At 74.1% G+C, this 107,749-nt stretch carries 86 protein-coding genes, 1 tRNA gene and 1 pseudogene; 63 read left to right on the top strand and 25 right to left on the bottom strand.

The genetic code is table 11. The annotated features are described in order from the left end of the window. The 14 genes from ACYVO2_RS22710 to ACYVO2_RS22775 all read left to right on the top strand — a co-directional run. A partial coding sequence (locus ACYVO2_RS22710; protein WP_461009780.1) for a peptidoglycan D,D-transpeptidase FtsI family protein occupies window positions 1-1,874 on the top strand: 1,874 nt, incomplete at its 5' end. A gap of 179 nt (window positions 1,875-2,053) precedes the next feature. Next, window positions 2,054-3,751: a UDP-N-acetylmuramoyl-L-alanyl-D-glutamate--2,6-diaminopimelate ligase gene (locus tag ACYVO2_RS22715; protein WP_461009781.1), complete on the top strand. Its 1,698-nt coding sequence runs from the start codon at window positions 2,054-2,056 to the stop codon at window positions 3,749-3,751. After that, entirely contained in the window at window positions 3,748-5,175 is a 1,428-nt protein-coding gene (locus tag ACYVO2_RS22720) for a UDP-N-acetylmuramoyl-tripeptide--D-alanyl-D-alanine ligase (protein ID WP_461009782.1), read from the top strand. Before ACYVO2_RS22715 ends, ACYVO2_RS22720 begins: the two co-directional genes overlap by 4 nt. Continuing rightward, window positions 5,172-6,233, top strand: a complete 1,062-nt coding sequence (gene mraY / locus ACYVO2_RS22725; RefSeq protein ID WP_461009783.1) for a phospho-N-acetylmuramoyl-pentapeptide-transferase — start codon at window positions 5,172-5,174, stop codon at window positions 6,231-6,233. Before ACYVO2_RS22720 ends, mraY begins: the two co-directional genes overlap by 4 nt. Further along, window positions 6,218-7,645, top strand: a complete 1,428-nt coding sequence (gene murD, locus ACYVO2_RS22730) for a UDP-N-acetylmuramoyl-L-alanine--D-glutamate ligase (RefSeq protein WP_461009784.1) — start codon at window positions 6,218-6,220, stop codon at window positions 7,643-7,645. The genes mraY and murD overlap by 16 nt, the downstream gene beginning before the upstream one ends. A gap of 212 nt (window positions 7,646-7,857) precedes the next feature. Further along, on the top strand, window positions 7,858-9,210 hold the full coding sequence (gene ftsW / locus ACYVO2_RS22735; protein WP_461009785.1) for a putative lipid II flippase FtsW: 1,353 nt from the start codon (window positions 7,858-7,860) through the stop codon (window positions 9,208-9,210). A 6-nt stretch (window positions 9,211-9,216) separates the two neighbouring features. Continuing rightward, on the top strand, window positions 9,217-10,311 hold the full coding sequence (murG, locus tag ACYVO2_RS22740; protein WP_461009786.1) for an undecaprenyldiphospho-muramoylpentapeptide beta-N-acetylglucosaminyltransferase: 1,095 nt from the start codon (window positions 9,217-9,219) through the stop codon (window positions 10,309-10,311). Window positions 10,312-10,537: 226 nt separating this feature from the next. Beyond that, window positions 10,538-11,248, top strand: a complete 711-nt coding sequence (locus ACYVO2_RS22745; RefSeq protein WP_461009787.1) for a cell division protein FtsQ/DivIB — start codon at window positions 10,538-10,540, stop codon at window positions 11,246-11,248. 345 nt (window positions 11,249-11,593) lie between these two features. Next, window positions 11,594-12,817, top strand: coding sequence for a cell division protein FtsZ (ftsZ, locus tag ACYVO2_RS22750; protein WP_461009788.1), 1,224 nt, complete (start codon window positions 11,594-11,596; stop codon window positions 12,815-12,817). A 10-nt stretch (window positions 12,818-12,827) separates the two neighbouring features. Beyond that, complete coding sequence (gene pgeF, locus ACYVO2_RS22755) at window positions 12,828-13,598, top strand: peptidoglycan editing factor PgeF (RefSeq protein WP_461009789.1); 771 nt, start codon at window positions 12,828-12,830, stop codon at window positions 13,596-13,598. After that, entirely contained in the window at window positions 13,595-14,323 is a 729-nt protein-coding gene (locus ACYVO2_RS22760; protein ID WP_461009790.1) for a YggS family pyridoxal phosphate-dependent enzyme, read from the top strand. The genes pgeF and ACYVO2_RS22760 overlap by 4 nt, the downstream gene beginning before the upstream one ends. A 121-nt stretch (window positions 14,324-14,444) precedes the next feature. Continuing rightward, window positions 14,445-14,999: a cell division protein SepF gene (locus tag ACYVO2_RS22765; RefSeq protein ID WP_461009791.1), complete on the top strand. Its 555-nt coding sequence runs from the start codon at window positions 14,445-14,447 to the stop codon at window positions 14,997-14,999. Window positions 15,000-15,051: 52 nt separating this feature from the next. Then, window positions 15,052-15,339 carry a YggT family protein gene (locus ACYVO2_RS22770; RefSeq protein WP_461009792.1) on the top strand — a complete coding sequence of 96 codons (288 nt, stop codon included), beginning with the start codon at window positions 15,052-15,054 and terminating at the stop codon, window positions 15,337-15,339. Between the two features lie 46 nt (window positions 15,340-15,385). After that, entirely contained in the window at window positions 15,386-16,447 is a 1,062-nt protein-coding gene (locus ACYVO2_RS22775; protein WP_461009793.1) for a DivIVA domain-containing protein, read from the top strand. 151 nt (window positions 16,448-16,598) lie between these two features. Here ACYVO2_RS22775 and ileS read toward each other — a convergent pair whose 3' ends face one another. Next, window positions 16,599-19,736 carry an isoleucine--tRNA ligase gene (gene ileS / locus ACYVO2_RS22780; protein ID WP_461009794.1) on the bottom strand — a complete coding sequence of 1,046 codons (3,138 nt, stop codon included), beginning with the start codon at window positions 19,734-19,736 and terminating at the stop codon, window positions 16,599-16,601. A 599-nt stretch (window positions 19,737-20,335) separates the two neighbouring features. On the opposite strand from ileS, the gene ACYVO2_RS22785 reads away from it, so the two are divergent. The 6 genes from ACYVO2_RS22785 (at window position 20,336) to ACYVO2_RS22810 (ending at window position 25,738) form a co-directional block, all read left to right on the top strand. Then, on the top strand, window positions 20,336-21,106 hold the full coding sequence (locus tag ACYVO2_RS22785) for a TraR/DksA family transcriptional regulator (protein WP_461009795.1): 771 nt from the start codon (window positions 20,336-20,338) through the stop codon (window positions 21,104-21,106). Between the two features lie 104 nt (window positions 21,107-21,210). Next, complete coding sequence (gene lspA, locus ACYVO2_RS22790) at window positions 21,211-21,792, top strand: signal peptidase II (protein WP_461009796.1); 582 nt, start codon at window positions 21,211-21,213, stop codon at window positions 21,790-21,792. Window positions 21,793-21,904: 112 nt separating this feature from the next. Further along, complete coding sequence (locus ACYVO2_RS22795; protein ID WP_461009797.1) at window positions 21,905-22,846, top strand: RluA family pseudouridine synthase; 942 nt, start codon at window positions 21,905-21,907, stop codon at window positions 22,844-22,846. Then, window positions 22,839-23,333, top strand: coding sequence for a GNAT family N-acetyltransferase (locus ACYVO2_RS22800; RefSeq protein WP_461009798.1), 495 nt, complete (start codon window positions 22,839-22,841; stop codon window positions 23,331-23,333). The genes ACYVO2_RS22795 and ACYVO2_RS22800 overlap by 8 nt, the downstream gene beginning before the upstream one ends. Before the next feature lie 88 nt (window positions 23,334-23,421). Next, window positions 23,422-25,020 (top strand): Na+/H+ antiporter, encoded by a 1,599-nt coding sequence (locus ACYVO2_RS22805; protein ID WP_461009799.1) that lies wholly within the window; start codon window positions 23,422-23,424, stop codon window positions 25,018-25,020. A gap of 148 nt (window positions 25,021-25,168) precedes the next feature. Then, window positions 25,169-25,738: a dienelactone hydrolase family protein gene (locus tag ACYVO2_RS22810; protein WP_461009800.1), complete on the top strand. Its 570-nt coding sequence runs from the start codon at window positions 25,169-25,171 to the stop codon at window positions 25,736-25,738. Here the strand turns inward: ACYVO2_RS22810 and ACYVO2_RS22815 are convergent. The 6 genes from ACYVO2_RS22815 to ACYVO2_RS22840 all read right to left on the bottom strand — a co-directional run bounded on the left by ACYVO2_RS22815 (window position 25,653) and on the right by ACYVO2_RS22840 (window position 32,632). Beyond that, window positions 25,653-26,873 (bottom strand): mechanosensitive ion channel family protein, encoded by a 1,221-nt coding sequence (locus ACYVO2_RS22815; RefSeq protein ID WP_461009801.1) that lies wholly within the window; start codon window positions 26,871-26,873, stop codon window positions 25,653-25,655. The two genes, ACYVO2_RS22810 and ACYVO2_RS22815, sit on opposite strands and share 86 nt — an antisense overlap. 100 nt (window positions 26,874-26,973) lie before the next feature. Further along, window positions 26,974-27,507, bottom strand: a complete 534-nt coding sequence (locus ACYVO2_RS22820) for a hypothetical protein (RefSeq protein ID WP_461009802.1) — start codon at window positions 27,505-27,507, stop codon at window positions 26,974-26,976. A 54-nt stretch (window positions 27,508-27,561) separates the two neighbouring features. Then, window positions 27,562-29,241, bottom strand: a complete 1,680-nt coding sequence (locus ACYVO2_RS22825) for an alkaline phosphatase D family protein (protein ID WP_461009803.1) — start codon at window positions 29,239-29,241, stop codon at window positions 27,562-27,564. A 166-nt stretch (window positions 29,242-29,407) separates the two neighbouring features. Beyond that, window positions 29,408-30,310 carry a thioredoxin domain-containing protein gene (locus ACYVO2_RS22830; RefSeq protein ID WP_461009804.1) on the bottom strand — a complete coding sequence of 301 codons (903 nt, stop codon included), beginning with the start codon at window positions 30,308-30,310 and terminating at the stop codon, window positions 29,408-29,410. 197 nt (window positions 30,311-30,507) lie between these two features. Next, window positions 30,508-31,143: a hypothetical protein gene (locus ACYVO2_RS22835; protein WP_461009805.1), complete on the bottom strand. Its 636-nt coding sequence runs from the start codon at window positions 31,141-31,143 to the stop codon at window positions 30,508-30,510. 124 nt (window positions 31,144-31,267) lie between these two features. After that, window positions 31,268-32,632 carry a DUF2252 domain-containing protein gene (locus tag ACYVO2_RS22840; protein WP_461009806.1) on the bottom strand — a complete coding sequence of 455 codons (1,365 nt, stop codon included), beginning with the start codon at window positions 32,630-32,632 and terminating at the stop codon, window positions 31,268-31,270. A 210-nt stretch (window positions 32,633-32,842) separates the two neighbouring features. On the opposite strand from ACYVO2_RS22840, the gene dnaE reads away from it, so the two are divergent. The 5 genes from dnaE to ACYVO2_RS22865 all read left to right on the top strand — a co-directional run bounded on the left by dnaE (window position 32,843) and on the right by ACYVO2_RS22865 (window position 40,789). Continuing rightward, window positions 32,843-36,400: a DNA polymerase III subunit alpha gene (gene dnaE, locus ACYVO2_RS22845; RefSeq protein WP_461009807.1), complete on the top strand. Its 3,558-nt coding sequence runs from the start codon at window positions 32,843-32,845 to the stop codon at window positions 36,398-36,400. Window positions 36,401-36,678: 278 nt separating this feature from the next. Beyond that, window positions 36,679-37,884, top strand: a complete 1,206-nt coding sequence (locus ACYVO2_RS22850; RefSeq protein WP_461009808.1) for an NYN domain-containing protein — start codon at window positions 36,679-36,681, stop codon at window positions 37,882-37,884. Between the two features lie 234 nt (window positions 37,885-38,118). Further along, window positions 38,119-39,084 (top strand): ABC transporter ATP-binding protein, encoded by a 966-nt coding sequence (locus tag ACYVO2_RS22855; RefSeq protein WP_461009860.1) that lies wholly within the window; start codon window positions 38,119-38,121, stop codon window positions 39,082-39,084. Window positions 39,085-39,286: 202 nt separating this feature from the next. Next, window positions 39,287-40,009, top strand: coding sequence for an ABC transporter permease (locus tag ACYVO2_RS22860; protein WP_461009861.1), 723 nt, complete (start codon window positions 39,287-39,289; stop codon window positions 40,007-40,009). Window positions 40,010-40,042: 33 nt separating this feature from the next. Next, window positions 40,043-40,789: an ABC transporter permease gene (locus ACYVO2_RS22865; RefSeq protein WP_461009809.1), complete on the top strand. Its 747-nt coding sequence runs from the start codon at window positions 40,043-40,045 to the stop codon at window positions 40,787-40,789. A 31-nt stretch (window positions 40,790-40,820) separates the two neighbouring features. Here the strand turns inward: ACYVO2_RS22865 and ACYVO2_RS22870 are convergent, their stop codons facing one another. From ACYVO2_RS22870 to pdxR, 9 genes are all read right to left on the bottom strand, one after another. Next, window positions 40,821-42,056, bottom strand: a complete 1,236-nt coding sequence (locus ACYVO2_RS22870; protein ID WP_461009810.1) for a styrene monooxygenase/indole monooxygenase family protein — start codon at window positions 42,054-42,056, stop codon at window positions 40,821-40,823. Between the two features lie 35 nt (window positions 42,057-42,091). Continuing rightward, complete coding sequence (locus tag ACYVO2_RS22875; protein WP_461009862.1) at window positions 42,092-42,166, bottom strand: 50S ribosomal protein bL37; 75 nt, start codon at window positions 42,164-42,166, stop codon at window positions 42,092-42,094. A gap of 137 nt (window positions 42,167-42,303) precedes the next feature. Continuing rightward, window positions 42,304-42,798 carry a Cys-tRNA(Pro) deacylase gene (ybaK, locus tag ACYVO2_RS22880; protein WP_461009811.1) on the bottom strand — a complete coding sequence of 165 codons (495 nt, stop codon included), beginning with the start codon at window positions 42,796-42,798 and terminating at the stop codon, window positions 42,304-42,306. A gap of 120 nt (window positions 42,799-42,918) precedes the next feature. Further along, window positions 42,919-43,641 carry an LON peptidase substrate-binding domain-containing protein gene (locus ACYVO2_RS22885; RefSeq protein ID WP_461009812.1) on the bottom strand — a complete coding sequence of 241 codons (723 nt, stop codon included), beginning with the start codon at window positions 43,639-43,641 and terminating at the stop codon, window positions 42,919-42,921. A 6-nt stretch (window positions 43,642-43,647) separates the two neighbouring features. Continuing rightward, window positions 43,648-46,695 carry an alpha-mannosidase gene (locus ACYVO2_RS22890; protein WP_461009813.1) on the bottom strand — a complete coding sequence of 1,016 codons (3,048 nt, stop codon included), beginning with the start codon at window positions 46,693-46,695 and terminating at the stop codon, window positions 43,648-43,650. Between the two features lie 92 nt (window positions 46,696-46,787). Further along, window positions 46,788-47,630: a carbohydrate ABC transporter permease gene (locus tag ACYVO2_RS22895; protein ID WP_461009814.1), complete on the bottom strand. Its 843-nt coding sequence runs from the start codon at window positions 47,628-47,630 to the stop codon at window positions 46,788-46,790. Then, window positions 47,627-48,511, bottom strand: coding sequence for a carbohydrate ABC transporter permease (locus ACYVO2_RS22900; protein ID WP_461009863.1), 885 nt, complete (start codon window positions 48,509-48,511; stop codon window positions 47,627-47,629). Before ACYVO2_RS22900 ends, ACYVO2_RS22895 begins: the two co-directional genes overlap by 4 nt. A gap of 37 nt (window positions 48,512-48,548) precedes the next feature. Further along, entirely contained in the window at window positions 48,549-49,916 is a 1,368-nt protein-coding gene (locus tag ACYVO2_RS22905; protein ID WP_461009815.1) for an ABC transporter substrate-binding protein, read from the bottom strand. Window positions 49,917-50,076: 160 nt separating this feature from the next. Continuing rightward, complete coding sequence (pdxR, locus tag ACYVO2_RS22910; protein ID WP_461009816.1) at window positions 50,077-51,528, bottom strand: MocR-like pyridoxine biosynthesis transcription factor PdxR; 1,452 nt, start codon at window positions 51,526-51,528, stop codon at window positions 50,077-50,079. Window positions 51,529-51,592: 64 nt separating this feature from the next. On the opposite strand from pdxR, the gene ACYVO2_RS22915 reads away from it, so the two are divergent. Beyond that, complete coding sequence (locus ACYVO2_RS22915) at window positions 51,593-52,522, top strand: class I SAM-dependent methyltransferase (protein ID WP_461009817.1); 930 nt, start codon at window positions 51,593-51,595, stop codon at window positions 52,520-52,522. 108 nt (window positions 52,523-52,630) lie between these two features. On the opposite strand, the gene ACYVO2_RS22920 is transcribed toward ACYVO2_RS22915, so the two are convergent. Further along, window positions 52,631-54,142 carry an oxidoreductase gene (locus ACYVO2_RS22920; RefSeq protein ID WP_461009864.1) on the bottom strand — a complete coding sequence of 504 codons (1,512 nt, stop codon included), beginning with the start codon at window positions 54,140-54,142 and terminating at the stop codon, window positions 52,631-52,633. Between the two features lie 273 nt (window positions 54,143-54,415). Between ACYVO2_RS22920 and hisD the strand changes: the two genes are divergently transcribed. From hisD to ACYVO2_RS22965, 9 genes are all read left to right on the top strand, one after another. Next, a complete protein-coding gene (gene hisD, locus ACYVO2_RS22925; RefSeq protein WP_461009818.1) occupies window positions 54,416-55,723 on the top strand; it encodes a histidinol dehydrogenase in 1,308 nt (435 codons plus the stop codon). Next, window positions 55,720-56,871, top strand: coding sequence for a histidinol-phosphate transaminase (locus ACYVO2_RS22930; protein WP_461009819.1), 1,152 nt, complete (start codon window positions 55,720-55,722; stop codon window positions 56,869-56,871). Before hisD ends, ACYVO2_RS22930 begins: the two co-directional genes overlap by 4 nt. Then, window positions 56,868-57,458 (top strand): imidazoleglycerol-phosphate dehydratase HisB, encoded by a 591-nt coding sequence (gene hisB, locus ACYVO2_RS22935; RefSeq protein WP_461009820.1) that lies wholly within the window; start codon window positions 56,868-56,870, stop codon window positions 57,456-57,458. Before ACYVO2_RS22930 ends, hisB begins: the two co-directional genes overlap by 4 nt. After that, window positions 57,458-57,610, top strand: a complete 153-nt coding sequence (locus ACYVO2_RS22940) for a hypothetical protein (RefSeq protein WP_461009821.1) — start codon at window positions 57,458-57,460, stop codon at window positions 57,608-57,610. The genes hisB and ACYVO2_RS22940 overlap by 1 nt, the downstream gene beginning before the upstream one ends. Before the next feature lie 168 nt (window positions 57,611-57,778). Beyond that, on the top strand, window positions 57,779-58,411 hold the full coding sequence (gene hisH / locus ACYVO2_RS22945; RefSeq protein WP_461009822.1) for an imidazole glycerol phosphate synthase subunit HisH: 633 nt from the start codon (window positions 57,779-57,781) through the stop codon (window positions 58,409-58,411). A gap of 263 nt (window positions 58,412-58,674) precedes the next feature. Next, window positions 58,675-59,406 (top strand): bifunctional 1-(5-phosphoribosyl)-5-((5-phosphoribosylamino)methylideneamino)imidazole-4-carboxamide isomerase/phosphoribosylanthranilate isomerase PriA, encoded by a 732-nt coding sequence (priA, locus tag ACYVO2_RS22950; RefSeq protein ID WP_461009823.1) that lies wholly within the window; start codon window positions 58,675-58,677, stop codon window positions 59,404-59,406. Then, on the top strand, window positions 59,403-59,894 hold the full coding sequence (locus ACYVO2_RS22955; protein WP_461009824.1) for a Rid family hydrolase: 492 nt from the start codon (window positions 59,403-59,405) through the stop codon (window positions 59,892-59,894). The genes priA and ACYVO2_RS22955 overlap by 4 nt, the downstream gene beginning before the upstream one ends. Further along, the gene (hisF, locus tag ACYVO2_RS22960) at window positions 59,891-60,661 is read left to right on the top strand and encodes an imidazole glycerol phosphate synthase subunit HisF (RefSeq protein ID WP_461009825.1); all 771 of its coding nucleotides are present in this window, start codon (window positions 59,891-59,893) and stop codon (window positions 60,659-60,661) included. The genes ACYVO2_RS22955 and hisF overlap by 4 nt, the downstream gene beginning before the upstream one ends. A 344-nt stretch (window positions 60,662-61,005) precedes the next feature. Continuing rightward, window positions 61,006-61,536 (top strand): TetR/AcrR family transcriptional regulator, encoded by a 531-nt coding sequence (locus ACYVO2_RS22965; protein WP_461009826.1) that lies wholly within the window; start codon window positions 61,006-61,008, stop codon window positions 61,534-61,536. 87 nt (window positions 61,537-61,623) lie between these two features. On the opposite strand, the gene ACYVO2_RS22970 is transcribed toward ACYVO2_RS22965, so the two are convergent. From ACYVO2_RS22970 to ACYVO2_RS22980, 3 genes are all read right to left on the bottom strand, one after another. Then, window positions 61,624-63,564 (bottom strand): ABC transporter ATP-binding protein, encoded by a 1,941-nt coding sequence (locus ACYVO2_RS22970; protein ID WP_461009827.1) that lies wholly within the window; start codon window positions 63,562-63,564, stop codon window positions 61,624-61,626. 127 nt (window positions 63,565-63,691) lie between these two features. Further along, window positions 63,692-64,327: a TIGR03085 family metal-binding protein gene (locus ACYVO2_RS22975; RefSeq protein WP_461009828.1), complete on the bottom strand. Its 636-nt coding sequence runs from the start codon at window positions 64,325-64,327 to the stop codon at window positions 63,692-63,694. Window positions 64,328-64,439: 112 nt separating this feature from the next. After that, on the bottom strand, window positions 64,440-65,090 hold the full coding sequence (locus ACYVO2_RS22980) for a septum formation family protein (protein ID WP_461009829.1): 651 nt from the start codon (window positions 65,088-65,090) through the stop codon (window positions 64,440-64,442). A gap of 482 nt (window positions 65,091-65,572) precedes the next feature. On the opposite strand from ACYVO2_RS22980, the gene hisI reads away from it, so the two are divergent. The 13 genes and pseudogenes from hisI to ACYVO2_RS23045 all read left to right on the top strand — a co-directional run bounded on the left by hisI (window position 65,573) and on the right by ACYVO2_RS23045 (window position 81,527). Continuing rightward, window positions 65,573-65,980 carry a phosphoribosyl-AMP cyclohydrolase gene (hisI, locus tag ACYVO2_RS22985; RefSeq protein ID WP_461009830.1) on the top strand — a complete coding sequence of 136 codons (408 nt, stop codon included), beginning with the start codon at window positions 65,573-65,575 and terminating at the stop codon, window positions 65,978-65,980. A 6-nt stretch (window positions 65,981-65,986) separates the two neighbouring features. Beyond that, a complete protein-coding gene (locus ACYVO2_RS22990) occupies window positions 65,987-67,621 on the top strand; it encodes an anthranilate synthase component I (RefSeq protein WP_461009831.1) in 1,635 nt (544 codons plus the stop codon). Next, window positions 67,618-68,262 (top strand): TIGR02234 family membrane protein, encoded by a 645-nt coding sequence (locus ACYVO2_RS22995; protein WP_461009832.1) that lies wholly within the window; start codon window positions 67,618-67,620, stop codon window positions 68,260-68,262. The genes ACYVO2_RS22990 and ACYVO2_RS22995 overlap by 4 nt, the downstream gene beginning before the upstream one ends. Window positions 68,263-68,367: 105 nt before the next feature. Continuing rightward, window positions 68,368-68,598: pseudogene (locus ACYVO2_RS23000) on the top strand (HGxxPAAW family protein); the annotation flags it as partial. 416 nt (window positions 68,599-69,014) lie between these two features. Beyond that, window positions 69,015-69,455: a DUF2752 domain-containing protein gene (locus ACYVO2_RS23005; RefSeq protein ID WP_461009833.1), complete on the top strand. Its 441-nt coding sequence runs from the start codon at window positions 69,015-69,017 to the stop codon at window positions 69,453-69,455. Window positions 69,456-69,646: 191 nt separating this feature from the next. Then, a complete protein-coding gene (trpC, locus tag ACYVO2_RS23010) occupies window positions 69,647-70,456 on the top strand; it encodes an indole-3-glycerol phosphate synthase TrpC (protein ID WP_461009834.1) in 810 nt (269 codons plus the stop codon). 55 nt (window positions 70,457-70,511) lie between these two features. Further along, window positions 70,512-70,655, top strand: coding sequence for a tryptophan biosynthesis modulator TrpM (gene trpM, locus ACYVO2_RS23015; RefSeq protein WP_461009835.1), 144 nt, complete (start codon window positions 70,512-70,514; stop codon window positions 70,653-70,655). 146 nt (window positions 70,656-70,801) lie between these two features. Beyond that, entirely contained in the window at window positions 70,802-72,058 is a 1,257-nt protein-coding gene (gene trpB / locus ACYVO2_RS23020; RefSeq protein WP_461009836.1) for a tryptophan synthase subunit beta, read from the top strand. Beyond that, the gene (gene trpA, locus ACYVO2_RS23025) at window positions 72,055-72,861 is read left to right on the top strand and encodes a tryptophan synthase subunit alpha (protein WP_461009837.1); all 807 of its coding nucleotides are present in this window, start codon (window positions 72,055-72,057) and stop codon (window positions 72,859-72,861) included. The genes trpB and trpA overlap by 4 nt, the downstream gene beginning before the upstream one ends. Before the next feature lie 149 nt (window positions 72,862-73,010). After that, on the top strand, window positions 73,011-73,802 hold the full coding sequence (locus ACYVO2_RS23030) for a DsbA family protein (protein ID WP_461009838.1): 792 nt from the start codon (window positions 73,011-73,013) through the stop codon (window positions 73,800-73,802). Between the two features lie 156 nt (window positions 73,803-73,958). Next, window positions 73,959-75,020 (top strand): prolipoprotein diacylglyceryl transferase, encoded by a 1,062-nt coding sequence (gene lgt, locus ACYVO2_RS23035; RefSeq protein ID WP_461009839.1) that lies wholly within the window; start codon window positions 73,959-73,961, stop codon window positions 75,018-75,020. Window positions 75,021-75,478: 458 nt separating this feature from the next. Further along, on the top strand, window positions 75,479-80,074 hold the full coding sequence (gene gltB, locus ACYVO2_RS23040; RefSeq protein WP_461009865.1) for a glutamate synthase large subunit: 4,596 nt from the start codon (window positions 75,479-75,481) through the stop codon (window positions 80,072-80,074). Beyond that, window positions 80,067-81,527, top strand: coding sequence for a glutamate synthase subunit beta (locus ACYVO2_RS23045; protein ID WP_461009840.1), 1,461 nt, complete (start codon window positions 80,067-80,069; stop codon window positions 81,525-81,527). The genes gltB and ACYVO2_RS23045 overlap by 8 nt, the downstream gene beginning before the upstream one ends. 82 nt (window positions 81,528-81,609) lie before the next feature. On the opposite strand, the gene ACYVO2_RS23050 is transcribed toward ACYVO2_RS23045, so the two are convergent. Further along, the gene (locus ACYVO2_RS23050; protein ID WP_461009841.1) at window positions 81,610-82,803 is read right to left on the bottom strand and encodes a serpin family protein; all 1,194 of its coding nucleotides are present in this window, start codon (window positions 82,801-82,803) and stop codon (window positions 81,610-81,612) included. Between the two features lie 128 nt (window positions 82,804-82,931). Between ACYVO2_RS23050 and pepN the strand changes: the two genes are divergently transcribed. From pepN to ACYVO2_RS23090, 8 genes are all read left to right on the top strand, one after another. Further along, window positions 82,932-85,406 (top strand): aminopeptidase N, encoded by a 2,475-nt coding sequence (gene pepN, locus ACYVO2_RS23055; protein ID WP_461009842.1) that lies wholly within the window; start codon window positions 82,932-82,934, stop codon window positions 85,404-85,406. 198 nt (window positions 85,407-85,604) lie between these two features. Next, the gene (locus ACYVO2_RS23060) at window positions 85,605-86,987 is read left to right on the top strand and encodes a diaminobutyrate--2-oxoglutarate transaminase family protein (RefSeq protein WP_461009843.1); all 1,383 of its coding nucleotides are present in this window, start codon (window positions 85,605-85,607) and stop codon (window positions 86,985-86,987) included. After that, window positions 86,984-88,459 carry a pyridoxal phosphate-dependent decarboxylase family protein gene (locus ACYVO2_RS23065; RefSeq protein WP_461009844.1) on the top strand — a complete coding sequence of 492 codons (1,476 nt, stop codon included), beginning with the start codon at window positions 86,984-86,986 and terminating at the stop codon, window positions 88,457-88,459. Before ACYVO2_RS23060 ends, ACYVO2_RS23065 begins: the two co-directional genes overlap by 4 nt. Next, a complete protein-coding gene (locus tag ACYVO2_RS23070) occupies window positions 88,459-89,880 on the top strand; it encodes a lysine N(6)-hydroxylase/L-ornithine N(5)-oxygenase family protein (RefSeq protein WP_461009845.1) in 1,422 nt (473 codons plus the stop codon). Before ACYVO2_RS23065 ends, ACYVO2_RS23070 begins: the two co-directional genes overlap by 1 nt. Window positions 89,881-90,027: 147 nt before the next feature. Continuing rightward, complete coding sequence (locus ACYVO2_RS23075) at window positions 90,028-90,813, top strand: putative protein N(5)-glutamine methyltransferase (RefSeq protein WP_461009846.1); 786 nt, start codon at window positions 90,028-90,030, stop codon at window positions 90,811-90,813. A gap of 238 nt (window positions 90,814-91,051) precedes the next feature. After that, the gene (locus ACYVO2_RS23080) at window positions 91,052-91,843 is read left to right on the top strand and encodes an SIMPL domain-containing protein (protein ID WP_461009847.1); all 792 of its coding nucleotides are present in this window, start codon (window positions 91,052-91,054) and stop codon (window positions 91,841-91,843) included. A gap of 108 nt (window positions 91,844-91,951) precedes the next feature. Further along, the gene (pyk, locus tag ACYVO2_RS23085) at window positions 91,952-93,376 is read left to right on the top strand and encodes a pyruvate kinase (protein ID WP_461009848.1); all 1,425 of its coding nucleotides are present in this window, start codon (window positions 91,952-91,954) and stop codon (window positions 93,374-93,376) included. A gap of 85 nt (window positions 93,377-93,461) precedes the next feature. Continuing rightward, window positions 93,462-94,271 carry a 1-aminocyclopropane-1-carboxylate deaminase/D-cysteine desulfhydrase gene (locus ACYVO2_RS23090; RefSeq protein WP_461009849.1) on the top strand — a complete coding sequence of 270 codons (810 nt, stop codon included), beginning with the start codon at window positions 93,462-93,464 and terminating at the stop codon, window positions 94,269-94,271. A 3-nt stretch (window positions 94,272-94,274) separates the two neighbouring features. Here the strand turns inward: ACYVO2_RS23090 and ACYVO2_RS23095 are convergent, their stop codons facing one another. Beyond that, on the bottom strand, window positions 94,275-94,844 hold the full coding sequence (locus ACYVO2_RS23095) for a hypothetical protein (RefSeq protein ID WP_461009850.1): 570 nt from the start codon (window positions 94,842-94,844) through the stop codon (window positions 94,275-94,277). A gap of 295 nt (window positions 94,845-95,139) precedes the next feature. Continuing rightward, window positions 95,140-95,212: transfer RNA gene (locus tag ACYVO2_RS23100), tRNA-Leu, on the bottom strand. A 136-nt stretch (window positions 95,213-95,348) separates the two neighbouring features. Here ACYVO2_RS23100 and ACYVO2_RS23105 point away from each other — a divergent pair. The 6 genes from ACYVO2_RS23105 to ACYVO2_RS23130 all read left to right on the top strand — a co-directional run bounded on the left by ACYVO2_RS23105 (window position 95,349) and on the right by ACYVO2_RS23130 (window position 101,797). Further along, window positions 95,349-95,993 carry an ANTAR domain-containing response regulator gene (locus ACYVO2_RS23105; RefSeq protein ID WP_461009851.1) on the top strand — a complete coding sequence of 215 codons (645 nt, stop codon included), beginning with the start codon at window positions 95,349-95,351 and terminating at the stop codon, window positions 95,991-95,993. A gap of 392 nt (window positions 95,994-96,385) precedes the next feature. Beyond that, the gene (locus ACYVO2_RS23110) at window positions 96,386-97,543 is read left to right on the top strand and encodes a branched-chain amino acid ABC transporter substrate-binding protein (RefSeq protein WP_461009852.1); all 1,158 of its coding nucleotides are present in this window, start codon (window positions 96,386-96,388) and stop codon (window positions 97,541-97,543) included. 201 nt (window positions 97,544-97,744) lie between these two features. Then, entirely contained in the window at window positions 97,745-98,665 is a 921-nt protein-coding gene (locus tag ACYVO2_RS23115; RefSeq protein ID WP_461009853.1) for a branched-chain amino acid ABC transporter permease, read from the top strand. Then, entirely contained in the window at window positions 98,662-100,032 is a 1,371-nt protein-coding gene (locus ACYVO2_RS23120; RefSeq protein WP_461009854.1) for a branched-chain amino acid ABC transporter permease, read from the top strand. The genes ACYVO2_RS23115 and ACYVO2_RS23120 overlap by 4 nt, the downstream gene beginning before the upstream one ends. Beyond that, window positions 100,032-101,033 carry an ABC transporter ATP-binding protein gene (locus ACYVO2_RS23125; RefSeq protein ID WP_461009855.1) on the top strand — a complete coding sequence of 334 codons (1,002 nt, stop codon included), beginning with the start codon at window positions 100,032-100,034 and terminating at the stop codon, window positions 101,031-101,033. The genes ACYVO2_RS23120 and ACYVO2_RS23125 overlap by 1 nt, the downstream gene beginning before the upstream one ends. Beyond that, window positions 101,030-101,797, top strand: coding sequence for an ABC transporter ATP-binding protein (locus tag ACYVO2_RS23130; protein WP_461009856.1), 768 nt, complete (start codon window positions 101,030-101,032; stop codon window positions 101,795-101,797). Before ACYVO2_RS23125 ends, ACYVO2_RS23130 begins: the two co-directional genes overlap by 4 nt. Window positions 101,798-101,899: 102 nt before the next feature. On the opposite strand, the gene ACYVO2_RS23135 is transcribed toward ACYVO2_RS23130, so the two are convergent. Together ACYVO2_RS23135 and ACYVO2_RS23140 are read right to left on the bottom strand one after the other, a co-directional pair. Next, window positions 101,900-102,412 carry a PaaI family thioesterase gene (locus tag ACYVO2_RS23135; RefSeq protein ID WP_461009857.1) on the bottom strand — a complete coding sequence of 171 codons (513 nt, stop codon included), beginning with the start codon at window positions 102,410-102,412 and terminating at the stop codon, window positions 101,900-101,902. A gap of 108 nt (window positions 102,413-102,520) precedes the next feature. Next, window positions 102,521-104,800, bottom strand: coding sequence for an FdhF/YdeP family oxidoreductase (locus ACYVO2_RS23140; RefSeq protein WP_461009858.1), 2,280 nt, complete (start codon window positions 104,798-104,800; stop codon window positions 102,521-102,523). Between the two features lie 131 nt (window positions 104,801-104,931). On the opposite strand from ACYVO2_RS23140, the gene polA reads away from it, so the two are divergent. Beyond that, complete coding sequence (gene polA / locus ACYVO2_RS23145; RefSeq protein WP_461009859.1) at window positions 104,932-107,658, top strand: DNA polymerase I; 2,727 nt, start codon at window positions 104,932-104,934, stop codon at window positions 107,656-107,658. Window positions 107,659-107,749: the final 91 nt, after the last annotated feature.

Consider the following 107,749-nt stretch of genomic DNA (forward strand, 5'->3'; position numbering starts at 1 on the left):
GCGCCCCGCCGCCCCGGCGCCCGTCCGGCGGCGACCGCGCCTCGCTGGCCGCCCGGCCGCTGCGCCTGGGCCGCCCCGGGCCGCGCCTGCGCCTGGTCTCGCTGGGCCTGGCGTTCCTGCTGGTCGTCTTCGTGGTCCGGCTGCTCCAGCTCCAGGTGGTGGACGCCTCCGCGTACGCCGCCAAGGCCGCGGTCAACCGGTACGTGCAGGTGCCGCTGCCCGCCGACCGCGGCGCGATCACCGACCGCGACGGGGTGCGCCTGGCCACCACCGTGGACGGCTACGACATCACCGCCGACCCGTACCTGTTCACCCCCGAGCAGACCGACCTGCCGGACGCGCCCGCCCGCGCCGCCGAGATGCTGGCGCCGATCATCGGGGTGGACCGCGCGGACCTGGAGAAGAAGCTGTCCTCGCCCGGCTCCCGGTACGAGCTGCTGGCCCGTCAGCAGACCCCGCAGGCGTGGACGCAGATCAAGAACCTCAAGGCCAAGCTCTCCGAGAGCCCCGGCGCCAACGTGCTGGCCGGGGTCTTCGCCCAGGAGCACAGCAAGCGCGTCTACCCCGCCGGGGACCTGGCTGCGGGCGTGCTCGGCTTCGTCAACTCCTCCGGGAAGGGCGGCGCCGGCCTGGAGCAGGTGCTGGACGCCGAGCTGTCCGGCAAGGACGGCAAGCGCACCTACGCCCAGTCCGGCGGCCGCCAGGTGCCCACCGCGGGCGTGCAGGAGCAGCCCGCGGTGCCCGGCCGCAACGTCCGCCTCACCCTGGACCGGGACATCCAGTGGGCCGCCCAGGACGCCATCACCCGCCAGGTGGAGGAGTCGGCGGCCGACCGCGGCTACGTCATCGTCCAGGACACCCGCACCGGCGAGGTGCTGGCCATGGCCTCGTCGCCCGGCTTCGACCCCAACGACTACGGCCGGGCCGACCCGACCGTGCTCGGCAACCCCGCCGTGCAGGACGTGTACGAGCCCGGCAGCGTCAGCAAACTGATCACCATGGCCGCCGTCCTCGAGGAGGGCGTGGCCGCCTGGGACACCCGCATCACCGTCCCCAACACCCTGCGCCGCGCCGACCGGGTCTTCCACGACGACGTGGACCACCCGACCTGGTTCCTCACCCTCAACGGCGTGCTGGCCAAGTCCAGCAACCTCGGCACGATCAGCGTCGCCGAGAAGCTCGGCCGCGACCAGCGCGCCTCCAACCGGGTCCTGCACTCCTACCTGGAGAAGTTCGGAATAGGGCGCAAGACCGGCATCGGCCTGCCCGGCGAGACCGCCGGCATCCTGGCGGCCCCGGACGACTGGAGCGCCTCCCAGCAGTACACCATCCCCTTCGGGCAGGGCCTGTCCGTCAACGCCCTCCAGGCCACCTCCGTGTTCTCCACCGTCGCCAACGACGGGGTCCGCGTCACCCCCACCCTGATCAAGGGCAGCACCCGGCCCGACGGCCGCTACGTGCCCGCGCCCGAGCCCGCGCGCAGCCGCGTGATCAGCGAGGACAACGCGCGGACCCTGTCGCGGATGCTGGAGTCCGTCGTCGGCGACGAGCAGGGCACCGGCGTGAAGGCGCAGATCCCCGGCTACCGGGTGGCGGGCAAGACCGGCACCGCCAACCGGGTGGATCCGCGGACGGGGCGGTACTCCGGTTACACGGCCTCCTTCATGGGCTTCGCCCCCGCCGACAACCCCCGGGTGACCGTCTCCTGCGTCATCCAGAACCCCACCCGGGGCAGCTACTTCGGCGGGCAGATCTGCGGCCCGGTGTTCAAGGAGGTCATGGAGTTCTCGCTGAAGACCCTGCGGGTGCCGCCCACCGGAGCCAAGCCCCCGAAGCTGCCCGTCGAGTTCAAGCCGGGACGACCCGGCCGATGACCTCGACCCAGGGAAACGGCGCGGCCGGGCCGGGACTCGGCTCGGACCGGACTCCGCCGTCGACACCGGCCCCGGGGCCGGGCACGGCGGTGTCGGCACCGAGCCGTACCTCACCCCCGCCGCGCGGCCCGGCCCCCTCGCTTCGCGGCCCCGCCCACGGGACCGGTACTCTCACCGCCGTGCCGAACCCTGATCAGCAGCAGTCCGGAGCGGCCGCCGGCGCCGGGCGCCACGGCGCCCCCCGCCCCGCCCGGATCCCCCCCACGCCCCTGAAGGCACTGGCCGAGCAGCTCGGCCGCGTCACCGTCCGCGCGGCGGCCGGCGGCAGAGCCGGCGGCGGGGAGGACACCCCCGTCACCGGCATCACCCACGACTCGCGCGCCGTCAGCCCCGGCGACCTGTACGCCGCGCTGCCCGGCGCCCGCTTCCACGGCGCCGACTTCGCCGCCCAGGCGGTGGAGCGCGGCGCGGCGGCGGTGCTCACCGACCCGGCGGGCGCCGAGCGCGTCACCGCGGGGGTGCCGCTGCTGGTGGTGGACGACCCGCGCGCGGTGATGGGCGAGCTGGCCGCCACCGTCTACGGCAACCCGGGGCGGGACCTGCTGCGGATCGGGGTCACCGGCACCTCCGGCAAGACCACCACCGCCTACCTGCTCGAAGGCGGCCTGCGGGCCTCCGGCGAGCCGACCGGCCTGGTCGGCACCGTCGAGACCCGCATCGGCGACGAGCGGATCAAGAGCGAGCGCACCACCCCGGAGGCCACCGACCTCCAGGCGCTGTTCGCGGTGATGCGCGAGCGCGGGGTGCGCGCGGTGGCCATGGAGGTCTCCAGCCACGCCCTGGTGCTGGGGCGGGTGGACGGCGTCGTCTTCGACGTCGCGGTGTTCACCAACCTCAGCCCGGAGCACATGGAGTTCCACTCCGACATGGAGGACTACTACCGGGCCAAGGCGGACCTGTTCACACCCCGCCGCAGCAGGCTCGGCGTGGTCAACGTCGACGACGCGTACGGGCGGCGGCTGGCCGGCGAGGCCGGCGTGCCCGTGGTCACCTTCTCCGCCGAGGGCGCGCCGGACGCCGACTGGCGGGCCGAGGACGTGGTGCTCGGCCCGCTGGGCAGCACCTTCCGCGTCACCGGGCCCGGCGGGCAGCGCGCGGACGCGTCCGTGCCGCTGCCCGGCGCCTTCAACGTCGCCAACGCGCTGGCCGCGATCGCCGCGCTGGTCGCCGCGGGCGAGCCGCTGGAGCACGCCGTCGCCGGGGTGGCCGCGGTGCCGGGCGTGCCCGGCCGCCTGGAGCGCGTCGACGCGGGGCAGCCGTTCCTCGCCGTCGTCGACTACGCGCACAAGACGGACGCGGTGGAGTCCGTGCTGCGCACCCTGCGCGCCGTCACCCCCGGCGCGCTGCACATCGTGGTGGGCTGCGGCGGCGACCGCGACCCGCACAAGCGCGCCCCCATGGGCGCCGCGGCCGCCCGCCTCGCGGACACGGCCGTGCTGACCAGCGACAACCCCAGGTCCGAGGACCCGCTGGCGATCCTGGCGACGATGCTGGCCGGAGCGGTGTCCGTGCCCGCGCACGAACGCGGCGCCGTGCTGGTGGACGCCGACCGCGCCGCCGCCATCGCCACCGCCGTGGCCAGGGCCCGTCCGGGCGACACCGTCCTGGTCGCGGGCAAGGGCCACGAGCAGGGCCAGGAGACGGCCGGAGTGGTCCGGCCCTTCGACGACCGGCAGGTGCTGCGGGAGGCCATCGAGGCCGGGCCTGCCGGGTGGCGCACAGCGGCGCCGGCGGCCGGGGCACCGGCGCCGGACGCGGCCGCGCGGCCCGGCGGCGAGCCGCGCAGCGGACGCAAGGAAGACACGGAGAACCAGTGATCCCACTCACCCTCGCCGAGGTCGCGGAAGCGGTCGGCGGGAGCATGCACGACATACCGGATCCCCAGGGCCGGGTCACGGGGACGGTGGTACTCGACTCGAGGAAGGTGGAGCCAGGAAGCCTCTTCGTCGCCTTCGCCGGGCAGAAGGTCGACGGGCACGACTTCGCCCGGCAGGCGGTGGCGGCCGGGGCCGTGGCGGTCCTCGCCTCCCGGCCCGTCGGCGTGCCCGCGATCGTGGTGCCCGACGTCACCTCCGCGCTCGGCGCGCTGGCCCGCCTGGTCGTCGGGCGGCTCGGCACCACCGTCGTGGCGCTCACCGGGTCCGCGGGCAAGACCAGCACCAAGGACCTCATGGCCCAACTGCTCACCAGGCTGGGGCCCACCGTGTACCCGCCGGGCTCGCTCAACAACGAGATCGGGCTGCCGCTGACCGCGCTCAGCGCCGGGGAGTCCACCCGGCACCTGGTGCTGGAGATGGGCGCGCGTGGCATCGGCCACATCCGCTACCTCGCCGAGCTGACCCCGCCCCGGGTCGGCGTGGTGCTGAACGTGGGCACCGCGCACCTCGGCGAGTTCGGCGGCCGGGAGGCCATCGCGCAGGCCAAGGGCGAGCTCGTGGAGGCCCTGCCGCCCGCCGCGGACGGCGGGATCGCCGTGCTCAACGCCGACGACCCGTACGTGTCCGCGATGCGGGAGCGCACCCGCGCCCGCGTGGTGTTCTTCGGCGAGTCCGAGGACGCCGACGTGCGTGCCGAGAATGTCCGGCTCGACGCCACGGGTCGCCCCTGCTTCACCCTGCGCACCCCCCAGGGTTCGGCCGAGGTGACCATGCGCCTGTACGGTGAGCACCACGTGTCGAACGCGCTCGCCGCGGCCGCCGTGTCCCGTGAACTCGGCATGCCCGTCGAGGAGATCGCGACCGCCCTGTCAGAGGCGGGCGCACTGTCCCGCTGGCGCATGGAAGTCGTCGAGCGCGCGGACGGCGTCACGATCGTCAACGATGCCTACAACGCGAACCCGGACTCCGTGCGGGCCGCGCTGCGCGCGTTGGCCGCGATGGGAGCGGGCCGCCGCACCTGGGCCGTGCTCGGGGAGATGGCGGAGCTCGGGGACGCCTCGTTCACCGAGCACGACGCGATCGGGCGGCTCGCCGTCCGGCTCAACGTCACCAGGCTGGTGGCGGTGGGCGGCCGGGCGGCCGCCTGGCTCGACATGGGTGCCAAGAACGAGGGTTCGTGGGGTGAGGAGTCGGTGCTGGTGTCCGACGCGGATGCGGCGATCGACCTGTTGCGCGCACAGGTGCGCCCGGGGGACGTCGTGCTGGTGAAGGCGTCGAGGGCCATGGGCCTCGAGCGGGTCGCGGCGGCGCTCGCCGCGGACGTGCCCGCCGCCGGGCGCGCCGAGGGCGAGGGCGCCCGATGAGGCAGATCCTTTTCGCGGGCGTCATCGGGATGTTCCTGTCCCTGATCGGCACGCCGCTGGCGATCCGGCTGCTGGTGCGGCGCGGCTACGGGCAGATGATCCGCGACGACGGCCCGCAGGGCCACCACAGCAAGCGGGGCACGCCCACCATGGGCGGCGCGGTGTTCATCCTCGCCACCCTGATCGCCTACGCCGCCACCAAGGCGATCACGCTGGAGCGGCCGCAGGCGTCCGGTGTGCTGGTGCTGTTCCTGATGGCGGGCCTGGGCCTGGTCGGCTTCCTCGACGACTACATCAAGGTCGCCAAGCAGCGCAGCCTGGGTCTGCGGGCCAAGGCCAAGATGGCGGGGCAGCTCACCGTCGGCGTCGTCTTCGCGGTGCTGGCGCTGCGGTTCGAGGACGCGCGGGGCCTGACCCCCGCGTCGGACAAGCTGTCCTTCACGCAGGACTTCGGCTGGTCCCTCGGCCCGGTGATCTTCGCCGTGTGGGCGCTGTTCATGATCCTGGCGATGTCCAACGGCGTGAACCTCACCGACGGCCTCGACGGCCTGGCCACCGGCGCCTCGGTGATGGTCTTCGGCGCCTACGTGTTCATCGGCGTGTGGGAGTACGGCCAGTCCTGCGCCAACATCGCCACCGCGGGCGCCGCCTGCTACGAGGTGCGGGACCCGCTGGACCTGGCGATCGTCGCCTCGGCGCTGATGGGGGCCTGCTTCGGCTTCCTGTGGTGGAACACCTCCCCGGCCAAGATCTTCATGGGCGACACCGGCTCCCTGGCCCTCGGCGGGGCCCTGGCCGGCCTGGCCATCTGCTCGCGCACCGAGCTGCTGCTCGCCCTGCTCGGCGGCCTGTTCGTGCTGATCACCCTGTCGGTGATCATCCAGGTCGGGTCGTTCCGGATGACCGGCAAGCGGGTGTTCCGGATGGCGCCGCTCCAGCACCACTTCGAGCTCAAGGGGTGGAGCGAGGTCCTCATCGTGGTCCGGTTCTGGATCATCCAGGGCGTGTGCGTCGCGGTGGGCATCGGCATCTTCTACGCGGGATGGGTGACCAAGTGATCAGGACCGGGCAGCACGTGTGCGTCGCGGGGCTCGGCGTCTCCGGGGTCAGCGCCGCACGGGCGCTGCTCGGTCTCGGCGCCCGGGTCACCGCCGTGGACGGCGGCACGGGCGAGGCCCTGGCGGCGCGCGCCGCCGACCTGGAGAAGGAGGGCGCCGCGGTCCGCCTCGGCGACGCGGCGACCCTGCCGGACGGCGCCACCCTGGTGGTCACCTCGCCCGGCTGGCGCCCGGACAGCCCGCTGTTCGCGGCCGCCGCGGCGGCGGGCGTGCCGGTGTGGGGCGACGTGGAGCTCGCCTGGCGGCTGCGCGACACCCTCGCGCCGGGCGGCGCCGCGCCCGACTGGCTGGCCGTCACCGGCACCAACGGCAAGACCACCACCGTGCGCATGCTGGCGTCCATCCTCCGGGCCGCGGGCCTGCGCACGGCCGCCGTCGGCAACGTCGGCACCCCCGTGCTGGACGTGGTGCTCTCCGGCGAGCCGTACGACGTGCTCGCCGTGGAGCTGTCCAGCTACCAGTTGCACTGGGCGCCGTCGCTGCGGCCGCACTCCGCCGCCGTCCTCAACATCGCCCCCGACCACCTGGACTGGCACGGCTCCCTGGAGGCGTACGCCGCCGACAAGGGCCGGATCTACCACGGCAACCGGGTGGCCTGCGTCTACAACGCCGCCGACCCCGCCACCGAGCACCTGGTGCGCGAGGCGGACGTGGAGGAGGGCTGCCGGGCCGTCGGCTTCACCCTGGGCACCCCGGCCGTCTCCCAGCTCGGCGTGGTCGAGGACATCCTGGTGGACCGGGCGTTCATCACCGACCGCCACCGCAACGCCCAGGAGCTGGCCCAGGTCGGCGACATCACGCCCGCCGCGCCGCACAACGTCGCCAACGCCCTGGCCGCCGCCGCCCTGGCCCGCGCCCGCGGCGTGCCGCCGGGCGCGGTCCGCGACGGGCTGCGCGCCTTCCGGCCCGACGCCCACCGCATCGCCACCGTGGCCACCGTGGACCAGGTGACCTACGTGGACGACTCCAAGGCGACCAACCCGCACGCCGCTGCGGCCTCCCTGGCCGCGTACGACCACGTGGTGTGGATCGCGGGCGGCCTGGCCAAGGGCGCCGCGTTCGACGACCTGGTCGCGGGCGCCGCGGGCCGGCTGCGCGCCGTGGTGCTGCTGGGCGCCGAGCGGGCCCTGATCGGGGACGCCCTGGCCCGCCACGCGCCGCACGTGCCGGTGGTGGACCTGGACCGCACCGACCCGGGCACCATGGAGGCGGCCGTCCGCGAGGCCGCCCGCCTGGCCCGCCCCGGGGACACCGTCCTGCTGGCCCCGGCGTGCGCGTCCATGGACATGTTCCGCAACTACAACGAGCGCGGCGACGTCTTCGCGGCGGCGGTGCGCGGGCTCGGCGGCTGACGCCGGGGCCGGGCCCGGCGCGCCCCCTCCCACCGGTGCCCGGGGGCCCGCGCGGCGGTACCGTCGTCACGCCGGGCCGCCCCGAGTGAACCGTCGCCGGAGTGTCCGACCCCCCAACGGACCGCCGACACGACACCCTGGTCACCGGGTGGCGGGAGCGCAGGCGCGGCCACCCGGGAAGGCGACCCGCCCACAACACCAGAGGGGACACCATGCCGGACCAGCGAACGGGAGGCCCCCGGGCCCGCGTCCCCGCGGCGCGTCCCCCCGCCCGCCGGCCCCCGAGGCCGCGGCCCAGGCCCAGGCCCGTGGCGGCGGGCGGGGGCCCGTTCGGCGGCCTGCGCCGCACCACGACCCAGCTCCGCCGCTCCCTGGACCGCCCGCTCACCGCCTACTACCTGATCCTCGGCGGCAGCCTGCTGATCACCGTCCTCGGCCTGGTCATGGTCTTCTCCGCCTCCCAGATCAAGGCCCTCCAGGCGGGGCTGCCGTCCACCTACTTCTTCGTCAAGCAGCTCTTCGCCGCCTCCCTGGGCTGCGTGCTGCTGCTGATCGCATCCCGCATGCCGGTGCGGCTGCACCGCGCCCTGGCCTACCCGCTGCTGATCTGCTCGGTGTTCCTGATGCTGCTGGTGCAGTTGCCGGGGATAGGGCACGCGGTCAACGGCAACCAGAACTGGATCTACCTCGGCGGCCCGTTCCAGCTCCAGCCCAGCGAGTTCGGCAAGCTCGCCCTGGTGCTGTGGGGCGCCGACCTCATCGCCCGCAAGCAGCGGATGCGCCTGCTCACCCAGTGGAAGCACCTGCTGGTGCCGCTGGTGCCCGGCGCGATGCTGCTGCTCGGCCTGATCATGCTCGGCGGCGACATGGGCACCGGGGTCATCCTCGGCGCGATCCTGTTCGGCCTGCTGTGGCTGGCCGGGGCGCCGGGCCGCCTGTTCGGCGGCACCCTGGCCATCGGCGCCCTGCTGGCGTTCGTGCTGATCAGGACGAGCGCCAACCGGATGGGCCGGCTCGCCTGCCTCGGCGCCACCGAGCCGGGGCCGAACGACCAGTGCTGGCAGGCCGTGCACGGCATGTACGCGCTGGCCTCCGGCGGCTGGTTCGGCAGCGGCCTGGGGGCGAGTGTGGAGAAATGGGGGCAACTGCCCGAGCCGCACACCGACTTCATCTTCGCCGTGACCGGGGAGGAACTGGGGCTCGCGGGGACGCTGTCGGTACTCGCCCTCTTCGCGGCTCTAGGCTATGCGGGTATCCGCGTGGCCGGACGCACGGAGGATCCCTTCGTCAGGTTCGCCGCGGGAGGCGTGACCACCTGGATCATGGCCCAGGCCGTGATCAACATCGGTGCGGTGCTCGGTCTGCTGCCGATCGCCGGTGTCCCCCTCCCGCTGTTCTCCTACGGGGGTTCGGCGCTGCTGCCGACCATGTTCGCCATCGGGATGCTGCTCTCGTTCGTCAGGAGCGAACCCGCTGCGCGAGCAGCGCTGGCCGTGCGGGGACCAGGGGTGCTAACTCGAACCAGGGGGCGGCTGATCAAGAGACGGCCGCCCGGAGAGCGGTGAATTTCGGTGCATGTCGTGCTCGCCGGCGGGGGGACCGCCGGTCACATCGAGCCCGCGCTCGCCCTCGCGGACGCCCTGCGCAGGCAGGACCCGACCGTGGGGATCACAGCGCTCGGCACGGAGCGGGGTCTGGAGACCAGGCTCGTGCCCGAGCGCGGCTACGAACTCGCGCTGATCCCGGCGGTGCCGCTGCCGCGCAAGCCCACCCCGGAACTGATCACGGTTCCCGGCCGGCTGCGCGGCACCATCAAGGCCGCCCAGGACATCCTGGAGCGCACCAAGGCCGACTGCGTCGTGGGCTTCGGCGGCTATGTCGCCCTGCCCGGGTACCTGGCGGCCAAGCGCCGGGGCGTGCCGATCGTGGTGCACGAGGCCAACGCGCGCCCCGGGCTCGCCAACAAGATCGGCTCCCGCTACACCGACCACGTCGCCGTCAGCACCCCCGACAGCAAGCTGCGCAACGCCCGCTACGTCGGCATCCCGCTGCGCCGCGCCATCGCCACCCTGGACCGCGCCGCGATGCGTCCCGAGGCCAGGCACGCCTTCGGCCTGGACCCGAACCTGCCGACGCTGCTGGTCTCCGGCGGCTCCCAGGGCGCGCGGCGGCTGAACGAGATCATCCAGTCCGTCGCCCCGCGCCTCCAGCAGTCCGGCATCCAGATCCTGCACGCCGTCGGCCCGAAGAACGAGCTGCCGGTGGTGGACCACATGCCGGGGATGCCGCCGTACATCCCGGTGCCCTACATCGACCGGATGGACCTGGCGTACGCCGCCGCCGACATGATGCTGTGCCGCGCCGGCGCGATGACCGTGGCGGAACTGTCCGCCGTCGGCCTGCCCGCCGCGTACGTGCCGCTGCCCATCGGCAACGGCGAGCAGCGGCTGAACGCCCAGCCGGTGGTGAAGGCCGGCGGCGGCCTGCTGGTGGACGACGCCGACCTGTCCGTGGACTGGGTGCTGGGCCATGTCCTGCCCGTGCTCACCAACCCGCACCGGCTGTACGACATGAGCCGCGCCGCCGCCGAGTTCGGCCGTCGGGACGCAGATGACCTGCTGGTCGGCATGGTGTACGAGGCCGTGGCCGCGGGCCGGGCAGGATAGGTCCTTGGGTCCAGGCCGTGCTCCGCCCCGCCGGCGGTCACGGCCCACACATGGAGAGCGGGGACGGGCGAGCGTGGCGGGACCGACGACGAGCGAGCGCGCCGAGCGAGGAGCGCGGCCGGAGCGCGCGGCGGATTCCGCGACTCCCCGGCGCCGCCCGCGCCTGCGCGCGCGCCCGGAGCCCGGGGCGTCCGCCCGGCGCCCGGTCCGCGCCAGGCGGCTGCTGGTGACCGTCGCGCTGGCCGCGCTCGCGGCCGGGGGCGGCGCCTGGCTGCTGTACGGGAGCTCGCTGCTGGAGGTCCGCCAGGTGCGGGTCACCGGCAACGAGATCCTCACCGCGGGGCGGATCCGCGAGGCGGCGGGCGTCTCCCCGGGCGGGGCGCTGGTGGAGGTGGACACCGCCGCGGTGGAGCGCCGCCTGCTGAAGGAGCTGCCCCGCCTGGAGCGGGTGGAGGTGGCCCGCTCCTGGCCCGACACGCTCCACGTGGAGGTCACCGAGCGGGAGCCGGCGGCCGTGCTGCGCAAGGGCGCCGGCTACACCGAGGTGGACCGCACCGGCGTGGCCTACGCCGACGTGACCACCGCCCCGCAGGGCGTCCCCCTGGTGCGGCTGCAACTGCCCCGGGACCCGCAGGGCTCGGCCACCCTGCGCGAGTTCGGCCGCAGGGCGCTGCTGCGCTCGGCCGTGGAGGTGGCGCGGTCACTGCCGCCGCAGGTCCGCTCGGCCACCGGCTCGATCGACGTGCGCAGCTACGACGACATCCAGTTGCTGCTCTCCGGGGGGCGCACGGTGGCGTGGGGGAGCGCGGAGCGCGGGGAGGAGAAGCGCGAGGCGCTGGCGGCGCTGCTGAAGGCCGCGCCGAAGGCGAAGCGCTACGACGTCACCTCCCCGTCGTCCCCGGCCGTGCAGCTCCCGCCCGCCCCGCCGGGCCGTTGACCCCCTGCGGACCCCTTCAACGTCCCTTCCGCGGACCGCCGGTTGACCGGTTCTCACCCTTTCCGGGACCCCGGTTCGCGTGGCAAGGGCTTGATCACATAGGGTCAAAAGAAAAACGGGAGGTTCGGCGTGTTCATTGAACCCACCCCGGCCCGCGACTTAGTGTCCTGTCTCAACGCAGCATGAGAGACAGGCATACTGATAACCCTAAACCTCAAGGTTAGGGTTCGGGTCGGCGTTCGGTACCCCCTGGCATGTGGATCGAACACGCGGATCCAACGGCATCAGTCGGCAGGGCGCCAAGGCGCCGTGACGGCACGTAACTCGAGGCGAGAGGCCTTCGACGTGGCAGCACCGCAGAACTACCTCGCAGTCATCAAGGTCGTCGGCATCGGCGGCGGGGGCGTCAACGCCATCAACCGGATGATCGAGGTCGGTCTCAAGGGCGTCGAGTTCATCGCGATCAACACCGACGCGCAGGCCCTGCTGATGAGCGACGCCGACGTCAAGCTCGACGTCGGCCGCGAGCTCACCCGCGGGCTCGGCGCCGGAGCCAACCCGGACGTCGGCCGCAAGGCCGCCGAGGACCACCGCGAGGAGATCGAGGAGGTCCTCAAGGGCGCCGACATGGTCTTCGTGACGGCGGGCGAGGGCGGCGGCACGGGCACCGGCGGCGCCCCCGTCGTCGCCAACATCGCGCGCTCCCTCGGCGCCCTCACCATCGGCGTGGTGACCCGCCCGTTCACCTTCGAGGGCCGCCGCCGGGCCAACCAGGCGGAGGACGGCATCGCGGCCCTCCGCGACGAGGTGGACACCCTGATCGTCATCCCCAACGACCGGCTGCTGTCCATCTCGGACCGCCAGGTCAGCGTGCTCGACGCGTTCAAGTCGGCCGACCAGGTCCTGCTCTCCGGTGTGCAGGGCATCACCGACCTGATCACCACCCCCGGCCTGATCAACCTCGACTTCGCGGACGTGAAGTCCGTGATGTCCGAGGCGGGGTCGGCCCTGATGGGCATCGGCTCCGCCCGCGGCGACGACCGCGCCGTCGCCGCCGCCGAGATGGCCATCTCCAGCCCGCTGCTGGAGGCGTCCATCGACGGCGCCCGCGGCGTGCTGCTGTCCATCTCCGGCGGCTCCGACCTCGGCCTGTTCGAGATCAACGAGGCGGCCCAGTTGGTCAGCGAGGCCGCCCACCCCGAGGCCAACATCATCTTCGGCGCGGTCATCGACGACGCGCTCGGCGACGAGGTGCGGGTCACCGTCATCGCCGCGGGCTTCGACGGCGGCCAGCCGCCGCCCAAGGGCGGCCGCGACAAGGTGCTGGGCTACACCGGCCGCTCCGAGGAGCCCCTGACGCCCTCCACGCCCCCGCCGCCGCGCCTGGGCGAGCCCAGGACCTCGCCGTTCGGCGGGCTGGGCAGTGTCACCCCGCGTCAGGAGGAGCCGGAGACCGACCCGGTCGCCGACCTGCCCACGCCCCCTCCCGCGCCGCCCCAGGTCCCGGCCTCCCGGCCCTACCAGGACACCCCCGCGGAGGAACTGGACGTTCCCGACTTCCTCAAGTGATGATCGGGAAGTGATAACGCAGCACTTCGACAGCGGCGGCGCGCACTTCGCCTTCACCGACCGGTGGGGCGGGGTGAGCGCCGCTCCGTACGACGAGCTCAACCTCGGCGGCGCGGTCGGCGACGATCCGGGGGCGGTGCGCGCCAACCGGGAGCTGGCCGCGAAGTCCCTCGGCCTCGACCCCGCCGCCGTCGTGTGGATGAACCAGGTGCACGGCCGGGACGTCGCGGTCGTGGACGCCCCGTTCGACGGCCCGCAGGACGCCCCCGGCGCCGCGGGCCGGGTGGACGCCGTCGTCACCACCCGCCCGGGCCTGGCGCTGGCCGTCCTGGTCGCCGACTGCGTGCCCGTCCTCCTCGCCGACCCGGTCGCCGGTGTCGCCGCGGCGGCGCACGCCGGGCGCCCCGGACTGCTCGCCGGCGTCGTCCCCGCCGTGGTGGGGGCGATGCGGGCGCGGGGCGCCGAACCGGCCCGCATCACGGCCGCCACCGGGCCCTCGGTGTGCGGGGGCTGCTACGAGGTGCCCGAGGAGATGCGCGCGGAGGTCGCGCGCGCCGTTCCCGAGGCGCACGCGACCACCCGCTGGGGCACCCCCTCCGTCGACGTCGCCGCCGGGGTGCACGCCCAACTCGCCCGACTGGGCGTGCCGGTCGGTGAAAAATCCCACATCTGCACGCGGGAGTCGGCCGACCACTACTCGTACCGGCGCGAGGGCACGACGGGCCGTCAGGCCGGGTACGTGTGGCTGGACGCCGCCGCCGCGGGGAAGGCCGCCCGGTGAGCGGCGGCACGGACCGCGCCGCCGAGCTCGCGGCGAACCTCGCCCGGGTCGAGCGCCGCATCGCCGACGCCTGCGCCGCCGCGGGCCGGGCCCGCGACGAGGTCACCCTGATCGTCGTCACCAAGACCTACCCGGCCGACGATGTGCGGTTGTTGTGTGAACTCGGTGTGCAGAACGTGGGTGAGAACCGCGACCAGGAGGCCGCGGACAAGGCCGCCGCGTGCGCGGACCTGCCCTTGACATGGCACTTCATCGGCCAGTTGCAGACCAACAAGGCCCGTTCTGTGGCGCGTTATGCCCATTTCGTGCACTCTGTGGACCGGCTGCGGCTGGTGGACGCCCTGTCGGCCGCGGCCGTCCGCGAGGGCCGCGAGCTGTCCTGCCTCCTCCAGGTCGCCCTCGACACCGAGGCGGGTCCGGAGCGGGGCCGCGGCGGCGCCGCCCCCGAGGAGGTCCCCGCGCTCGCCGACGCGGTGGCCGGGGCCGAAGGGCTGCGCCTGGCCGGGGTGATGGCCGTCGCGCCGCTGGCCGGGCCGCACGCGGGCCGGCCGCGCTCCGCGTTCGACGCCCTGTCGGAAATCGCGTCCCGGCTGCGTGCCGACCATCCTGCTGGGAACATGGTCTCCGCGGGGATGAGCGGGGATCTGGAGGAGGCGGTGGCCGCCGGGGCGACACATGTACGCGTCGGTACAGCGGTACTCGGCCTACGGTCCCGGCTCGGGTAACGTCACGCAAAGTCGGACCACAGCAAAAAATCATGGTCGGCCCCGGGGGAACCGGGGCAGACCTGTGGATCGTGGTACCAGGGTGGCGGGCCGATCCACCACAGACCGGAGGATTCAGAGTATGGCCGGCGCGATGCGCAAGATGGCGGTCTACCTCGGCCTCGTGGAGGACGATGGTTACGACGGCCGGGGGTTCGACCCCGACGACGACTTCGAGCCCGAGCTCGAGCCCGAGCGCGAACGGGTGCCACGGCAGCAGGAGGAGCCGGCCAGGGTGACGCACGCCCCCGTCCGGCCGGAGCCACGAGTGGCGCAAGTGGCATCCATCACACCCGAGCGCCACAGTCTGGAGAAGAACTCACCGGTGATCATGCCCAAGGTCGTGTCCGAGCGAGAGCCCTACCGGATCACCACTCTGCACCCCCGGACCTACAACGAAGCCCGTACCATCGGGGAGCACTTCCGCGAGGGAACCCCGGTGATCATGAACCTCACGGAGATGGACGACACGGACGCCAAGCGCCTGGTCGACTTCGCCGCGGGACTGGTCTTCGGACTGCATGGCAGTATCGAGAGAGTGACGCAGAAGGTGTTCCTCCTGTCGCCTGCTAACGTCGATGTCACGGCGGAGGACAAGGCCCGGATCGCCGAGGGCGGGTTCTTCAACCAGAGCTGAGCCCGACCGGACGGTTACGGGCCAACGAACGAGTGGGGAGAGGCAAGGCACGATGGACGTCGCACTCGGGGTGATCTACATCGTGCTGATGTGCTTCCTGGTCGTCCTGATCTTCCGATTGGTGATGGATTACGTCTTCATGTTTGCCCGGTCGTGGCAACCAGGGAAGCCGATGGTGGTCGTCCTGGAGGCCACCTACACTGTCACCGATCCGCCGCTCAAGCTTCTGCGGCGGTTCATACCGCCGCTACGTCTCGGGGGCGTGGCACTCGACCTGTCCTTCTTCGTACTGATGATCATCGTCTACATCCTGATCTCCGTCGTGGGGAGCCTGATGTGAACGATGCAGGCTGCCGATATGTCGACGATCACGTTGAGGTGAAGAGATGCCGTTGACCCCCGAGGACGTCCGGAACAAGCAGTTCACGACAGTCCGGCTCCGCGAAGGCTACGACGAGGACGAGGTCGACGCCTTCCTCGACGAGGTCGAGGGGGAACTGACCCGGCTGCTCCGTGAGAACGAGGACCTGAGGGCCAAACTGGCCGCGGCGACCCGGGCCGCCGCGCAGAGCCAGCAGCAGATGCGCAAGCCGCCGGAGCCCCAGGACCGGCCAGGTGCCCCGGTGCCCGCCGCCATATCCGGACCACAGCCGGTCCCGCCGCAGCACATGGGCGCCCCTCAACTGCCCGGTGCTCCCCAGCTTCCGGCGGGGCCGGGTGGCCACGGCCCGCAGGGCCACCCCCAGGGTCACCCGCAGGGACTCGGTCCCGGCCCTGGCATGGGTCCCGGTCCGCACATGCCGCAGCAGGGCCCCGGGGGCGACAGCGCCGCCCGTGTTCTGTCGCTGGCCCAGCAGACCGCGGACCAGGCGATCGCGGAGGCCCGTCAGGAGGCCAACAAGATCGTCGGTGAGGCGCGCAGCCGCGCCGAGGGCCTGGAGCGCGACGCCCGCGCCAAGGCCGACGCCCTGGAGCGCGACGCCCAGGAGAAGCACCGCGTGGCCATGGGCTCGCTGGAGAGCGCGCGCGCCACGCTGGAGCGCAAGGTCGAGGACCTGCGCGGCTTCGAGCGGGAGTACCGCACCCGGCTGAAGTCGTACCTGGAGAGCCAGCTCCGCCAGTTGGAGAACCAGGCCGACGACTCGCTCGCCCCGCCGCGCACCCCCGCCACGGCGTCCCTCCCGGCCCCCTCGGGCATGGGCGGCGGCACCATGGGCGGCGGCCACCAGATGGCCCCCGCGGGCGCGGGAGCCATGGGCCACACCATGGGCGGCGGCCACACGATGGGCGGCGGCCAGCAGATGGGCGGTCACACCGGCGGTCACGGCCAGCAGATGGCCCCGTCGATGACGCAGCCGATGGCCCCGGTGCGCCCGCAGGCGCCTCAGCCGCTCCAGCAGGCACCGACGCCGATGCGTGGCTTCCTCATCGACGAGGACGACAACTGACGCATCCCCGACCGCGCCCCAGCGGTCCATAGGGCCCGGCCCCAGGAGGTTTGCCTCCTCGGGGCCGGGCCCTTTTGCGGGGCCGGTTTGCGGGGGCGGGGCCGGGCGCCGCGGGGGCGCGGGCTCTCGCCCCGCGCCCCCGCGCGACCCGCTACGCCTTGCGCAGCCGGAACCGCAGCCCCAGGCCCTCGTCCGTGAACGCCTCCCCGAAGCCGTCCTCGCCCTCGCCGCGGGCGAAGTCCACCGCGAGGACCTCCTCCGCGACCAGGCCCGCGTGCTCGGTCAGCGCCTCGGCGGTCTCCTCCGCCCCGGCCTGCCAGCGCAGCGCGATCCGGTCCGCCACGTCGAGCCCGCTGGTCTTGCGGGCCTCCTGGATCAGCCGCACCGCGTCCCGGGCCAGGCCGGCCCGCCGCAGCTCGGGCGTGATGTGCAGGTCCAGCGCGACGGTGGCCCCGGACTCGTTGGCCACCGCCCACCCCTCGCGCGGGGTCTCGGTGACGACGACCTCCTCCGGGGAGAGCGTGACGGCCTCCCCGTCCACCTCGACCACCGCGGCGCCCGACGCCCGCAGCGATGCCGACAGCGCCACCGCGTCCGCCGCGGCGATGGCCTTGGCGACCGGCTGCGTGCCCTTCCCGAACCGCTTGCCCAGCGCCCGGAAGTTCGCCTTGGCGGAGGTGTCCACCAGCGACCCGCCGACCTCGGACAGCGAGGCCAGCTCGGCCACGTTCAGCTCGTCGGCGATCTGCGCCCGCAGCTCGGGGCCCAGGCCCTCGAACCCGGACGCGGCGATCAGCGCCCGGCTCAGCGGCTGGCGGGTCTTGACCCCGGAGTCGGCGCGGGTGGCCCGGCCGAGCTCCACCAGGCGCCGCACCAGCGCCATGTCCCGGGACAGCTCCGGGGAGATCAGCGACCGGTCGGCCTCGGGCCACGTGGCCAGGTGCACCGAGTCGGGCGCGTCCGGGGTGACCGGGCGCACCAGGTCCTGCCAGACCCGCTCGGTGATGAACGGCGTCAGCGGGGCCATCAGCCGGGTGACGGTCTCCAGCACCTCGTGCAGCGTGGCCAGGGCCGCGGGCTCGCCCTGCCAGAAGCGGCGGCGGGAGCGGCGCACGTACCAGTTGGACAGGTCGTCGACGAACGCGGACAGCAGCTTGCCCGCCCGCTGGGTGTCGAACGCCTCCAGCGCGGCGGTCACCTCGGCGACCGCGGTGTTCAGCTCCGACAGCAGCCAGCGGTCCAGCACCGGCCGGTCCGCGGGCGCCGGGTCGGCCGCGGACGGCGCCCAGCCGGAGGTGCGCGCGTACAGGGCCTGGAAGGCGACGGTGTTCCAGTAGGTCAGCAGGACCTTGCGGACGACCTCCTGGATGGTGGTGTGGCCGACCCGGCGGGCCGCCCACGGCGAGCCGCCCGCGGCCATGAACCACCGCACCGCGTCGGCGCCGTGGCGGTCCATCAGCGGGATGGGCTCCAGGATGTTCCCCAGGTGCTTGGACATCTTGCGGCCGTCCTCGGCGAGGATGTGGCCGAGGCACACCACGTTCTCGTAGGAGGACCGGTCGAACACCAGGGTGCCGATGGCCATGAGCGTGTAGAACCAGCCGCGGGTCTGGTCGATGGCCTCCGAGATGAACTGCGCCGGGTAGGACCGCTCGAAGACGTCCTTGTTGCGGTACGGGTAGCCCCACTGGGCGAACGGCATGGCGCCGGAGTCGTACCAGGCGTCGATGACCTCGGGCACCCGGGTCGCGGTCAGCGCGCAGCCGTCCGCGGGGCAGGGGAGGGTCACCTCGTCGATGTGGGGCCGGTGCGGGTCGATGCCGGACACGTCGCGCCCGGCCAGTCGTGACAGCTCGGCGCGGGAGCCGACGCAGGTCAGGTGGCCCTCCTCGCACCGCCACAGCGGCAGCGGGGTGCCCCAGTAGCGGTTGCGGGACAGCGCCCAGTCGATGTTGTTGTTCAGCCAGTCGCCGTAGCGGCCGTGCTTGACGGTCTCCGGGAACCAGTTGGTGCGCTCGTTCTCCCGCAGCAGCGCGTCCTTCACCGCGGTGGTGCGGATGTACCAGGACGGCTGCGCGTAGTACAGCAGCGCGGTGTGGCAGCGCCAGCAGTGCGGGTAGCTGTGCTCGTACGGCACATGCCGGAACAGCAGTCCGCGGGCGTCGAGGTCGGCCACGAGGTGCTCGTCGGCCTTCTTGAAGAACTGCCCGCCGACCAGGCCGAGGCCCTCCTCGAAGGTGCCGTCGGCGCGGACCGGGTTGACCACCGGCAGGCCGTACGCCCGGCAGGTGCGCAGGTCGTCCTCGCCGAACGCGGGGGCCTGGTGCACCAGGCCGGTGCCGTCCTCGGTGGTGACGTAGGCGGCGTTCACCACGAAGTGTGCCCCGTCCAGCGGGACCAGGTCGAACGGGCGGCGGTAGTTCCAGCGCTCCATCTCGGCGCCGGTGAAGGACTCGCCGGTGGCGGTCCAGCCCTCGCCGAGGGCCTTGTCCAGCAGCGGCTCGGCGACGACGAGGCGCTCGGCGCCGTCGGTGGCGACGACGTAGGTGACCTCCGGGTGGGCGGCGACGGCCGTGTTGGACACCAGCGTCCACGGGGTCGTCGTCCACACCAGCAGCGACGCCCGCCCGGCGAGCGGGCCCGAGGTGAGCGGGAAGCGGACGAACACCGACGGGTCCACCACGGTCTCGTAGCCCTGCGCGAGCTCGTGGTCGGACAGGCCGGTGCCGCAGCGGGGGCACCAGGGGGCGACGCGGTGGTCCTGGACCAGCAGGCCCTTGCCGAAGATCTCCTTCAGCGACCACCACACGGAGTCGACGTACTCCGGGTCCATGGTCCGGTACGCCTGGTCCATGTCCACCCAGTAGCCCATGCGGCGGGTGAGCTCGGCGAAGGCGCCCACGTGGCGCAGCACGGACTCGCGGCACCTGGCGTTGAACTCGGCGATGCCGTACCGCTCGATGTCCTGCTTGCCGGAGAAGCCGAGCTCCTTCTCCACGGCCAGCTCCACCGGCAGGCCGTGGCAGTCCCAGCCCGCCTTGCGGGCGACGTGGCGGCCGCGCATCGTCTGGAAGCGGGGGAAGACGTCCTTGAAGACCCGGGCCTCGATGTGGTGGGCGCCCGGCATGCCGTTGGCGGTGGGCGGGCCCTCGTAGAACACCCACTCGGGGCGGCCCTCGCTGAGCTCTACGGAGCGGGCGAAGACCTTGTTCTCCTGCCAGAACGCGAGCACCTCGTGCTCCAGCGCGGGCAGGTCCACCTGGGCGGGGACCTGGCGGTACTGCGTCATCGTCGGCGACCTCCGGCGGACAGTTCACGTGTGTCGTTCTCTTCGTCCGTCGGAGGGACGATCCCGCCGCGCCCCCGCGGAGCCGTCCGCCGGGCGCGGGCGGTCCCGCGGTACCACCCTCCTTGGCCACGGGCCGCTGATCCGCCCCTGACCCCCTCATTCGCTGCGCGAAGCCGGTTCTACTCGCCCGTGCGGGGGATGCCCGCGGGGTTTTCCTCCGGCGGCTCCGGGGTGATCTTCACACCGCGCACGCCCCCGGGCTTCCACCGTCCCCGGGTCGCTCATGGCTGCGTGCGGCGCTACTCCTCCCCATCCACGCCTTTCGCGGTCCCCAGTGTACGGGGCGGCGGGGACGCCGCGCTCCGGGTATTCGCCGGTCGCGGGGTTGCGCGGACGGCGCGGAGCGGGACCTCCGCCCGCCCGGGGCCGGGATTACCCGGACGACGGATGGGCACAAACCAGGCAGGCCGTCCGCCCCGCGTGCCGTAGGGCTGGGCGGGTGGCGCGGGCGGCGCGCCCCGTTGCCGCGGGAGTGGGGTCGATTTATCGTTCCGGCACGATTCACGAGCAAGATCACAATATGTGAAAGGACCGCGGCGATGGACACCAACCCGGCGGACGGCGGGGCGGCGGGCGCCGCCGTGGGCACGGCAGGCGAGGACGCGGCGGGCGGGAGCACGGCTGACGGGGGAGCCGGGGACGCGCCCCAGGAGGCGAAGGCGGCGGGGAACGGCGGCCGGGCGCGCCCCGCCGACGCGCATGAACGGACCGCGGCGGGGAAGGAACGGCCCGCCCCCGGCGAGGACGCGCCCCCGGGGGGCGAGGGTCCCGGGCGGTCCCGGGACGCGGGCATCGAGACGACTGCGACGACGGGAGCCAGGCCGGTGGCGGCGAAGAAGAAGGCGACGGCGGTTGAGACTGCGGCTCCCACGGCCGGCGGGGTGCCCAAGGCCAGGGGCGCGGGGCCGATCGAGCCCGGCGACCTGCCGGTGCGCGGCGGCGAGGACGAGTGGACCGAGGCGGAGGTGGACGAGCTGCGCTCCGGGCTGCTGGAGGACACCGCGCGGCTGAAGCAGGAGATCGTCCTCGCCGAGCGGTCCATCTCCGGCCTGATGCGGGACTCGGCGGGCGGCGCGGGCGAGGACGACGCCGACACCGGCACCAAGAACATCTCCCGCGAGCACGAGATGGCGCTGGCCAACAACGCCCGCGAGATGCTCGCCCAGTCCGAGCACGCCCTGGACCGGCTGGACACCGGCCGCTACGGCTACTGCGAGTCCTGCGGCAACCCGATCGGCAAGGCCAGGCTCCAGGCGTTCCCCCGGGCGACGCTGTGCGTGGAGTGCAAGCAGCGGCAGGAGCGCCGCTGACCTCGTTCGGACGTGTGTGCCGTACTCTCGTGCTCGTCGGGTGCGACCCGGGACGGGCGGGGATCGCCGGCCGGATCGCGGGGCAGCGGGCTTCAAGGACTCACGTGGCGAAGGACGCACAGGACGTGCAGGACGCGGCGCAGGGCGAGCGGGACGAGCACGGCGACGACGGCGAACGCGCCGGGGACGCGGCCGCGCGCGGGCCCAGGCGCGTCGCGGTGCTGCTCGGCGTGGCGGCGCTGGCCTACGCGCTGGACCTGGTGACCAAGCTGGTCGTGGTGGCGGAGCTGGAGCACGAGCCGGCCATCGAGATCGTCGGCGACTGGCTGAAGTTCGAGGTGGTGCGCAACGCGGGCGCCGCCTTCGGCATCGGCGAGGCGCTCACGATCGTCCTCACCCTCATCGCCACCATCGTGATCGGGGTGATCGCCCGGATCGCCCGCAAGCTGCACAGCCTGCCGTGGGCGGTCGCGCTCGGGCTGCTGCTCGGCGGGGCGTTGGGCAACCTGACGGACCGCGTCTTCCGCTCGCCCGGGATCTTCCGCGGCGAGGTGGTGGACTTCATCGCCCCGGCCCACTTCGCGGTCTTCAACCTGGCCGACTCGGCGATCGTGTGCGGCGGCGTGCTGATCGTGGTGCTGTCCTTCCGCGGCCTGTCCCCGGACGGAACCGTCCACAAGGACTGAGGCGCCGGGCCCGCGGGGCGCGGCCCCGCTCCGGGCGCTGTGCGGGGGTGCGGGGCGCGGCCCCGTGCCCGCGCGGCGCGAGCCGCCTCCGGGACTTGGCATACTCGACGGGGTGAGCACGCTTCCGCAGACCCGCACCCTGCCCGTACCCGACGGCCTCGAGGGCGAGCGCATCGACGCCGCGCTCGCACGCATGTTCGGCTTCTCTCGGACCAAGGCGGCCGAGCTGGCCGCCTCGGGCAAGGTGCTCCTCGACGGCGCCGCGGCGGCCAAGTCCGACCGGGTGCACGCCGGGGCCTGGCTGGAGGTCGAGCTGCCGCCGCCGCCCGCGCCCGTGCAGGTCGTCGCGGAGCCCGTGCCCGGCCTGCGGATCGTGCACGACGACGACCACGTGGTGGTCGTGGACAAGCCGGTCGGCGTCGCCGCCCACCCCAGCCCCGGCTGGCACGGGCCCACCGTGATCGGCGGGCTCGCCGCCGCGGGCTTCCGCGTCTCCACCTCCGGCGCCGCCGAGCGCCAGGGCATCGTGCACCGCCTGGACGTCGGCACCTCCGGGCTGATGGTCGTCGCCAAGTCGGAGACCGCCTACTCGGAGCTGAAGCAGCAGTTCCGCGAGCGCACCGTGGACAAGCGCTACCACGCCCTGGTGCAGGGCCACCCCGACCCGATGCGCGGCACCGTGGACGCGCCCATCGACCGCCACCCCACCCACGACTACAAGTGGGCGGTCGTGGCCGACGGCCGCCCCAGCGTCACCCACTACGACGCCATCGAGGCGTTCCGGGCCGCCAGCCTGCTCGACATCAAGCTGGAGACCGGCCGCACCCACCAGATCCGGGTGCACATGTCCGCGCTGCGCCACCCCTGCGTCGGCGACCTGACCTACGGCGCCGACCCCACCCTCGCCAAGCGGCTCGGGGTCTCCCGGCAGTGGCTGCACGCGGTGCGGCTCGGCTTCACGCACCCGGGCGACGGCCGCTGGGCGGAGTTCACCAGCGACTACCCGGACGACCTGGCGGGCGCGCTGGAGAAGGTGCGGGCGGACAGTGCCTGAGCCGGCGGGGAGCGCGCCGCGGTGGAAGGTCCGCGTCGCGGACGCCGCCGACTTGGCGGCGGTGCACGAGGTGCGCGAGCGGGTCTTCGTCCGGGAGCAGGGCATCGCGGCCGAGCTGGAGTGGGACGCGTACGACGGGCCCGAGTGCGGCACCGTCCACCTGCTGGCCGAGGGCCCGGACGGGCCCGTCGGCACGGTGCGGATGCTGACCGGTGACGTGGCCGCCACCAAGAACGGCGGGCGGCGGGACGAGGCGGTGCTCGGCCGCCTGGCCGTGCTGGCGCGCGAACGCGGCACCGGGCTCGGCGCCGCGCTGGTGCGGGCGCTGGAGGAACAGGCCCGGCGGCGCGGCCTCACCGGGGTGTACCTGGAGGCGCAGGCGCAGGTGGTGCCGTTCTACGAGCGGCTCGGCTACACCGCGTCCGGGCCGCTGTTCGACGACGGCACGGGCATCCGGCACCGGGTGATGCGGCGGGCCCTGAGCTGAGCCCGCGGGGGCGGCCCGGGATCGCGCCGACCGCGCCGGGTCAAGTATTCCGATCATAGGATGGTCGGTTTCCGGGCAGCCGCCCTGCGTGGAACAGCTCTCCCTCCTGCTCATCGTCCTGCTGGCCGCCATCGTCGTGGTGCCGCTGGCGGAGCGGTTCGGGCTGCCGTCGCCGGTGCTGATGACCCTGTTCGGCTCGGTGCTCGCCCTGCTGCCGTTCGTCCCGAACACCGAGATCCCGCCCGACCTGATCCTGCCCCTGGTGCTGCCGCCGCTGCTGTACGCGGCGGTGCGCCGCACCACATGGCGGCAGTTCATGGCCAATGTGCGGCCGATCCTGCTGCTCGCGGTGGCCCTGGTCGGCGTGACCACCGCCGCGGTGGCGGCCGTGGTGTCCGCCGTGGTGCCGGGGCTGCCGCTGGCCGCGGCCGTGGTGCTGGGCGCGCTGGTGGCCCCGCCCGACCCGGTGGCGGCCACGGCGGTCGCGGGCCGGCTGCGGCTGCCGCGCCGCCTGGTGTCCATCCTGGAGGGGGAGGGCCTGTTCAACGACGTCACGGCGATCGTGCTGTACAACGTCGCGGTCACCGCCGCCGTCGCCGGGACCTTCTCGCTGCCCGCCGCCCTCGGGGAGCTGCTGCTGTCCGCGGTGGTCGCCGCGGCGGTGGGCCTGGTGACGGGCTGGGTGGCGCACCGGCTGATGGGGCTGCTCGGCGACGCCGCGCTCCAGATCGCGCTGACCCTGCTGGTGCCGTTCGTCTCCTACGCCGTCGCCGAGGAGCTGCACGGCTCAGGGGTGCTGGCGGTGCTCACCACCGGGCTGTTCCTGTCCGAGTACGCGATGGGCGCCGACGACGTCACCCGGCGGCTGGCCGGGCACACCTTCTGGGAGATCGTGGACCTGCTGGTCACCGGGGTGGCGTTCGCGCTGATCGGCCTGGAGTTGCACCATGTGCTGGACCGCGCCGAGGGCCGGTGGGGCGAGCTCGCCGCGGACGCCGCGATCGTGCTGGCCGTCGTGGTCGGCGTGCGGCTGCTGTGGCTGCTGCCCGCCGTGTGGGTGACCAACCGGCTGCACCGGCGCGAGGACGTGGACGAGGAGACCCCGGGCGGCTGGCGGGAGACCGTGCTGATGTGGTGGGCCGGGCTGCGCGGCGTGGTGTCCGTGGCGCTGGTGCTGGCCCTGCCCCAGCACACCGACGACGGCGGGCCCTTCCCCGGCCGGGACACGCTGGTGTTCATCGCGTTCGCCGTCGTCCTGGCCACCCTGGTCGTGCAGGGGCTGACCCTGCCCTGGCTGTCCCGGCGGCTGCGCCTGGACGCGGGCGAGGAGCGGGAGGCCAGGACCGAGCACGACCTGGCGGTGCGGGCCACCAAGGCGGCGCTGCGGCGGCTGCGGGAGATCGAGGAGGCCGAGGACCTGCCCGAGGAGCTCTCCGAGCGGCTGCGGGCGCGGAACTTCGACCTGCTGGGCAGGCTCAGCCCGGACGCGTGGGAGGAGGAGCAGCGCGAGGCCGTCAGCAGGCGCGCCGAGCGGATGCGGCGGATGAAGGAGGTGGAGGCGCGGATGCTGTCCGCGGCCAGGGCCGAGCTGCTGGCGGCCCGCACCGAGTCGGGCGGCGACCCCCAGTTGGCCGACCGGGTGCTGCACCGCCTGGACGTGCGCAGCATGCGGGCCGGGGGAGGGTGAGGCGGGCCCGGCCCGCTGGAAGGATGGGGCGGCCCCCTCCGCCGGGGCCGGGAGCGGAACGGCGGCCCGCGCGCGCCTCCCGGCCGGGGCGGGGCGCGGGCCGAAGGCGAACCACAGGCAGGACTTCCTACTTCAGGCTGGAGCAGACGTGGCACGGTTGGTGCTTTTCCACTCGGCGTACGGGCAGCGGCCCGCGGTGCGGGCGGCGGCGGAGATGCTGCGGGAGGCGGGGCACGAGGTGCACGCCCCCGACCTGTACGACGGGCAGGTCGTGGACACCGTCGAGGAGGGCATGCGGATCAGCGAGGAGATCGGCCGTGACGAGCTGCTGCGGCGCGCGGTCGCCGCGGCGGCGCCGCACTCGGCGGGCGGGCTGGTCTACGCGGGCTTCTCCCTGGGCGGCGCGATCGCGCAGAACCTGGCCCTGGCCGACACCGAGGCCGGAGGGCTGCTGCTGTTCCACGGCACCTCGGACCTGCCGGAGGACGCCGCCACCGGGCTGCCCGTGCAACTGCACGTGGCCGAGCCCGACCCGTTCGAGTCGGAGGACTGGCTGAACGCCTGGTACCTGCGGATGCGGCGGGCCGGGGCCGACGTGGAGGTGCACCGCTACCGCGGGGCCGGCCACCTGTTCACCGATCCGGATCTTCCCGACTGGGACGAGCACGCCGCTGGCCGGGCATGGGCTGCCGCCCTGTCTTTCCTCGGGGGTCTGTGAGCCTGCGCAGCCCGGGGGAGCCGTCCCCCGGGCCCTGCGCGGCCCCGTCCCCGGCGGCCCGCAGGGCGGCGGCCGGATCCGCGGCGGGGTCGGCGGCCCCCGGGGCGGCGGCCGGGCCGGTGGTGATCCTCGGCAGCGCGTACGGGTGGTGCTCGGCGATGTGGGCGATCAGCTTCTCGCGGACCTCGCAGCGCAGCTCCCACAGCGCCTCGGCGTCCTTCGCCGTCATCAGCGCCCGCAGCAGGATCGTGGACGGGGTGCTGTCGGTGACCTGGAGCGCCTGGGCGCGGCCGTCCCAGAACGCCGACGCCTCCACGATCCGGCGCAGCTCCGCCCGCAGCTCGTCGACGGGTGCGCGGTGGTCCAGGTGCAGGAAGACCGTGCCGGTCATCCGCGGGTCGCGGCGGGACCAGTTCTCGAACGACTCCCCGGCGAACTTCGACACCGGCATCACGATGCGGCGCTCGTCCCAGGTGAGCAGCACCACGTAGGTGAGGGTGATCTCCTCGATGGTCCCCCACTCGCCGTTGTAGACGACCACGTCGCCGATGCGCACCGAGTCGTCGAGCGCGATCTGCATCCCGGCGAAGACGTTGCCCAGCGTGGACTGGGCGCCGATGCCGATGACGATGCCGAGCACGCCCGCCGACGCGAGCATGCTGGTCCCCGCGGTGCGGGCCTGCGGGAACGTCATCAGCATGATCGCCAGCGCCAGCACGGTGACGCTGGCGTTGAGCACGCGCCGGATCAGCGTGGCCTGGGTGCGCACCCGGCGCACCCGCGCGTAGTCACGGCTGACCGCCGCGTAGCGGGTGATGGTCGGCTCCACCACCGCGGTGAGCACCCGCGAGATCAGCCAGGCCGTGGACCCTATGGTGACCAGCAGCAGGGCGTGCTGCACCACGCTCTGGTGGTTCGGCGTGAGGTCGGCGGTCGGCTGGGACGCGGTCAGCGTGCCGGTGACCACGGTGAGCTGCAAGGGCAGGCGGCAGCGGCGCAGGAGCGGCCACAGCGGGGTGCGCGGGTGTCTCGCCGCAACCCGCCGCAGTGAGCGGTCGGCCACCCAGCCCACGACCAGGGTGAGCACGAGTGCGATGCCCGCGGCTATCGCGGGGCGCAGCAGGCTGTCCGTCATTCGGGTAAGGCTTGCCGCTGCGGGCGCCGTCATGCGTCCTTTCGCGTGAGACGGAGCCCACAGCGGGTTCCCCCGAGCGTCCGTGCGGCGTGCGCGCGGCTCAGTAGACCGATATGTGGACGTGGTCGTAGTGGTTCTGCGTCACCGAGCCCCGGTCCTCCATCAGCCGGTTGCCGCGCTGCGGGAACCGGCTGGACCATATGCGCTGCTCGTATATGACGTACCACACGCCGTACTCGTCGGCGTGCTCCCGCACCCACGACGCGATCCGTTGGCCGAGCCGGTGGCCCTCGCCCGTGGCGCGCCGCCCCGCCGGCGCCACCATGTAGTCGCAGGCCCGGCCCAGCGGGTGCTCGCCGCCGCCCGCTATCCCGCCGTCCTCCCGGTGGCACCCCCACCCGCCGGTGAGGCCGAACTCCGCGGTGACCGCGTCCCGCACCGCCCGCATCCGCGGGGTGATCCGCTCCGGCCCGGCGGGCCGCTCCGGCTCCCACGACCGCGCCCGCACCTGCGCCCGCAGGCCCTCCCACCAGCTGGCCAGCACACCCACCCCGGCGAGCAGGGCCAGTGCCAGCACGACGGCGGCGGACCGCGTCCCGGCCCGCCGCCACCGCACCGACTTCCCCTCGTCCATCACCCCGGCAACGCGCGGCGCCGCGCCGGAGTGCCCGCGGGTGGGGCGTGCGCGTCAGGCGACCGGCGCGTCCGCCCGCTCCACCCGCTGACTGCCCGTCACCGTGCGGTACGAGCGCAGCCAGCGGCTGGTGGCGTCGCGGTCGGCCCGGTCGGAGATGGCGTAGTAGTCCATCTGCGCCCGCTGCGGCGTCACGTCCAGCACCCCGTAGCCGTGGGAGTCCAGATCGACCCACTTCACATGGCGGTTGGCGGCCCGCAGCGCGGCCGCCGCCACCGGGGAGACGGTGTGCGGCTCCACGCCGAGGATGTCGTCGATGTTGTCGGACGTCACCGAGGGCACCACGAACTCGGTGGCCACCGAGCCGGACAGCGGGTAGGTGGCGGCCTCCCGCGGCACGTCGTTGGCCCAGGCGGTGTGGATGTCGCCGGTGAGGAAGACGGTGTTGCGCACGCCGCTGCCGCGCAGGTGGTCGAGCAGCTCGCGGCGGTCCGCGGTGTAGCCGTCCCACTGGTCGGTGTTGACCGCCAGGCCCTCCCGCGGCAGCCCCAGCAGCTCCGCGAGCGGCCGCAGCAGGTAGGCGGGCAGGGAGAGGAACGCCACCGGGGAGATCATCACCGAGTTCCCGACCAGCCGCCACGTGGTGTCCGACTCCGCCAGCCGCTTCTTCAGCCACGCCATCTGCGCGTCGCCGGTGATGGTGCGCGCGGGGTCGTCCGGTCCTCCGCCTCCGGCGGCACCCCCGCCGCCGAACCCGCCTTGCCCCGACCGGAACGAGCGCAGGTCGAGCAGCGAGATGTCGGCGAGCCGGCCGTACCGCAGCCCGCGGTAGGTGGTGCCCGCGACGGACGGGCGCACCGGCATCCACTCGAAGTACGCCTGCTTGGCCGCCGCCACCCGGGCCGCCCAGTCGCCCTCCGCCTCGGGCTGGTGGTTGCCCGCGTCCTGCGACGTGGCGTTGTCGGCGAACTCGTGGTCGTCCCAGATCGCTATCGCCGGCACGGCGGCGTGCAGCGCCTGGAGCTCGGGGTCGGTCTTGTACGTGCCGTGCCGCAGCCGGTAGTCGGCGAGCGTGACGATCTCGTGCTCGGGCCGGTGCGGCCGCACCACCGTGCCGCGGTCGGCGTACTCGCCCGTTCTGTACTCGTATATGTAGTCGCCGAGGAACAGCACCGCGTCCAGGTCGCCGCGCGCGGTCAGGTGCCGGTACGCGGAGAAGTGGCCGGCCTCCCAGTTGGCGCACGACACCGTGCCCAGGCGCAGCCGCTGCACCGCGGCGTCCCGCGCGGGCGCGGTGCGGGTGCGGCCGGTGGGGGAGTGCGTCCCGGCGGCCGTGAAGCGGTACCAGTAGTCCGTGGCGGGCGCCAGGCCCCGCACGTCCACCTTGACGGTGTGGTCGGACTCCGGGCCCGTCGCGACCGTGCCGCGAGCCACCACGTGGGCGAACCCGGCGTCCGACGCCACGGCCCACTCGACCTCGGCGCGCGGCCCGCGGCCCGAGCCGGGGGCGGCGTCGGGCGTGGGCGTGACGCGGGTCCACAGCACCACGCCGTCGGGCAGCGGGTCGCCCGAGGCGACGCCGTGCGCGAACGCGGGCGCCTCCGCGGCGGACGCCCGCGCGGCGGTGGCCAGCGGCAGCGCGGCGGCGCCCGCGGCGGCGGCCTTGACGACCGTGCGGCGGCCGGGCGCGGCGGGGATCGGGGCGGTTGAGGGTCTGTCAGTCGTGTCCGTCACGGCCACTCAGGCTAGGCGAGACCCCGCGCCGTGCGGAGGGCCCCGGCCAAGATTTCCACCGCCCGTGGACGGGCGCTCGCCCGCTGTTCGCCGGGGCACGCCTGCGGTGCGCGCGCCCCGGCGGGCCGGGCGGCCCCGGCCGGGACCGCCCGGCGGCCTCACCGCCTCACTTCGCCCCGAGCTGCTTGTCCACCATCGCCGTGAACTGCGCCGGGGTCACCGACCGCCCGCCGGAGAGCACCTCCAGCTTCTTGCCGTTGAGCAGGACGGTCGGGGTGCCGGAGACCCCGCTCTCGTCGAAGGCGTCCGAGACCTTCTTCACCCAGGGCATGTACGTGAGGTTCCGCACGGCCGCGTCGAACTCCGGGGTGCGCAGCCCCGGCACCTTCCCGGCCAGGTCGAGCAGGTGGCCGGTGTCCGCGTAGGCGTCGTCGCGCTCGTCGGGGTGGTTGGCGTACAGGACCTTGTGGAACGCCGCGAACTTCGCCGGGCCCTCCTGCGCCGCCGCGCCCAGGGCGTTCAGGGCGCGCTTGGAGCCGCTGCCGCCCAGGTTGTCGTCGAGGAACGTGGCCAGGTGGTACTCGACCTTGAACCTGCCCTCGTCGGCGAGCCTGGTGATGGTGTCCGCGTTGGCCTGCTCGAACATCGCGCAGTACGGGCAGCGCGGGTCCTCGTAGACGGCCAGGGTGTCCTTGGCGGCCGGGTCCCCGTAGGTGATCACCGTGCCGCCGGGGCCCGACGTCCCGGAGGGGATCCTCAGCGGCTGCCCGGTGGCGGCCTCGGCGACCCGGCCGTCCCGGCCGCCGCCGCCCTTGGCTCCGGACAGCGCGGCGCCGACGCCCGCGGCCAGCGCCAGGACCAGCACGGCCGAGCCGGTGACCGCCAGCCGGCGGCGCAGCTTGCGGTGGCGCTCCTCGCGGGCCTGCTCGGCCTGGAGCCGCTCGCGGGCGGAGCGGGGAGCCTCGTTCCTCCCGGCGGTGGTCCTGCCGGACGGGCTCCTTCCGGCGGTGTTCTTCCCGGCGGTGTTCCGGCCGGCGGTGTTCTTCCCAGGGGTGTTCTTCGTGCCCATGGCGGATCGATCCCTTGTGTGGCGCGTGACGCGTGACCCGTGTCGTGCCGCGTGACGCGTGTCGGATGCGGAGTGGGACGCGTTCCGGCCGGGTGGAGAGCGGGGGGCGCGCGAGGGCGCGCGGCTGGGCGCCGGGGCTCAGCGGGTGCGCGCGGGCGCGGGCCGCCGGGGCGCGGGAGTGCGCGGGGCGGGTGCTCTCACCAGGCCGGCGCCGGGCACGGCGGACCCCGCCGCGCCACGTACCGCCGCACCGCGGCCTCGGTGGGCGACGGGCGCTCGTCCCGCCTGCGCCGCGCGGGGAAGGGGACGGGCGCGGTGACGGGCACCGACAGGACCAGGCGCAGCGGGGCCACGGCCACCGCGGCCAGGGCCCGCAGCAGCCGGAACGCCGCCGCCTCGCCCTGGCGCAGCCACCACGCCGCGATCAGGCCGACCGCGACGTGCGCGAGGAGCAGCAGCCACGCCGGGACCATGCCGCCGGGCAACTCGATGACGGTGCCCACGGAGGAGCCGTCGCCGCACAGGGCGCCCACCGAGCGCAGCGAACCGGGCACCGGGCCGCCGGAGGTTCCGTAGCAGGTGTCCTGGCTGCGGGTGAAGACCCAGTCCACGGCCAGCTCCAGCGGCACCAGCAGCGCCGCGATGTGGGCCAGCCGCCGCTCCCGCCCGGCCAGGGCGAAGGCGGCGCCGAAGACCCCGGCCGCCACCACGGCGAGCGTGGCGAGGGGCAGCGGGGAGCGGGAGAGCAGGACGTGCGCGGACGCGGCGAGTGTCACGCACAGCGCGGTGAACAGCGCCGCGCGGAGGGTCCGCAGCCACGTCGTCGTCTCCATAGCGTTCGCCAGTGTGGCACGGCGAACGTAAGAGCGGGATATGGACGCCGGGGGTCGGGGGACGGGCATCGGCCCCCTCCGGGGACCAGGGTGCTCCGCCCGCCCGGCCCCCGGGCGCCCGCCCCTACAGCCCCGGGATCCGGCCGTTGCGGAACAGGTCCACGAAGAGCTGGTGGTCGGCCCTGGCGCGGGCACCGTAGGAGTGGGCGAAGTCCACCAGCATCCCGGCGAAGTCCTCGTCCCGGTCGCCGATCACCGCGTCGATGGCGGCCTCGGTGGAGAACGGCACCAGGGAGTGCTCGCTCTCGTCGTCCGCGGCGCCGTGCATGGTGGCGGTGGCCCGGCCGAGGTCGGCGACCACCGCGCGGATCTCGGCCGGCTCGTTGATGTCCGACCAGTCCAGGTCCACCGCGTACGGGGACACCTCGGCGACGAGCTGCCCCACCCCGTCCAGCTCCGTCCAGCCCACCCACGGGTCGGCGTGCGCCTGGAGCGCGCGCTGGCTGATCGCGGTGCGGTGGCCCTCGTGCCGGAAGTAGCCGCGCACCCGCGGGTCGGTGACGTGGCGGCTCACGGCCGGGGTCTGCCCCTGCTTCATGTAGATCACCACATCGTTCTCCAGGGCGTCCGTGCGGCCCTCGAGCAGCAGGTTGTAGCTGGGCAGGCCCGCGCTGCCGATGCCGATCCCGCGGCGGCCCACCACGTCCTTGACCCGGAAGTCCCGGCCCGCGCCGCGCACCGGTCCGGACGGCTCGGGCAGGGTCTCCACGTACCTCTCGAACGCCTCGAGCACCTTCGCCCGCGTCGCCGGGTCCAGCTCGATCGCGCCGCCGCCGGAGGTGAAGCGCCGCTCGTAGTCGCGGATCTCCGTCATCTCCCCGAGCAACCCGGCCCTGGTCCTGGTGCGGGCGTGCCGCAGCGCGTCCAGCAGCGGGCCCTGCGCCGTCTCCAGGGTCAGCGGCCGCGGCTCGCCCTGCCCGCCGTCCGCGTTCACCAGCACCCGGATCCGCTCCCGGTAGGCGGCGGCGTACACCCGCACCAGGTCCGAGATCGTCTCGTCGGCGAGCGCCTTGGCGTACCCGATCAGGGCCACCGAGGCGGCGAAGCGCTGCACGTCCCACAGGTAGGGGCCGACGTACGCCTCGTCGAAGTCGTTGACGTTGAAGATCAGGCGGCCGGAGGAGTCCATGTAGGTGCCGAAGTTCTCCGCGTGCAGGTCGCCGTGGATCCACACCCGGCGGGTGCGCTCGTCGAGGAACTCCGCCCCGTGCTCCGACTCCCGCGCGTCCGCGTAGAACAGGGCGGCCGTGCCCCGGTAGAAGGCGAACGCCGACGCCGCCATCTTGCGGAACTTCACCCGGAACGCCGCCGGGTCCCGGGCCAGCAGCTCCCCGAAGGCGGCGTCGAAGACGTCGAGGACGGTCTTCGCGCGCGGCCCCTCCAGGGCACCGTGCCCCGGGGCGCTCCCGGCTCCGGAGGTGATCGACATGGGGGTGTCCTCCTCGTTCCGCTCGTCCGTGTGCCCGTACCCGTGCGCCCGGCCCGACCGCCGCCGGGCCGGCGCCGCACCGGGTCCGACCGCAGGATGTCAGACCGGTGTGGAAGGCTTGTCGCCGATACGGTGGATCCCGGCCGGGGAGGCTCCCTCCCGCCGGACCCCGGTCAGGACCGTCCGCACGTCCCCAGGGAAGGCCGCCAGGTGACCAAGCCGTTCGCCCACTTGCATGTCCACACCGAATACTCCCTGCTCGACGGGGCGGCGCGGCTGAAGGACATGTTCAAGGAAGCCACCCGGCTGGGGATGACGCACGTCGCCATCACCGACCACGGCAACATGCACGGCGCCCACGACTTCTACTCCCAGGCCACGGCAGCCGGCATCGTCCCGGTGATCGGCATCGAGGCGTACATCGCCCCAGAGTCCCGGGCCAACAAGAAGCGGGTCACCTGGGGCACGCCGGCCCAGAAGCGCGACGACGTCTCGGCCTCCGGCGCCTACCTGCACAAGACGATCTGGGCGCGGAACAAGACCGGCCTGCACAACCTGTTCAAGCTCACCTCGCGCTCCTACGCCGAGGGCTGGCTGGTGAAGTGGCCCCGGATGGACAAGGAGATCATCGCCGAGCACGCCGAGGGCCTGATGGCCTCCACCGGCTGCCCGTCCGGCGAGGTGCAGACCAGGCTGCGGCTCGGCCAGGAGGAGGAGGCGCTGCGGGCGGCCGCCTTCTACCAGGACATCTTCGGCAAGGAGAACTACTTCCTGGAGCTGATGGACCACGGCATCGAGATCGAGAAGCGGGTCCGCGACGGCCTGCTGGAGATCGGCCGGAAGCTCGGCATCCCCCCGGTGGTCACCAACGACAGCCACTACACCTACGCCGAGGAGGCCACCTCCCACGACGCGCTGCTGTGCGTCCAGACCGGCAAGACCCTCACCGACCCGGACCGGTTCCGCTTCGACGGCAGCGGCTACTACCTGAAGTCGCCGGACGAGATGTACGCCGTCGACTCCTCGGAGGCGTGGCAGGAGGGCTGCCGCAACAGCCAGCTCCTGATCGCCCAGCGCGTCGAGACCGACGGCATGTTCGAGTTCAAGAACCTCATGCCGCGCTTCCCGGTCCCGGAGGGCTACGCCTCGGAGGACGAGTACTTCCGCGCCGAGGTGTGGAAGGGCATGGACGAGCGGTGGCCGAACGGCTACGACGAGGAGCACCGCCGCCAGGTCGAGTACGAGATGAACACCATCTGCCAGATGGGCTTCCCGGCGTACTTCCTCGTCGTCGCGGACTTCATCAAGTGGGCCAAGGACAACGGCGTGGCCGTGGGCCCGGGCCGCGGCTCCGCGGCGGGCTCCCTGGTCGCCTACGCGCTGCGGATCACCGACCTCGACCCGCTCGAGCACGGCCTGATCTTCGAGCGGTTCCTCAACCCCGAGCGCGTGTCGATGCCCGACATCGACGTCGACTTCGACGAGCGTGGGCGCGCCGACGTCATCCGCTACGTCACGGAGAAGTGGGGCTCCGACAAGGTCGCCATGATCGCCACCTACGGCCGGATCAAGGCCAAGAACGCGATCAAGGACGCCACCCGGGTGCTCGGCTACCCGTACGCCATGGGCGACCGCATCACCAAGGCGATGCCGCCGGACGTGCTCGGCAAGGGCATCCCGCTGTCCGGCATCACCGACCCGGGCCACCCCCGCTACGGCGAGGCCGGCGAGATCCGCTCGATGTACGAGAACGAGCCGGACGTGAAGAAGGTCATCGACACCGCCCGGGGCCTGGAGAACCTGGTCCGGCAGATCGGTGTCCACGCGGCCGGCGTGATCATGTCCGCGGAGCCGCTGACCGACCACATCCCCACCTGGACCAGGCACACCGACGGCGTCACCATCACCCAGTGGGACTACCCGACCTGTGAGTCGCTCGGCCTGCTGAAGATGGACTTCCTGGGCCTGCGCAACCTCACGATCATGGACGACGCCGTCAAGCTGATCAAGAAGAACAAGGGGATCGACCTCAAGCTCCTCGAGCTGCCGCTGGACGACGAGAAGACCTACGAGCTGTTCTCCCGCGGCGACACCCTCGGCGTCTTCCAGTTCGACGGCGGCCCCATGCGCTCCCTGCTGCGCATGATGAAGCCCGACAACTTCGAGGACATCTCCGCGGTCTCGGCCCTGTACCGGCCGGGCCCGATGGGCATGAACTCCCACATCAACTACGCGCTGCGCAAGAACGGGCAGCAGGAGATCACGCCCATCCACCCCGAGCTCGAGGAGCCCCTGAGGGAGATCCTCGACGTCACCTACGGCCTGATCGTCTACCAGGAGCAGGTGCAGAAGGCCGCGCAGGTGCTCGCCGGCTACTCGCTCGGCCAGGCCGACCTGCTGCGCCGCGCCATGGGCAAGAAGAAGCCCGAGGTGCTGGAGAAGGAGTTCGTCAACTTCCAGAAGGGCGCCCGCGACAAGGGCTTCTCCGACGAGGCGATCCAGGCCGTGTGGGACGTGCTGGTCCCCTTCGCCGGCTACGCGTTCAACAAGGCCCACTCCTCCGCGTACGGCCTGGTCTCCTACTGGACCGCCTACCTGAAGGCGAACTACCCCGCCGAGTACATGTCCGCGCTGCTCACCTCGGTGCGCGACGACAAGGACAAGTCCGCGGTGTACCTGAACGAGTGCCGCAGGATGGGCATCAAGGTGCTGCCGCCGGACGTCAACGAGTCCGACGCCGACTTCACCCCGAAGGGAGACGACCAGGTCCGCTTCGGTCTCGCCGCCGTGCGGAACGTGGGCTCGAACGTGGTGGAGTCCGTCGTGCGCACCCGCAGGTCCAAGGGCCGCTACAGCTCCTTCCCCGACTTCCTCGACAAGGTGGAGTCGGTGGTGTGCAACAAGCGCACCGTCGAGTCGCTGATCAAGGCCGGCGCCTTCGACGACCTCGGGCACACCCGCAAGGGCCTGGTCGAGAAGTACGAACCCATGATCGACAACGTGGTCGGGGTGAAGCGCAAGGAGGCCGAGGGCCAGTTCGACCTGTTCGGCGGGCTCGGCGAGGACACCGCGGACGACACCCCCGGCTTCGGCCTGGACGTGGAGTTCTCCACCGACGAGTGGGAGAAGAGCTACCTGCTGGCCAACGAGCGCGAGATGCTCGGCCTGTACGTCTCCGACCACCCGCTGTTCGGCATCGAGCACCTGCTGAACGAGAAGTCGGACTGCGCGATCGCCGCGCTCACCGGCGACGAGCGGCCGGACGGCGCGATCGTCACCATCGGCGGCATCATCTCCGGCCTCCAGCGCAAGATGACCAAGCAGGGCAACGCCTGGGCCATCGCCACCGTGGAGGACCTGGCGGGCTCCATCGACTGCATGTTCTTCCCCGCCACCTACCAGCTCGTGTCCACCCAGCTCGTGGAGGACGCGGTGGTGTTCGTCAAGGGCCGCCTGGACAAGCGGGAGGACGTGCCGCGCCTGGTCGCCATGGAGCTGTCCGTCCCCGACCTGTCCGAGGCGTCGGCCAACGCCCCGGTGGTCATCTCCATCCCGACGGTGCGGGTCACCCCGCCGCTGGTGGCCCGGCTCGGCGAGGTCCTCACCCACCACCGGGGCGGCACCGAGGTGCGGGTCCGGCTCGAGGGCGCCCGCAGGACCACCGTCCTGCGGCTCGACCGCCACCGGGTCAACCCCGACCCGGCGCTCTTCGGCGACCTCAAGGAGCTGCTCGGCCCGGCCTGCCTGGCCGGCTCGAACCGCGGATGACCGCCCGCCGCGCGGCGGGGGGCGGGTGCCCTCCGCCGCGCGGCGCGCGCGTCGGGGCCGCGCCCGCCCGCGCGCTCCGGGCCCGTGATCGCCTCCCGTCCCGGAACTGGACGGTCCGCCTCGCACGGAGTTTCATGAGTTGCGACAACCCGCATTCCGGGCGCATCACCGGCCTGGCCAATTCGCCACGCCGATGATCGAGTTCGGTCCTATAACCCGGGCACAGTGGGGCAGACTCAAGAAAACCCAAGCCGGGGGCCGACCGGAAGAGGTGGAACGTGGACCGCTGCGTCGTCCTGGTGGACGCCGGATACCTGTTGGGCGCCGCCGCGAGCCTCCTGGCCGGCGAGCCCGCGCGATCCCGCATCACCGTCGATCACACCGCCCTGGTCCAGGGCCTGCGCGAGCGGGCCGAGGCCGAGACGGGACAGCCCCTGCTGCGCATCTACTGGTTCGACGGCGCGCCCGACCGGGTCCCCCAGCCGGAGCACCGGCGGCTGCGGGTGATGCCCCGCGTCACCGTCCGCCTCGGCGCGCTGACCAAGGCGGACGGGCGGTGGGCGCAGAAGGGCGTGGACGCGGCCATGCACGCCGAGCTGTCCGAGCTGGCCCGCAACCGGGCCTGCGCCGACGTGGTCCTGGTGACCGGCGACGGGGACCTGCTGCCGGGGATGATGGCCGCCAAGGAGCACGGCGTCGCCGTCCACCTGTGGGCGGTGCAGGCCGCCGACGGCGACTACAACCAGTCCGAGGACCTGGTCGCCGAGGCGGACGAGCGGCGGGTGCTGGACCGGGAGTGGATCACCCGCGCGGTCAAGGCCCGCGAGACCACGGTGACGTGCGCGCCCACCGCCCCCCGCCCCGAGATCGCCGCCATCCTCTCCGCGCCGCTGCCCGAGTCGGTGCCCGCCAAGGCCGAGCCGGAGCGGCCCCCGGCGGTGGCCAAGAACGGCAGGAGCGCCGCCGAGGCGGTCGGCCCCGCCCCGGCCAAGGGCGTGCCCACCCCCAAGGACCTCGCCGGGCTCGGCCGCCCCGCGCTGTCGGGCCCGGCCGCCCCGCACCCCCAGCCGCACACCGCGGTGCTGCGCTGGTCGTCCGACAAGGGCTGGGTGGAGCGCCCCACCGGCGGGCCGGAGGGCGCCGACCTGCCCACCCTGGCCCAGCTCACCACCGCGGAGCAGCGCTGGGCCGACCGCGAGGAGGACATCACCACGGTCGGCGGCGACCCGTTCGAGGTGGGCCAGGTCTTCGCCCGCCGCTGGATCTCCCGCCTCCCCGACCCCGGGCACCTGGAGGCCCTCTCCCGCGAGTACCCGCGCATCCCGCACCGGGTGGACGGCGAGCTGCTGCGCTACGCGGCCAGGTTCGGCCTGCTGGCGCACAAGGACGACCAGATCGACGAGCACGACCGCTACGCGATCCGGGCCGGCTTCTGGCGCGAGGTGGACACCAGGACGGGCGAACGCGCCCCCGCGGAATCCTGACCCCGGCCCCCGCCCCGGCCTCAGGCGACGGGCACCCGGCCCCGTCGCGACCGCCCGCCGGCCCCGGGAAACCACCCCCGGAACCGGCGCCGCCCCCTCCCGGCGCCCCGGCCCCGTACCGGGGCAACCCACCCCAGTGGCACGGGCGCCCCACCGCGCGGCGTAGTCTCGTTGCCCGTGAGGACGCGTACAGGGCCGACGCCGGACACCGCCGCCCAGCGGCGAGGCACCGCCGTGTGCACCGTACGCGACCTGGTCAAGACCTATCCGGGCGGCCGTGGCCGCGGCACCCCCGCCGAGCCGGTCCGCGCCAACGACGGCATCAGCCTCAGCGTCCGCGGCGGCGAGGTGTTCGGCATCCTCGGCCCCAACGGCGCGGGCAAGTCCACCCTGGTCCGCCAGCTCACCGGGCTGCTGCGCCCGGACTCCGGCAGCGTGGACGTGCTCGGCCACAACCTGGTGCGCCACCCCGAGCGGGCCTCCCGGCTGATCGGCTACCTCGGCCAGGAGTCCAGCGCGCTCGACGACATGACGGTGGCGCTGGCCGCCGAGACCACGGGCCGCCTGCGGGGCATGACCGCCCGCGCCGCCCGCCGCGAGCGCGACCTGGTCCTGGCCGAGCTGGGCCTCGAGCCGCTGGCGTCCCGCCCCGTCCGCAAGCTCTCCGGCGGCCAGCGCAGGCTCGCCTGCCTGGCCGCGGTGCTGGTCGGCGAGCGCCCCGTGCTGGTGCTGGACGAGCCGACGACCGGCATGGACCCGGTCGCCCGGCGCGCGGTGTGGGCGGCGGTGGACCGGCGCAGGGCCGAGCGGGGGGCCACGGTGCTGCTGGTCACCCACAACGTCATCGAGGCGGAGACGGTGCTGGACCGGGTCGCGGTGATCGACCACGGCCGGGTGATCGCCTGCGACTCGCCCGCGGGGCTGAAGGCGCTGGTGGCCGGCGAGGTGCGGCTGGACCTGGTGTGGCGGGACAGCCCGCCCCGGCACGTGCCCGAGGTGGCCGCGCTGGAGGGCAGGGCGGTGGCCGCGGGGCGCCGGTGGACGCTGCGGCTGACACCGGAGGAGGCGCGCGGGGTGGTGGCGACGGTGACCGGCGGCCCCGCGTTCGCGGCGCTGGACGACTTCACCCTGGCCACGCCCAGTCTGGAGGACGTCTATCTGCGGCTGGGCGGCAGGGGAGAGGGGCTGGTGAAGCAGTGAGGCGGGCAGCCGTCGGCAAGGGCGGGCCGGGCGCGGACGAGGACGAGGGGGGCGGCCGGTGAGCGTCTCCTCCGCGGTGCCCCGCTTCGGCGGGAACACCCTGCCGGACGGCGCTCCCGCGGGAAGCGGGTGCGCGCAGGACGAAGAGGACGGCGTCGTCGGGGCGGCGCCGCTGGCGCCCCGGGCACGGCTGCTGCCGTCGATGGCCGCCGTGTACCGGGCGCAACTGTCGCGGGCGCGGGTGGCGCGGATGCCGCTGCTGTTCGTGGCCACCTTCCAGTCCGTCGGGATCATGGTCATGATGCGCGGCGTCGTCGACGCCGGGGACGGCGAGGCGGCGCGGGCCGTGGTGGCGGGCTCCAGCGTGCTGGTGGTCGCGTTCGTCGCGCTCAACCTGCTGGCCCAGTACTTCGGCGCGCTGCGGGCCTCGGGCGGCCTGGACCACTACGCGACGCTGCCGGTGCCCCCGGCGGCGGTGGTGCTGGGCGCGGCGGGGGCGTACGCCTCGTTCACCGTGCCGGGCACCGTGGTCACCGCGGTGGTGGGCTCGCTGCTGTTCGAGCTGCCCCTGGCCCATCTGTGGGTGCTCGTGGCGGTGATCCCGCTGGCCGGGGCGGCGCTGGCCGGGCTCGGGGCGGCGCTGGGGCTGCTGGCGCCGCGGCAGGAGCTGGCCACGCTCGCGGGCCAGCTCGGCATGTCGGCGGCGCTGCTGCTCGGGGTGCTGCCCGCGTCGGGGCTGCCCGGCCCCGTGCGGTGGCTGCGGGACCTGCTGCCGTCCACCTACGGCGTGGAGGCGCTCGCCCACTCGTTCGACCACAGCCCCGACTGGGCGAGGGTGGGCGCGGACCTGTCCGTGTGCGCGGCCGTCGGAGTGGCCTCCCTGGCCGTCGCCACCTGGGCGTACCGCCGGGCCGCGAGCCGGTAGCGGTCGTGGGACGATGAGGGGGTGAGCGCACCCATGCCCCCACCCGGACCCCACCCGTACCCCGGCGACGCCACCGAGGGCTCCGCGCCCCTGCCCGGGCCCGCCGGCGCGGAGCCCGGTGCGGCTCGGCAGGACGTGGCCGCGGAGATCCGCACGGGCACGGCCGTCGCGCTCGCGGTCGGCGTGTCCGGGGTGCTGCTGGGGCTGCTGTGGCTCTGGTTCGCGCCGCGCCTGCCGCTCGTCTCGGACGGCCGGGCGATCTACCCCGCCGACGGCGAGGGCGAGCAGGCCATCGGGATGGACGGCTGGTTCACGCTGCTGGCCGCCGGGTTCGGCGTGGTCAGCGCGGCCGTGGTGTTCGGGCTGCGCCGCCGCGGCGGGGTGGCCGTGGTGGTCGGCCTGGCCGCGGGCAGCCTGCTCGCCGCGCTCGTCGCCTGGCGGCTGGGCGTGCTGCTCGGCCCCGGCCAGGACATCCGCGCCCGCGCCCGCGAGGTCGGCGCGGGAAAGGTCTTCGACCACCCCCTGGAGCTGCGCGCGAAGGCCGCCCTCCTGGTCTGGCCGATCCTGGCGATGGCCACGCACCTGCTGCTGACCGCCGCCTTCGGTCCCCGCGACCCCCAGCCCCGGCCGCCCGCCCCCTGGCCCCCGCCGCATCCCCAGCCCCCGGCGGACCAGCCCTCCGCGGACCAGCCCCCGCCGCCTCCGGCCGGAACTCCGCCGGCCGGGCCCCTTCCCGGCCCGCCCCCGAAGGACGCGCCGCGGGGCCCCACCGGGCACTGACGCCCCGCCGCGGGGGCCGCCCCCGCGGCTCCTACTCCCCGGCCGCCGCCGCCAGGTACGCGTACGCCGCCCGGGGGTCGAGGAGGAGCTCCGTCAGCTCCTCCACCCGGTCGTTGCCGCGGGCTATCAGGTCGGCCAGCCGCGGGTCGCCGCCGGCCGCCCGCAGCAGGGCGAGCACATGCTCCGGCGGCGGGGCGAGCAGCAGTGTGTCGGTCAACCGGACGCTGTCGCGGAGCCGGGTGCGCCACGCGTCCTCGAACGTGGCCCGCATCCACGCCGCGTCGAACGGCCGGTCCCCGTGCCCGGTGATCCGCCGCAGACAGCGGGCCGCGGCGTGGCAGGCGTTGTTGGCGCCCTGCCCGGCGACCGGGTCGACCAGCGCCACCGCGTCCCCCAGCCCGAGCACCAGGCGTCCGGAGGGCAGCGCCGCGACGGGGTGCCGGACGACGGGCGTGAACGCGCCGCACAGCGCCGCCCGCCCGTCGGTGGGCTCCGCGGCGCGCACCCGCGCGTACTCCCACGGCGTGTGCGCCCGTATCAGGTCCCGCGTCAGCGCCCACACCCCGCCGGGGTCCCGCAGGGTGCCGAAGACGTCGAGCGGACCGCCCGGCACGGCCTCCACCAGCGCGATCTCGCACGGCCCCGACAGGGTGAGCGCGGGCATGAAGACGATCTCGCCGGCGCCCGGCACGGTGTCGATGCGCAGTGTCGGCCCGTCGTCCGAGGGGCCCGGGGCGGTGCCGTGCAGATACACCGCGGCCAGGTGCCGAGGCGGCCGGTGGTGCGCGGAGCGGGCCCGGTCGCGCGGGAACAGCCGGACCGGCTCCCCCCGGCCCGCGGCCACCACCACCAGGTCGTGCCCGCCCGCCAGCGCGTCCAGCCCGGCGGCGTCCACCGCGCGGATCAGCACCCGCCCGCCGCGCCGCGCGAACAGCTCCAGCCAGGTGGACATCTTCAGCCGCTGGTCGACGGAGCTCGCGCCGCCGCAGTCCCCGGCCCAGTCCACGGCGGGCCGGCCGCCGGGGCCGGACACGGTGAACCGCGTGTTCCGCATCAGCGGCGCCCGCTCCCGCCACAGGTCGAGCCCCAGCCCGCGCTCCACGGCCAGGGCCCGGGCGAAGAGCACCTGGGTGGAGGTGACCGGGCCGGCCCTGATCCGCTCCGGGTCCCGGTCGGTCACCACCGTCACGGCGTACCCCCGGTCCAGCAGCCCCAGGGCCAGCAGCAGCCCGGCCTGCCCGGCTCCCACCACGAGGACGCTGCGCACGGCACCCTCCCTCGGCCCGGTCGGCCCGCCGCCGCTCAGGCGGGCAGCTTCCCGTGGTTGGCCCTGCGCTTGCGGCGTGCCCTGCGCTTGCGGCTCCGCTTGGACGGCATGCGCACCTCCCCGGACGCGGCCTGGCGTTCCCGGGATCGTCACTCCGCTCTCCCGCGTGCGCAACCCCCCGTGCGCAACCGATCACGGACCGCCGCACACTTCCGGCCGCGGCCCGCGCCGCGCCGCGGCGGGCGGCTCAGCCCCGGCTGATGGCGCCCGTCACCGCCCCGGTCAGCCGCACCAGCTCACCCGGGGGCAGCTCCAGCTCCAGACCGCGCCGCCCCGCCGAGACGAACACCGTCCCGTGCTCCAGCGCCGAGGCGTCCACCACCGTCGGCAGCCTGCGGCGGGTGCCCAGCGGCGAGATGCCGCCCCGCACATACCCGGTGGCGCGCTCCGCCGCGGCGGGGTCCGCCATGGCCGCGCGCTTGCCGTCGACCGCGGCCGCCAGCGCCTTGAGGTCCAGCGACCCGCTGACCGGCACCACCGCCACCGTCAGCGCCCCGTCCACCTCGGCCACCAGCGTCTTGAACACCCGCGCCGGGTCGGTGCCCAGCGCCGCCGCGGCCTCCTCCCCGTAGGAGCGCACCGCCGGGTCGTGCGCGTAGGCGTGCACGGTGAACTCCGCGCCCGCCGCCGTCAACGCCACCGTCGCGGGGGTCCCCGCCGCCCCCTTGGCCTTCTTGGCCACGCCCAGCCGCCCTCCTTCTCGATGAGGCCCGAACAACCCGAAGCCGAACAACCCGAAGCCGAACGACCCGACCAGGTGCCGCCAGGCGCACCCGGCCCCGGCCCGGTGCCCCCGCCGGGGCTAGTTCGGGCTCGGCACCTGCCGGGTCAGCTCCGTCGCGGGCAGCGACGGCAGCTTCCCCAGCACCGCGGCCTCCCGCCGCAGCAGCTCCAGCTCGTCCGCGAGCCGCGCCGCCGTGTCCGGAGCCTCCAGCAGCCGCTGCTTCACCGACAGGTCCACCACCGTCGCCGCCGCCACCAGGTAGGACAGCACCGAGGGGTCGTCGGACAGGTCGTCCACCGAGGACGAGGTCAGCGTCTGCTCCCGGGCCCCGGCGAGCCGCTTGTTGTACGTGGTGAAGACCCGCGCCACCGACGCCGCCAGCGCCCCCGCCCCCTGGCCGCGCACCTCGGGCAGTTGCTCCGCGTCCGCCACCAGGTACGGCCCCGAGGCGTCGAGCGACCGCACCCGGAACCGGGTCGTGCCCGACGTCAGCAGCTCGCTGCGCCCGTCCGGGAGGGTCCGCACCGAGGCGACCTCGGCCACGCACCCCACCGGGTACAGGGCCCGCTCCAGGTCGGGCCCGTAGCCGGCCGTCGCGTCGGCGGCGCCCCCGCCGGGCAGGGGCGCCGCCTCGCTGCCGTCCCTGATCGCCACCACCCCGAACCGCCGCGGCGTGTCCTCGGGCAGCGCGGTCAGGTCGGCGACGAGCCTGCGGTAGCGCTCCTCGAAGACGTTCAGGGGCAGCACGAGCCCCGGGAAGAGGACGGTTTTCAGGGGGAACAGGGGCAGCCGCACGGTCACAGGCAGCTAGGGTACGCGGCCCGGCCCGCCCGCCCCAGTGGTGTCCGCCCCGGCGGCCGGTGAGCGGGACAGCCGCAGCGTCCGGATCTCGAACGGCCGCAGCGACACCTCCAGCGCTCCCGGCCCGAGCGGCCGTTCCAGCAGGTCCGTCACGGTCACCGAGCCCACGGGGAACCCGGGGGTGAGCACCGCCCGCGCCCGCCCGCCGTGCGCCTCGTACAGCCGTGCCACCACGTCCCCGCTGCCGTCGTCGGCGAGCTTGACCGACTCCAGCACCACGGCCTCGTTGTCCACCGCCAGCAGCGGCACCACGGCCGCCGCCCCCGGCACCCGCCGCTCCGGCAGGTTGATCCGGTACCCCTCGCGCACCGCGTCCGCGATCCCCGCGCCCGGCACCAGCGCGTACCGGAAGACGTGCTCGCCCTGGTCGGTGTCCGGGTCGGGGAAGCGCGGCGCCCGCAGCAGCGACAGGCGCACGGTGGTCGTGGTGCCGCCGTCGTCGCGGACCGCGCGGGTCACGTCGTGCCCGTAGGTGGAGTCGTTGACCAGCGCGGCCCCCCAGCCCGGCTCGGCCAGGTGCAGGAAGCGGTGCGCGCAGATCTCGAACTTCGCCGCCTCCCAGCTCGTGTTGGTGTGGGTGGGCCGGTGCACGTGCCCGAACTGGGTCTCGGCCGCGGACCGGTCCGCGCGGATGTCCAGCGGGAACGCCGCCTTCAGGAACTTCTCCCGCTCGTGCCAGTCCACCTTCGTGGTGAACTCCACGGCGCCCGAGCCCGCCCGCAGCTCCACCGTCTGCTCCACCCGGGAGGAGCCGAAGGAGCGCACCACCCGCACCCCGGCCGACTGCGGGTCGTCCCCGCCCAGCAGCGCCACCTCGTCGGCGTCCGCCAGGTCCCGGACGGTGTTGCGGTAGAAGGCGTCCACGTCCCAGGCGTCCCAGTGGTTGGGCAGGTCCGGGTGCAACTGGAGCAGGTTCGCCGCCTGCCCCGGCGCCAGGGTCTCCCGCTCGCCCGTCACGTCGTACACCGAGGTCACCAGGCCGCGGGCGTCCACCGCCACCTGGAGCACCCCGTTGTGCAGCAGCCAGCCGCCCTCCGGCCGCTCCACCGCGCTCACCGAGAACGCGCCCGGCACGGCCAGCGGCGACGCCCCGCCCGCCGGCACCCCCGACCTGGCGTGCGGCGCCGCGTTGAACACCACCGTCCCCGGCCCGGGGCCGGCCAGCGCCCGCTGCGCCGCCGCGACGATCCCGGTCAGCTCCCGCTCGATCCGCTCGTAGGCGGCGCGCGCCTCCCGGTGCACCCACGCGATCGACGACCCCGGCAGGATGTCGTGGAACTGGTGCAGCAGCACCGTCTTCCAGATCCGGTCCAGCTCCCGGTACGGGTAGGGGAAGCCGCACCGCACCGCCGCCGTCGCGGCCCACAGCTCCGCCTCCCGCAGCAGGTGCTCGCTGCGCCGGTTGCCCTGCTTCATCCGCGCCTGCGAGGTGTACGTGCCCCGGTGCAGCTCCAGGTACAGCTCGCCCACCCACACCGGCGCGTCGGGGTACTCCGCCTCCGCCTTGGCGAAGAACGCGGCGGGCCGCTCGATCTCCACCCGCGCCGAGCCCTCCAGGTCCGCCAGGCGCTCCGCGCGCGCCAGCATCTCCCGGGTCGGCCCCCCGCCGCCGTCACCGAACCCGAACGGCACCAGGGAGCGCCGCGCCGCGCCCTTCTCCCGGAAGTTGCGCACCAGGTGCGCCATCTCCCGCCCGGAGAACTCGCCGTTGTAGGTGTCCACCGGCGGGAAGTGGGTGAACACCCGGGTCCCGTCCAGGCCCTCCCACCAGAAGGTGTGGTGCGGGAAGGGGTTCGTCGCGCTCCAGGAGATCTTCTGGGTGAGGAACCACCGCGACCCCGACAGCCGCACCAGTTGCGGCAGCGCCGCGGAGTAGCCGAAGGAGTCCGGCAGCCACACCTCCTCGGTCTCGATCCCGAACTCCTCGAGGAAGAACCGCTTGCCGTGGACGAACTGCCGCGCCAGCGCCTCCCCGCCCGGCATGTTCGTGTCCGACTCCACCCACATGCCGCCCACGGGCACGAACCGCCCCGCGGCCACCTTCTCCCCGACCCTGGCGTACACCTCGGGCCGGTGCTCCTTCAGCCACGCCCACTGCTGGGCCTGCGACATGGCGAACACCAGGCCCTCGTGGTCGTCCATCAGCGCGGTGACGTTCGCGGCGGTGCGGGCGACCTTGCGCACCGTCTCCCGCAGCGGCCACAGCCACGCCGAGTCGATGTGGGCGTGCCCGACCGCGGAGACCCGGTGCGCGGAGGCGTGCGCCGGCGCGGCCAGCACCCCGGCGAGCCGCTCGCGCGCGGCGGGGGCGCTGCCCGGCACGTCGTCGAGGTCCAGCGCGTCCAGGGACCGCTCCACCGCCCGCAGCACCTCCCAGCGGCGCGGCGCCTCCAGGGGCAGCTCCTGCATCAGCTCCCCCAGCACCTCCAGGTCCCGCACCAGCTCCCACACCGGCCCCTCGAACACCGCCAGGTCGCAGCGGTTGAGCCGGTACAGCGGCTCGCCCGGCGCGGTCCGGGTGTCCCCCAGCGGGGTGACGGGCCCCGCGATCAGCGGGTTCGCCGCCGCCTCCACGTACAGCTCGACGGCCTCGCCCCCGGCCGCCCGCTCCGCGACCCGCACCCACCGGTTGCGCGGATGCAGCCCCTTGACCACCGATCCGTCCGCCCGGTACACGAGCCCCTCCGCGGAGAACCCCGGCTGCTCCGTCCCGAACCCCACGTCCACGACGGCCTCCACGGCCCGCCCCGCCCACGGGCGCGGCACCGCCCCCGTCAGCCGGAACCAGCTCGTCCCCCACGGCGGCCCCCACCGCTCGCCGACCCGGGCGGGGCGGTACTCGGCGGCGAGCCCCTCCGCCACGGGCACCGGTTCGCCCGGCGCGTGCCACACCTCGACGGCCAGGGGCACCGAGACGGCGTGCACCGCCGGCCGGACCCGTTCCCGCAGCACCCGCTCCAGGCGCTGCTCCACCTGCTGACGGTCGTCGTGCACGCCGCCCACCTCCGCATCCGCTCACCGCCACGGCCACTTTGGTCACGCACCTGCGCGCTACCCGGCCCGCGCGCCCCTCACCCCCGCGCGCCTCACCCCTTCAGCGCCCCGCCCAGCCCGAACCCGCCCCCCAGGCGCCGGGACATCAGCGCGTACAGCACCACCACCGGCACCGAGTACAGGATCGAGAACGCCGCCAGTTGCCCGTACTGCACCGACCCCTGCGCCCCGAAGAAGCTGAAGATGCTCACGGACGCGGGCAACTGGTCGGGGGAGAGCAGCAGCATGAAGGGCACGAAGAAGTTCCCCCACATGGCGATGAACGTGTAGATCGTCACCACCACCACGCCCGGCCACATCAGCGGCAGCACCACCCGCCGCAGCGTCTGCATGCCCGAGGCGCCGTCGGTCCACGCCGCCTCCTCCAGCACCATCGGGACGCCGTCCATGAAGTTCTTCATCAGCCAGATCGCGAACGGCAGCGCGGAAGCGGCCAGGAACCACACCGTCCCGTACATCGTGTCGATCAGGTTGACCTGCACGAACATCCCGTACACCGGCACCATCACGGCGGTGATCGGCAGCCCGGTGGCGAACAGGATCGTCAGCAGGAACGGCCGCTTCAGCCGCGACCGGTACCGGGACAGCGGATACGCCGCCAGCACCGCGCACACCACGCACAGCGCGGTCGCGCCCCCGCACAGCACCAGGCTGTTCAGCATCGGCCGGTAGGTGGTCTCGGTGTCGAGCACCGCCCGGAAGTTGTCCGCGGTCAGCGGATCGGGGGCGGCGACCCGCAGGTCCGCGTCCCCGTCCACGGACGCCGCGAGCAGCCACCCGAACGGCACCGCGAAGCACACCGCCACCCCCAGCAGCACCGTGTGCACGGCCAGCCGCTCCACGACCCGCCGCCGGCGCAGCACCGGAGCACTCACCGCTGGTCCACCTCCGTCCGCAGCAGCCGCAGATAGACGGCGGAGAACAGCGCCCCGACGAGCAGCAGCATCAGCGCCACCGCCGTGCCGTAGCCGATGAGGCTGTTCTTGAACGCCTGCTCGTACATGTACAGCGGCAGTGTCTGGCTCTTGTTCCCGGGCCCGCCCCGCGTCATCGCGTAGATCAGCCCGAACACCGACAGGGTCTGGAGCGTGTTGAGCATCAGGTTCGTCCCGATGGACCGCCGGATCAGCGGCAGCGTCACATGCCACAGCCGCTGCCGGCGCCGCGCCCCGTCCACCTGGGCGGCCTCCTCGATCTCGCGCGGCACCTCGTCCAGCGCCGCCGAGTACACCAGCATCGAGAACGCCGTGCCCCGCCACACGTTCGCGACGGAGACGGCGATGATGGGCGCGGTGTACAGCCAGTTCTGCTCCGGCAGGCCCACCGCGTCGAGCAGCGCGTTCAGCTCCCCCTCCCGCCGGAAGAACACGTACAGCAGGTAGGCGGCGACGATCTCCGGCAGCACCCACGCCGCGATGACCACCGTCCCGGTCACCTGGCGCACCGCCCGCGACGCCCGCCGCATCAGGAGCGCCAGCGCGAGGCCGAGGGTGTTCTGGCCGACGATCGACGACAGCACCGTGAAGACCAGCGTCAGCCACACCGCGTTGCGGAAGTTCTCGTCCCCGAACGCCTTGGTGAAGTTGTCGAACCCGACGAAGCTGATCTCCGCGGCCCCGGTCAGCCGCATGTCGGTGAACGCGTAGTACACGCAGTACCCGATCGGCCCGGCCAGGAACAGCGCGAGCAGCACCACCGCGGGCAGCAGCGGCAGCCCCCGCAGCACCGTGCGCCGCACCCCGCCGGGCCGGGACATCGTTGTCCGCACCGGGCGGACGGCGGCCTGCGCGGCCTCACCCACCGGTCACCGCTCCGTCGGTGGCGCTCGCGACGGTCTCGTCGTAGGTCCGCTGCGCCTGCGCGGGATCCGCCTGCCCGGTGGTCACCGCCTCCATGGCCTCCTGTATCGCCGTGGACACCTGCGGGTAGGCGGGCAGCGCGGGCCGGTAGTGCGTGTACCGCACCAGCCCGGTGAAGAACTCCACCCCCGGCATGGACCTCAGGTACTCGGGGTCGGCGGCCACGTCCTCGCGCACCGCGATGTTCGCGCTGACGATGTTGTACCGGACCGCGTTCTCCTTGGTCTGGAGCGTCTTGAGGAACTCGAACGCCAGGTCGGGGTTGCCCGCCTTCGCCGGGATGGCCCAGGTCCACCCGCCGGACATGCTCACCTTCCCCGGCGCCTGCCCGTGCTGCGTGGGCATGGCGGCCTGCCCGAGCACCTTCGACCACGCGGGCCACGGCTTGGTGCCGGTCTCGATCCACTTGTTGCCCATCCACGACCCGTCGAGGTCGATGGCGAGCCGGTTCTCCGGCAGCCACTGGGTGGCGACGCTGGTCTCGACGTTCGGGTCGAGCGCCTCCTCCCGGGGCGGCCCGAGCTCCTCCTCGAACACCGTGTCGAGGAATTCGAGCGCGTCCCGGAAGCCCTCGCTCCCCGTCACCCACTTCTTCCGCCCGGCGTCGTACAGGCCCGTGCCGTCACCGGTCCCGTACAGCAGCATCTCGAACCCCTGCATGGAGGACGCCTCGCCGGGCCCCTTCCCGGTGTACAGGTGCAGCGGGATGACGCCGGGCAGCCGCCGCTGCACCGTCCGGGCCGCGTCCAGCACCTCGTCCCAGTTCCGCGGCTGCCACGGGACGGGCAGCCCGGCCTTGCGGAAGAGGTCCTTGTTGTACCAGAGCCCGCGGGTGTCCGTGCCGTCCGGCACCCCGTACGTCCTGCCGTCCTGCGCCCTGGCCGCGGCCTTGGCCGTGTCGAGGAACCGCCCCCACTCGGGCCAGTCCTTCAGATAGTCGTCGAGCGGCGTCAGATAGCCGCTCTCGATGTCCGAGTTGATCAGGAAGGTGTCCTCGTACACCAGGTCGGGGGCGGTGCGCGGCGACCGCAGCATGAGCTGCACCTTGGAGTAGTAGTCGCCCTGCGGCGCCTGGATCGGCACCAGCTCGACCTTCCGGCCCGGGTTGGCCTTCTCGAACTGCTTCTTGACGTCGGACAGGTAGTCGTCCATGTAGCGGTTGTTGCTGTCCGTGCTGCGGTTGTAGACGACCTCGACGGTGTCCTCGTCCCCTCCGGAGCCGCCGCCGCAGGCGGCGGTGAGGGACAGGACCAGCACGGTCCCGAGCGACCCAGCGACGGCGGACCTGACGCGCGCGTTCATGGCGGCCTCCTCCTGGCCGAGCGGAGCGGGCATCGCGTGTTGCCGGAATGTAAAAACTGCCCTCCGCCCTGGGATTCCAACCGCTCACCGCCGGGCGGGCCCCGCGCGGAGGGGCGGGGCGGGGCCGGGCGGGCGCCGGCGCGCCGCCCGTGGCGGCCCGTCAGGCCGGCGGTGCGGGCAGGGCGCGGCACAGGGCGTCCAGGGCCGCGTCGTAGGCGTGGGCGGGCGGGGTGGTGTAGCCGACGACCAGGCCGTCGGCCGGGGCCGCCGGGGCGTCGGGGTGGCGGTAGGCGGCCAGGCCGTCCAGGGCGACGCCCTCCCGGGCGGCGGCGCGGAGCGCGGGGCCCTCCGTGCCCGCCGGGAGGGCGAGGACCGCGTGCAGGCCCGCGGCGATGCCGGTGACGCGGATGTGGGGCGCCCGCGCCGCGAGGGTCGCCACCAGGGCGTCGCGGCGGCGGCGGTAGCCGTGGCGCATCCGGCGGACATGGCGGTCGTAGGAGCCGGAGGCGATGAAGTCGGCCAGGGTGAGCTGGTCCAGGACGCCGGTGTGCGGCTCGCGCACGCCCTTGGCGGCCACCACCTCGGGAACCAGGTGCGCGGGCAGGACCATCCAGCCGACGCGCAGCGCCGGGGACAGGCTCTTGCTGGCCGAGCCGACGTAGACCACCCGGTCCGGGTCCAGGCCCTGCACGGCCCCCACCGGCTGCCGGTCGTAGCGGAACTCGCCGTCGTAGTCGTCCTCGACCACCAGGCCGCCGGTGGCCGCCGCCCAGTTGACCAGCGCCGAGCGCCGCTCGGGGTGCAGGGGCCCGCCGGTGGGGAACTGGTGCGCGGGGGTGAGCAGGGCGGTGCGGGCACCGGTGGCGGCCAGGCCGGAGACGTCGGCGCCCGCCGCGTCCAGGGGCAGCGGGACCGTGCGGATCCTCGCGCCGGTGAGGATGCCCCGGTGGAACGGCAGGCCGTAGGACTCCACCGCCCACGGGCCGCGCAGCACCCGGACCAGCAGGCGCAGCGCCCCCGCGAAGCCGGAGCAGACGACGATGCGCTCCGGGGCGGCGCGCACACCGCGGACCCGGGCGAGGTACTCGGTGAGCGCCAGGCGCAGCTCGGGGCGGCCCTGCGGGTCGCCCGGGCCGAACGCCTCGGCGGGCGCGGCGGCCAGGGCGCGCCGGGCGGAGGCGAGCCAGGCGGCGCGGGGGAAGGCGGACGCGTCGGGCCGGCCCTGGGACAGGTCGCGGGCGGGGCGGGGCGCGCCGGGCGGGGCGGGGTGCGGCGGGCGGGGCGGCCGGGGCGGGGCGGCGGGCTCGGCGACGGAGGTGCCCGAGCCCTGGCGTGCGGTGAGCCAGCCCTCGGCGACCAGCTCGGCGTAGGCGCCGGCCACGGTGTTGCGGGAGACGCCCAGGTCGGCGGCGAGGGAGCGGTACGGCGGCAGGCGGGTGCCCGGGGCGAGGCGGCCCGTGCGGACGGCCTCGCGCAGGGCGCGGGTCAGCGCGGCGCGCACTCCTCCGCGGCCGGTGAGGTCCAGCTCGAGGTGGAGATCGGCGCCGGGCGCGGTGCGGTCGTCGACGGTGCTGCCTCCTCTGAATGTTGGCCGGAGGTTAACTCTCGGCATCAATTCTGCGAAAGCATGTTCTGATCTGTGTTCATCATGCCGGTCATCTGCTGGGCTGCTGGGTATGCCATCTCTGAGCTCCGCCGCCGCACGCAAGGCGCTGCGGCCGATCATCGAACAGCTTGACCGCCGTATCGAGCGCGCCATCCGCAAGTCGAATGCCGCCGAGGTCAAGGAGCTGCGCGCGCGGCTCGACGCGGTGTCCAGGGAACTCCAGGAGGCCCGGGTGTCCCGGTACACCCTGGAGCTGCTGTTCGGCAAGGAGGGGCGGCCCTCGCCGCGGATGCCGACCAAGGGGTCCATCGACACCCTGGTCAAGCAGGTGGAGGCCGCGACCGGGGAGCGGAACGTGCGCCCGCACGTCGCCGCCGCCTTCCGGACCCTGGTCGAGGTGGAGATGCGCGGCGTCGGCCGGATCGCGGGCGGCACGCCCAACATCCTCGGCAAGCTCACCACCCCGCTGCTCCTCGGCCCGCCGAACGCCGACGTGCTGGAGATCGGCACCCTGTTCGGCCTGTTCTCCTCCGCGCTCGCCCGGCAGTTCTCGCGCACCGGGCAGCGCTGCTCGCTGACCATCGTCGACCCGCTGGCCGACGTGCAGCTCCAGCCGGGCACCGACAACCCCAAGGACCCCTCGGGCTCACCGGTCAGCGAGGCCGTGGTCCGGGCGAACCTGGAGCTGGCCGGGGTGCCGGAGGAGCGGGTCCGGCTGCACCGCGGGTTCTCCGGCGACCCCGACATCCGCGCCGCGGTGTCCGACCGCGCCTACGGGGTGGTCGTGGTGGACGGCGACCACTCGGCGGAGGGCGTGCGCGACGACCTGCGGTGGGTCGAGGAGATCGTCGCGCCCGGCGGCGTGGTGGTCGTGGACGACTACGGCGACCGGACCTGGCCGGGGGTGAAGGAGGCGACGGACGAGTACCTCACCACGGACACCCGGTTCGAGCTGGCCGGGGTGGTGTCCACCAGCGCCTTCCTGCGGGCCAAGGGCTGAGGGCCGGGCCCGCGCGGACGGGAGGGGGCCGGGCGTGCCCGGCCCCCTCGCTGCGATCCCGTCCCGTTCCGGCCGGTACGTCCCCTGGCCGGTCCGGGCCCCGCCCCCTCAGTTCCGCCGCAGCAGCCGCGACGCGCCGGCCGCCACCGTCGTCGCCAGCACCCACCCGAGCAGCACCATCGCCACCGCCACCCACTGGTGGATGCCTTCCGTGCGCCACGCGTGGTCCTGCCCCAGGTCGATGACCGGCAGCAGCAGGTCGAGCGCGTACAGGCCGGGCTCCCAGTCGGGGCTCTCGTTCCTGCGGATCGGCGGCGGCGGGTTCGCCGCGAAGTACACCGACCCCAGCGCCCACAGCACCGCCATCCACACCGCCGCGCGCCCGGGGCGGTAGCCGTAGGCGACGGTGATGTCCTGGGCGTAGCCCCACATCCGGGCCGCCAGCGGCAGCGTCTCGCGGCGGCGCCGCTGCTTGGCCAGCAGCACCTCCCGCGCCTCCTCGTCCAGGCCGTCCGCGCGCAGCGCCGCCGCGAGCTGCTCGTACGGCTCCGGGCTGTACTCGGGGGTGGCGTTGGCCAGCCACTCCAGGCGGGCCTTGAGGGAGAAGGGGCCGGTGGGGCGCAGCGACTCGTAGGTGAAGCCCGAGACGTCGATCAGCCCCGCGCCCGGCCAGCACGCCGCCTCCGTGACCAGGTTGCCGACCTTGGCGCTGGACAGCACGATCCGGCCGCTCGGCGGCGCCTCCGGGGTGAAGCGCAGCTCCGGGGTCTGCACCCGGCGCAGGGAGAGCTCCTGGCTCGCGGTGAGCAGGAACGTCGCCCGGTCGATGACGATGGCGTTGCCGAACCTGCCGTCGTCCAGGCGCACCCCGCCGTCGCAGGAGAAGTGCCGGGTGCGCACACCGCCCGGCGGGGTGCCGGTGCCGGTCAGGGTGCCGCTGACCCAGCCCGAGCTGAGGTAGAGGGTGTGCTCGATGGTGATCCGGGCCGCGTTCAGCGCCTGGCGGCCGGTGGGGTTGCGCAGGGCGCTGCCGCGCAGGCTGAGCCGCCCGCCGATGCGCGCGCTGCGCAGGCTGATCTCACCGGTGGCCTTGATCAGCTCCGCCTCGACGTCCTGCGCCACCGTCAGGCCGTCCGCGGATATCGCGCGGCCGTGCCGGTCGGCCTGCACCACGAGCTGGTTCAGCAGTAAGTCGGTGCCGATGTTGGCGTCGGTGATGCGTATGCCGCCCGGGACGGTGCACTGCGGCAGGTGCAGGTCGCCCGCGGTGGACATGCGCGCCGCCTCGATCCTCGGGATCGCGCACCGCACCATGCGCAGCGTGGTGAAGCTGCACTCCGGCATCAGGATCTGCTGCTCGAACTGGCAGTTGTGCAGCTCCACGTAGGGCGTCACCGTGCCCCCCGCCAGGTTGAGCTGGCCGGAGATGCGGGCGCCGGACAGCTTCAGGCAGGCGACGGTGCCGGGATGGGCGGGCGGCCCGTCCAGCAGCAGCCGGGCGACGGCGCCGGCGCGGACGGTGCGCTCCGGGCCCCACACCCGGCTGGTGCCGGGGTTGTCCAGCTCGGGCACCCCCGTGCGCAGGTCGTACGCCTCGCCGCCGCGGAACGCGTGCCACATCTGCCGCTCGACGTCGGTGAAGTCCTCCGGCGGCTCGGTGACCGGCGGATCGTCCGTCACGCGCGACGCCCCCCTCCCGTGCTGGCCCCTGGCGTGCGGGCCCCCTCCGTACCGGTGGCGGTCCCCGCGGCGCGCGCCCGGGCGCGCGGGACAGTCATAGGAAGATCGTATCGGTGGCGGGACGGAGCGGGTGCCCCGACCGGTGGGGCCGGGGCCGTCTCACGGAGTGGCGGGTCGGCACGGACGCCGGAGGGGCTCTCTACACTTGACAGGGTGATCTCCCGAATCGATCTGCGCGGCTCCACCCGAGACCCGCGCGACCTGCTGCCCCGCGCCGAGCTCGACGTCGAGGCCGCCCTGGAGAGGGTGCGGCCGATCTGCGACGACGTGCGCCATCGCGGCACGGCGGCGCTGATCGAGTACGCGGAGAGGTTCGACGGCGTGAGGCTGACCGCCGTGCGGGTGCCGGGTGAGGCCTTGGCCAGTGCTCTGGACGAGTTGGACCCGAAGGTGCGGGCGGCGCTGGAGGAGTCCGTGCGCCGCGCCCGCGCGGTGCACCGGGACCAGCGGCGCACCGACACCACCACGAGGGTCGTGCCCGGCGGCACCGTCACCGAGCGGTGGGTCCCCGTGGAGCGGGTCGGTCTTTATGTACCCGGTGGGCGAGCCGTCTACCCGTCGTCGGTGGTGATGAACGTGGTCCCGGCGCAGGAGGCCGGGGTGGCGTCCATGGCCGTGGCCTCCCCGCCGCAGAAGGAGTTCGGCGGACTGCCGCACCCGACGATCCTCGCCGCGTGCGCGCTGCTCGGCGTCGACGAGGTGTACGCGGCCGGCGGCGCGCAGGCCGTGGCGATGTTCGCCTACGGCACCGACGAGTGCCGCCCGGTCCACCTGGTCACCGGCCCGGGCAACGTGTACGTTGCCGCGGCCAAGCGCCTGCTCAAGGGGCGGATCGGCATCGACTCCGAGGCCGGTCCCACCGAGATCGCCGTCCTCGCCGACGACTCCGCCGACCCCGTCCACGTCGCCGCCGACCTGATCAGCCAGGCCGAGCACGACCCGCTGGCCGCCGCCGTCCTGGTCACCGACTCCACCGTCCTCGCCGACGCCGTCGAGACCGAGCTCAAGCGGCAGGTCGAGGCCACCCGGCACCGCGAGCGGATCACCGAGGCGCTCTCCGGCCGGCAGTCCGGGATCGTGCTGGTCGACGACCTCGAGCAGGGCCTGGCGGTGGTCGACGCCTACGCCGCCGAGCACCTGGAGATCATGACCGCGGACGCCGCCGCCGTGGCCGCCCGGGTGCGCAACGCCGGCGCGATCTTCGTCGGCCCGCACGCCCCCGTCTCCCTCGGCGACTACGCCGCGGGCTCCAACCACGTGCTGCCCACCGGCGGCTGCGCCTGCCACTCCTCCGGCCTGTCCGTGCAGTCCTTCCTGCGCGGCATCCACGTCGTGGACTACAGTCGCGACGCGCTCGCCGAGGTGGCCCACCACGTCGTCACCCTCGCCGAGGCCGAGGACCTGCCGGCGCACGGCGCCGCGGTCAAGGCCAGGTTCGGATGGGAGGTGCCGGGCGAGTGAGCCGCGCCGACGCCCTGCCGATCCGGGACGAGCTGCGCGGCAAGACCGCCTACGGGGCGCCCCAGCTCGACGTCCCGGTCCGGCTGAACACCAACGAGAACCCCTACCCGCTGCCCGAGCCGCTCGTGGCGAGGATCGCGGAGCGGGTCGCCGAGGCCGCGCGCACCCTCAACCGCTACCCCGACCGGGACGCGGTCGAGCTGCGCACCCGACTTGCCGCCTACCTCACCCGCACCGCCGGCCACCCGGTCACCCGCGAGCACGTGTGGGCGGCCAACGGCTCCAACGAGGTCATCCAGCAGCTCCTCCAGACGTTCGGCGGCCCCGGCCGCAGCGCGCTCGGCTTCGAACCGTCGTACTCGATGCACGCGCTGATCTCCCGCGGCACCGGCACCACCTGGCTCGCCGGCCCGCGCCGCGAGGACTTCACCATCGACGTGGACGCCGCCGTGGCCGCCATCGCCGAGCACCGCCCCGACGTGGTGTTCGTCTGCTCGCCGAACAACCCGACCGGCACCGCGGTCGAGGCCGGGACCGTGCTGGCCCTGTACGAGGCCGCGCAGGCCGCCAAGCCGTCGCTGGTGGTGGTGGACGAGGCGTACGTGGAGTTCTCCCACCGCCCCTCGCTGCTGCCGCTCATCGAGGGCCGACCCCTTCTGGTGGTCTCCCGTACCATGTCCAAGGCGTTCGGGGCCGCCGGGCTGCGCCTGGGCTACCTCGCCGCCGACCCGGCCGTGGTCGACGCCGTGCAACTGGTCCGCCTGCCGTACCACCTGTCCGCCGTCACCCAGGCCACGGCGCTGGCGGCGCTGGAGCACACCGACACCCTGCTGGGCTACGTCCGGCAGCTCAAGGCGGAACGGGACCGCCTGGTGACGGAGCTGCGCGCCATCGGCTGCGAGGTCACCGACTCCGACGCGAACTTCGTGCAGTTCGGCCGGTTCGAGGACAGCCACGCGGCCTGGCAGGCGCTGCTGGACCGCGGCGTGCTGGTCCGGGACAACGGAGTGCCCGGCTGGCTGCGGGTCACCGCCGGCACCCCGTCCGAGAACGACGCGTTCCTCGACGCGGTGCGCGCCGTCACCAAGGAGACCGCGGCGGGCGGGGGCACGGCCGTCACCGAGGACAGACAGGAGAACAGCGCATGACCCGCGTGGGCCGCGTGGAGCGCACCACCAAGGAGACCTCCGTCCTGGTCGAGATCGACCTCGACGGCACCGGGCAGGTCGACGTCTCGACCGGCGTCGGCTTCTTCGACCACATGCTCGACCAGCTCGGCAGGCACGGCCTGTTCGACCTCACCGCCAAGACCGACGGCGACCTGCACATCGACACCCACCACACCATCGAGGACACCGCGCTCGCCCTGGGCGCCGCGTTCCGGCAGGCGCTGGGCGACAAGCGCGGCATCCGCCGCTTCGCCGACGCGTCCGTGCCGCTGGACGAGTCCCTGGCGCAGGTGACCGTGGACCTCTCCGGCCGCCCCTACCTGGTGCACCGCGAGCCGGAGGGCATGGCCCCCATGATCGGCTCCTACGACACCACGATGACCCGGCACATCCTGGAGTCCTTCGTCGCCCAGGCGCAGATCGCGCTGCACGTCCACGTCCCCTACGGGCGCAACGCGCACCACATCGTGGAGTGCCAGTTCAAGGCGCTCGCCCGCGCCCTGCGGTACGCCGCGGAGCCGGACCCGCGCCAGACCGGCATCCCCTCCACGAAGGGCGCCCTGTGATGGACACCGCCCCCATGCTCCTCATCGTGCTCGGGCTGTTCCTCCTCGGCGGGGTGATCTCCTTCGTCAAGCAGAAGCAGCCCACCGGCGTGATCGTGCTGCTGGGCATCGGCTCCGCCATGTCGCTGGTCGCCGGGCTGATGCAGCTCTAGGCCCCGCCGCGGCGGCCCGCCCACCGGATGCCGCCGCACCCGGCCGCACGCCACCCGGTCGCGCACCGCGCCCGGCCGCCCGGCCCGGTGCCGTCGGCCGGCCGCACCGCCCGGCGCGGCCCGCGAGCCCCGCCCCCAAGCCCGGTCGAGAAAGGGCCCTGGAAGAAGATGAGCAAGCGCGTGGTCGTGTTCGACTACGGATTCGGCAACGTCCGCTCCGCGGAGCGCGCCGTCGCCCACGCCGGCGCCGAGGTGGAGATCACCGCCGACTACGAGGCGGCGATGAACGCGGACGGGCTGCTCGTGCCCGGCGTCGGCGCCTTCGCCGCCTGCATGCGCGGCCTCACCGCGGCCCGCGGCGACTGGATCATCGAGCGCCGCCTGTCCGGCGGCCGCCCGGTGCTCGGCATCTGCGTCGGCATGCAGATCCTCTTCGCCCGCGGCGTCGAGCACGGCGTTCAGACGGCGGGTTGCGACCAGTGGCCCGGCACCGTGGAGCCGCTACGGGCGCCCGTCGTGCCGCACATGGGCTGGAACGCCGTGCGGCCGCCGGAGGGCTCGCGGATGTTCGCCGGCCTGGCGGAGGGCACCAGGTTCTACTTCGTGCACTCCTACGGTGTGCGGGAGTGGGAGCTGAAGCCCGCCGACCACCTCCGTCCGCCCCTGGTGACCTGGAGCACCCACGGGGAGCCGTTCGTCGCCGCGGTGGAGAACGGCCCGCTGTGGGCCACCCAGTTCCACCCGGAGAAGTCCGGCGACACCGGCGCGCAACTGCTGCGCAACTGGCTCGGCACCCTCTGACCCACCCCCTCGCCCGCCATTCCCCGTCCACCGCCACCCGCGCGGCGACACCGAGCACCTCCCCGCCCGCCCCACCCCTTCCGCCCCGGCGGAACCGACCCCCTTCCAACCCTCCACCCCAGCCCTCAACCCCGGCCCTCCACCCCGGCCGGCCCCGGCCCGATCCCCGGACCGGCACCCGGCCCCCGCCCCGACCGCTCTCACCCCGACCGCCCCCGTCCGGCGGCTCCCCGTCGGCCGGCCGTCCGAAAGACGACCCGCACATGAGCAGCAACCGCCTCATCCTCCTGCCCGCCGTCGACGTGCGCGACGGCCAGGCCGTACGCCTGGTGCAGGGCGAGTCCGGCACCGAGACCGGCTACGGCGACCCGCTGGCCGCCGCGCTCGCCTGGCAGGAGGCGGGCGCCGAGTGGATCCACCTGGTGGACCTGGACGCCGCGTTCGGTACCGGCGACAACCGCGACCAGCTCGCCGAGGTCGTCGGCCGCCTGGACGTCAAGGTCGAGCTGTCCGGCGGCATCCGCGACGACGCCTCCCTGAAGGCCGCGCTGGACACCGGCTGCGCCCGCGTCAACCTCGGCACCGCGGCCCTGGAGTCCCCGGACTGGGTGCGCCGGGCCATCGCCGAGCACGGCGAGAAGATCGCCGTCGGCCTCGACGTGCGCGGCACCACCCTGCGCGGCCGCGGCTGGACCCGCGAGGGCGGCGACCTGTTCGAGACCCTGGCCCGGCTCGACGCCGACGGGTGCGCCCGCTACGTGGTCACCGACGTCGCCAAGGACGGCACCATGACCGGCCCCAACCTCCGCCTGCTGCGGGACGTGTGCGCCGCCACCGACCGCCCCGTCATCGCCAGCGGCGGCGTCTCCAGCCTCGACGACCTGCGGGCCATCGCCACTTTGGTGCCCGAAGGTGTGGAGGGCGCCATCACGGGCAAGGCCCTGTACGACCAGGCGTTCACCCTCGAAGAGGCGCTGGAGGCAGTGTCCCGATGACCTCGCCAACCTCTCCCGTCCCCCGTCCGGGAGGCCCCCGCCCCGGCCACGACGACCTCCCGCTGCGGGTGCCGGCCGACACCTCCTGGGGGGAGAGCCTCGGCGGCTCCCGTGCGGTCCGGGCGGGCGACTGGGTGCTGGTCAGCGGCTGCACGTCCTCCGGCGGAGGCGGGGTGCTGCACGAGGGTGACCCGTACGAGCAGGCCAAGACGGCCTTCGCGACGGGCCTCGCCGCGCTCGAGGAGTTCGGGCTCGGCGCCGCCGACGTGGTGCGCACCCGGATGTACCTCACCCATGTGCGGGACGTGGAGGCGGTCGCCCGCGCCCACCGGGAGCTGTTCGGCGAGGTGCTCCCGGCCGCCTCGATGCTGGTGGTCTCCGGGTTCGTGGACTCGCGGCTGCTGGTGGAGGTCGAGATGGACGCCTTCCTGCCGGGGCGCGCGCAGTCGCCGGCCGGACAAGCAACGGAACCAGGAGAGCACGCGTGAGTCTGGCCGTACGGGTCATCCCCTGCCTCGACGTGGACAACGGCCGCGTCGTGAAGGGCGTCAACTTCCAGAACCTGCGGGACGCCGGGGACCCGGTGGAGATGGCGCAGGTCTACGACGCGGAGGGCGCCGACGAACTGGTCTTCCTGGACATCACCGCCTCCTCCGGCGACCGGGAGACCACCTACGACGTGGTGCGCCGCACCGCCGAGCAGGTCTTCATCCCGCTGACGGTGGGCGGCGGGGTGCGCACCGTGGAGGACGTGGACAAGCTGCTGCGTGCCGGGGCGGACAAGGTCGGCGTGAACACCGCGGCGATCGCCAGGCCCGAACTCGTCGCGGAGATCGCCGAGCGGTTCGGCCGCCAGGTGCTGGTGCTGTCCGTGGACGCCCGCCGCTGCCCCGAGGGCACCGTCACCCCCTCCGGTTTCGAGGTGACCACCCACGGCGGGCGCCGGGGCACGGGCCTGGACGCCGTGGAGTGGGCGGCCCGGGCGGCGGAGCTCGGCGCGGGGGAGATCCTGCTCAACTCCATGGACGCCGACGGCACCAGGGACGGCTACGACACGGAGATGATCGAGGCCGTGCGCAAGCGCGTCACCGTGCCGGTGATCGCCTCCGGGGGAGCGGGGAGCCCCGCGCACTTCGCCCCGGCCGTGGCGGCGGGGGCGGACGCGGTGCTCGCGGCGAGCGTGTTCCACTTCGGGGACATGAGGATCGGTCAGGTCAAGGACGCGCTGCGCGCCGCGGGCCACCCCGTGCGCTGAGCCGCCCGCGGCGCGGACGGCCCCACCCCGGGGCCCCGCGCCGCACACGCCGCGGACGGGGCGGAACCCGCCGGGACGGGCCAGGCCGGGGCGAGCCCCGGCGGGACGAGTCAGGGCGAGACGAGCCCCGGCGCGCCGGATCCCGGTGAGCAGCGCCCTGCCGCGGGTGGCCCCGGCGCGGCGCCATCGGCCGGCGGCGGCCGGGATGCGGGGGTCCATGGTCGTCCACGGCTCCTTCGGGGACAATTGGGGGGCAGACAGGAGAACGGAGAGAGTCTCCGGTATCACCGTCCGTAACTATACGGATGCTCTCTCCGCTTCCGCAACCGTCCTCGGGAGCCCGCATGCGCGCCGACGCCCGCCGCAACCACGAACGGCTGGTCGCCGCGGCCAGACAGGCCGTGGAGGACCAGGGCATCGAGGTGCCCCTGGACCAGATCGCCAGATCCGCCGGGGTCGGCGCGGGCACCCTGTACCGGCACTTCCCGACCCGCGACGACCTGCTGGAGGCGGTCTTCCACGACCGGCTGACCACCCTGGAGTCCAAGGCCAGGGAGCTGGTGGAGAGCGTGCCGCCGGACGAGGCCCTCAGCCGCTGGATCGCCCTGGTCCTGCGCTACGCGGCGACCAACCGCGGGCTGTCCCAGGCCGTGATGCACTCCAGCGCGGACGACACCTCGTACTGCGCCGGGGTGCTCAGGTCCGCCGCCGCCACCGTGCTGGAGCGGGCGCAGCGCGCCGGCGCGGCCCGCGCCGACCTGGACGTGCCCACCCTGGTGACGCTGGTGACCGGCCTGGGCATGGCCGCGCAGCACGCCCCCGGCGAGGTGGACCGGCTGCTCGACCTGCTCATGGACGGCGTACGCGCCCGCTGACACCGTCGGCGGTGCAAGGGCCTCGGCGCCCCAGGAGCGCCGGGGTCCGACAAGCCGGGGCGTCGAGAGCGCCGAGCCGGCCGGTGATCAGGGCCCGGGGGCCACCGCCACCGCGCCGTCCTCCCCGCCCGGCCCCAGCGCCGCCGCCGGGTCCTCGCCGTGCGCCCACAGCCGGGCGTACCGGCCGCCGAGCGCCAGCAGCTCCTCGTGCCCGCCGTACTCCACGATCCGTCCCCGGTCCAGCACCGCGATGCGGTCGGCGCCCCTGACCGTGGACAGCCGGTGCGCGATCGTGATGGTGGTGCGGCCCCGCGCCAGCTCGTCCAGGGCCTGCTGCACCTGCCGCTCGGTGGTGTTGTCCAGCGCGCTCGTCGCCTCGTCGAGCACCAGCACCGGCGGGTCGCGCAGCAGTGTCCTGGCTATCGCCAGCCGCTGCTTCTCGCCGCCGGAGAACCGGTGCCCGCGCTCGCCGACCAGCGTGGCGTACCCCTCGGGCAGCTCCGTGATCCGGTCGTGCACCCGCGCCGCCCGGCACGCCGCGACCAGCTCCTCGTCCGTGGCGTCCGGCTTGGCGAAGCGCAGGTTGTCGGCCACGGAGGCGTGCAGCAGATACGTCTCCTGCGACACCACGCCCACCGCGGAGGCGATCGTGTCGAACGTCAGGTCCCGCAGGTCCACCCCGTCCAGGGTGATCCTGCCCCGCACCGGGTCGTACAGCCGCGCCGCGAGCTGGGCCAGCGTGGACTTGCCCGAGCCGGTGGCGCCGACCAGCGCCAGGCTGCCGCCCGCCGGGACCCGCAGCCGGATGCCCTGGAGCACCGGCGGGCCGTCCCCGGCGTGCCGGAAGTCCACGTCCTCGAAGACCAGCTCGCCGCGGATCCGCTCGCGCGGCACCGACCGGGCGCCGGGCTTCTCGGTCAGCTCCGGCTCCTGGTCGAGGTACTCGAAGACGCGGGTGAACAGCGCCAGGCTGCTCTGCATCTGCACGCCCACCCGCAGCAGCGCCATCGCCGGGCCGAACAGCGCGTTCTGCAACGTCACGAACGCCACGACGGTGCCCACCGAGATCGACCCGTGGCCACCCGCCACGGTCAGGCCCGCCCCCCAGTAGATCGCGGCCGGGATCGCCGACATCACCATCTGGATGGACGACGACCGCCAGCGCCCGGCCATGGACGAGGCGACCTCCAGCTCCGACAGCTCCCGCGACTGGCGGGTGAAGTCCTCCACCAGGCCGGGCCCGCGGCCCATCGTGCGGCCCAGCAGGATCCCGCTGACCGACAGCGACTCCTCCACGCTCGCGGTGAGCAGCGCCATCTTCTCCTGGCGCCGCCGCACGATCCTGCGGCGCTCCCGGCCCACGCTCCGGCTGATCCATATGAACACCGGCAGCAGGGCCAGCGAGATCAGGGCGAGCCGCCAGTCGAGCGCGAACATCGCCACGATGGTGGCGACCACGGTCGTCAGGCTGGACACCACGGTGGTGGCGGTGTTGGTGACGAACGCCTGCATCCCGCCGATGTCGTTGGCGATCCGGGACTGTATCTCCCCGGTGCGGGTGCGGGTGAAGAAGCCCAGGGACAGCCGCTGGAGGTGGCTGTAGACCTCCACCCGCAGGTCGTGCATGACCTGCTGCCCCACGGTGGTGGAGATCAGCGTCTGCACCACCGTCAGCACGCAGTTGACCAGCGCGACCACGATCATGCCGAGGGCCAGCAGGGACAGCAGCCCGGTGCGGCCCTGCGGGATCGCCGTGTCCAGGATCTCCCGCAGCATGAACGGCGACGCGAGCGACACCACCGACGCCGCGCCGATCAGCACCAGCAGCACGGTGAGCCGGCCCTTGTACGGCACGAACAGCCGGGCGATCCGGCGCAGCTCGGCCGGTCTGCGCGCCTCCTCGCCGCCCGGGCCGCCCTTCCCGCCGGACGCAGGTCCCGTGTCGGGGGAGCCCGCGCCGTGGTGCCCGCCGCCGTGCACCGGAGGCCGGGCGGGGTGCGGACCGGGGGAGTGCGGGGGCGCGGTCATGGGCTCCAGGCCGGGGTTCGGGGACGTGCGGGAACGGGGCCGTGGGGCGGGCCGTCCCACGGCCGGGAGGGGCAGCGGCGGCCGTCCGGGCCCGCCGGCGGGCCCGGCCCCGGCGGCCGAGGGCGGGTCAGATGCCGAGCTGCGGCTTGCCCATCAGCGTGGCGATGGCGCCCTTGTCGCCCTCGGACTCCACGTCCGCGTGGGCGGTCCGCCCGAAGGCGAACATCAGCAGCTCGCTCGGCTCCCCGTGGACGGTGACCACCGGGACGCCCTTGTGGGCCACCGCGGTCTGCCCGTTGCCGCGGCGCAGCACCAGGCCGACCGGCGCCCGGCGGGCCAGCACCCGGGCCGTGGTCTCCAGCCGCTTCCACAGGGCGTCGGCGAAGACCGGGTCTATCTCGCGGGGCGTCCAGTCCGGCTGGGCGCGGCGCACGTCCTCGCTGTGGACGTAGAACTCGGCGGTGTTCGCCGCCTCGTCCACCTGCTTGAGGGAAAAGGGGGACAGCCGCGGCGGGCCGGTGCGGATCAGCCGGATCAGCTCGTCGTACGGCTTGGCCGCGATCTCGGCCTGCACCCGCTCCATACGGGGCGCGAGGGCCTTGATGAGCACACCGCCGATCGCGTCGGCGCGGCGCTCGCGCAGCACGATGTGGGCGGCCAGGTCGCGGGTGCGCCACCCGTCGCACAGCGTGGCGGCGTCGGGCCCGGCACTTTCCAGCAGGTCGGCGAGGATCAGGCGTTCGCGCTGGGCATGAGTCGACATGCGACCACCCTACGACCGACCGCCGACAACGGCCCATGGGCGTTCCTCCAGGCACAGTCGAACGCCGCCCCCGGGGAGGCGGCGCCCGACGGCGGGGCCGCCCCCCGCGCGGTCACTTCAACCGGGCGGTGAGCTTCTTCCCGCCCGGTTTGTCACTGAGCGTCAGGGAGCAGGAGACGGTCTCCACCCCGGACTCGTAGGTGTCGAGCACCGGGTGCAGCACGTAGTTGTAGTAGACCCGGCCGTCGGCCTGCCGGTTCGCGGCCTGCCTGGCCTGGCCCTCGCACAGTTGCTCCGCCTTCTGCGACAGGGCCTTCTCGGTGGTGAACGTCCCCGTCAGCTTCGCGGTGCCGATGACCTCGCCGTCGTGCGGCGACCCGCAGGAGACCTTCCGCAGCGTGCTCACGCTGCGGTCGAGCCCCGGCGTGTTGAAGCACTCGCCCTTCTTCAGCGCCACGTAGGGGATCCAGCCCGGGTCCCGGCTCGCGGTCGGGTCGTCGAACAGGTCGGGGTCGGGGGTGTGGGTGAAGCTCGGCAGCAGGTCGTCGATGTCGATGGACGGGGTGTACGGGGGGATCGACGGCGTCCAGGTCGGCGACCACGTCGGCGACCACGTGGGGGAGCGGGACGGGCTGGGCGCGGACGGCGACGCGGAGGCGCCGCTCGCGGTGGACTGCCGCCGCGCCTCGTCGCCGCCGTCGCCGTCCCCGGCGAAGGCCACGACGCCGCCCACGGCCAGCCCGGTCACGGCCACTACGGCCACGGCCACGATCACGGCCCGGCCCCGACCGCCGCCACCGCCCGGGCCCGCCGGGTCCCCGGGCCCGTACCCGCCGGGCGGCTGCCCGCCGTACCCCCCGTAACCGCCGTAGCTCCCGTACCCTCCGTAACCGGGATCTCCCCCGTACCCGCCGGGAGGGCCGGGCGGCGGCATGGACGGCGGCGGGGGCACGGGTGGCGGGGCGTCCCCGCCGGACGGAGGCCCGAACCCGCCCGGAGGCGGCCCGAACCCCCCTCCGGAACCCGGAGGGACGTGCGGCGGCGGTGGGGGCGGAGGCACGCTCATAGGCGAAGCGTGCCCCGAACGGGTGAATCCGGCGCCGCTTGTGCGGAAGTTGTCACCAGCTCGGGACCATGTAACGACCAGGTCACGAAGGGTGACGGCCCGCCCGCCCCGGCCGGCTCCCGGCCGCCCGCCCGCATCCCGGCGCCCCGCCCGCCGGCGGGCCTCGGCACAATGGGGTCATGCCAGCAGCTCGCCCGTCCGCCCTCGACCCGGCCGTCGCCGCCCGCCTCAAGCGCGACGAGCACGGGCTGTTCCCCGCCGTCACCCAGCAGTACGACACGGGGGAGGTGCTCATGGTCGGCTGGATGGACGACGAGGCGCTGCACCGCACCCTCACCACGGGCCGCTGCACCTACTGGAGCCGCAGCCGCCGCGAGTACTGGGTCAAGGGCGACACCTCGGGCCATGTGCAACTGGTGAAGTCCGTCGCCCTCGACTGCGACGGGGACACCGTCCTGGTCAAGGTCGACCAGGTCGGCGCCGCCTGCCACACCGGGGACCGCACCTGTTTCGACGCGGGCGAACTCCCGCTGCGCCCCGCCGCCCCCGCGCAGCCCCCGGCCGCCCGCCCCAGCGGACTAGGCTGAACCGCCATGACCACGGGCACCGTCATCCCCGACGCCGACACCTTCCGCAAGCTCGCCCGCGACCGCCGGGTCGTCCCCGTCACCCGGCGCTTCCTCGCGGACGGCGAGACCCCGGTCGGCCTGTACCGCAGGCTCACCGGGGAGCGCCCCGGCACCTTCCTGCTGGAGTCGGCCGAGAACGGCCGCTCATGGTCGCGCTACTCCTTCGTCGGCGTCCGCAGCGCCGCCACCCTGGTGGAGCGGGACGGGCAGGCCCACTGGATCGGCTCGCCCCCCGTGGGCGTCCCCATCGACGGCGACCCCCTGGCCGCCCTGCGCGCCACCCTCGAAGCCCTGCACACCCCCCGCGACCTGGACGGGATGCTGAAGCTGCCCCCGTTCACCGGCGGCATGGTCGGCTACCTCGGCTACGACGTGGTGCGCCGCCTGGAGAAGCTGCCCCGCCACGCCGAGGACGACCTGCGGCTGCCCGAGCTGACGATGCTGCTCGCCACCGACCTCGCCGTCCTCGACCACGTCGAGGGCACCGTGCTGCTCATCGCCAACGCGGTCAACCACAACGACCTCGACACCGGCGTCGACGCGGCCTACGCCGACGCCGTGGCCCGCCTCGACGCGATGACCGCCGACCTGGCCAGGCCCGCCGACACGGCCCCCGCCGTCTTCGCCTCCGACGGCGTCCCGGAGTACACCCCCCGCTGGGGCGGCCCCGCCTACCAGGCCGCCGTGGAGGACATCAAGGAGCGCATCCGCGCGGGCGAGGCCTTCCAGGTGGTGCCCTCGCAGCGCTTCGAGGCGCCGTGCCCCGCCTCGGCGCTCGACGTCTACCGGGTGCTGCGCGCCACCAACCCCAGCCCCTACATGTACCTGCTGCGGCTCGACGGGTTCGACGTGGTCGGCTCCAGCCCGGAGGCGCTGGTCAAGGTCGAGGACGGGCGGGCCATGCTGCACCCCATCGCGGGCACCCGCCGCCGCGGCGCCACCCCGCAGGAGGACGCCGACCTCGCCGCCGAGCTGCTCGCCGACCCCAAGGAGCGCGCCGAGCACCTGATGCTGGTGGACCTGGGCCGCAACGACCTCGGCCGGGTCTGCGAGCCCGGCAGCGTGGAGGTCGTGGACTTCATGTCCGTCGAGCGCTACAGCCACGTGATGCACATCGTCTCCACCGTGGTCGGCCGGGTCGCGCCCGGCCGCACCGCCTTCGACGTGCTCACCGCCTGCTTCCCCGCCGGCACCCTCTCCGGCGCGCCCAAGCCCCGCGCGATGCGCATCATCGAGGAGCTCGAGCCCACCCGCCGCGGCCTGTACGGCGGCTGCGTGGGCTACCTGGACTTCGCGGGCGACTCCGACACCGCCATCGCCATCCGCACCGCCCTGCTGCGCGACGGCACCGCGTACGTGCAGGCGGGCGCCGGCGTGGTCGCCGACTCCGACCCGGCCGCCGAGGACACCGAGTGCCGCAACAAGGCGGCGGCCGTGCTGCGCGCCGTCGCCACCGCCGCCACCATGGCGCCCGCCGCCGTCGGCCTGCCCGCCCCGGCCGCGCCCCCCGGGGCGGACGGCGCCGGGCGGCCCGCGCCGGAGCGGCCCCAGCCACAGCAGCCCGCGGACGACCCCGCGGCGCGGACGGGAGCGAAGTGAGCACCACGACCGACACCGCGGCACCGCCCGCCACCCGGGCCCCCGGCGGGCGGCGCGCCCTCGCCGCGGGTCTCGCCCTCGGCGTGGCCGGGGCCTCGCTCGTCCTGGTCGCCGCGGGCCGCACCTGGGCCGAGGGCCGGGTCGCGGTCGACTCCGGCCGGCAGACCGCGCACACCCTGTCCGTGGACGGCGGCGACGTCACCGCGATACCCGGCGCGCTCGCCCTCGTCGGCCTCGCCGCGCTCGTCGCCGTGTTCGCGGTGCGCCGCGCCGGGCGCCTGCTCGTCTCCGCGCTGCTCGCCCTGTCCGGCGCGGTCGCGGCCCTCACCGCGGTGCTCGGCGCCTTCGACGGCGAGGCGCTGGACGAGGCCGCGGTCGCGGCGGCCGGCCTGTCCGACGCCCACGCCACCGGCGTCACCCACACCGCCTGGCCCTGGGTCGCCGCGGCCGGCGGCGCGCTGCTCCTCGCCTCCGGGCTGCTCGCCCTGCTCCGGGGCCGCGACTGGCCCGCCATGTCCAGCCGCTACGAGGCCCCCGGCGGAGGTGGCTCCGCCCGCCGCGCCGCCCGCCCGGCCGCCACGGAGCGCCCCGACGAGATCTGGCGCGCCCTGGACCGCGGCGAGGACCCGACGGACCGCTGACCCCCGCCGTTCGCCCACCGCCCCCCGGGTGAAGGCGCCCCCGGTGACAGGGGACAATGGGGGCAGCGCCCCTTCTCGGGCATCGAGGAACGACAAGGAGCAGTCATGTCGGCAAGCGCCCACGGACACACCCCCGCCGCATGGACCGGCGTGACCATCACCTTCATCGGCTTCTGCGTCGCCGGAGCCGCGGTGGTGATGGCCAACCTGCCGTTGATGTGGGTCGGCTTCGGCGTCGTCCTGCTCGGCGGCGTGGTCGGCAAGGTCATGCAGATGATGGGCATGGGCAAGACGCAGCCGAACCCCCCGCTGCGCACCCAGTCCCCGGCGGCCGCCGCGCGCGCCGCCGACGAGCAGCGGGCCTCCACCGGCGGCTCCGCCCCGGCCTCCGCCGAGGAGGGCGGCGAGGAGGCGGCCTCCGGCGGCGCCTCGGAGCGGACGACGGTCAAGCACTGACCCGCCGGTCCACCGGCGCGCCCGTCCCCGCACCCGCGGGGACGGCGGGCCCCAGGGGCGTCTTCTCGGGCGCGGTGTCCCACCGGACACCGCGCCCGCGCGCGTCCCGGGCCGGCCACCACGCCGGCGCGTCCCGGGCCGGCCACTGCCGCACGGCCACTGCCGCACGGCCACTGCCGCACGGCCGGCGACGGCGGGGCGACGCCCCGCGGTGCCGGACAAGCGCCCGGCGGCGCGTCTCACCCGCACCACCCGCCCCCCGCGCGCCCCCGCGTCCCCGGGGTGACAATCGCCGTGTGACCAGAACCGGCCCGCCCGCCCCGGCGCCCGCCCGGGTCCGCCCGGCCCCCCGGCGCGTCGCCGCCCCGCTGCTCGCCCTCGCCGCCTGCGCCGCCGCGCTGCCCGCCGTCGCCGCGGCCCTGCCCACCGCGTCCGCCCGGTTCCCGCCCTGCCCGCTGCCCGGCCTGACCGGCCTGTACTGCCCCGGCTGCGGCGGGCTGCGCGCCACGCTGGCGCTGGCGCACGGCGACCCCGTCGCCGCCGCGGGACTGAACGCGGCCGCCCTGGCCGCCTTCGCCGCGCTGGCCGCGCTGTGGGTCCGCTGGCTGGCCCGGACCGCCTGCGGCCGCCCCGCCCCCGTACGTTTCCGGCCGCCCCTGATATGGGCCGCCGCAGCGGCGGCGGCCGCCTTCACCGTCGTCCGGAATCTGCCGTTCGGGGCGGTCCTGGCACCATAGGACCCGGGGCCCGGCGGGCACTTGGCCCGAGTTGTCCACCCCTTGGGACCGGCGCCGCCCGCGTGCGGGAGCCCCGCCCGGCGGCGGATACCATCGCTGTGCCTGACCGGGGCGTGACCGGAACCGGGCCCAGCGGTCACCGACCGGTGACGGTGGACATGTCCCGTACCTCCCACAGAAGGGGTCAACGCGTGAGTGTGCTCGACGAGATCATCGACGGAGTCCGAGCCGACCTCGCCGAGCGACAGGCCCGCGTCTCCCTCGAGGAGCTCAAGGAGCGCGCCGCCCAGGCGCCGCCGGCCAAGGACGGGGTCGCCGCCCTGAGCGGGGACGGCGTCAAGGTCATCTGCGAGGTCAAGCGCTCCAGCCCGTCCAAGGGCGCGCTCGCCGCCATCGCCGACCCGGCGGGGCTCGCCGCCGACTACGAGGCGGGCGGGGCGGCCGTGATCAGCGTGCTCACCGAGCAGCGCAGGTTCGGCGGCTCGCTCGCCGACCTGGAGGCGGTGCGCGCCCGGGTGGACATCCCCGTGCTGCGCAAGGACTTCATCGTCACCGCCTACCAACTGTGGGAGGCCCGCGCCCACGGCGCCGACCTCGCGCTGCTGATCGTCGCCGCCCTGGAGCAGGACGCGCTGGTCTCCCTGGTCGAGCGCGCCGAGTCGATCGGGCTGACCCCGCTGGTCGAGGTGCACGACGAGGACGAGGTCGAGCGCGCCGTCGCCGCCGGGGCGAAGGTGATCGGGGTCAACGCCCGGGACCTGAAGACGCTGGAGGTGGACCGGGGCAACTTCGCCCGGGTCGCGCCGACCATCCCCGACCACATCGTGAAGATCGCCGAGTCCGGGGTGCGCGGGCCGCACGACCTGATCGCCTACGCCCACGACGGCGCGGACGCCGTGCTCGTCGGCGAGTCCCTGGTGACCGGCCGGGACCCCAAGGCCGCCGTCGCCGACCTGGTCGCGGCGGGCGCCCACCCGGCGCTGCGGCACGGCCGGGACTGACCCGGCACCCCGCCCGGCGCACACCCGCCCCCGTCGCGGCGGTAGGCTGCCCCCCATGAGCATCCAGGCACGCAACAGGCGAGGCTGCCGCCCCCGCGGCTGCCGCGCCCCCGCGCGCCGGGTGCTGGGCCGCAGGGTCCGCTATGTGATCGGCTGCGAACCGGGCCAGGTGCCGGGCAGGCGATGGCGCCTCGGCTGAGGCCGAGCCGCACCAACGCCACCTTTTCCAGCACCGGCTCCCGCGCGGGCCGCCGGGCGCGCCCCCTCGGGCGCACGCCCCGGCCGCCCGGCGCCAGGAGTCCCGACCGGACGACCGGATCCTCCCGAGAGGACCTCACAGCCGACATGCCCACGCACGAAACCCATCGGTTCTTCCTGCCCGACCCCGACGGCAGCGTCCCCACGGCCCGCGGCTGGTTCGGGCCGTTCGGCGGCAAGTTCGTCCCCGAAGCCCTGGTCGCCGCGATCGACCAGGTCGCCGAGGAGTACGAGAAGGCCAAGGCCGACCCCGCCTTCGCCGCCCGCCTGGACGAACTGCTCGCCGACTACACCGGCCGCCCCAGCGCGCTGACGGAGGTGCGCCGCTTCGCCGAGCACGCCGGCGGCGCCCGGATCTTCCTCAAGCGGGAGGACCTCAACCACACCGGCTCCCACAAGATCAACAATGTGCTCGGCCAGGCCCTGCTCACCCAGCGCATGGGCAAGACCCGCGTCATCGCCGAGACCGGCGCGGGCCAGCACGGCGTGGCCACCGCGACCGCCTGCGCCCTGCTGGACCTGGAGTGCGTCGTCTACATGGGCGAGGTGGACACCCGGCGCCAGGCGCTGAACGTCGCCCGGATGCGCATGCTGGGCGCCGAGGTGATTCCCGTGACCTCCGGCAGCCGCACCCTGAAGGACGCCATCAACGAGGCGTTCCGCGACTGGGTGGCCAACGTGGACGGCACCCACTACCTGCTCGGCACGGTCGCGGGCCCGCACCCGTTCCCGGCCATGGTCCGCGACTTCCACCGGGTGATCGGGGTGGAGGCCCGCCGCCAGATCCTCGAGCGCGCGGGCAGGCTCCCGGACGCCGCCGTGGCCTGCGTCGGCGGCGGCTCCAACGCCATCGGCCTGTTCCACGCGTTCCTGCCGGACACCGGCGTGCGCCTGGTCGGCTGCGAGGCGGGCGGGCACGGCGTGGACAGCGGCGAGCACGCGGCCACCCTCACCCAGGGCGACCCGGGGGTGCTGCACGGCTCGCGCTCCTACGTGCTCCAGGACGAGGACGGCCAGATCACCGAGCCGTACTCGATCTCCGCCGGGCTCGACTACCCCGGCATCGGCCCGGAGCACGCGTGGCTGAAGGACTCCGGGCGGGCCGAGTACCGCGCGGTCACCGACGCCGAGGCGATGGAGGCGCTGCGGCTGCTGTCCCGCACCGAGGGCATCATCCCGGCCATCGAGAGCGCCCACGCCCTGGCCGGCGCCCTGGCCCTGGGCCGGGAGCTGGGCCCGGACGCGCTGCTGCTGGTGAACCTCTCCGGCCGCGGCGACAAGGACATGGACACGGCCGCCCGCTACTTCGGCCTGTACGACACCCCGCAGGAGGGCGACCGATGAGCGTGGAGCAGTTGTCCGCCGTGCTGGCGAAGGCCGGGTCCGAGGGCCGGGCCGCGCTGGTGGGCTACCTGCCCGCCGGGTTCCCCACCGTCGACGGCGCGGTGCGCGCCGCCACCGCCATGGTCGAGGGCGGCTGCGACGTGGTGGAGATCGGCCTGCCGCACAGCGACCCGGTGCTGGACGGCCCCGTCATCCAGACCGCCGACGACATCGCGCTGAGCGGTGGGGTGCGCATCGCCGACGTGCTGCGCACGGTCGAGCGGGTGGCGGCCGCCGGGGCCCCGGTGCTGGTGATGACCTACTGGAACCCGGTGGACCGCTACGGCGTGGAGCGGTTCGCCGCGGACCTGGCCGCCGCCGGGGGAGCGGGCTGCATCCTGCCGGACCTGCCGGTGGAGGAGTCCGAGGAGTGGCGGAAGGCCGCCGAGCGGCACGGACTGGCCACGGTGTTCGTGGTGGCGCCGAGCAACCGGGACGACCGCCTGGCGCGGATCACCGCCGCCGGGTCCGGCTTCGTGTACGCCGCGTCGCTGATGGGCGTCACCGGCACCCGGGCCACCGTCGGGGAGCAGGCGGAGGACCTGGTGCGGCGCACCCGGGCCACCACCGGGCTGCCGGTGTGCGTCGGGCTCGGGGTGTCCAACGCCGAGCAGGCCGCCGAGGTGGCGGCGTTCGCCGACGGGGTGATCGTCGGCACGGCGTTCGTCAAGCGGCTGCTGGACGCGGACGGCATCGACGCGGGCGTCGCCGCCGTGCGGGAGCTGGCCGCCGATCTGGCCAGGGGCGTGCGCACCCGCCCGTAGCCGCCCGCGCGGGCACCCGCCCCACGGGCGCGGCAGGCCAAACACGAGGACGGACCGTATCCCCCGAAAGGGGTACGGTCCGTCCTTCGTTCGAGCGGCGCCGCCCCGCCGGGCGGTCCCGTGGCCGGGTGTGTCTCGTTCGTCAGGGGGTGAGCGAGAACAACCGAGAGGCAAGGCGCGCCGCCCGGGAGCGGCTGCGGGAGGAACAGCGCCGCGACGAGGCCAGGGCCAGGCGCAACCGGGGCATCGCCGTGGTCGGCGCGGCCGTGGCCGTGGTGGTGATCGCCGCCGCGGTCGGCACCCTGGTGGCGAACCGGGACGGCGGGGACGGCGGCGGCGGGGCCAACCGGTCGGCCGCGGCCCCCCGGGGCGCCACCGGCGACCCCAGGACGGTCATCCCCGTGGGCCCGGCCGACGCCAAGGCCGTGATCACCGTCTACGAGGACTTCCGCTGCCCCGCCTGCGGCCTGTTCGAGAAGCAGCTCGGCCCGACCGTCGCCGAGCTGACCGAGCAGGGCCGGGCCCGGGTGGACTACCACATCGTGTCGTTCATCGACGACAACATCCCGGGCAACGGCTCCAAGCGCGCCGCCAACGCCGCCGCCTGCGCGCAGGACGCCGGCGCCTTCCCCCGCTACCACGAGGTGCTGTACGCCAATCAGCCGCCGGAGTCGGACGACGCCTACGGGGACACCGGGCGGCTGATCGAGCTGGCCCGGCAGGTGCCCGCGCTGAAGGACAACGCGGGGTTCCGGCAGTGCGTGGAGCAGGACCGCTTCCGCGACTGGGTGGACCGGGTGCAGGAGGAGTTCGGCACGTCCGGCCACACCTCCACCCCGACCGTGCTGCTCGGTGACCGCAAGATCTACCCCGACCAGAACACCCCGCTCACCCCGGAGCGGCTGAGGTCACTGGTGGACCAGGCGAACAAGGGCGCCTGACCCCGGGCGCCCCCGCGGTGCCCCCGCTCACCCGGGCGGCGGACACCGCGGGGGCGCCAGCCGTCCTCCGCGGCCCTCGGCCGCACCGTTCGCGAGACACGCTCTCCGCCCCACTTTGGGACAGCGGCACCCGCGCAGGGTACGGTCGGTCCTGCCATGGACCTCGCATACATCCCCAGCCCTTCCGACAGCGCGATCCACCTCTGGGAGATCCCGCTGCGCGGCTACGCGTTCTGCATCATCGTCGGCCTCTTCGTGGCCATCTGGTACGGCAACCGGCGCTGGGTCGCCCGCGGCGGGCTGAGCGGCACGGTCGCCGACGTCGCCGTGTGGGCGGTGCCCTTCGGCCTCGTCGGCGGGCGCCTGTACCACGTCGTCACCACGCCCGAGCCGTACTTCGGCGACGACGGCAAACCGATGGACGCCGTCAAGATCTGGGAGGGCGGCCTCGGCATCTGGGGCGCGATCGCGCTCGGCGCGCTGGGGGCGTGGATCGCCTGCCGCCGCCGGGGCATCCCCTTCCTGGCGTACGCCGACGCCGTGGCGCCCGGCATCGCGCTGGCCCAGGCCATCGGCCGCTGGGGGAACTGGTTCAACCAGGAGCTGTACGGCAAGCCGACGGACGTGCCGTGGGCCGTGGAGATCGCCGAGAACAAGCGGCCCGCCGACAGCCTGGACGTGGCCACCTACCACCCGACGTTCCTGTACGAGTCGCTGTGGTGCGTGGGTCTGGCGCTGCTGGTGGTGTGGGCGGACCGCAGGTGGCGGATGGGGTACGGCCGGGCGTTCGCGGTGTACGTCGCCGGGTACACCGTCGGCCGGTTCTGGATCGAGTACATGCGCATCGACGACGCGCACCACTTCCTCGGCATGCGCCTGAACAACTGGACGTGCATCGTCGTCTTCCTCCTCGCGGTCGCCTTCTTCGTCCTGTCCGCCCGGCGGCACCCGGGCCGGGAGGCCGTGGTGGAGCCGGCGGCGGCGCGAGCGGCCGAGGCCGGTGGCGAGGGAACGGCGAACGCCGGACCGGAGAACGCCGGACCGGAGAACGGCGACGGCGGCCCCCGGGACGCCGCGCCCGGCGGCGAGGCCAACGGCGGCGGCGGGACCGGCGGCGCCCCGGGGAACCCGGAGCGCGAGGACGCGCCGGCGACCGCGTCCAACGGCGCCGGCGCGGCGGGCGGCGACGGGACCGGGCCCTCCGGCCCGCGGCCCTGACGGGCGGCACAGGACACGAACCGCGGCGACGGCCGCCTCCCCCTCGGCGGGGAGGCGGCCGTTCGCGTGTCCACCGGGGAATGACCCCTGCCTTCGGCACGTTGTTCGATGCGCCCGCCCGTCCGCCCCGGACACATCCCCGCAGCCCACGCGTACCGCTCCCGCCTCCCCCCGAGGTACGGCGGGATTTCGCTGGCACGGTGCTCGAACGTTACTTGTTTCACACTCGTTTCAAACCACGCCTCTCCGGGCATCAACCGTTGGCGCCCCGGGCATCGTCGCCCCTTTGCGCCACCGGCTGCGCCGTCCGCGTAGTCCACATGCTGGAACCGCGTATCCGCTTCTCGACACCGCGGTCATCATGTAACCTGCACGAAATCGCAGAGGGCCAACGTCGTCCCCATGCGCATGTCCTTAAAGCCAGCAAGGCATATGCCACGACGACGACGGGAGAGCCGATGCATTCCGCGTCCACGCACTCCGCTCCCGGCCGATTCCCCGGCCGGGACCACATGGACGGGCGCCCCGCCCCCCAAGGAATGTACGACCCCCGCTTCGAGCACGACGCCTGCGGCGTCGGCTTCGTGGCCCACCTCAGCGGAGAGGCCAGCCACGACCTCATCGAGCAGGCGCTGACCGTCCTGCGCAACCTGGAGCACCGCGGCGCCACCGGCTCCGACCCGGAGACCGGCGACGGCGCGGGCATCCTGCTCCAGGTCCCCGACGCGTTCCTGCGCGAGGCCGCGGGCTTCCCCCTGCCCGAGCCCGGCGCCTACGCCGTCGGCATCGCCTTCCTGCCGGTGGACGAGGCCGCGCACACCGCCGCCGTCCGGCAGATCGAGCAGATCGCCGCCGAGGAGAGGCTCACCGTCCTCGGCTGGCGCGAGGTCCCCGTCGCCCCCGACCTGCTGGGCGCCACCTCCCGCGCCACCATGCCCCGCTTCGCCCAGCTCTTCGTGGCGGACGCCGAGGGCCTGCGGCGCGGCATCGACCTGGACCGGATCGCGTTCGTGCTGCGCAAGCGCGCCGAGCGCGAGGCCGACGTCTACTTCGCCTCGCTGTCCGCGCGCACCATCACCTACAAGGGCATGCTGACCACCGGCCAGCTCGAGCCGTTCTTCCCGGACCTGTCCGACCGGCGGTTCGCCTCCGCGCTCGCCCTGGTCCACTCGCGGTTCTCCACCAACACCTTCCCGAGCTGGCCGCTCGCGCACCCGTACCGGTTCATCGCCCACAACGGCGAGATCAACACCGTCATCGGCAACCGCAACTGGATGCGCACCCGCGAGTCCCAGCTCGCCACCGGCCTCATCCCCGGCGACCTGGAGCGGATCTTCCCGATCTGCACCCCCGGCGCGTCGGACTCCGCGTCCTTCGACGAGGTCCTGGAGCTGCTGCACCTCGGCGGGCGCTCCCTGCCGCACAGCGTGCTGATGATGATCCCGGAGGCGTGGGAGAACCACGAGTCCATGGACCCGGCCCGCCGCGCCTTCTACCAGTACCACTCCACCCTGATGGAGCCCTGGGACGGCCCGGCCTGCGTCACCTTCACCGACGGCGCCCTCGTGGGCGCCGTGCTGGACCGCAACGGGCTGCGCCCCGGCCGCTACTGGGTCACCGACGACGGCCTGGTGGTGCTCTCCTCCGAGGTCGGCGTGCTCGACATCGACCCGGACCGGGTGGTCCGCAAGGGCCGCCTCCAGCCCGGCCGCATGTTCCTGGTGGACACCGCCGGGCACCGCATCGTCGAGGACGACGAGATCAAGGCCGAGCTCGCCGCCGAGTACCCGTACGCCGACTGGGTGGACGCCGGCATGATCCACCTGGACGAGCTGCCGGAGCGCGAGCACGTCGTCCACACCCACGCCTCCGTCAGCCGCCGCCAGCAGACCTTCGGCTACACCGAGGAGGAGCTGCGGGTCCTGCTCACCCCGATGGCCAGGAGCGGCGCCGAGCCCATCGGCTCCATGGGCACCGACACGCCCATCGCCGCCCTGTCCGACCGGCCCCGGCTGCTGTTCGACTACTTCACCCAGTTGTTCGCGCAGGTCACCAACCCGCCGCTGGACGCCATCCGCGAGGAGCTGGTCACCTCGCTGGTCTCCCAGGTCGGCCCGCAGGGCAACCTGCTCCAGCCCACCCCGGCGTCCTGCCGCAACGTCACCCTGCCGTTCCCGGTCATCGACAACGACGAGCTCGCCAAGCTCATCCACATCAACGCCGACGGCGACATGCCGGGCCTGGCCGCGGTCACCCTCTCCGGCCTGTACCGGGTCTCCGGCGGCGGCGCCGCCCTGGCCGCCCGGCTGGAGGAGATCTGCGCCGAGGCCGACACCGCGATCGCGAACGGCGCCCGGCTGATCGTGCTGTCCGACCGGCACTCCGACGCCGAGCACGCCCCGATCCCGTCGCTGCTGCTCACCTCCGCCGTGCACCACCACCTGATCCGCACCAAGCAGCGGGACAACGTGGGCCTGCTGGTGGAGGCGGGCGACGTGCGCGAGGTGCACCACGTCGCGCTGCTCGTCGGCTACGGCGCCGCCGCGGTCAACCCGTACCTGGCCATGGAGTCCGTGGAGGACCTGGTCCGCGAGGGCACCTTCCTCACCGGCGTCGAGCCGGAGCAGGCCATCAGGAACCTGATCAAGGCGCTGGGCAAGGGCGTGCTGAAGGTGATGTCCAAGATGGGCATCTCCACCGTCGCCTCCTACCGCGGCGCCCAGGTCTTCGAGGCCATAGGGCTCGAGCAGCGGTTCGTGGACCGTTACTTCCACGGCACCACCAGCAAGATCGGCGGCGTCGGCATCGACGTCGTCGCCGAGGAGGTCGCCGCCCGGCACGCCAAGGCGTACCCGTCCGACGGCATCTCCCCGGCGCACCGCCGCCTGGAGATCGGCGGCGAGTACCAGTGGCGCCGCGAGGGCGAGCCGCACCTGTTCGACCCGGAGACGGTCTTCCGCCTCCAGCACGCCACCCGCAGCCGCCGCTACGACATCTTCAAGCAGTACACGCAGCGGGTGGACGAGCAGTCGCGGCGCCTGATGACGCTGCGCGGCCTGTTCCGGTTCAAGGGCGGCGTGCGCGAGCCCGTCCCGATCGACGAGGTCGAGCCGGTCAGCGAGATCGTCAAGCGGTTCTCCACCGGCGCGATGTCCTACGGGTCCATCTCCCAGGAGGCCCACGAGACCCTCGCCATCGCCATGAACGAGCTGGGCGCCAAGTCCAACACCGGCGAGGGCGGCGAGGACCCCGACCGCCTGTACGACCCGCGGCGGCGCAGCGCCATCAAGCAGGTCGCCTCCGGCCGGTTCGGCGTGACCAGCGAGTACCTGGTCAACTCCGACGACATCCAGATCAAGATGGCCCAGGGCGCCAAGCCCGGCGAGGGCGGCCAACTGCCCGGGCACAAGGTCTACCCGTGGGTGGCCAGGACCCGGCACTCCACCCCCGGCGTCGGCCTGATCTCGCCGCCGCCGCACCACGACATCTACTCCATCGAGGACCTCGCGCAGCTCATCCACGACCTGAAGAACGCCAACCCCAGGGCCCGCGTCCATGTGAAGCTGGTCTCCGAGGTCGGCGTCGGCACGGTCGCGGCGGGCGTGTCCAAGGCCCACGCGGACGTCGTGCTCATCTCCGGGCACGACGGCGGCACCGGCGCCTCCCCGCTCACCTCGCTCAAGCACGCGGGCGGCCCCTGGGAGCTCGGCCTGGCCGAGACCCAGCAGACGCTGCTGCTCAACGGGCTGCGCGACCGCATCGTGGTGCAGACCGACGGCCAGCTCAAGACCGGCCGCGACGTGGTGATCGCCGCGCTGCTCGGCGCCGAGGAGTTCGGCTTCGCCACCGCGCCGCTGGTGGTCTCCGGCTGCGTGATGATGCGCGTGTGCCACCTGGACACCTGCCCGGTCGGCATCGCCACCCAGAACCCGGTGCTGCGCGAGCGGTTCACCGGCAAGCCCGAGTTCGTCGTCAACTTCTTCGAGTTCATCGCCGAGGAGGTGCGCGAGCTCCTGGCGCAGTTGGGCTTCCGCTCCATCGACGAGGCCGTCGGCCACGCCGAGCTGATCGACGTCGGACAGGCCGTGGACCACTGGAAGGCGCAGGGCCTGGACCTCGCCCCGCTGCTGCACGTCCCCGACCTGCCCGAGGGCACCGCCAGGCACCGCGTCACCGAGCAGGACCACGGTCTGGCCAAGGCGCTCGACAACGAGCTGATCCGCCTCGCCGCCGACGCGCTGGCCGCGCCGACCGCCGAGGAGGCCCAGCCGGTCCGCGCCCAGGTGGCCATCCGCAACATCAACCGCACCGTCGGCACCATGCTCGGCCACGAGGTCACCCGCAGGTTCGGCGGCGCCGGCCTGCCGGACGACACCATCGACATCACCTTCACCGGGGCGGCCGGCCAGTCCTTCGGCGCGTTCGTGCCGCGCGGGGTCACCCTGCGCCTGGAGGGCGACGCCAACGACTACGTCGGCAAGGGCCTGTCCGGCGGCCGGATCGTGGTGCGGCCCGACCGGCGCGCCGACCACCTGGCCGAGTACTCCGTCATCGCGGGCAACACCCTCGCCTACGGCGCCACCGGCGGCGAGATGTTCCTGCGCGGCCGGGTCGGCGAGCGGTTCTGCGTGCGCAACTCCGGCGCCACCGTGGTGGCCGAGGGCGTGGGCGACCACGGCTGCGAGTACATGACCGGCGGCCGCGCCGTCGTCCTGGGCGAGACCGGCCGCAACTTCGCGGCGGGCATGTCCGGGGGCATCGCGTTCGTCGTCGACCTGGACCCGGCGAACGTCAACCCCGGCCTGGTCGGGACGGAGGAGCCCGACGCGGAGGACCGCCGGTGGCTGCACGACGTGGTGCGGCGCCACCACGAGGAGACCGGCTCCACCGTCGCCGAGGCGCTCCTCGCCGACTGGGAGAACGCCGTCCGGCGCTTCTCCAAGATCATTCCCCATGACTACAAGGCAGTGCTCGCCGCCAAGGACGCCGCCGAGCAGGCCGGGCTCTCCGAGTCCGAGACCGTTGCGAAGATGATGGAGGCGGCACATGGCTGACCCGAAGGGATTCCTGACCACCGGGCGTCAGCTCTGCGACCGGCGCCCGGTCGGCGAACGCGTGCGGGACTGGAACGAGGTCTACGTCCCCGGCGGGCTGCTGCCGATCATCAGCAAGCAGGCGGGCCGCTGCATGGACTGCGGCATCCCGTTCTGCCACCAGGGCTGCCCGCTGGGCAACATCATCCCCGAGTGGAACGACCTGGTGTGGCGCGACGACTGGAAGGCCGCCGCCGAGCGCCTGCACGCCACCAACAACTTCCCGGAGTTCACCGGGCGGCTGTGCCCCGCGCCGTGCGAGAGCGCGTGCGTGCTCGGCATCAACCAGGACCCGGTGACCATCAAGAACGTCGAGGTCGCCATCATCGACCGGGCGTGGGAGAGCGGCGACGTCACCCCGCAGCCCCCGGAGCGCCTGTCCGGCAAGACCGTCGCCGTCATCGGCTCGGGCCCGGCGGGCCTGGCCGCCGCCCAGCAGCTCACCCGGGCCGGGCACACCGTCGCGGTGTACGAGCGGGCCGACCGGATCGGCGGGCTGCTGCGGTACGGGATCCCCGAGTTCAAGATGGAGAAGCGCCACCTGAACCGGCGCATCGAGCAGATGCGGGCGGAGGGCACCAAGTTCCGCACCGGCGTGGCGGTCGGCACCGACATCACCGCCGACGCGCTGCGCAGGCGGTACGACGCGGTGGTCATCGCGGCCGGCGCCACCCAGGCCCGCGACCTGCCGGTGCCCGGCCGCGAGCTCAAGGGCGTCCACCAGGCGATGGAGTACCTGCCGCTGGCCAACAAGGTCCAGGAGGGCGACTACGTCACCGCCCCGATCTCGGCCGAGGGCAAGCACGTGGTGGTCATCGGCGGCGGCGACACCGGCGCGGACTGCGTCGGCACCGCGCACCGGCAGGGCGCGGCGTCCGTCACCCAACTGGAGATCATGCCGCGGCCCACCGACGAGCGCCCGGCGCACCAGCCCTGGCCGACGTACCCGATGACGTACAAGGTCACCTCCGCGCACGAGGAGGGCGGCGAGCGCGTCTACTCGGTGTCCACCACCCACTTCGAGGGCGACGAGGACGGCAACGTCCAGAAGCTGCACTTGGTCGAGGTGGAGTTCAGGGACGGCAGGTTCGAGCCGGTGCCCGGCAGCGAGCGCGGCATCCCCGCCCAGCTCGTCACCCTCGCCATGGGCTTCACCGGGCCCGAGCGCGGCAACGGCCTGGTCGACCAGCTCGGCCTGGAGCTGGACGCGCGGGGCAACGTGGCCCGCGACGAGGACTTCGCCACCAACGTGGACGGGGTGTTCGTGGCGGGGGACGCGGGCCGCGGCCAGTCCCTGATCGTGTGGGCCATCGCCGAGGGCCGCGCCGCCGCCGCGGCGGTCGACCGGTACCTCACCGGCGAGACGGCCCTGCCGTCCCCGGTCCGCCCGACGGACCGCCCGCTGACCGTCTGAGCCCCGCCCACCACAGGGCACGCGTCCGCGGCGCCCGCCCCACCTCCGGTGCGGGCGGGCGCCGCGGTCGCGTCCGTGCCCCTCAGCGCCCCGCCCGGCCCGGATCCGTCCACTCCGGCGGGTCGGACGGGCCCCGCGGGCCGTTCGGGGCCGTGGCCTGCCAGGCGGCGAACAGCGGGACCGTGCCCGTGCCGTCCAGGACGACGATGCCGAAGGGGCGGTCGAACGACAGCGTCAGGTACCGGCGGCGCACCGGCGCGCTGCCCGCCGCCATCGGCACCATCGTCACCGCGGCGGCCTCCACCCCCTCCTCCGCCACCGTCAGCACCGCCTCCTGCACCACCTGGTCGATCCTCAGCGGCTCCGGGGACAGCAGCGAGAAGTCCGCCGCGCCGGACGCCGCCAGCTCCACCCCGAGCTCCGGAAGCTGCTGCGTCACCTCGATCAGCGACCGCAGCGAGAGCCGCGGCAGCCTCAGCAGCACCACGTCGGCCCGCGCCGGGCCGCCCGCCGCCCGCGGCGCCCACGCCGCGGGCAGCACCTCGGACGCCGTCGCGTCCGGCGCCCCCAGCGCGAACCGCACCCGGACCGGCTCGCCCGCGCCCTCGCGGCGGCAGCGCAGCTCCACCACCGCAGTGCGGCCCTGGTACCAGGCGTCGCCCGGCGGCAGCGACCTGGACATCGTCGGCACCCGGGACCGCGCCCCGGAGGCGTCGGTGAACGGCGCGGGCGCGGTCAGCCGCGCCGGGAACGGCTCCGCCCAGCGGCCCTTGAGCGCCAGCGCGTTCACCAGCAGCAGCAGCGTCCCGGGCGACGGCCGCACCGGCAGCCGTTCGATCAGCCCGCCCGTCGCGCGGGCCACCCAGGCGTCCACGCCGCCGGGGCCGGCCGGGTCCAGCGGCCCGAACCCCACCCGGGGCAGCGCCTCGCGGAACTCCCGGTACACCGGCACTCCGCTCCACACCCCGGTGGCCACCGCCAGCGCGTCCGTGGCGCCGAGCGCGTCCGCGGCCGCGGTCACGGCGCGGGCCGCCTCCGGCCCCGCGACCCCCACGGCGTCCCGCAGCTCCCGCGCGGTCCCGCCCCGCGCGCCCGCGGCCACGGCGGCGAGCGCCAGCCACAGCCCGGCGGGCGAGCACACCAGGTCCGCCCCCGGCGCGTCCCGCTCGGCCAGGGGCAGCCACCGCCCGGCCAGCGCGGTGATCGCGGGGGCGTGTCCGGCCAGGGCCGCGCCCCCCGGCGGGCCGGGCGGCGCGGAAGGCTGCGCGAACTCCATGCGCGGGAGCTTACGCACCCGGCGCCCGACGGCGGCAGCGATCCGCCGAAACGATCCCTCGACCCGTGCGGCGCCCCGGCACAGCGGGCGCGGTGTGGAGGGGGCACCTCATGAGGCAGCATGTGCCCATGGCTGTACTGACCCGCGCCGAGGCGGAGGCACGCGCCCGGATCCTCGATGTCCGCTCCTACTCGCTCGACCTCGACCTCACCGACTGCGCCGGCGGCGAGAGCTTCCGCTGCGTCACCACGGTGCGGTTCGCCTGCTCCGAGCCGGGAGCGGAGACCTTCGTGGAGCTCGCCCCCGCCGCGCTGCGCCGGGCGGTGCTCAACGGCCGGGAGCTCGACCCCGCCGCGCTGAAGGACGGCCGCCTGCCGCTGCCCGGCCTGGCCGCGGACAACGAACTGCTCCTCGACGCCGACATGGCCTGCTCCCGCACCGGAGAGGGCATGCACCGCTTCACCGACCCCGTCGACGGCGAGGTCTACCTGTACGGCCTGTGCGGCCTCGACGACGCCCGGCGCGTCTTCCCCGGCTTCCACCAGCCCGACCTGAAGGCCGCCTTCCACCTCACCGTCACCGCGCCGCCCGCCTGGACCGTGCTCGGCAACAGCACCGGGGAGCGCACCACGGCCGGCCGCTGGGAATTCACGCCCACCCCGCGCATCAGCCCGTACCTGTTCACCGTCGTCGCCGGCCCCTACCACTCCGTCACCGCGGAGCACGACGGCATCCCGCTCGGCCTGCACTGCCGCCGCTCCCTCGCCCCCCACCTGGAGGACGACTGCGCGGAGATCCTCGACATCACCCGGCGCTGCTTCGACCGCTACCACCGGATCTTCGCCGAGCGCTACCCGTTCGGCGCCTACCACCAGGCGTTCGTGCCCGAGTTCCCCTGGGGCGCAGTGGAGAACCCCGGCTGCGTCACCTTCCGCGAGGACTACCTGTTCCGCTCCGCCGTCACCGACGTCCAGCGCGAGCAGCGCGCCGTCGTCATCGCCCACGAGATGGCCCACATGTGGTTCGGCGACCTGGTCACCATGCGCTGGTGGGACGACCTGTGGCTGAACGAGTCCTTCGCCGAGTACATGGGGCACCGCGTCACCGCCGAGGCCACCCGCTTCACCGACGTGTGGACCAGCTTCGGGGTGCGGCGCAAGACCTGGGGCTACGACGCCGACCAGCGCTCCACCACCCACCCCGTCGCCCCCGAGCGGATCGACGACACCGCGCAGGCCATGGAGAACTTCGACGGCATCTCCTACGCCAAGGGCGCCGCGGCGCTGCGCCAACTGGTGGCCTGGCTCGGCGACGAGGCGTTCCTCGCTGGCCTCAACGAGTACGTCACCCGGCACCGCTTCGGCAACGCCACCCTCGACGACTTCCTGTCCGCCCTCACCGCCGCGGGCGGCCGCGACGCCCACGACTGGGCCGAGCGCTGGCTGCGCACCACCGGCGTGGACACCCTGCGCCCCGAGCCGGACGGCGGCCCCGTGCTGCGCCCGCACCGCGTCGCCGTCGGCCTGTACGAGCGCGCGGACTCCGGCGGCCTCCACCTGCGCGAGCGGCTGTCCCTCGACATCGAGCCCGGACCGCCGGCCGCCGTCGCCCTGCCCGCGGGCCGCACCCCCGACCTGGCGCTGCTCAACGACGGCGACCTCACCTACGCCAAGGTCCGCCTGGACGCCCGCTCCTGGCGCACCGTCGTCACCTCGCTCGGCGACGTCCCCGACCCGCTGTCCCGCTCCGTGCTGTGGAACGCCGCCCGCGACATGGTCCGCGACGGCGAGCTGCCCGCCGTCGCCTTCCTCGAACTCGTCGCCCGCCACCTGCCGGGCGAGCGGTCCGTCGCCGTCGTGGAGGGCGTGCTGGACTTCGCCCGCGAGCAGATCGCCGACCGCCACCTGCCGCCCGAGCGCCGCGCCGACGCCCTCACCGCGCTCGGCGGGGTCTGCCGCCAGATACTGCGCCGCACCGAGGACGGCTCCGACCCGGGCCTGCGGCTGACCGCCGTGCGCGGCACCATCGCCTGCGCCCAGGGCCCCCGCGCCGCCGCCGAGCTGGCCGACTGGCTCGACGCCGACGAGGTGCCCGGCGGCCCCGTCCTGGACCCCGCGCTGCGCTGGAAGGCCCTGCTGCGGCTGTGCGTGCTCGGCGAGGCGGACGACAAGCGCGTCACCGCCGAACTCGACCGCGACCCCAGCGCCACCGGCCACGAGGGCGCCGCCCGCTGCCGGGCCGCGCTGCCCGACCCCAAGGCCAAGCACGACGCGTGGCAGGCGCTGTTCCACTCCGACGACCTGTCGAACTACCTGATGGCCGCGGTCGGCGCGGGGTTCTGGCAGCCGGAGCAGGCCGAGCTGCTCGCACCCTGGGTGCCGCGGTTCTTCGCCGACGCCCCCGCCGCCGCCCGCCGCCGCGGGGCCGCCGCCGCCCGGGTGCTGGGGCAGCACGCCTTCCCGCTGCACGCCGTCACCCCCGAGGTGCTGCGCGCGGGCGAGGAGTGCCTGGCCGGCGACGTGCCGCCGGCGCTGCGCCGCAGGCTCGCCGACCAGTTGGACGACCTGCGCCGCGTCCTGCACGCCCGCCGGGCCGCGGGCTGACGCCGAGCCGGGGCCGGCGCGGTGCGCGACCCGCGCCGCGCCCGGCGCGCCCGGCGCGCCCGGGAGCCCAACCACCCACGGACACAAGCGAGTTAGGCTAACCTAACCTCGGTCCGGGTGCGGAACGTGCCCGAGCCGCTGCGGTGGGTGCCGCGCCGCGCCACCCGGCCCCTGCACAGACGACCGAAGGGCACGCCCATGCCGACCTCGTCCGTCGACCTCCGCGACCCGGGCGCCGACCTCCCCGCCCCACGCGACCTGCGCGCCAGGCTGCTGGAGCGGCAACGGCACCGCGAATCCGCGGCCAGGACGTACGCGACGACCCTCCCCGTCGCCCCGGTGCACGCCCGGGGCGCGGTCGTCACCGGCGCGGACGGACGCACCTACCTCGACTGCCTGGCCGGCGCCGGCACCCTCGCCCTCGGCCACAACCACCCCGCCGTCACCAGCGCCCTCCAGGCCGCCCTCGCCTCCGGCGCCCCCCTGCACACCCTCGACATGATCACCCCGCAGAAGGACGCGTTCACCGACGAGCTGCTGCGCCGACTCCCCGGTGACCTGCGCGACAACGCCAAGCTGCACTTCTGCGGCCCCGCCGGCACCGACGCCGTGGAAGCCGCCCTCAAGCTCGCCCGCCACGCCACCGGCCGCCGCGGCGTCGTCGCCTTCACCGGCGCCTACCACGGCATGACCCTCGGCGCCTGCGCCGTCTCCGGGCCCACCGCCATGAGCGGCACCTCGCCCGCCGACGCCGTCCCCGTCACCCGGCTGCCCTACCCCTACGGCTACCGCTGCCCGTTCGGCGTCGGCGCCGAACGGGCCGGGCAACTGTCCGCCCGCCTGCTGGAGAGCCTGCTCACCGACCCCAGCAGCGGCGTGCCCGCCCCCGCCGCCGTCATCCTGGAGGTCGTGCAGGGCGAGGGCGGCGTCGTCGAGGGCCCCGACAGTTGGCTGCGCGAGATCCGCCGCGTCACCGCCGCCCACGGCGTGCCGCTGGTCGTGGACGAGATCCAGACCGGCATCGGCCGCACCGGCCACTTCTGGGCCTGCGAACGCGCCGGAATCACCCCCGACATCCTCGTCACCTCCAAGGCCCTCGGCGGCGGACTGCCGCTGGCCCTCATCGCCTACCGGCCCGAACTCGACACCTGGCAGCCCGGCCAGCACACCGGCACCTTCCGCGGCAACACCCTCGCCATGATCGCCGGAGAGATCACCCTGCGCACCGTCGCCACCGAACGGCTCGACGCCCGCGCCGCCGACCTCGGCGAACGCCTCCGCCGCGAACTGCGCCGCCTCGCCGCCGACCACCCCTGCCTCGGCGAGGTCCGCGGCCGCGGCCTGATGATCGGCGCGGAGATCGTGGACCCCGCCGGCACCCCCGACGCCCTCGGCTCCCTGCCCGCAGACCCCGCCCGCGCCCGCGCCCTGCGCGCCGCCTGCCTCGACCGCGGCCTGATGCTCGAACTCGGCGGGCGCGACGACACCGTGCTGCGCCTGCTGCCCCCGCTCACCCTCACCGACGACCAGGCCGACTCCGTCGTCGAACGCCTCGCCGCCGCGCTGGAGCACCTCGCGTGAACGCCCCCTCCGGCATACCCGCCGACACCCTCGCCGGGGGGCCGGGCGGGCTCGCCGCGCTGCGCCGCCTCGCCTCCGCCGCCCTCGACGCGATCGCCGAGGGCGCGGCGGAGCGCGGCGGCCCCCTGCCCCCCGGCGGGCCCGACGCCGTCGCCCGGCGGGTCCGCGCCGCCGCCACCCCCGTCCTGCCCGACCACGGCGCCGGCGCCGAGGTGTCCCTGCGCGCCCTCGTCCACGCGCTCGCCCTCGGCGCCGCCGACCCCGCCGACCCCGCCTGCGCCGCCCACCTGCACTGCCCGCCGCTGGCCGTCGCCGCCGCGGCCGACCTCGCCGCCAGCGCCCTCAACCCCTCCCTCGACTCCTGGGACCAGGCCCCGGCCGCCACCGCGCTCGAAGCCGAGACCACCGCCGCCCTCGCCGCCCTGGTCCACCCCGGCGCACCCGCCGCCGACGCCCTGATCACCAGCGGCGGCACCGAGTCCAACCTGCTCGGCCTGCTCCTCGCCCGCGAACGCGCCCGCGCCCGCGGCGCCGCCACCGTCCGGGTGCTGCGCGGCGCCACCGCCCACCACAGCGTGCACCGCGCCGCCTGGACCCTCGGCCTGCCCGACCCCGTCACCGTGGACTGCCCCGGCGGACGCCTGTCGCCCGCCGCCCTGGACCGGGCCCTGACCGCCCTCCCCGCCGGCCCGCCCGCCCTCGTCGTCGCCACCGCCGGCACCACCGACGAAGGGCTCGTCGACCCGCTGCCGGAGATCGCCGCCGTCGCCGCCCGCCACGGCGCCGAACTCCACATCGACGCCGCCTACGGCGGCCCGCTGCTGTTCAGCCCCCGCCTCGCCCCCCTCCTCGACGGGCTGCGCGCCGCCGTCACCGTCGGCATGGACCTGCACAAACTCGGCTGGCAGCCGATCGCCGCGGGCAGCCTCGTCGCCGCCGACCGAGCCGTGCTCGCCCCCCTGGCCACCCGCGCCGACTACCTCAACGCCGACGACGACACCGACGCCGGCCTGCCCGACCTGCTCGGCCGCTCCCTGCGCACCTCCCGGCGCGCCGACACCCTCAAGATCGCCGTCACCCTGCGCGCCCTCGGCCGCGACGGCCTCGCCCGCCTGGTCGAGGCGTGCGTCGACCGCGCCCACGACCTCGCCGCCCGCGTGGACGCCCACCCCGCGCTGCGCCGCCGCCCCGGCGCGATCGGCATCAGCACCGTCCTGTTCCGGCCCACCGCCGCCGACGCCCTGCCGCCACCCGAGGGCGACACCCTCGTCGCCGGCATCAGGCGCCGGCTGCTCACCGAGGGGCGCACCGTCCTCGGCCGGGCCACCGCAGCCGACCACGACGGCCGCCCCCGGCTGTGGCTCAAGGCCACCCTGCTCCACCCGCACGCCGCAGGCAGCGACCTCGACCGGCTGCTCACCGACGTCGCCGAGGCCGTCGCACACGCAACCGCCGCCACCGGAGGCCCGTGATGACCCGCGCGTCCACCGCCCCGCTCGACCTGCTGGGCATAGGCATCGGCCCGTTCAACCTCTCCCTGGCCGCCCTCGCCGACGGCGTCCCCGGCCTGCGCGCCGCCTTCCTCGACCGGCGCCCCCGCTTCCACTGGCACCCCGGCCTGCTCATCGACGGCACCACCCTCCAAGTGCCGTTCCTCGCCGACCTGGTCACCCTCGTGGACCCCACCAGCCCCTGGACCTTCCTCAACCACCTCAGGCACCGCCGGCGGCTGTTCCCCTTCTACTTCGCCGAGCGCTTCCACATCGACCGCGCCGAGTACGACGCCTACTGCCGCTGGGTCAGCGAGAACCTCCCCGGCTGCCACTTCGGCCACCACGTGCGCGAGGTCCACTGGGACCCGGACGCCGCCGCCTTCCGGGCCCGCGTCACCCGGGACGACGGCACCGGCGGCGAAGGCGCCCCCATCGAACTCACCGCCCGCCACCTCGTCCTCGGCATCGGCACCGCCCCCCACGTTCCCGAACCCCTGCGCCCCCTCGCCGACGACCCCGCCGCCCCCGTGTGGCACTCCGCCGACTACCTCGCCCGGCGCGCCGAACTCCTCGCCGCCCCCCACGTCACCGTCGTCGGCGCCGGCCAGTCGGGCGCCGAGGTGCTGCTCGACCTGCTGCGCGCCCGCCGGCGCGGGCACGAGGCCCTGACCTGGCTCGCCCGCACCCCCGCCTTCGCCCCCATGGAGTACTCCAAGCTGGGCCTGGAGCACTTCACCCCCGACTACACCCGCTACTTCCACGCCCTGCCCCAGGACGAGCGCGACCGGCTGCTGCCCGCCCAGTGGCAGCTCTACAAGGCCGTCAGCGCCGACACCCTCGGCGACATCCACGACGAGCTGTACCGGCGCACCCTCGACGGCGGCTGGCCCGACGTCGTCCTCACCCCCGGCGTCACCGTCACCGGAGCCCGCCGCGACGGCGGCCGCCTCCACCTCACCGTCGAACACGGCGAGCAGCGCAGGCGCGCCACCCTCACCACCGACGCCGTCGTCCTCGCCACCGGCTACCGCGAACGCCCCCTCGACACCCTGCTCGCCCCCCTCGAACCCCACCTGCTGCGCGACGACGCGGGACGGCCCCGCATCGACCACGCCCACCGCATGCGGTTCGCGCCCCCCGTCACCGGATCGGTGTTCGTGCAGAACGCCGAACGGCACACCCACGGCGTCGGCGCCCCCGACCTCGGCCTCGCCGCCTGGCGCTCCGCCGTCATCCTCAACACCGCCACCGGCCGCACCGTCCACCCCCTGCCCGACCGCACCGCCTTCACCACCTTCGGCCTCCCGGATCCCGCGCCGGACCGCGACGGCACCGCGCACGACCCCGCGCACGAGGCGCCGACACGAGGCGCCGACATGAGGCGGCGGCGCATGAGGTAATGTGTGCGCCCCCGCAACACCACGTCACGGTCGAGGAGGTGAGCCCCATCAACGCCATGTCAGGCAGGGCGCTCCCGCCCCGGGAACCCGCCGCCCACCGCGCGTAGGCGGACGGAAGAGCGCCCTTCGGCACCCCGAAAGGCCCTCATGTCCGCACCATTGACCCCCGCCTCCCTCGTCCGCAGGCTCCGCGCCGCCGGCTGCGTCTTCGCCGAGGACGAGGCCCGGATCCTGCTCGCCGCCGCCCGCACCCCCGGCGAACTCGCCGCCCTGGCCGAGCGCCGTGCCTCCGGCACCCCCCTGGAACACCTCGTCGGCTGGGCCGGGTTCCACGGCCTGCGCGTCGCCGTCGACCCCGGCGTGTTCGTGCCCCGCCGCCGCAGCGAGTTCCTCGTCGACCACGCCGCCGCCCTCGCCCCGCCCGCCCCCGTCGTCGTCGACCTGTGCTGCGGCTCCGGCGCGCTCAGCGCCGCCCTGGCCGCCGTGGTGCGCCCCGCCGAACTCCACGCCGGCGACATCGACCCCGCCGCCGTGCGCTGCGCCCGCCGCAACCTCGCCCCCGCGGGCGGTCTCGTCCACCGGGGCGACCTGTTCCGGGCCCTCCCGCACGACCTGCGCGGACGCGTGGACGTCCTGCTCGCCAACGTCCCCTACGTGCCCACCGGCGACCTCCCGCTGCTGCCTTGCGAGGCCCGCGACCACGAGGCGAGGACGGCCCTCGACGGGGGCCCCGACGGCCTCGCGGTGCTGCGCCGCGTCGCCGCCGAGGCCGGCTCCTGGCTCGCCCCCGGCGGCACCCTGCTCACCGAGACCGGCGCCCACCAGGCCGACGCCGCCGCGGCCACCCTCGCCCGCCACGGCCTGCTCCCCGGTATCGCCCACCGGCCCGACCTGGACGCCACCGTCGTCACCGGCACCCGGCCCGCTCCCTGACCCCGCCCGGCCTCGCGCCCGGCCCGGTCCGCCCACGAGGCCGGACAAGGAATCCTGGTACAGCGCGGTCACAGTGGGTATGGGAACAGTACGGCAACGAACACGAAGCGTAGGGAAAGCGGAACGGCGGACCACCGGACCGAAACCCGCTTCGACTGCCGGCCCGCACCGTCCCACCACCCGCACCCCCGCACACCGGGGACGACCGCGCCCCCGCACCGCCACCCAGGAGACCGCGATGACCACACCGCCCACGCCCCCCTTCCCCGGCCCGCCCCCGCCGCTGCCCGAACCCCCCGGCCGACCGCGCGTCCCCCCGCTGCCCATGCCGCCCATACTCCCCACCCCCTTCGGCACCGCCGACGAGCCCCGCCTCACCGTCCGGGGCGAGGCCGTCGTCGAGGCCGAGCCCGAACTGGCCACCGTCCGCGTCACCGTCGGCGCCCGCGGCCGGGACCGCCGCGCCACCCTGGACGAGCTCGGCCGCCGCAACAACGCCGTCCTGGACCTGCTGCAACGCCATACCGAGGCCGTGGAACGGCTCGACACCAGCGCCTTCACCGTCACCCCCGAACTGGCCGACCGCCGCGGCGAGAAGGTGCGCGCCCACCGCGGCCGCGTCCTGATCCGCGTCACCCTCACCGACTTCGCCGCCCTCGGCGAACTCGCCACCCGCATCGCCGACCTCGACCTCACCCGCGTCGACGGCCCCTGGTGGTCCCTGCGGCACGACTCGCCCGTCCACCGCGAGGCCCGCCGGCGGGCCGTCCACGAGGCCGTGCAGCGCGCCCGCGAGTACGCCGAGGCGCTCGGCGCCGAACTGAGGGCCCTGCTCGAACTCGCCGACACGGACACCGCCCCGGCAGGCCGGGGCGGCGGTCCTGAACTCGCCGCCTTCGCCCACCGCTCAGCCGCCGGAGCCGAGGAAACCGTCCCGCTCCGGCTGGAACCGGAGATCCAGACCGTGTCCGCGCAGGTGACCGCGCAGTTCACCATCACCAGACCGGACCTGGGCCCGCGCCGCGCCTGAGCGTCGAGCCCAGGCGCGGTCGAGTTGTGGCAAAGCCTTCACCGCAAAGCCACTTCGGGGACCGCCGTCACCTGGGCCGTACCAACGAGTAGCACCTAGGCTCGAGTTATGCGCCGAGCGAAGATCGTTTGTACTCTGGGGCCCGCCACCGACTCCTACGACCAGATCCGTGCGCTGGTCGAGGCCGGTATGGACGTGGCCCGCTTCAACCTCAGCCACGGCTCCCACGCCGAGCACGAGGAACGCTACCGCCGGGTACGCAAGGCGTCCGAGGAGTCGGGCCGCAGCGTCGGCGTCCTCGTCGACCTTCAGGGCCCGAAGATCCGCCTGGGTCACTTCGCCGAAGGTCCTGTACTCCTTGAACGCGGCGACGAGTTCACCATCACCGTCGAGGACGTCGCGGGCGACCGCCACATGTGCGGCACCACCTACAAGGGACTCGCGGGCGACGTCACCAGGGGCGAGCGCATCCTGGTGGACGACGGCCGCGTCACCCTCGAGGTCACCGACATCGAAGGCCCCCGCGTGCACACCATGGTCATCGAGGGCGGCATGGTCTCCGACCACAAGGGGCTCAACCTCCCCGGCGTCGCCGTCAGCGTCCCCGCCCTGTCCGAGAAGGACATCGAGGACCTGCGCTGGGCCCTGCGCGTGCGCGCCGACCTCGTCGCCCTGTCCTTCGTCCGCTCGGCGCGCGACGCCGACGACGTCCACCGGATCATGCGCGAGGAGGGCTACACCGTCCCCGTCATCGCCAAGATCGAGAAGCCGCAGGCGGTGGAGAACCTCGAGGAGATCGTCGCCGCCTTCGACGGGATCATGGTCGCCCGCGGCGACCTCGGCGTCGAGATGCCGCTGGAGAAGGTGCCCCTGGTCCAGAAGCGCGCCGTCAAGCTGGCCCGGCGCAACGCCAAGCCGGTCATCGTCGCCACCCAGATGCTCGACTCCATGATCGGCTCCTCCCGGCCCACCCGCGCCGAGGCGTCCGACGTGGCCAACGCCGTCCTGGACGGCACCGACGCGGTGATGCTCTCCGGCGAGACCTCCGTCGGCAAGTACCCCGTCGAGACGGTCAAGACCATGGCCCGCATCGTCGCCGCCGCCGAGGAGGAGATCCTCGCCAAGGGCCTGCCGCCGCTGACCCAGAACAACAAGCCGCGCACCCAGGGCGGCGCGGTCGCCCGGGCCGCCGCGGAGATGGGCGACTACCTCGGCGCGAAGTACCTCATCGCGTTCACCAAGTCCGGCGACACCGCCCGCCGCCTGTCCCGCTACCGCTCGCCCATCCCCGTCCTCGCCTTCAGCCCCGAGGCCGCCACCCGCAACCAGCTCTCCCTGACCTGGGGCGTGGAGACCTTCCTCGGCCCGCTCGCCTCCAACACCGACGAGATGGTCGAGCAGGTGGACGCCGAGCTGCTGAAGATCGGCCGCTGCCGGGAGGGCGACCTGGTGATCATCACCGCCGGTTCACCGCCCGGGGCCCCCGGCTCCACCAACCTGGTGCGCGTCCACCACATCGCGGAAGAACACTGACGCGACCGCCGACGCCGCGCCGACGCCACAGGCCGCCGCCCCACCGCACAGGGTCGGCGGCCTTCCCGTGCCTACCCTTGACCCCGTGCTGCTGGAAGACCCCCGCCTGGACGCCGCCGGAGTGCGCGTCCACCTCGTCCACGACGACAACAAGGCCCGCAAGCTCAAGTACAACCTCGCCGGCGCGAGGGCCGCGGGCCACCACACCCTGCTCACCTTCGGCGGCGCCTGGTCCAACCACCTCCGCGCCACCGCCGTCGCGGGCGCCCGCGAGGGCTTCCGGACGATCGGCGTCGTCCGGGGCGAGGAGCACCTGCCCCTGAACGAGGTCCTGGCCGAGGCCGCGGCCCACGGCATGCACCTGACCTACCTGGACCGCGCCGCCTACCGCCGCAAGCACACCCCGGAGGTCATCGCCGCCCTCCACGCCGAGCACGGCGACTTCCACCTCCTCCCGGAAGGCGGCAGCAACGCGGCCGCGGCACGCGGCTGCGCCGAGCTCCCCGCCGCCCTCGACTTCCCCTACACCGTCCTGACCTGCGCCGTCGGCACCGGAGGCACCCTGGCCGGGGTGGCGGCCGGCCTGCCGCCCGGCGCGCGGGCCGTGGGCTTCGTCGTCCTCAAGGGCGCCGAGTACCTCGCCGAAGCCATCCGCGCCCTCCAACACGAGGCCTTCGGCACCGCGACCCCCAACTGGACCCTCGACCACACCCACCACCACGGCGGCTACGCGAAGCGCACGGCGGCCCTGGACGCTTTCGTCGAGGACTTCCACACCCGCCACGGCATCGCCCTGAACCCCGTCTACGAGGCCAAGATGATGACCGGCGTGTACGCCCGCGCGGCCTCGGGGGAGTTCCCGAAGGGAACGACCGTCGCGGCGCTGCTGGTGTGAGGCTCAGTACTTGGGCCCGACGTGCTCGTCCATCAGACGGACGGAGTCGCGGCGGGCGACGGAGACGTTGCGGGTGCCCTTGGCCCGGCGGACGGTCGTCCGCCACTCCACGCCCACCTTGTCGAGGGTGTCGCAGAACAGGCGCGTGATGTCCGGCGACTTGTTGGTGAAGAAGTAGCGCGGGTAGTCGTACCGCTTGGGCTCCTTGCCGACGACCCTTGTCGTCCAGTTGACGACCCTGGAGCCGTCGGAGTGCACCAGCCCTCTGATCAGTTGCCAGGGGTGTCCGTCCACGATTCCCTGCTGCCACGGTTCCAGCAGGATCGGGCGTGCGTGCTTCCTGCCGGGTCCGTGCTGAGGGAAGTAGCACGGCCAGTGCCTGCTGGACGACGACACGAAGGTGCAGCCGCCGTGCGCCACCCGGAACACCCTGTTCTCCGGACGCACCGCCCGCACCGCGCGGGCGCATTCCTCCATCAGGCCGGGCCACTCGTCGCAGCAGGCGATGCGCAGGACGAACGAGCCTCGCCGGCCCTCGCTGATGCAGCCGTCACCGAGATAGAGCCCGAGCAAGTACGCGTAATCGCCCGCGGCACCGGGTGGCGCGGCCGGGACGGCGCACCTGGGGCAGTCCGCGGAGGTGCGTCGCCGCAACGGTTCGGCACGAGTGGTCCAGGACCGGACGGCCGCACGGGAGACTCCGGTCATCCTGCTCACGGAGTTCAGGCTGTGGCCCTGCTCGACCAGCCGAAGGGCGTTGCGCCGGGTAGCGAGGTCGTACATGCGGCCGAGCCTGGTACGGCGAGGCCGACCGCGCGGGGGATCGGCCCGCGATTCACCTGTCTGGCTGAACGCGGTGAGTGTGGAGTGCCCTGGGTGGGATTCGAACCCACACTTGCGGTGGTTTGAGCACCGTTCCTCTGCCTTTGGGATACCAGGGCATAGTATGCGCTTGATGTCCGTTTTGGACGCCCCGCGCGTCGATCACGTCAGAAGTTTAGCGGCCCAGGGGGCGAATTCGCGATCGCCCTGCGCTCGGTACCCTCGTCACTGAGACCTGCCAGCCCGAGGAGACCCGTGAGCACCCCCCAGCCCGTCGAGGAGCCGTCGCACGTTCCGCCGAAGATCACGCGTGTCGTCATCGCCGAGGACGAGGCGCTCATCCGGCTCGACCTCAAGGAGATGCTCGAGGAGGAGGGCTACCTCGTCGTCGGCGAGGCCGGGGACGGCGAGTCCGCCGTCGGGCTCGCCGAGGAGCTCCGCCCCGACCTGGTGATCCTCGACGTGAAGATGCCCGTCCTGGACGGCATCTCCGCCGCCGAGCGCATCGCCAAGGCGCGGATCGCCCCCGTGTTGATGCTCACCGCCTTCTCCCAGCGCGAGCTGGTCGAGCGGGCCCGCGACGCCGGCGCGATGGCCTATCTGGTGAAGCCGTTCAGCAAGGGCGACCTGGTCCCGGCCATCGAGATGGCCGTCTCCCGGTACACCGAGCTCACCGCGCTGGAGTCGGAGGTCAAGGACCTCGCCCAGCGCCTGCACACCCGCAAGCTGGTGGACCGGGCGAAGAGCGTCCTCCAGACCAGGTACGGCCTGAGCGAGCCCGCCGCCTTCCGCTGGATACAGAAGACCTCGATGGACCGCAGGCTCACCATGCAGGCCGTCGCCGAGGCGGTCATCGCCGAGGGCGAGTCCGCCTCGAACAAGGGTGCCGCGACGGACTGAGCCGGACCGCGTCGAGCGTTCCGCGAGCGCTCCGGGCCGCCTGTCCCATATGGTGAGAACCGGCGCCCGAGCCCTGGAGGGCCCCGCCGTTCGGCGGCCTCCGCCCCTTCCGTCCCTCACGCCTCCTCACGTGCGGGGAGAGACGTGGATCACATTCGCCCGCCCCGGGAGCCCCGCTCCCGGGGCGTTCGCGTGGGCGTCCGGAAGGCGGTAAGGAGTGTTCTGTTTCCGGCGCATGACCCAGGTCACAGGCCGATCACATATCCCCCTTCGGACTATCTGTACTGCATAACGGCCTAATAGATTCCCGCCACACCGCACGTTCGTGCGGCGGTCGACGTCGCAGGACCGGCGTCAGACGACACGTTCCGGGCGGTACCAGGGGAGTCCCGTTGCTCAAGAAGACCATGATCAAGCTGGCCATTCCGGTCGTCATCGGCTCGATGGCACTCACCGCCTGCGGCAGCGACTCCGGAGGCGATGGCGGGTACAAGATCGCGTTCCAGGGTCCGCTCTCGGGTGACAACACCGCGCTCGGCGAGAACATGCAGAACGGCGTCAAGCTCGCCATTGACCAGGCCAACGCCAAGGGCGACCTCGACTTCGAGCTCGAGTACATGGCCGCCGACGACCAGGGCCTGCCGGACAAGGCCACCTCCGCCGCCCAGAGCGCGATCGACGACGGCAGCGTCGTCGCCGTCGTGGGCCCGGCCTTCTCCGGCCCGACCAACGCCGCGAGCCCGCTGTACGCGGAGTCCGGCCTGGTGACCGTGTCGCCGTCCGCGACGAACCCCACGCTCACCGACGAGGAGAACCAGTTCACCAGCTTCCTGCGCGGTGTCCCGAACGACAACATGCAGGGGGCCGCCATGGCCACCTACTACGCCAAGAAGCTGGGCCTTAAGAAGATCTACCTCCTCGACGACAAGTCCGACTACGGCAAGGGCCTGTCGACGGTCGCCGAGAAGGACCTGAAGGCCGCGGGCGTGCAGGTGGTCAAGAAGAGCGTCCCGGCGAAGACGCCGGACTACAGCGCCACCGCCAGGGACGTCGTGAACTCCAAGGCCGACGGTCTGATCTACGCGGGTTACTACCAGGACCTCGCCCCGCTCGCGAAGAAGCTGAAGGAAGCGGGCTACAAGGGCGCGGGCATCTCCGGCGACGGCTCGAACGACCGCAAGTTCGTGGAGCTGGCCGGCGACTCCTCCGAGGGCTGGTACCTGACCTGCCCGTGCACCGACGCCTCCGTCGAGGCGGGCACGAAGAAGTTCACGGAGGACTACCAGAAGGAGTTCAACCAGCCCCCGGGCACGTACTCCGCCGAGGCTTACGACATCACCAACATGATCATCGAGGAGATGAAGAAGCTCGGTGGCGACGTGGACCGCGAGGCGCTGCGCGACGCCCTGAAGAAGGCCTCCTACAAGGGCCTGACCAAGACCTTCTCGTTCGACGACAAGGGCGAGTTCAAGGGCACGGACGTGTTCCTGTACCAGGTCAAGAGCGGCAAGATCGAGTACCAGGGCAACGTCAACGAGCTGGTCGGCTGAGCCGGGCCGAGAACGGCTGACGCCGCGGGGGCCGGGAGTGAAGGACGCCGTCCCATCTCCCGGTCCCTTCGCGCAGGCGCCGCGAGCCGCCGCACCACCATCCACGCCCCGCAAACCGACCCCGGGCCGGGCCGGCACCCGCCACAGCGTCGTCGCTCATCGATGCCCGCGCCCCAGCTCCCACAAGGAAGTCACGTCCCCATGTCCCTAAGCGAATTCTGGGACTACCTCGTCCTAGGGGTGATGCTCGGCTCGCTGTACGCCGTCATCGCCATCGGGTACACCCTGGTCTACGGTGTGCTCCAGCTCATCAACTTCGCGCACAGCGAGGTGTTCATGATGGGTGGATACGGCAGTCTCATCGCGTTGACGGTCGTCGACGTCGGCAACCCCTCCGGCGCCATGTCCGTCGTCCTCGTCCTGCTGGCCCTGGTGGCCGGCGCCGTCTTCGGCGGCGCGACCGCCTACGGCCTGGAGAAGGTCGCCTACCGGCCGCTGCGCAGGCGCGGCGCGCCACGGCTGATCTTCCTGATCACCGCGATCGGCGCCTCCTTCTTCCTGTACAACCTGGCCGGCAAGCTGTTCGGGCGCGACCCGCTGCCGTTGCCGGAGATGTACGAGAACAAGAAGGTCTTCAGCTTCTTCGGCGCGGACATCAACATCACCCAGTTGCTCCAGTTCTCCGCCGCGGTGCTCATGATGATCGGCCTCGACCTGGTGGTGAACCGGACCAAGTTGGGCAAGGCGATCCGCGCGGTGGCGCAGGACGCCGAGGTCGCGGGCCTGATGGGCATCGACATCGACAAGGTGATCTCCCGTACCTTCGTCATCGGCGGCATGCTCGGCGGTGTGGCGGGCTTCCTGTTCGCCAACCTCAACCAGGTGAAGTTCGACATGGGCTTCCTGCCGGGCGTCACGGCGTTCGCCGCGGCGGTCGTCGGCGGTATCGGCAATGTGCGCGGCGCGATGCTCGGGGGTCTGCTGCTGGGCATCACCGAGACGCTCACCGTGCCGACGCTCGGTGAGGAGTGGCGGTACGTGACGGCGTTCGTCGTGCTGATCCTGGTGCTGATGTTCCGGCCGACGGGCATCCTCGGCGAGCGTCTGGGGAGGGCGGCATGAGCGCGGACACGACGGCGGCGAACCGGACCGCCCAGGCCATGGCGAAGCTGCGGCAGCAGCCGTGGTACAGGCAGCCGCGGATGACGCGCCTGTGGTCGATGATCGCGCTCGGTGTGCTGCTCGCGCTGATGACCGGCGAGCAGGGCAACACCCGCGACATCTTCTACTCGATCGAGACCAGTCTGACCGGCGCCAACCTGTGGATCTGCCTGGCGATCACGGTGGGCCTGTGGGCGGTGCGCGAGTTCGCGGCCGACCCGGTGAGGAAGGTCGCCACCCAGGTGTCGTCCGGGGTGGGCGGTCCGCTGGACCAGTTCCGCACCCGGGTGCAGAAGGACGCGAAGCTGCGCTGGGCGCTGATCGGCCTGGTGCTGGCGCTGGCGATCCTGGTGCCGTCCGGGCTGGAGCGGTACTGGCAGACGGTGCTGGTGGACCAGATCGCGGTGTACGCGCTGCTGGCGATCGGCCTGAACGTGGTGATCGGCTGGGCCGGCCTGCTGGACCTGGGCTTCTTCGCGTTCTTCGCGGTGGGCGCCTACAGCACCGCGTACTGGACGGGCCGGCTGCCGGTGGAGCCGCCGGTGGAGCTGAACAACTTCTGGGTGATCCCGATCGCGGTGTGCACCTGCCTGGTGGCGGGCCTGCTGCTGGGCGCGCCCACGCTGCGGCTGCGCGGCGACTACCTGGCGATCGTCACGCTGGGCTTCCACGAGATCGTGTACCTGCTCGCGAAGAACGCGGACGACATCACCGGCGGCCCCTCGGGCGCGCGGCTGATCCCGGACTTCTCGATCGACCTGGGCCCGCTGAGCTACAAGTGGACCCTGGACCCGATCCCGTACTGGTACCTGATGCTCGGGTTCATCGTGCTGCTGGTGTTCCTCTTCTCCCGGCTGGAGCACTCGCGGGTGGGCCGGGCGTGGACGGCGATCCGCGAGGACGAGATCGCGGCGGCGGCCAACGGCGTGAACACCGTGAAGTACAAGCTGATGGCGTTCGCGATCGGCGCGTCCACCTCGGGCATCGCCGGTGTGGTGTACACGAGCAAGATCGGGTACATCAACCCCGAGGTGTTCCTGCTGCTGTACTCGATCCTGGTGCTCAGCTACGTGATCTTCGGTGGCATGGGCTCCCTGCCGGGCGTGCTGCTCGGTGCGGCGTTCCTGGTGTGGCTGCCGGAGGCGCTGCGCGACTACGTCGAGCCGCAGGACCGCTACATGTACCTGGGCGCGCTGCTCGTGGTGATGATGATCTACCGGCCGCAGGGTGTCTGGCCGTCCCGCCGCCGTCAGCGTGAGCTGAAGATGGCGGAGGAGGGCCTCGGGGACGCCGACGCGATGTCCGAGCCGGCGGGAGGCAAGTTCTGATGACCACCGACGTGACCAAGGACGCGACGGCCCCCGTGGCCGGTGCGGCGGACACGGTGCTGGAGACCTCGGGGGTGACCCTGCGGTTCGGCGGCCTCACCAGCCTGGACAACGTGGACCTCCGGATGCGCCGGGGCGAGATCCTGGCGGTGATCGGGCCGAACGGCGCGGGCAAGACGTCGCTGTTCAACTCGCTGACGGGGGCGTACACCCCGCAGGAGGGCCGGATCGTCTTCCGCCCCAAGGAGGGCGGGGAGCACCAGTTGCTCGGCCGCAAGCCGCACGTGGTCAACCGCCTGGGGCTGGCCCGCACCTTCCAGAACATCCGGCTGTTCTCGGCGCTGACGGCGCTGGAGAACGTGAAGATCGCGGCGGAGACCCGGCTGAAGGCCGGCCCGATCTCGATCATGTGCGGGCTGCCGCACGCGCGCCGGGCGGAGCGGGAGAGCGACGAGCGGGCGCACCGGCTGCTGCGGTTCGTGGGCCTGGAGGACAAGCTCAACGAGCTCGCGGGCTCGCTGTCCTACGGTGACCAGCGCAGCCTGGAGATCGCGCGGGCGCTGGCCACCGAGCCGCAGGTGCTGCTGCTCGACGAGCCGGCGGCGGGCACCAACCCGACGGAGAAGCTGGATCTGGAGCGGCTGATCCGGCGGATCAACACCGAGCTGGGGGTGAGCGTGCTGCTGATCGAGCACGACATGCGCCTGGTGATGTCGGTGGCGGACCGGGTGCTGGTGCTCAGCTTCGGCAAGAAGATCGCCGAGGGCACTCCGTCCGAGGTGCAGCGGCACCCGGCGGTGATCGAGGCGTACCTGGGCTCCGCGGGCGAGGAGAACGCCGCCGCCGTGGCGGACGTCATCGCCGAGCAGGAGGAGCACTCCGAGGAGGGCGCCGCCGAGGGCGGGCCGGCCGGCGGGCAGCAGCCCGCCGGGCAGCCGGCCGGGAAGAGGCCGGCTGTCGAGGAGACGGCTGTCGAGAAGTCGGCGGAGGACGGCGAATGAGCGAGACGGTGGCGCTGGACAAGGAGCGGGGCGGTGCCGAGGGCTCGCCCCCGGCGATGCTGGAGCTGCACGGCCTGCGTGTGTTCTACGGCGCGATCGAGGCGCTGAAGGGCATCGACCTGACGGTCGGCGAGGGCGAGATCGTGGCCCTGCTCGGCGCCAACGGCGCGGGCAAGACCACGACGCTGCGCACCATCTCGGGCATGATCCACCCCCGTGAGGGCCGGGTCACGCTGCGCGGCGAGCGGATCGACGGCATCAAGTCCCACCACCTGGTGGAGTTCGGCATCGGGCACGTGCCCGAGGGGCGCCGGGTGTTCGGCACCATGACGGTGCTGGAGAACCTGGAGATGGGCGCGTACCGCTTCAAGTCGGTGGACTCCGCCGACCTGGACCGGGTGTTCACGCTCTTCCCGCGCCTGGCGGAGCGGCGGACGCAGTTGGGCGGCACGCTCTCCGGCGGTGAGCAGCAGATGCTGGCGATCGGCAGGGCGCTGATGGGCCGGCCGGAGCTGCTGCTGCTGGACGAGCCGTCGATGGGTCTGGCGCCGCTGATCGTGCAGCAGATCTTCGAGATCATCAAGGAGATCAACGAGCAGGGCACGACGGTGCTGCTGGTGGAGCAGAACGCGGCGCAGGCGCTGACGCTGGCGAACCGGGGCTATGTGCTGGAGACCGGTGAGGTGGCGATGGCGGGCGAGGCCGACGGGCTGCTCGCCGACCCGCGGGTGCGCGCCGCCTATCTGGGCGAGGGCGCGGCGTAGGGCCGCGTCCCGGATCCGTGTCCCGGTGGGGGCCGCCGCGGGGCGGCCCCCACCGGCGCGTCCGCCGTCCCGGCGGCGGGCGACGCGGCGGGCGCGGGAGGCTCAGCCGTTCCCGTTCCCGTTCCCGTCCCCGGTCCCGTTCTGGCTGCGCCGGGCGGCCGGACTGTCCCGCAGGACGCAGGTGAGCCGGGCCGTGCACACGCGGCGGTCCTGCTCGTCGGTGATGGCTATCTCGTAGGTGGCGGTGGTCCTGCCGCGGTGCAGCGGGGTGGCGGTGCCGGTGACGGTGCCGGAGGCCATGCCGCGGTGGTGGGTGGCGTTGAGGTCCACGCCGACGGCGACGCGCCCCGGGCCGCCGTGGAGCATGGCGCCGATGGAGCCGAGGGTCTCGGCGAGCACCGCGGAGGCGCCGCCGTGCAGCAGGCCGTACGGCTGGGTGTTGCCCTCGACGGGCATGGTGCCGACGACCTCCTCGGCGCTGGCCTTGAGGATCTGGATGCCCATGCGCTCGCCGAGGTGCCCGCCGGAGAACAGCACGGGCAGTTCCATGCCGAGTCCGGAGAACCGCTCCTGGACGTCGTCGGGGAAGAACGGGGTTCCGGGGGTGTCCGCCATGGGGCTCCTACTCCGCTGACCTGGGCCTTCTATGATCAGTCCTTTCATATCAGGTGGCGCCTCGAGCGTCCCTTCCGCGCCCCGGCGGCGGGGACGGTGCGCCGGGTGTCAGGTCCGCGCGGGCTCCAGCCGCACCACGAGGGACTTGGAGGTGGGCGTGTTGCTGGCGTCGGCGGTGGAGTCCAGCGGCACCAGCACGTTGGTCTCGGGGTAGTAGGCGGCGGCGCAGCCCGGGGCGGTGGGGTAGTGGACGACGCGGAACCCGGGGGCGCGCCGCTCGGTGCCGTCCCTCCACTCGCCGACCAGGTCGACGTAGCAGCCGTCGGGCAGGTCGAGGGCGTGGGCGTCGGCGGGGTTGACCAGCACCACGCGGCGGCCGCCCCTGATGCCGCGGTAGCGGTCGTCGAGCCCGTAGACGGTGGTGTTGTACTGGTCGTGCGAGCGCAGGGTCTGGAGCAGCAGCCGGCCGGCGGGCACGGCGGGGTACTCCACGGGCGCGGCGGTGAAGTTGGCCCTGCCGGTGGCGGTGGGGAACGTCCTGGAGTCGCGGGGGGCGTGCGGGAGGGTGAAGCCGCCGGGGGCGCGCACGCGGGTGTTGAAGTCGTCGAAGCCGGGGACGACGCGGGCGATGCTGTCGCGGATGCGGTCGTAGGAGGCGGCGAAGTCCTCCCAGGGGACGGTGTCGTCCGGGCCGAGGACGCGCCGGGCCAGGCGGCAGACGATGGCCGGCTCGGACAGCAGCAGGTCGGAGGCCGGGGGGAGGGTGCCGCGGGAGGCGTGCACCTTGCCCATGGAGTCCTCGACGGTGACGAACTGCTCGCCGCTCCTCTGGAAGTCCCGCTCGGTGCGGCCGAGGGTGGGCAGGATCAGGGCGCGGGCGCCGGTGACCACGTGGGAGCGGTTGAGCTTGGTGGACACGTGCACGGTGAGGCGGCAGCGGCGCATGGCGTCCTCGGTGACGGCGGTGTCCGGGGAGGCGGCGACGAAGTTGCCGCCCATGGCGAGGAACACCTTCACGCCGCCGTCCCGCATGGCCCGGATGGCGCGCACCACGTCGTGGCCGTGGTGCCGCGGCGGGGCGAAGCCGAACTCCGCGCCGAGGGCGTCCAGGAAGGCGGGCGCGGGCCGCTCGAAGATGCCCATGGTGCGGTCGCCCTGGACGTTGCTGTGGCCGCGCACCGGGCACACCCCGGCGCCGGGGCGGCCGACGTTGCCGCGCAGCAGCAGGAAGTTGACCACCTCCCGGATGGTCGGCACGGAGTGCTTGTGCTGGGTGAGGCCCATCGCCCAGCAGACGATGATCCGCTTCGACTCCAGCACCATGGCGTGGGCCCGCTCGATCTCGGCGCGGGCCAGTCCGGTGGCGGCGCGCACCTGCTCCCAGTCCAGGTCGCGGGCGGCTTCGGCGAACTCGTCGAAGCCGTGGGTGTGCTCCTCGACGAACGCGGTGTCCACCGCTCCCGGGGTGGTCAGCAGCAGGTGGTTGAGGGCGCGGAAGAGGGCCTGGTCACCGCCGACGCGGATCTGGAGGAACAGGTCGGTCAGCGGGGCGCCGCCGCCGACCAGGCCGCGCACCGTCTGCGGGTTGCGGAACCGCTCCAGGCCGGCCTCGGGCAGCGGGTTGACGGTGACGATCCTGGCCCCGCCCGCCTTGGCCCGTTCCAGGGCGGTGAGCATGCGCGGGTGGTTGGTGCCGGGGTTCTGCCCGGCGACGACGATCAGGTCGGCGCGGTACAGGTCCTCCAGGCTGACGCTGCCCTTGCCGACGCCGAGGGTCTCGGTCAGCGCGGTGCCGGAGGACTCGTGGCACATGTTGGAGCAGTCGGGCAGGTTGTTGGTGCCCAGCTTGCGGGCGAACAGTTGGTAGAGGAACGCGGCCTCGTTGCCGGTGCGGCCGGAGGTGTAGAAGACGGCCTCGTCGGGGGAGCCGAGGGCGGCCAGCTCCTCGGCGACGATGTCGAAGGCGCGCTCCCAGGACACGGGCGTGTAGTGCTCGGCGCCCTCCTCCAGGTACACGGGCTCGGTGAGCCGGCCCTGCTGGCCCAGCCAGTAGCCGGACCTGCGGGCGAGGTCGGCCACGGAGTGCCGGGCGAAGAAGTCGGCGGTCACCCGGCGGCGGGTGGCCTCCTCGGCGACGGCCTTCACCCCGTTCTCGCAGAACTCGGCGCGGTGCCGGTCGTCGTCCTCCGGCCAGGCGCAGCCGGGGCAGTCGAAGCCGTTCTTCTGGTTGACGCTGAGCAGGGTCAGCAGGGTCCGCTTCGCCCCCATCTGGGCGTGGGCGACGCGCAGGCTGTGGCCGACGGCGGGCAGGCCCGCCGCGGCGTGCCGGGGCGGGCCGACCTCGGGGGCGTCCTGCACGGGGTCGTGGGCCGGGGGTCCGCTCGCCATCTCGTTCCTGCCGCCCTTCCGTCTCGCCTGCCGGGGTCCGCCCGCCGCGCGGTCCCGCCGCCCGGCGGTGCTCCGCGCCGCGGTGCCTTCGCGCCTGGCACGAGGGTACGCCGGGCGGCGCCGCGGGGGCGGTGTCGGTGGCTGCCCCTAGGATTCCAGGCGTGGCAGCGAAACAGTCGAACCGGCCCCGCCTGCTCCTGCTGGACGGGCACTCCCTCGCGTACCGGGCGTTCTACGCGCTCCCGGCGGAGAACTTCACCACCTCCACCGGGCAGCCGACGAACGCCATCTACGGCTTCACCTCGATGCTGGCCAACACGCTGCGTGACGAGCAGCCCACGCATCTGGCCGTGGCGTTCGACATGTCGCGCAAGACGTTCCGCACCGAGGAGTACCCCGACTACAAGGCGAACCGGGCGCAGACGCCGGACGAGTTCAAGGGGCAGGTGGAGCTGATCGGCGAGCTGCTCGACGCGATGCGGGTGCGCCGTTTCGCGGTCGAGGGCTTCGAGGCGGACGACGTCATCGCCACCCTCGCCACCAAGGCCGCGGCCGACGGGTTCGAGGTGCTGATCGTCACCGGGGACCGGGACTCCCTCCAGTTGGTCACCGAGGACGTCACCGTGCTGTACCCCACCAAGGGCGTGTCGGAGCTCACCCGCTTCACCCCGCAGAAGGTGGAGGAGAAGTACGGCCTCACCCCCGCCCAGTACCCGGACTTCGCCGCCCTGCGCGGCGACCCGTCCGACAACCTGCCGGGCATCCCGGGCGTGGGGGAGAAGACCGCCACCAAGTGGATCAAGCAGTTCGGCTCGTTCACCGAGCTGGTGGACCGGGCCGGCGAGATCAAGGGCAAGGTCGGGCAGAGCCTGCGCGACCACCTGGACGCGGTCAAGCTCAACCGCCGCCTCACCGAGCTGGTGCGGGACGTGGAGCTGCCCTGCGGCCCCGCCGAGCTGGTGCGCGAGCCGTACGACAGGTCCGCGCTGCACGTGGTGCTGGACGCGCTGGAGTTCCGGCACGCCAACTTCCGGGAGCGGATCCTCGCCGCCGACCCCGGCGCCGCCGAGGAGGAGCAGGCGGCGCCGTCCGGCGCGGGCGTGGCCGTGGACGGGCAGGTGCTGGCCGCGGGCGAGCTGGCGCCCTGGCTGGAGCGGCACGCGGGGGAGCCGCTGGGCGTGGCCACGCTGCACACCTGGGCGCTGGGCTCGGGCAGCGTCGCCGAGGTGGCGCTGGCCGCCGCGTCCGGGCCCGCCGCCTGGTTCGACCCCGCCGGCCTGGACGAGGCGGACGAGCGGGCGTGGGCCGCGTGGCTGGCCGACCCGGGTCGCCCCAAGGTGCTGCACATCGCCAAGGACGTGATGCGGGTCTTCGCCGAGCACGGCTGGCGCGTCGAGGGCGTCACCATGGACACCGCGCTCGCCGCGTACCTGATCAAGCCGGGCCGCCGCTCCTTCGCGCTGGACGAGCTGTCGGTGGAGTACCTGGGCCGCGAGCTGCGGGCCGCGTCGGCGCCCGGCCAGGTGGACCTGTTCGCCGACGAGGAGGCCGAGACCGAGGCGCTGATGGTGCAGGCCCGCACCGTGCTCGACCTCGCCGAGGTGTTCACCGGCCGGCTGGAGCAGGACGGCGCCGACCGACTGCTGCACGACGTCGAGCTGCCCATGAGCGCGCTGCTGGCCCGCATGGAGCGCCACGGCATCGCCGCCGACCGGGCGTGGCTGGAGGCGCTGGAGGCCCAGTTCGGCACCGCCGTGCAGCAGGCGGTCGCCGCCGCGCACGACGTGGTGGGGCACGAGTTCAACCTGGGCTCGCCCAAGCAGCTCCAGGAGATCCTCTTCGGCGAGCTCGGCCTGCCCAGGACCAAGCGGATCAAGACCGGGTACACCACCGACGCCGACTCGCTGACCTGGCTGGCCACCCAGACGGACAACGAGCTGCCGGTGATCCTGCTGCGCCACCGCGACCAGACCAAGCTGCGCGCCACCGTGCAGGGGCTGATCAAGTCGGTGGCGCCGGCCGGCCGCATCCACACCACGTTCAACCAGATGGTGGCCGCCACCGGGCGCCTGTCCTCGGCCGACCCGAACCTCCAGAACATCCCGGTGCGCACCGAGGAGGGCCGCAGCATCCGCCGCGCCTTCGTCGTCGGCGAGGGCTACGAGTCGCTGCTCACGGCCGACTACGCCCAGATCGAGCTGCGCATCATGGCCCACCTGTCGGAGGACGACGCGCTGATCGCCGCGTTCGCCTCCGGCGAGGACCTGCACACCACCGTGGGCTCCCAGGTGTTCGGGGTGGAGCCGGACCGGGTCACCGCGGACATGCGGCGCAAGGTGAAGGCGATGAGCTACGGGCTGGCGTACGGCCTGTCGGCGTTCGGCCTGTCCCAGCAGTTGGCCGTCTCCCCGGAGGAGGCGCGCGGTCTGATGGACACCTACTTCCAGCGCTTCGGCGGCATCCGGGACTTCCTGCACCGCGTGGTGGAGGAGGCCCGCGCCACCGGCTACACCGAGACGCTGCTGGGCCGCCGCCGCTACCTGCCGGACCTCACCAGCGACAACCGGCAGCGCCGCGAGATGGCCGAGCGGATGGCGCTGAACGCCCCCATCCAGGGCTCCGCCGCCGACATCGTCAAGATCGCGATGCTGAAGGTGGACCGCGCCCTGGCCGGCGCGGGCCTGAACTCCCGGCTGCTGCTCCAGGTGCACGACGAGATCGTGCTGGAGCTGGCGCCCGGCGAGCGCGAGGCCGTGGAGAAGCTGGTCCGCCACGAGATGTCCACCGCCTACCCCCTGCGCGCCCCGCTGGACGTGTCGGTGGGCGTGGGCCGGGACTGGGAGACGGCGGCGCACTGAGACCCGCGGCCCGGCGCGCCGCCCCGCCGCGGGGGCGGCGTGCCGGGCGGCGCGGCGGGCCCGGCCCGGGGAGGGCGCCGGCCACCGCACC

Source organism: Streptomyces capparidis (assembly GCF_054782095.1).

Coding starts and splice junctions, on each gene's coding strand:
- priA (WP_461009823.1), top strand. CDS start 58,675: ATGAGCAGCAACCGCCTCATCCTCCTGCCCGCCGTCGACGTGCGCGAC.
- hisI (WP_461009830.1), top strand. CDS start 65,573: ATGCCAGCAGCTCGCCCGTCCGCCCTCGACCCGGCCGTCGCCGCCCGC.
- ACYVO2_RS23140 (WP_461009858.1), bottom strand. CDS start 104,800: ATGGCGAGCGGACCCCCGGCCCACGACCCCGTGCAGGACGCCCCCGAG.
- lgt (WP_461009839.1), top strand. CDS start 73,959: ATGGACCTCGCATACATCCCCAGCCCTTCCGACAGCGCGATCCACCTC.
- ACYVO2_RS22830 (WP_461009804.1), bottom strand. CDS start 30,310: ATGGGCACGAAGAACACCCCTGGGAAGAACACCGCCGGCCGGAACACC.
- ACYVO2_RS22990 (WP_461009831.1), top strand. CDS start 65,987: ATGACCACGGGCACCGTCATCCCCGACGCCGACACCTTCCGCAAGCTC.
- ACYVO2_RS22820 (WP_461009802.1), bottom strand. CDS start 27,507: ATGGACGAGGGGAAGTCGGTGCGGTGGCGGCGGGCCGGGACGCGGTCC.
- ACYVO2_RS22920 (WP_461009864.1), bottom strand. CDS start 54,142: ATGTGGCACGCGTTCCGCGGCGGCGAGGCGTACGACCTGCGCACGGGG.
- ACYVO2_RS22975 (WP_461009828.1), bottom strand. CDS start 64,327: ATGTCGACTCATGCCCAGCGCGAACGCCTGATCCTCGCCGACCTGCTG.
- ileS (WP_461009794.1), bottom strand. CDS start 19,736: ATGACGCAGTACCGCCAGGTCCCCGCCCAGGTGGACCTGCCCGCGCTG.
- pepN (WP_461009842.1), top strand. CDS start 82,932: ATGGCTGTACTGACCCGCGCCGAGGCGGAGGCACGCGCCCGGATCCTC.
- ACYVO2_RS22905 (WP_461009815.1), bottom strand. CDS start 49,916: ATGAACGCGCGCGTCAGGTCCGCCGTCGCTGGGTCGCTCGGGACCGTG.
- trpB (WP_461009836.1), top strand. CDS start 70,802: ATGCCCACGCACGAAACCCATCGGTTCTTCCTGCCCGACCCCGACGGC.
- ACYVO2_RS23045 (WP_461009840.1), top strand. CDS start 80,067: ATGGCTGACCCGAAGGGATTCCTGACCACCGGGCGTCAGCTCTGCGAC.
- ACYVO2_RS22815 (WP_461009801.1), bottom strand. CDS start 26,873: ATGACGGACAGCCTGCTGCGCCCCGCGATAGCCGCGGGCATCGCACTC.
- ACYVO2_RS22865 (WP_461009809.1), top strand. CDS start 40,043: ATGCCCCCACCCGGACCCCACCCGTACCCCGGCGACGCCACCGAGGGC.
- ACYVO2_RS22955 (WP_461009824.1), top strand. CDS start 59,403: ATGACCTCGCCAACCTCTCCCGTCCCCCGTCCGGGAGGCCCCCGCCCC.
- pyk (WP_461009848.1), top strand. CDS start 91,952: ATGCGCCGAGCGAAGATCGTTTGTACTCTGGGGCCCGCCACCGACTCC.
- trpM (WP_461009835.1), top strand. CDS start 70,512: ATGAGCATCCAGGCACGCAACAGGCGAGGCTGCCGCCCCCGCGGCTGC.
- ACYVO2_RS22770 (WP_461009792.1), top strand. CDS start 15,052: ATGGACGTCGCACTCGGGGTGATCTACATCGTGCTGATGTGCTTCCTG.
- ACYVO2_RS22835 (WP_461009805.1), bottom strand. CDS start 31,143: ATGGAGACGACGACGTGGCTGCGGACCCTCCGCGCGGCGCTGTTCACC.
- trpA (WP_461009837.1), top strand. CDS start 72,055: ATGAGCGTGGAGCAGTTGTCCGCCGTGCTGGCGAAGGCCGGGTCCGAG.
- ACYVO2_RS22940 (WP_461009821.1), top strand. CDS start 57,458: ATGGACACCGCCCCCATGCTCCTCATCGTGCTCGGGCTGTTCCTCCTC.
- ACYVO2_RS22840 (WP_461009806.1), bottom strand. CDS start 32,632: ATGTCGATCACCTCCGGAGCCGGGAGCGCCCCGGGGCACGGTGCCCTG.
- ACYVO2_RS22900 (WP_461009863.1), bottom strand. CDS start 48,511: ATGTCCCGGCCCGGCGGGGTGCGGCGCACGGTGCTGCGGGGGCTGCCG.
- ACYVO2_RS23070 (WP_461009845.1), top strand. CDS start 88,459: ATGACCCGCGCGTCCACCGCCCCGCTCGACCTGCTGGGCATAGGCATC.
- ACYVO2_RS23080 (WP_461009847.1), top strand. CDS start 91,052: ATGACCACACCGCCCACGCCCCCCTTCCCCGGCCCGCCCCCGCCGCTG.
- murD (WP_461009784.1), top strand. CDS start 6,218: ATGGGTGACCAAGTGATCAGGACCGGGCAGCACGTGTGCGTCGCGGGG.
- ACYVO2_RS22775 (WP_461009793.1), top strand. CDS start 15,386: ATGCCGTTGACCCCCGAGGACGTCCGGAACAAGCAGTTCACGACAGTC.
- hisH (WP_461009822.1), top strand. CDS start 57,779: ATGAGCAAGCGCGTGGTCGTGTTCGACTACGGATTCGGCAACGTCCGC.
- ACYVO2_RS23120 (WP_461009854.1), top strand. CDS start 98,662: ATGAGCGCGGACACGACGGCGGCGAACCGGACCGCCCAGGCCATGGCG.
- ACYVO2_RS23115 (WP_461009853.1), top strand. CDS start 97,745: ATGTCCCTAAGCGAATTCTGGGACTACCTCGTCCTAGGGGTGATGCTC.
- ACYVO2_RS22915 (WP_461009817.1), top strand. CDS start 51,593: ATGCCATCTCTGAGCTCCGCCGCCGCACGCAAGGCGCTGCGGCCGATC.
- gltB (WP_461009865.1), top strand. CDS start 75,479: ATGCATTCCGCGTCCACGCACTCCGCTCCCGGCCGATTCCCCGGCCGG.
- ACYVO2_RS23135 (WP_461009857.1), bottom strand. CDS start 102,412: ATGGCGGACACCCCCGGAACCCCGTTCTTCCCCGACGACGTCCAGGAG.
- hisB (WP_461009820.1), top strand. CDS start 56,868: ATGACCCGCGTGGGCCGCGTGGAGCGCACCACCAAGGAGACCTCCGTC.
- ACYVO2_RS23130 (WP_461009856.1), top strand. CDS start 101,030: ATGAGCGAGACGGTGGCGCTGGACAAGGAGCGGGGCGGTGCCGAGGGC.
- ACYVO2_RS22965 (WP_461009826.1), top strand. CDS start 61,006: ATGCGCGCCGACGCCCGCCGCAACCACGAACGGCTGGTCGCCGCGGCC.
- mraY (WP_461009783.1), top strand. CDS start 5,172: ATGAGGCAGATCCTTTTCGCGGGCGTCATCGGGATGTTCCTGTCCCTG.
- ACYVO2_RS22860 (WP_461009861.1), top strand. CDS start 39,287: ATGGCCGCCGTGTACCGGGCGCAACTGTCGCGGGCGCGGGTGGCGCGG.
- ACYVO2_RS22785 (WP_461009795.1), top strand. CDS start 20,336: ATGGACACCAACCCGGCGGACGGCGGGGCGGCGGGCGCCGCCGTGGGC.
- ACYVO2_RS23125 (WP_461009855.1), top strand. CDS start 100,032: ATGACCACCGACGTGACCAAGGACGCGACGGCCCCCGTGGCCGGTGCG.
- ACYVO2_RS23060 (WP_461009843.1), top strand. CDS start 85,605: ATGCCGACCTCGTCCGTCGACCTCCGCGACCCGGGCGCCGACCTCCCC.
- ACYVO2_RS22970 (WP_461009827.1), bottom strand. CDS start 63,564: ATGACCGCGCCCCCGCACTCCCCCGGTCCGCACCCCGCCCGGCCTCCG.
- ACYVO2_RS23075 (WP_461009846.1), top strand. CDS start 90,028: ATGTCCGCACCATTGACCCCCGCCTCCCTCGTCCGCAGGCTCCGCGCC.
- ACYVO2_RS22765 (WP_461009791.1), top strand. CDS start 14,445: ATGGCCGGCGCGATGCGCAAGATGGCGGTCTACCTCGGCCTCGTGGAG.
- pdxR (WP_461009816.1), bottom strand. CDS start 51,528: ATGCCGAGAGTTAACCTCCGGCCAACATTCAGAGGAGGCAGCACCGTC.
- ftsW (WP_461009785.1), top strand. CDS start 7,858: ATGCCGGACCAGCGAACGGGAGGCCCCCGGGCCCGCGTCCCCGCGGCG.
- ACYVO2_RS23050 (WP_461009841.1), bottom strand. CDS start 82,803: ATGGAGTTCGCGCAGCCTTCCGCGCCGCCCGGCCCGCCGGGGGGCGCG.